Source organism: Gemmatimonadaceae bacterium (genome assembly GCA_020846935.1).
Taxonomy (GTDB): Bacteria; Gemmatimonadota; Gemmatimonadetes; order Gemmatimonadales; family Gemmatimonadaceae; genus RBC101.
The window spans coordinates 1-115343 of record JADLCY010000014.1 but is presented as its reverse complement, the minus strand read 5'-3'; the positions used below and the strand labels follow the sequence as shown (position 1 = coordinate 115343).

Below are 115343 nucleotides of genomic sequence, written 5' to 3'. Positions count from 1 at the left end.
GCCCCCGTAGGAGAAGAACGGCAGCGGAATGCCGGTGATCGGCATGAGGTTGAGCGTCATGCCGATGTTCTCGATGACGTGGACGAACCAGCTGCCCAGCAGCCCGAACGCGACGAGAGAGCTGAAGCTGTCATTCGCACGCGACGCGACGCGGATCACGCGCAGAAAGAGGAACAGGAACAACATCAGGGCCAGGCTCACGCCGAGGAATCCCAGTTCTTCGCCGACGACGGCAAAGATGAAGTCCGTGGTTTGTTCGGGCAGGAACGCCCCGCGCTTCTGCGTCCCGTCAAGGTACCCGCGCCCGGTGAGGCCGCCCGAGCCGATCGCGATCTGGCTCTGGAGCACGTGATACCCCGACGCCCTGGGATCCTGCGACGGGTCGAGGAACACGAGCAGTCGCCGTTGCTGATAGGGATTGAGCTTCTCCCACAGAATCGGTGCGGCCACGCCCATCACCACGTTGGCGACGATCAGGACCACGCCCTCCACCACGTACGGTTTGTACCACAGCACGACCGCGATGAGGATGAGGAACCACGCGCCCCACAGGCCCGTGCTGAACGCCAGGACCAGCGAGACCGCCGGGCTCGCGACGAGCAGGAGGAGCGGCCATGACACGCCGGCCCAGAAGAGCATCGCGAAGAAGATGCCGATGAAGACCATGCCCGTCCCGAGATCGGGCTGCGCCATCACGAGAACCCACGGAATCAGCACGGCAACCGCAGGCTTCCACAGCTCAACCAGCGACTTGGGCGGGTCGCGACGGGCCGACAGGAGTCGCGCGAGCATGAGCACCACGGCGACCTTTGCCAGCTCCGCTGGCTGACCGAGGCGCACCCCGCCGATCGTGAGCCAGCCCTTCATCCCGGTGGCCGTGCCTGCACCGGATCCGAGGAACAACCACGTCACGGTGAGCAACACGACGGAGAGCGCATACGCGGGCACCGTCGCCCACTCGAGAAACCGAACGGAGGCGCGGGACACCACGAACGCTCCCGCCACCGCCAGGCCAAACCACATGAGCTGGCGCTGATAGGCCACCAGGTCTGCGGCAACGCGCGCATCGGTCTGGCCCGCCGAGTAGACGACGGCGATGCCGTACGCGGAGAGCAGCAGCGCGATGATGGCCAACGGATAGTCGGCCACGACCTTCCGGATCAATTGCCCTCCACGTTCAGCGGCTCGATCGCGGGACGCTTGAGATAGTGCGAGATCACCTTCGAGGCGATGCGGGCGGCCGCATAGCCATGCTCACCCTGCCACAACATCACCGCCACCACGATCTTCGGGTCGTTCTGTGGCGCAAAACCGACGAACCAGGCGTGATCACGCGCCGTTTCGTTCTGCGCGGTGCCGGTCTTGCCGGCGAGCTGCACGCCCTGAATCGCTGCACTGGCGGCGGTGCCACGCCCCGACACCACGTCGCCCATCGCCGAGCGCAGCCCTTCGAGCTGCTCCTTCGTGAGCTTCATGATCGGGACACGCTCCGGCGAGCGGGCCACGACCTCCGGTCGCGCGGCGCTCCCATCGGTGGCCAGCGCGGTGTAGAACCGCGCCATGTTCAGTACGGTTTGTGTGTTGCGCCCCTGGCCGATGGACAGGTTGAGCGTCTCACCGTTGCTCCACTTGCCCTTTCCGTAGATGCGATCGAAGTACTCGACTGCGCTCGGCCACTGCGGCGACTGTTCGTTCGGCAGGTCGATACCCGACCGCTCGCCCATCTTGAGCGACACGCCTCCTGCCAGCAACCGTGACAGCGTGATGCGGAGGCCGAGCTGGTAGAAGTAGGTGTCGCACGACTTGGCGATCGCCTGCGTCAGGTTCACATTGCCGTGCCCCTTCTTGTCCCAGCAGCGCCAGTATCGCGAGCCGTACTGATAGCCACCGTTGCACGGGCGCTCCATGTGCGTGTCGAAGGTGGCAATGCCCTCCTCGAGCGCGATCGCGGCCGTGGCCAGCTTGAACGTCGACGCCGGCGGATACCGCCCCTGCATTGCCTTGTTGTACAGAGGCTGCCGCGGGTCGTCACGCAGCGCATTCCAGTAGTCCGCGGGAATCCCGCCGACGAACCGGTTGGGATCGAACGAAGGGGCGCTGTGCAGCGCGAGCACCGCCCCGGTCACCGGATCCATGGCGACCACGCCCGCCACCAGCGTGTCACCGAGATAGTTCGCCACGAACCGCTGCAGATCGAGATCGATGTTCGTGCGCAGCACTTTCCCCGCCACCGGCAGCACGTCGGGGCGATCCGACTGGTCACGCACCACGCGGCCGCGCGCGTCGACCTCCACGAAGCGGCTGCCTTCCACGCCACGCAACTCCCCCTCGTACTGCTTCTCGAGCCCGCCCTTCCCGATCTCCATCCCGCTCTGGTAGCCCTCGTACTGCGGGGAGGTGAGTTCCTTCTCCGAGATCTCCCCGGTGTAACCCGTGAACGCCGCAACGGCCGGGCCGTCCGGGTAATAGCGCTTGGGCGCCGACTGGATGATCAGGCTGGGGAACTCGCCACGGTGCTCCTCGAGCACGGACACCTGGTCAAACGAGGCGTCGGCGAGTACCACGGTCGGACGATTGGGCTCGCGCCGGTACCGGCGGACCGCCGCCTCGATCGCCTCGGGCGTGAACGCGATGATGGACGTCAGGCGCGTAAGGGTGGCGCGCAGCGAATCGGCGGACGAGCCAAGGATCGAGACCGAATACCCCGGGACGTTCTCGGCGATGACCTCGCCATGTCGATCGTAGATGATGCCCCGCGCCGCGGGAATCGGAACCTCCCGCAGGCGGTTGCGCTCGGACGACAGGCGATAGCCCGCCGCATCGAGCACCTGGGCTCGAAAGAAGGCCGCAGCGAGGACGCCGATCGCGACCAGCACCACCCCGCCGGCCACGCGTCCGCGCCGCTGCACATCGTTTGGATGGAAGCTCATGTCGCGTTGGCCTCCAGCATCCCGCGGAAAAGCATCAGGACCACGAGCCCGAGCAGCGCGGTCTGCGCGGCGGCGAGCGGCGACCACAACGCGATCTGGGCCGCCGCCTCCAGCAGGGTCCGCTGACGCTCGAGCACGATGAACAACGCATCGAACACCCACTTCCCCACGAAGAAGAAGAAGGCGTGCAGGGCCACGTTGTCAGAAAAGAATACCGCCTTGAGCCACGATGCCGCGAACCCAAGGACCGAAAGCGCGAACGCCGCGATGCCGAAGGCGCCCGGAGACAGCGAATCGGCGAGCAGTCCCGTAACGAACCCGAGTATGGCGGCAACGCCAGGCCGCACCCGCACCGCAGCCAGCATGACCGCCACCACGAGGAAATCCGGCTGCGCCCGCCATTGCATGAGCGGCCGAACCGAGAAGTGCAAAGCGAGCAGGAACGCGAACAGGAGCGCGATCCGCACGACTTTCTGAAGACTCATGGGCGTCGCCGCGCTGTGGAATCGCGCCGCGCCGGCTCCGGCGCCACGGCCATTGAGTCACGGCGCGCCGGGACCCCGCCACCGAGCGGCCTCGCCAACCCGGTGTCCGGCGCTGCACCGAGCGCAGACACCGAGTCAGCCGCGCGCTGTCTGGCGATCGAGTCGACGGCCTGTCGTCGGGCCAGCGAGTCTCCAGCCGCCACCACGCGCGCCACGACGGCCGTTCCGGCGCCGACCGTGTCCCATATCCCCGAGAGGTTCTCCGAAACGAGCGATGGGGAAAGCACCATCACATTCGACACGTCCTGCGGCCGCACGGACGGACGCAGGAGATAGGTTCGCGACCATTGCTCCGTGGTCCTGAGTTCGCCGATCACGGTCCCGATGAGGATCCCGCGCGGAAACACACCGCCGAGCCCTGAGGATGTCACGAGGGCGCCGGGCTTGAGCACGTCGCGGAACGCCACGCCGCGCAGCTCGAGCAGCAGCCGCTCCGGCCCCGCACACGCCGCTTCGCCGGCCCCCGCGCATGCGGCGTCATTGCCACTCAGGTGTGGCCCGACGATGCCGAACGTCTCGCCGTCGGCCGACATCGCCGACACGCGAAAGTCGGGGTGCGAAAACAGGATGGCCTGGCTCGAGGTCTGACCAACCGACGTCACGAGCCCCACGACGCCCTGCGGCGCCACCACGGCGGAGCGCGGCACGACACCCGCGCGGGAGCCCACGGTGAGCAGGAGCGCATGGCTGTCACCGAGATCCTGGCCATGGAGCGCCTCGGCAGGAACGAACCCCTGTCGGAGGTTGCGGCCCAGGGCCAGCAGCTGGCGAAGCCGCGCGTTCTCGCCCTCGAGCTGGCTCAGCTGCGTCACGCGCAGGGCCAGCGAGTCGAGCTGCATGGCCACATGTTCCCGGTCGGCGAGCGCCGTCCTGGCCCGCTCGCTCCGCACCTGGAGCGCGAAGAGCGGCGCGGCAACCGTACGCTGGATGACTCCGGCGATGGCGTCGCGGGTCGAGCCAGGCAGGACCATGGCGAGCAGGGCGAGCAGCGCGCAGACGACGAGCAGCGCCGCGTCGACCCGTGTGCCACCCCGCGCGGCGCGCGCCATCACCGTGCCCGACTACGCCGAAAGGACGGAGAAGTACTTCTGCTCGTCGTCGAGGATGCGCCCCACGCCGCGCACGACGCAGGTCAGCGGGTCTTCGTCGACGTGGATCGGCAGGCCAGTCTCGTGCTGCAGGATGACGTCGAGACCGCGAATGAGCGCGCCACCGCCGGTCATCACGATCCCGCGATCGACGATGTCGCTGGCCAGCTCCGGCGGCGTGATCTCGAGCGCGCGGCGCACGGCGTCCACGATCTGCTGGATCGGCTCCTGGATCGCCTCGCGGATCTCCGAGGAGTGGATGTGCACGATCTTCGGGATACCCGACACGAGGTCGCGTCCCTTGACGTCCATCTCGCGCTCCTCTCCAAGCGGCGCCGCGGACCCGACGTGGATCTTGATCTGCTCCGCAGTCGGCTCCCCGATGAGCAGGTTGTAGTTCTTGCGCATGAACTGGACAATGGCGGTGTCCAGCTCGTCGCCGGCGGTGCGGATGGAGGTATCGGAGACGATGCCGGAGAGGGCGATCACCGCGATCTCGGTGGTGCCGCCACCGATGTCGATCACCATGTTGCCGGTCGGCGTTTCGATGGGGAGGCCGACGCCGATGGCCGCGGCCATCGGCTCGGCGACCATGAAGACCTCCTTCGCCCCGGCGCCGAGTGCCGAGTCTCGCACGGCGCGCTTCTCGACTTCGGTGATCCCGGATGGCACGCAGACGATCACGCGCGGCTTGATCTTGAACATCCGGTTCTTGATGATGAGCTCCAGGAAGTACCGGAGCATCTTTTCGGTCACATCGAAGTCGGCGATGACGCCGTCCTTCATGGGCCGGACGGCGATGACGCCATCGGGCGTGCGGCCGAGCATGCGCTTGGCCTCGAGCCCGACGCCCTTGACCTTCTTGGTCTCACGGTCCATCGCCACGACGGAGGGCTCGTTGAGGACGATACCCTCCCCCTTCACGTAGATGAGCGTGTTCGCCGTTCCGAGGTCGACAGCGATCGCGTTCGCGGGAAAGAGCTTGCCGGCCTTGGGGAAGGGCCAACGCATGTATGAGGACACCTTGGCGCCCGTGACCGCGCCGGTGAGTTGGGAGCCTGCTGGGGTGGAGCGACTCTAAGCTAGCGCTGCACGTAACAGGGTGCAAGGCGTTGCCAAATCACAACCTAGGCGCTCTCCCACCCCTCACGTCGGGCTGGCTTGCGCACCGGTGAAAGGACGACCAACGCGACCAGGCGTCTCGCAACCGGGGCCGTCAGGCTGACCGACCGCGCGAGCCGCGCGCGACTGGGGTGCCGCCGGCCTCCGGCGCTCACGCGCCGGTCACGCCCGTGGAGCCAAAGCCACCCCCTCCGCGCACCGTGTCATCGAGCGCGTCGACCTCGCCAAGCACGGGTGCCTCGAAGCGCGCAAAGACCAGCTGCGCAATGCGGTCGCCACGCCTAACGAGCACCGGATCCGCACCAAGGTTCACGAGAATCACCTTCAGCTCACCGCGATAGTCGGGGTCGATCGTCCCCGGCGCGTTAGGCACGCTCAGCCCGTGCCGCAGGGCGAGCCCCGAGCGTGGCCGCACCTGCATCTCCATCCCGGGCGGCAAGGCGAAGGCGAACCCCGTGGCCACCGCACGCCGCTCGAGCGGCGCCAGCGTGAAGTCGGGCTCTGCCGAGCACACGTCATACCCTGCCGCGTCGGCGCTCTGCCGCGCCGGCAATGGCAGGTCGGGATTGTGGGGAAGGCGACGGACGTGCACGGGCATGGGCGGGTGGGCGAAGAACCGTGAGACAACGCGCGTGATGCGTGCAAAGGCGCGCACAACCGTTTGGCCATGCGCGCCTCCGTGAGACTCAGCAGGCGAAGCTGGTGCGTTCGCCCATCAGGCGCCTCCCTACCCGAGGAACTGCGACGGCTCGTGGAACTCGAGGCCGAACGCTTCGGCAACCCCTGGGTAGGTCACCTTGCCATCGATCATGTTCAGACCCTTCACCAGGGCCGGGCTGTCGCGAAGCGCCTGCTTCCAGCCCTTGTTGGCCAGCTGCAATGCGTAGGGCAACGTCGCGTTTGTCAGCGCGAGCGTCGAGGTGCGCGGCACGCCGCCCGGCATGTTCGCCACGCCATAGTGAATCACGCCGTCCACCACGTACGTCGGATTCTCGTGCGTCGTCGCCTTGATCGTCTCCACGCATCCGCCCTGGTCGATCGCCACGTCCACGATCACCGAGCCGGGCTGCATCCGCTTGAGGTCCTCGCGACGGACCAGGCGCGGCGCTTTCGCGCCCGGAATCAGCACGCCACCGACCACGAGATCCGCCGTGGCGATCTGCTCCAGGATGTTGTGCCGGTTCGAGTAGATGAGCTGCACGTTCGCCGGCATCACGTCCGAGAGGTAGCGCAGGCGATCGAGCGAGATGTCGAGGATCACGACCTTCGCCCCCATCCCCGCCGCCATCTTCGCCGCGTTGATGCCCACGATGCCGCCACCGAGAATCACGACCTTGGCCGGCGCCACGCCCGGAACGCCGCCCAACAGCACCCCACGCCCGCCATACAGCTTCTCGAGGTACTTGGCACCCTCCTGCACGGCCATGCGACCCGCCACTTCAGACATCGGGATCAGCAGCGGCAGGTCGCTCGGCGGCAGTTCCACCGTCTCGTACGCGATGCACGTCGCCCCGGACGCCATGTGTGCGCGCGTCAGCTTCTCGTCGGCCGCGAAATGGAAGTACGTGAAGATCACCTGGCCGCGCTTCATTCGCGGCCACTCCACCGCGATCGGTTCCTTCACCTTGATGATCATGTCCGCGTCGGCCCAGACCTTGTCGACGCTCGGCTCGATCGACGCCCCCACGGACAGGTAGTCCTGGTCGCTGAAGCCGCTGCCCTCACCGCCACCCTTCTCGACGGTGACATGATGACCGGCGGCCACGAGCGCCTCGGCCCCGGCCGGCACCAGGGCGATCCGGTTTTCATTCGTCTTGATTTCCTTCGGTACGCCGATGCGCATGGTCGTCGATGGGTCGAATGGGAATGGGTCAGTCGCCGGGTTCTGCAGGCCCCAACGTGAGGGTCGTCATGGACTCGGGCGCAAAGTACTCGCGTGCCACACCGCCTACGTCGGCGTCGCTGATCGCGTCGACCAGCGACAGGACTTCATCGAGCGGCCGGAAGGGTTCACCGTACAACTCCGTCGCCGCCGCACGATACAACCGTGCACCGGGACTCTCCAGCGACAAGGTGATCTGCCCCTTCAGCTGCGAGCGCCCCATCTGCAGTTCGTCGTCCGGAAGTCCGTGGGCGACCACATCGGCCAGTTCGGCGTGCACCGACGCCAGCGCCTCCGAAACCTGATCGGGGGACGTCGCGAGGTAGACGCCGTGCATGCCGGTCGTCGAGTAGTGGTGATGAAACGCGTAGATCGAATACGCGAGCCCGCGTTCCTCCCGAACTCGCTGAAACAAGCGGGAACTCATCCCGCCTCCAAGCACCGATGTCAGTAGCGTCAGCGCATAGCGTCGCTGGTCGACGTACCCGAACGACGGCGCGCCCAGCACCACGTGGCTCTGCGCAGCCTCGCGCTCGACGTGGCGGCGCTCCGCGATGTGCGGCGTCAGGACGCGGGGCGCAGCCGCGGCCGCCGTCCCGCGGCGGACATCGCCCCACCCGGCGCGCTGCAGCACGTCGATGAGCGCCTCGTGCTCTACGTGACCGGCGGCCGAGACCACGATCTGCTCCGGACGGTACGCGCGCTCGTGCAGGGCGCGGACCTCATCGAGCTGCATCGCACCAACGGTCGCGCGCGTGCCGAGGATCGAGTACCCCAGGGGGTGTCCCCCCCACAGCAGCTCGTTGTGGAGCTCGAACACGATGTCGTCGGGCGCATCCTCGACCATCGCGATCTCCTCGAGCACGACTTTGCGCTCCAACTCGAGGTCACTCTCGCGCAGGAGCGGCGAGAAGATCAGGTCGGCCATGACATCGGCGGCCTGCGGGAGATGCTCGTCGAGCACCCGCGCCTGAAAGGCCGTGTGCTCCCGTGACGTGTAGGCGTCGAGGGAGCCACCCAACGCCTCGAGGGTCAGCGCGAGCTCGCGCGCGGTGCGTCGCCGCGAGCCCTTGAAAACGAGGTGCTCGAGCATGTGCGAAACACCCATCTGCTCGCGGACCTCATGCACCGATGCGGAGCGGACCCACGCGCCAAGGGCGACGGACCGGACGTGCGGCATGTACTCCGACACGACCGTCAGGCCGTTGTCGAAGGTCGTGCGGCTCAGTCCCGTCTCGTCGCCCGTGGAGAGCACCAGATCATCCCGGCGTCAGTCTCTCCGACCGCGGCCACCCCGCCCGCCGCGGCTCCCCTCGCGCCCACCGCGCCGCTCCCGGCGCTCGCCGGACCCCTCGCCGTTCTCCGTCGGGGATTCGTCGGAGCCGCCACTCGCCACGGCGGCCTCGCCTTCTGGCGCGCCCTCGGGCTTGGGCACCAGCGCCTTCATCGAGAGGCGCAGGCGGCCGCGTTCGTCGCGGTCGATGAGCTTGACCGTGACGCGATCGCCCTTCTTCACGACGTCTTCGGTCTTCTCGACGCGCGTGTGGCGCATCTCGGAGATGTGCAGGAGCCCTTCGGTCCCCGGCATGATCTCGATGAACGCGCCAAAGGCCGTCGTGCTCTTCACCGCGCCTTCGTACGTCTCGCCCACGATCGGCTCGGCCGTGATGGCCTGCACCATCTGGCGCGCACGCTCCATCGACTCGCCACCCACCGCCGCGATCGTGACGAGGCCCGAGTCGTCGACCGTGATCTCCGCTCCGGTCTCTTCCTGAATGCCCCGGATCGTCTTGCCCTTGGGCCCGATGAGGTCACCGATCTTCTCGGGATTGATGTTCATCGTGACGATTCGCGGCGCGTACGGCGAGAGATCGGCACGCGGCGCAGCGAGGGCCTTCTTCATTTCGCCCAGGATGTGCAGGCGGCCTTCGCGGGCCTGGGCCAGCGCGTCACGCATGATTCCGAGGTCGAGCCCCTGGATCTTGATGTCCATCTGGATCGACGTGATGCCCTGCTCGGTGCCGGCGACCTTGAAGTCCATGTCGCCCAGGTGATCTTCGGTGCCGAGGATGTCGGTGAGGATGGCGTGCTTGTCCCCTTCCTTGATCAGGCCCATCGCGACCCCGGCGACGGCAGCACGGACCGGCACACCCGCATCGAACAACGCGAGCGAGCCGCCGCACACCGAAGCCATCGACGACGAGCCGTTGGACTCGAGGACGTCGGAGACGATCCTGATCGTATAGGGGAAGTCGTGAAAGTCGGGCAGGATCGCCTGCAGTGCACGCTCGGCGAGGTTGCCGTGACCGATTTCACGGCGGGACGTGCCGCGCATCGGACGCACTTCACCCGTCGAGAACGGCGGGAAGTTGTAGTGCAGCATGAACGACTGGGTGGACTCGCCGGACTCGTGGACCGTGTCGAGCCGTTGCACGTCGTCCGCAGTGCCCAGGGTGCAGGACACCAGAGCCTGCGTCTGGCCACGGGTGAACAGCGATGAGCCGTGCGCGCGCGGCAGGACCGACGCGTCGATCGAGATTGGGCGCACTTCGTTGCCCGCACGACCGTCGACGCGCTTGCCCGTGCTCAGCACCTGCGAGCGAAGGCCCGTGTACTCGAGGTCGTCGAGCACGCTGCCGACGTGGGGCGCCCACTCCGCGTTGGCCTCGATGAGCTTGGCCCTGGCGTCCTTCTTCACGGCCTCCACGGCCTGTACGCGGGTGGCCTTGTCCTTCTGGTTGAGCGCGGTCGCGATGCGCGACTCCGCTTCCTTCGTAACCGCGGCGACGATCTCGGCCGGCACTTCGGTTTTTGTCCACGCCATCTTGTCGGCGCGGCCCCGGGCGAGCAGCTCGTTCTGCATCGCGATGAGTTCTCTGATGCCCCCGTGCGCGACACCGAGCGCTTCGAGCGCCTCGGCTTCGCTCACTTCGTTGGCGCCACCTTCGACCATGACGATCGAGTCGCCCGACCCGGCCACGACAAACTCGAGGTCACTGTACTCGAGCTGCTGGAACGTGGGGTTGAGGATCCACTTGCCCTGTACGCGGCCGACGCGAACGCCGCCGAGCGGGCCGGAGAAGGGAATCTTCGAGGCGTTGATGGCGTAGGAGGCCGCCAGAAGGCCGAGGACGTCGGCGTCATTCTCCTGGTCCGCGGAGATTACGTAGACGTAGACCTGGACTTCGTTCTTGAAGCCCTCGGGGAACATCGGGCGAATCGAGCGATCGATGATGCGCGCCGAGAGGATCTCGTGGTCGTGCGGCCGGCCCTCGCGCTTGATGAAGCCGCCGGGGATCTTGCCGGCGGCGTAGGTCTTCTCGCGATACTCGACGAGCAGGGGAAAGAAGCCGAGGGCGCTTTCCTTGTCGCTGATCGTGACCGCGGCGAGGACCATCGTGTCCCCGAACCGCACGACCGCCGACCCCGCCGCCTGCTTGGCCATGCGGCCCGTTTCGATGGAAAGGGTGCGGCCGGCGAAGGTCTTCTCGATTCTCTGCATTTCTGATTGCCTCATGGCGCGCTGCAGGCGGCGCCCGTTCGTGGGCGCCGGAGCGCAAAGTGGACTTGAAGGGACTGCAACACAAAACGCGCGGGGCCGGATATGCCCCCGCGCGTGTCGAACTCAGGAAGTGGAACTAGTGGCGCAGACCAAGGTCGCCGATCACCTGACGGTACCCGTCCACATCGGACGACTTGAGGTACTCGAGCAGGCGGCGGCGCTTGCCGACCATCTTCAGGAGACCGCGACGACCGTGATGATCTTTCGGGTGCGTCTTGAAATGCCCGGTCAGGTAGTTGATGCGCTCCGTGAGCACCGCGATCTGTACACGCGCCGAACCGGTGTCCGTCTCGTGCGTCTTGTACTTCCCGATCGTCGCTGCCTTTTCAAAACTCATGGTGTATATTCTCCGGGCGACCACCGCCCATCCTTAGCTAAGCTGTTGGAAGCATAAGAACTTACTGGTCGTCATCTCACCTGTAAAGGCGTGCCAGATCGCTACCTCGGCAAAACCCTCGGCAAGTATCGCGTCGAGGAGCTGATCGGCTCTGGCGGCTTCGCCTGGGTATACCGTGGGTACGACCCCACGCTCGAGATCCCGGTCGCGCTCAAGGTGCTCAAGCCCCAGTTCGCCGGGGATCCGACCTTCGAGGAGCGATTCCGCCGCGAGGCCTCGACCGCCGCCCGACTCCGGCACCCCAATATCGTCAAGATCTACGAGGTCGGCCGCGACGGCGACGCGGTGTACTTCGCCATGGATTTCCTCCCCTCCGGGCTCGCCGCCCGCCTCGAAACGACCCCGTTCCTCGCCGAAGAGTTTGTCATCAAGGTCGGGATGGACGTGGCCCGGGCGCTCGGGTTTGCCCATCGCGAGGGCGTGATCCACCGCGATATCAAGGTCGACAACATCCTGTTCGACGTGCATGGCAATGCCGTGGTGGCGGACTTCGGCATCGCGCGCGCCGTGTCGGGCTACACGCAGCAGACCGGCACCAACATGGTCGTCGGCACGCCGCAATACTTCGCCCCTGAGCAGGCCCGGGCCAAGCCACTCGATGGCCGCGCCGACATCTACTCGCTCGGCGTTTCCATGTACCGCGCGTCCACCGGCCGACTGCCGTTTGAGGGCGAAGACTGGTATGAAATTGCGCGGGCCCACGTCGAGGACGTGCCGCCAAGCCCGCGGTCGCTGGCACCGAGCATATCCCCGGCCTTCGAGCGACTCCTGCTTCGTTGTCTCGCCAAACATCCGGACGACCGCCCGGCGACCGGCGAGCAGCTCTCGGACGAGCTGGCCGAGGTCCAGGCGAACCCGCGGGCGCTGACGCACGCGTCAGGCAACTCGGGGATGTTCCTGTCACCCACCGAAACGCCGACCATTCGCGAGCGCGCGGTCATTCCAGGGCGTCGGCGTCGGCGAAAGGGCGCACAGCGGGTGGCGCTCGTCGTGCTGGGCCTCGTGGTCCTCGCCGCAGGCGCTCTCCCGCTCCTGGCGCGCCGCAACGGTCAGGCAGCCCCCATCGGGGAGCCGCCGCCCCTGCTGCCGGCCGGGACGTTCATGATGGACCAACGGCTCGCCGACTCGCTCCGGTCCGACTCGACGGTGGACCCCATCGACGCCGTGATCGCCGGCCTCCAGCGTGCCGACTCGTCCCGCGCGACACGGCCGGTCACGCGGCTGAGCGTCACCGCGACCGAAGGCGCCCAGGTCACGGTGAATGGCGTGCCCGTGGGAACCGGCACGTGGTCGACCGACACGCTCAAGGCGGGCACATACCAGGTGCGCGCGCTGTTGTCTGCGCCGGAGGGATGTGAGACCGCGAGTGCCTCGCGGCCCGTGCAGCTCCGGGCAGGGACGACGCAGCGCGTCGCGCTCGACGTGCGATCGTGTGGCACGTTGTCGGTTTCGCTCGGCAACGATCCGCTGCCAGCGGGAGCCCGCTGGCAGGTCCAGGGGGGCGGCATCCGCCGCGAGGGTGCGCTCCCCCTTCAGGGCGCGATCGTGCTGCCCGCCGGGCTGTACGAGTTGCGGATCACGGCGGATCGGCCCTGCCAGGACTACCAGCAGGAGGTGCAGATCTCCGCGGAGCGGCCGTTCTCCCGCCGGGTGCGACTGCTGTGCGAGGTCACTCCGGACCGTTAGGCACGCCTGACCCCGTCCTCGCGACCTCGCCGTTCGACTCGATCACGGCGCAACCGACGCGCGGCTCGACGGCATGCACCGGCAACGCGGCATAGGGATCGCCAAACGCGCACGTGCGTCTCGCCGAGGCCTGCGACCGTTGGGGCCGCAACCCCGCGCGTCATTTTGCGAGGACCGCCGACGCACCTCCGATCGCTCCCCCGAGCAACAACCCCGCCCAGAACGGTGTCGCGCGATACCACGGCCGGCGCGGCGCCTCCAGGATCGCCACATGGTCCGTGGAGACCGCGGTGGTCTGCCCGGTGACGAGGGCGGTGGCGCGGCCATCGGCGACCACCACCACGCGGAAACGTGCGACCAGCTGATCCCGACGGCGCGGATCGACCGCGCTCCCGGTGAGGTCGCGCTTCACCCAGGTTTCGCTGCCCGTACGGAACGTGAGGCTCGTATCGCTCACCGAGGTGATCTCGAATCGCACGATACGCTGCTGCGCACCCAGGGCCGCGCTCGTCAGGCACGCCGGTGCGGTGGCCACGAGCGCGCTTGCGAGGCACGCCGCGCGCAGGCCCCTCATGAGAAGATCGCCTTGATGTCGTTGAACATCACGAGCACGAACGTCACCAGAAGAAAGATGACGCCTACACGCATGATGTATTCCTGCGTGCGCATGCTGAACTCGCTGCCCTTGATCGACTCCACGATACGCAGGACGATCTGGCCGCCGTCGAGCAGTGGCAAGGGGATGAGGTTCAGCACCGCGATGTTGATGCTGAGGAAGGCGAGCAGATAGAGCAGCGTTTCCACGCCGCTCTTCGCGGCCTGAAAGGACACCTGCGCGATGCGGATCGGCCCTCCGAGCTGCTTCACCGACACGCTGCCGCTGAACAGGCCCCCCACCACCTTGAATACTTCAGAGCCCATCGCGGTCGTTGCCGTCCAACCGTCGGTGACAGCGGTACCGAGTGCCACGGATTCGCGCTGCACACGCTGGGGCGGCGCGATGCCGACCTTGCCGACCTTCGTCGGCGCGCCCGTGACGGGATCGGGCTCGTCCACAACCTCGGGAGTCACCCGCAGTGTGACGCGTTCACCGTTCGTTCTGACCACGGCAAATGCGAGCGACGTACCGGCCGACGAGGCGATCCGATCCACCATGTCAGTCCAGCGGGTGACCACCGCGCCGTCAATGGACACGATCGAATCCCCGGCCACAAAACCCGCCACCGCGGCCGGGCGGCCAGCCACCACCGAGTCCACGACGGCAGGCTGGTAGGGTCGGCCGTAGTAGTACACGCTCCCGACGGCCACGACGAGCGCGAGCACCGCGTTCATGATCACGCCGGCCGACAACACGAAGATCTTGGCCCAGAGCGGCTTCGATTCGACCCACCGCTCCGGCGGGACCGGGATCGGCCCGAAGGGCTTGAGCGCAGACGGATCGTGGGGAATGGGATTGAGTCCGCGTTGGTGGCCCGGCACCCCTTCGGCGGGCTCGCGGGCGGACACGTCGGTCCCCCCTTCGATGGCGCTCGCGGACTCCGAGTCACGCGTGGCCATGGCCACGAACCCACCCACCGGGAACCACGACACCCGATAGTCGGTCTCTCCGCGCCGGATGCCCCAGAGTCGCGGGCCCCAGCCAAACGAGAACACCGGAGCGTAGACGCCGACGAGCTTCGCGGCGAGAAAGTGGCCAAGTTCGTGGACGAAGACCACGAGGCCAAACACGATGAGCGGGGCGAGCCAGGCTAACATCGGCAATGAGTCCGTACGAGGTTCCTGGCAGCCGCATCGGCTGCCATCAACTGGTCACGCGTGGTACCCGGCATCCCGCCTAACGCCTCGAGCGCGGCGCCGATCGCGCCGGGAATGCCGCCCAGGGCGATCCGTCCGTCGAGCACCAGGGACACCGCCTGCTCGTTTGCTGCATTGAACACCGCCGGAGCGGCACCACCCGTACGACCGGCTTCGATCCCGAGTTGCAGCGCCGGAAACGCCTCGTGGCGCACAGGCTCGAACGTCAGCGGCGACGAGCCGATGGGATCGAATCGTGGTACCCCGGCGTCGTCCAGACGATCGGGATGCGTAAGCGCATACAGGATCGGCAGCTCCATCGACGGAACGCCCATCTGCGCCACCACGCTCCCGTCCACGAACTCCACCAGGGAGTGCACGATGCTCTGCGGATGCACCACCACCTCGATCGCCTCGTATGGAATCCCAAAGAGAAAATGGGCCTCGATCACTTCCAGCGCCTTGTTGGCCAGGGTCGCGCTGTCGACCGTGATCTTGCGGCCCATGCGCCAGGTGGGATGCTGCAACGCGTCCTCCAGCGTCGCGGCGCGGAGCTTTTCGGCGTCCCAGGTCCGGAAGGGCCCGCCCGAGGCGGTAAGGATCAAGCGCCGAACCTGAGTCGACGGGGCGTTGCCCAGGCACTGCAGGATCGCGGAGTGCTCGGAGTCGATCGGAACCACGCTCCCCTTCCCCGCTCTGGCGGCCTCGAGCACCAACGCCCCGGCGACCACCAGTGATTCCTTGTTTGCCAGGGCAACACGCTTTCCGGCCGCGAGCGCGGCAAGCGTCGCATCCAGGCCGGCCGCGCCGACGACCGCGTTGAGCACGATGTCGACGTCTGGCAGCGCGGCGGCGTCCGTCAGGACTCCGGCGCCACGGCGCCAATGCCCGGGAGTCTCCGGCGGTGCATCGACCACGCCGACGAAGGGAACATTGAACCGACCTGCACACGCGGCCAGTGCATCCACATTGGAGTGCGCCGTCAACGCGCGCGGCACGAAGCGGTCGGCGTGGCGCTCGAGGACCCGGAGCGCCGACCGCCCGATCGAACCGGTGGCTCCGAGAATGGCAACGCCAGCCGGTGTCATCGCGGTGCGGCGACGAGCAGCCGGTTGAGGACGAGGTACGCGATCGGCAGCACGAAGTAGAGCGAGTCGAGGCGATCGAGAATGCCGCCATGACCCGGGAGCAGGTGCGAGCTGTCCTTCACGCCGGCCTGCCGCTTGAGCATCGATTCGAACAGGTCCCCGACCTGCGCCACCACACTCACCACACCGCCAAAGATCACCACCATCGCTGGCGTGAGTGCGAGCTGCGCCACGGGCCGCAACACCAGCGTGTTGTAGGCGACCGCGGCGGCCATCGTCACCGCCAGTGCACCCACGGCGCCCGCGCGCGTCTTGCCGGGGCTGATCGACGGCATGAGCTTCGCCCGCCCGAGTGCGCGTCCGACGAAATACGCGCCAATATCGGACGCCCACGTCAGCACGACCGGGAACAGCACCAGCGCCATGCCAGCGCTCGGCGTCGTCACGAATCGGTGGTGTCGCAAGAGGTAGGCGAAGGTGAGCAACCCGCCGGCGTACACCGCGCCAAACGCCGTCACGGCAACCGTCTCGAGCGGTCGCCCTTCGACACCGCGCGCCCCCAGCGTCACGCCGAGGAGCGCCACCAGGACCACGGCAGCGATCGCAGCCGGACTCTGGAGCAGGGACAACCGATCGAGAGCCGCATAGAGCGGCACGGCGGCGGCAACGGCAATGCCGGGTACATCGAGGGCCTCGATGCCGAGGCGGCGTGTCATGCGAAAGAGTTCCCACGCGCCGAGCCCGCCGAGTACGCCCAGGAACAGCGCCAGCGGGAGCTCGCCCAGGTAGACGAGCCCAACGACGAGGGGAATGCCGACGACCGCGACTGCGACTCGGCGCGCCAGTTCGCCGATGGGTCAGACCTCCATGATTTCGGCTTCCTTCGCCTTCATCGCGGCGTCGATACGGGCGATCGCCTCATCGTGGATCTTCTGCAGTTCCTTTTCTCCGTGCTTCACGTCGTCCTCGGACACGCCGTCGAGCTTCTTGAAGCCAGTGCGGGCCTCGGTGCGCCAATGGCGCACGGCAATGCGGCCCTCTTCGGCGAACTTGTGGATGACCTTCGCGAGATCCTTGCGCCGCTGCTCGTTCATCGAGGGCAACGGGACACGGATGATCGCGCCCTGGATCGCCGGATCGAGCCCGAGATCGGCCTCACGGATCGCCTTTTCGACGGCCTTGATCTGCCCCTTGTCGAAGGGCGTGACCACCAGCAGTCGCGGCTCCGGGGCCGCGACGGTGGCCACCTGGTTCAGCATCATGTGGCTGCCATACATCTCGACGCGGACGGTATCGAGCATGTTGGTCGTGGCCTTGCCCGACCGAATCGACGCGAACTCGTGTTTCGTGCTGTCGAAGGCCTTGTCCATGTGGGCCTTCGCGTCCTTCAGGAGGTTGGCAATGCTCATTGCACGATCGTTCCCACGCGCTCGCCGCGCACCGCGCGCGCAACTGCGCCTTTCTCGTGAATGTTGAGGACAATCAGCGGCAGCTTGTTCTCCTTGCAGAGCGTGACTGCCGTCTGGTCCATCACCCCGAGCTCCTCGAGCATGACGTCGCGGTAGGAGATCTGCTCGTAACGCGTGGCGCTGGGGTTCTTCTTGGGATCTGCACTGTAGACGCCGTCCACCGACGTGGCCTTGATGATGACGTCGGCCTTGATCTGGATCGCTCGCAGCGCCGCAGCCGTATCGGTGGAGAAATACGGGTTGCCGGTGCCGGCGGCGAACACGACGATCCGGCCTTTCTCAAAGTGGCGAAGCGCGCGCCGGCGGATGTACGGCTCGGCGAGTTCCTCCATGCGGATCGCCGTCATGACCCGCGTGTCGAGGTGCTTCTTTTCGAGCGTGTCCTGCAGGGCGAGCGCGTTGATCACGGTGCCAAGCATGCCCATGTAGTCTGCCGCCACACGGTCCATGCCGAGTGCGGCGAGTTGCGTGCCGCGCACCATGTTGCCACCGCCGATCACCAGCCCGATCCCCACACCGAGTTCGTGGACCGCCTTGATCTCCTCGGCAAACTGGTTGACCCGCTCGAAATCGTATCCAAAGCCCTTGTCCCCGGCGAGGGCCTCACCGGAGAGTTTGAGCAGGATGCGCGGATACGGGAGCGACATGGGGACGGGTGAACGGGTGGCGGTTGGATGAATGGGCAGTCGCTCGGCGAGCCTAACCCGGTCGACTGTCTGCGCGCAAGGATGTTCCCCGGGCTTCGTGAGGTGGACGCGGAAGGCCGCGACGAATCAACGCGTCCCACCGTGACATGGGTCCACCCGTTGATCCGCGCGCGTCCGGCATCCGTCCATCCGTCAGCGCCGTTCATCCTCCCACCCGTCCATCCATCCGCACTACTCCTCTCCCATCTGATAGCGCACGAAGCGACGGATGGCGAGCGGCGAACCGCCTTCCCTGGCCTTCTGCTCCACCAGCTGCTTGATCGACATGTTCGGATCGCGCACCCAGGGCTGTTCGAGCAGTGCCGCTTCGGCGTAGAGCTTGTTGACCTGTCCGTCCACCATGCGAGCAACGATGTTGTCCGGCTTGCCCGACTCCTTCGCCTGGGCCGTAAAGATCTCACGCTCCTTTTCGACGAACGCCTTGGGCACGTCATCGCGCGTGACGCCATAGGGCACGCGTGGTACACCGGCGGCGACGTGTTCAGCGACGGACTTGGCCAGCTCGCGGGCCGCGGCGTTGTTGGCGCCCGTCACGTCGACCACCGCCGCGACCTTGCCGTTGAAATGCACGTAGTGCCCGATGACGCCATCGGTGGCAAACCGCGCATAGCGGCGGAACACGACGTTTTCGCCGGTCTTCGCGGACGCTTCCTTCACGACGTCGGCCACGGTCCTGGACTGGTCCTGATGCCACGCCTGCCCAAGGACGGTGCCCTCCGCGGCGTTGTGGACGGCGGAGTCGAGCGCACTGTCGGCAAAGACGTGCTCGGCCAGGGCGTGCGCGATCGTCCCGAACTCGTCATTTCTCGCGACGAAGTCGGTTTCCGAATTGACTTCGATGATCGAGGCGGTCTGCCCGTGGTCCGCGAGCTTGACCACGATGCGGCCTTCGGTCGCCGAACGCCCAGCGCGCTTCTCGGCCTTGGTGATGCCCTTCATGCGAAGGATCTCGATCGCCTTGGTGATATCTCCCGCGGCCTCCTCGAGTGCCTTCTTGCAATCCATCATGCCAGCGCCCGTGCGGGCCCGGAGGTCTGCTACGTCCTTTGCGGTGATCGCCATCGTCAGGATCCTTGCGTGTTGTGGAAACGCCGCCGGCAAATCGGCCGGCGGCGTTCGGATTGGCTTGGTGAATCGGGAGCTCCTGTCACAGTCGCTCTCCGGAAGTACCAGGGGCGCCGCCAGCACCCCCCGAACGCGTCTACTCGGCCTCCGGCGTCGCTTCGCCGCCGTCGGCATCGCCACCTTCGGCACCTTCGACGCCGGGGGTCTTGAGCCGCGCGGCGATGGCCTCGGGCTTGGCCCGACGGCGCCGCGGACGGCGACGGCGACGACGCTCGTCGTCACCGGTAGGCTCGAGGCCACGATCCGACGAATACGTGCTCTCCTCCGCCTCTTCTTCGACCGCTCGAACCGGCGCCTCGCGGCGCGCTTCGGCGATGACGTCGCCGATGAACTTCGTGATCAGCTCGACGGAGCGGATCGCGTCGTCGTTCCCAGCGATCGGGACCGTGATGAGGTCGGGGTCCGAGTTCGTGTCGCAGATCGCGACGATCGGGATCCCGAGCTTGTTGGCCTCAGACACCGCAATGCGCTCCTTCTTGGCGTCGATCACGAACATGAGCCCCGGGAGGCGCGTCATGTTCTTGATGCCGGCCAGGTTCTTGAGGAGCTTGTCGCGCTGCCTGGTAAGGAGAAGCTGTTCCTTCTTGGTGTAGTTCTCGAACTCACCACCGGCCTCGGAGCCCGCCTCGAGCTCCTTGAGCCGGCGCGTCTGCTTCTTGATCGTGCCGAAGTTGGTGAGCAGCCCGCCGAGCCAGCGTTCGGTGACGTGGAGGGCGCCGCACCGATCGGCTTCGGCCTTCACGATGGCCGAGACCTGCCGCTTGGTGCAGACAAAGAGCACGTTCTCGCCGCGGAGGACGGTCTGGCGCACGAACTCCTGCGCCGCTTCGATCTGCTTGAGGGTCTTCTGCAGATCGATGATGTGGATGCCATTGCGCTCGGCGAAGATGAAGCGGCGCATCTTCGGGTTCCAACGACGGGTCTGGTGCCCGAAGTGGACGCCGGCTTCCAGCAACTGCTCGAGGGACGGTGCGGACATGGAACTCCTGTCGGGTTGGGCCACCGTGTCCGTCGTCGTCGCCATCGACCGGCGGAGCCGGCACCCGAGGCGACTCGGGACACGTGAGGAATGAGAACGGACGAACCTGGAACGAAACGAGCGTGGAACCACACGACGGGAGCGGAGGGTGCCGGCGCGAGACCGACGCCTCCGCTCTCGCGACAGCCTAACGCTTGGAGAACTGGAAACGCTTGCGGGCGCCCGGGCGGCCCGGCTTCTTGCGCTCCACGGCGCGCGCGTCACGCGTGAGGAGCCCGAGGTCGCGCAGCTTGCGACGGTGCGTTTCGTCGACGGACACGAGCGCCCGCGCCACGGCGAGGCGCAGCGCCCCGGCCTGACCGGTGAGTCCCCCGCCTTCGACCTTGGCGCGTACGTCGAAGCGCCCGAGCGAGTCCGTCGCGGTGAACGCCTGCTGAATCGCCGAGACGAGCGTCGGGCGCGGGAAGTAGTCGCCCAGGGTGCGACCATTCACGTCCCACTTGCCCGAGCCGGGCTTGAGGTAAACGCGGCAGACAGCCTCCTTGCGGCGGCCCACGGCGCGGATCTGCGATTCAGCCATGCTCAGGTGCTCTGCTTGGAAAAGGTCAGGACGGTTGGCTTCTGGGCGGCGTGCGGGTGCTCGCCATTGGCGTACACGCGCAGCTTGAGACGCAACACCTGTCGGGCGAGGGCCGACTTGGGCAGCATGCCGTGCACGGCCTTCTCGATCACGCGCTCCGGGTGCTTGGCCGCAACCGATGCGTAGGGCGTCTTGCGCTCGTGACCCATGTAGCCCGTGTGCGAGAAGTAGGTCTTCTGATCGCTCTTCTTGCCCGTCACCCGGACCTTGGACGCATTGATGACAATGACGTTGTCACCCGTGTCCATGTGCGGGGTGTAGATCGGCTTGTGCTTGCCGCGGAGAATCTTTGCGATTTCGGACGCGAGGCGCCCAAGCACCATCCCGTCGGCATCGACAATGAACCACTTGCGCTCGATGTCCGCGGGGGTCGCGCTGAAAGTCTTCATGTTCGGAAACGAATGACGAGCACGACACTCTGGTCTGGCGCCGGGAGCCGACAACAAGACCGAGGTCAGTTTTGGCAGACCTTCAACGTAGGTAGACGCCGGGAACATGTCAACGGACGAGTGAGCGAAATGCCGATGGCACCGCCATTTACCCCGCACCTCCCGCGACAGAGGACGTACCCACGACGCCCCGCCCGGGCCTGGACGACAAGCGCCGCCGGACCCCAGGGGGTCCGACGGCGCTTGATGGAACCAGACGGTGGGAAACTTCCGGGGTCGAGCCCGGAAGTTTCCCGCCCAAGCCGCTACTTGCCGCTCAGGTTCGGGTTGTTGTCGCGTTCCGTGATCGGAAGGGGATAACACGTCTTGCTTGCGATCGCCGGGAAACCGGGCTTGAAGTAGGCCTGCCCGGGCACCGGAATCCCCGTCATGGCCGTCGGGTGGCGACGCCAATCGCCCTGGCGCTGTCCCTCGAGGTAGAAGTCAAGCGACTTCTGCCACAGGAACTCCTTGAGCACACTCGCTGCGTCGGTCGGTCCGGTGTACGGGCCAACGCCGGCCACCGAGCGCCGTGCGGCAATCAGCGTCTGCTGCGCGGCCGGTCCGGCAACTTCGGCGGCGATGTACTCCGCCTCGAGCTTGGACGCGACCCGCACGGGCGTGTTGAACGCGGGATACTTGTTCTGGATGAAGAACGCGCCGGTCGAGGCGTCCTGCGGCGCCAGGGAGTGCTCGGCGGGCGTCTTGTACGGCACGCGGTTGTCGGGACGTACGCGGAAGATCTCCGAGACCCCGATCGAGCCGCGGTCGGATGTGAACTGCCAGAACCGATTCCCGAGCCGCGTGCGCTGCGCGAGGTTGTCGATCATGGGGAACGAGTACGAGAACCCGGACGGAACCGCCGCGGCGTCGGCCGCCGCCTGAGCGCCGCGTCCCGCCTGCAGGTGCGCGCGAGCGCGACCAACGCGAGCAATGTTGGCCAACTGAACACCGTCTGCCGTGGCGTTCGCGGAGCCGATGGTGATGGCGTTGGTGAAATTGGCCACCGCCGAGTCGAGCATCGCGGCCGTGGTCAGTTCGGGACCGCCGTCCACGACACCGCTACAGAAGTCCTGCGCCATCGTCACGAACGAATACCCACGCCAGGTCGCGGCCCGCGCGTAGTTGATGTTCGTGGTCGGGTTCGGAAGGTTCAGGTTAAGCACGATCTTGGCCGAGGCAGCAGCCAGGGAGATCGGCACCCAGACATCACCCGAGAGCGATCCGTTCGACTCGTTGGTGTCGCGTCGTCCGAACTCGTTCCGCGTCGGGAAGGTCTCGGCCACGATGCTCTCGCCGTTGAACCACGAGGAGTACATCACCGACCATCCCATGGCCACGGCGTAGTTCTGTTGCGCCGACAGCGCGAGCGTGGCGGCGTCCTTGACCGGGTCGATCGCCGACACGTCGACGACGTTCGGATTCTCCACGGTGAGGAACTCGGTGCAGCCCACGCTCGCAAGGACCGCGGCGGCACCCAGCAGGCGCCCGAAGGCGCGAGTTGTTGTCGTCATGTAGGCCTCGCGTTAGAAGGAGACGTTGAAGCGGAGGATCACACGCTTCGGGTTCGGAAGCGTGAGGAAATCGGTTCGGCCCACCCCGAACGCCTCGGTGGGACTGCTGACGAGTTCCGGGTCGGCGCCTTCGTAGTCGGTCCACAGGGCCACGTTCTGCATGGCGAGGCCGATCGAGGCCGCACGGGTGCCGAGCACCCGCGGCATGTAGCGCGTCGGAATGCTGTAGGTCGCGCCGAGCTCGCGGAACCGGATGAAGTCGCCCGGCTGCAGGAACCCGTCGCGCGCCTGGTCGACCGTGGTTCCGGCGCCGTTGAGCTGCACGAAGGCCGGCTGCCCCGGCGTGGGGTTTCCGTACCGGCGCAGCCGCTCCAGCTCCGACAGCTTGGTCGGGTCGAGCCGGTTGTCCGAACGGACGAGCTGCGTCTCACGGAAGTAGTTCGTGAGGTTGTAGATGTAGAAGTCCTGCTTGGTGTCGATGAGCGTGCTGATCCGCAGGTTCCGGAACAGCGTGAAGGTGTTGCTCCACGCCGCTTCGAACGTGGGCAGCGCATTCCCGACCACCTCGAACGTGTCGGCGACCGTCACGACCTTCGTGGTCGTGTTGATGTTCTTGATGCGCTTGGACACGAACGAGCCCAGCTGGAACCCTTCGGTGAAGCGGTTAAGGGTTCCGAACGGCGCGACTTCACCGAGATCGACGAGCTCGTTATGCAGCGTGTTGAAATTGAGCCGCGTCTCCCACTGGAAGTTGCGCTTGCGCAGCATCTCGGCCGTGATGCCGACTTCCAGGCCGCTGTTGAGCACCTCACCGATGTTCTTGAACGGGTTCTGCTGGAACCCGAGCGACGGCGGGAGCTGTGGCTGCAGGATGAGGTCGCGCGAGGTCTTGTTGAAATACGTCAGCTCGACACGCGCGCGGTCGGAGAGGAACGAGGCGTCGAATCCAACTTCGTACTCCACACCGCGTTCGGGCTTGAGATCGGTGTTGCCCGGGTTGAGCGGCACGGCGCCGGCTTCCGTCGTGATCGACGATCCCACCTGGTTGGCATACGGCGCGGCCTGCAGCGTCTGGAGCGCCGCACCGGCGCCGGGGGCGCGTCCGGTCGTTCCGTACGCCGCACGGAACCTGAACGACGAGATCAGGCTCGACTGCGGGAACCAACCTTCTTCCGACAACACCCACGACAACCCGACCTTCGGCAGGAAGATGGGTTCGGTGGCCTGACCAAACGCCGAGAAGTCGTCGAGACGACCGCCGGCCTGGAGGAAGATGCGATCGCGGTAGCTGAGGCCGAGCTGGCCGAGCCATCCGTACTGCCGCACGTCCGTGCGGGACTGCGACGAGGACGTCGTGGACGCATTGGTGATCACGTTCGCAGCGTTCGTCACGAAGCCCTGCCCCACCGCACCGATGTTATCGCTGCGAGTGGCAATGGCCTGGAAGCCGGCAGACAACGTGGCCTGCAGCTGGTTCTCGCTGCCGAACGACCGGTTGGCGTCGTTGATCCAGTCGAGCGTGTAGCGCTGAATGCCGATGCGGGTCTGTGTATTGTTGCCGAGGTTGAGATCGCCCGAGTAGTTCGTAGCGGTGTTCTTGGGGAAGAACCGCGTGGCCTCATCGTTCAGCAGATCGCCACCCGCCGTGAAGCGGGACTTGAGCCAGGGCGTTGGCAGGTACGTGGCGCTCAGATTCAGGATGTTGCGCCGCGTATCGAGCTCGTTCTGGATGGCCGCGATGGCCGCCACGCCACGGTTGAAGCCGAACCAGCCGTCCTGCGACGCGACACCGTCGTCTCGGCGGGTGAGCGGAGAGCCCAGCAGGGCGCCGCCCAGATAGCCGTAGATGTTGTTGTCGTTGTCAGGGAGTACCGCCTTCGAGAAGATCGAGTTGACGCCCGCCTCGAGCGTGACCTTGGCGTTCGGGATCCAGTTGAAATTCGACCGCCACGAGTAGCGACGGAAATCGTTGCTCGGAAGCGTGCCGATGGTCCGGTCGGCGCTCGCCGATAGGAAGTAGCCGTAGTTCTGGCCACCGCCACGGCCGGTCCAGCCGAGGAGCTGGTCGGAGCCGGTGCGGATACCCCCTTCACGCGTCAGCGGGTTGTCGCTCACCAGGAGGCCAACCGTCTTGCCGCGGCACAGCGGGTTGGGGCTGTTCGCGGCGACCGATGCCGCCGTGCATGCGCCGAAGTTGCTCGGCGGGGTCCAGTCGAGATCGGAGCGCCCGTACTCCGCGCGCACGGTCTGCTGGAAGGACGCCTGACCCGCCCGGCCCTTCTTGGTGATGATCTGAATGACGCCCGCGGATGCGTCCGCGCCGTACAGCGTGGCCGCTGCCGGGCCCTTCACCACCTCGACGCTCTCGATGTCGTCCGGGTTGAGGTCGTTGAGGCGGTCGGTCAGCTGACCGTTGAGGCCCAGGTTCACCGTGCCTTCGTTGAACCGCACGCCGTCGATGAAGATGATCGGGTTGTTGGACAACGAAATCGACGACGCGCCGCGGATGCGGATCGTGCGGTTGGTCCCCGCCGTCCCCGACGCGGTGTTGACGGCGATTCCCGGCACGCGCGACTGCAACATGTCGTTGACCGTGTTGACCACGGCCGTCTCCTTGATGTCCGTCGCGGACACCGAGGCCACCTGCGCGGGCTGGGCACGTCGCTCCTGGTTCCCGACCGTGCCGGTCACGACGAGTTCCTGCAGCGTCGTCACCGTCCGGGTCAGTGAGAAGTTCAACGTGGCCGTGCCGTTCGCGGCGACACGCACGGTGTCGGACCCGGCTCGGTACCCGATGCGCATGACCCCGATCTGCACGACGCCGGGTCGAACGCCCACGAGGCGGTATTCACCGCGCCCGTTGGTCTGGGTCTCGAGGGTCGTTCCTGCAACGACCACTCGGGCCCCCTCCATCGGGAGCCGCGATTCGCTGTCCGTGATCGTACCGGTCACGGTGCCGGTTTCGGCTTGTGCCGAGGCGTTCCCCGCCAGCGCCGCGACGCCAACCAGCGCGCCGAGGAGCGTCCTGCTCCAACGAGACATCCTTCGCATACGCCTCTCCTGGAGAGATGGGAGATGACCCTCACAGGCAGGCAGTTCGCCGCCCGGGGGGCAGTGGCAGCCCGCACCGCCCGAACGAGTGCTGTTCGGCGGGAGCGGACCGAAAGGGATCAGGCGTCCGGCGCGGGGGTGAAGCGCGAACCCTGACCTACGCGAACTCTATTAGGTGGGCACCCTTCTCGACAGCTACCCCCGGTTGGACCAGGATCGTCCTGACGGTACCGCCGCTCGCCGAGCGCAGCTCGTTCTCCATCTTCATGGCCTCCATGACGGCGACGGCCTGGCCCGCGGTGACGACGTCTCCCGCTTGCACGAGCACGCGCACGATGAGCCCCGGCATGGGAGCCACGAGCGGTCGCGGCCCTCCAGAGGCCGTCGTATCGGCTGTGAGGTCTCGAATGGTGCGCGTGCGCTCGTCGAGGGCGTCGACCTGGTAGCGATGGCCGTCGATCCAGAGGGTGTAGGCGCCACGCGCTTCGCCCCGCCGTACGACGACCCGATGCACTTCGCCAGCCAGCTGCACGAGTTGGACTGGTGTGCCTTCCACGTCCATAAGGTGGGCCTGCACGAACGTCTCGCCCACGCTTACGCCGCCCTCGGCGAGGGTGAGGTCAACTCGCGTACCGTTTACGTCCACCACGTACTTCATGCCGCCTCCGGAACCAGTTCACACACGACCTCGACGTGGGCCGTCTGCGGAAACATGTCGAACAGCGTGAGCGACGCCACGCGATACGAAGGCAGGCGCGCGACGTCTCGTGCGAGCGTGGCGGGATCGCAGCTCACGTACACGAGCGTGGCCGGCCGCGCGGCCGCCTGCTCCAGCACGTGGCACACGCGCACATCGACGCCCGCCCGCGGAGGATTGAGGACGACGGCATCGGCAGGGAGTTCGTCCGCGAGGACCGACTCCACGCGGGCGGTAACCACGCGCGACGCAGGACCGAGCGTCGCGCGGGCCACCCGCGTTGCCGCCGCATCCAGCTCGATCAGGACGAGCGTGCGATCCGGACCCTGAAGGCGCCGCGCGATCGCGCCGCTCCCGCCATACGCGTCGATGAGCCGCTCCGGACCGCGTGCGAGCGCCAGCGACGCCGCGTGATCATGCAACGCGCCGGCCAATGACATGTTGACCTGGGCAAACGAATCCGCGCCGATCGTGCCGCCGGCGCGCACCACGTGCGCCGCCCCGCGGTCGTCGGCCCATGTGATCCCCTCCAACGACGGACAGCTGGCCACAAACTCCGACGCACCCGGCCAGCTCACTCCCCCCGTGAGGTGCAGGACCGCACCGGACGCGGTGTGCCGAATCATGCCGCGCAACTCGCCGGCCTCCGGGAGCCACGCGGCCGCCGCCATGAGTTCGCGCCAGGCGGCGAGCACGCCGTCCGCGGTAATCGGGCACTCCTCGAGCGCAAAGATCGCATCCGGATCGTCGTAGCGTCGCAGCCCACCGACCCACCCGTGCGAGGCGCGCCGCAAGGTGAGCGTCAGCTTGTTGCGGTATTGCCAGCGCGCCGGCGACGGTACGACGTCCGGCACACCAACCTCGCGGCGGGCGATGCGTCGGAACGCCTGCACCACCACGTCCCGCTTGGCCTCGAGTTGGGCGGAGTAGTCGAGATGCTGAAGCTGACATCCCCCGCAGGCGTCCCGCTCGTAGTGTCGACACGTGGGTGACACGCGCGACGGCCCGGGCACGAGCAGCCCGAGCACGCGGCCCTCAGCGTGACGCGCGCGACGCCGCAGGCTCACGCGCACCTCGTCCCCGGGCGCGGTGCGCGGCACAAAGACCGCGAGGCCGTCGAGGCGACCGACTCCGGCACCACCGGCCGCAATGCTCGCGATGCGCACGATCGCCGTCTCTGCCACGGGCTATCGCAGGCCGTCGCGGCGCGCGGCGAGTCTCCAGGCATCCGGCATCGAGCCCGTCTGATGGTTCGCCGCCGGGGCCGGGCGCGCGCGCCCGCGATCCCGATCGGCGATGAGCGCCGCGGCGATGGCCGCAACGCGGACGCCGGCGTCCGGAGCCGGCGCATTCACCAGCGAAGGCAGTCGCCGCTCCAGCCACTGGATCTCGATGTCGCCACGACGGAACTCGGCGTCTTCCATCACGCGCAAGTGAAACTCCCGCGACGTTTCGACACCGACGATGGTCAGCTCCGACAAGGCGCGCTTCATGCGCGCGACGGCGTCCTCACGCGTGGCGCCCCACACGATGAGCTTGGCCAGCATGGGATCATAGTGGAGCCCGATGGAGCTGCCGGCTTCGATCCCGCCGTCCCAGCGCACGCCCGGACCCGACGGCACCTGAAGAAACTCGATGCGTCCCGTCGACGGCAGGAAGCCGTTGGCGGGATCTTCGCTCGTTATGCGGCATTCGATGGCCCAGCCACGCGGTGTCATGTTGGCCGGGAACGGGAGCCGCTCCCCCGCGGCGATGCGTATCTGCCATTGCACGATGTCGAGCCCCGTGACCAGCTCCGTCACGGGGTGCTCCACCTGCAGGCGCGTATTCATCTCCAGAAAGTAGAACTGGCCATCGCGGTCGAGCAGGAACTCGCACGTGCCGGCGTTGACGTACCCGGCTTCGCGCGCGGCGGCCACCGCGGTATCGCCCATGCGCTGCCGCAGTTCGGGGGACACCGCAACGCTTGGCGCCTCTTCGATCATCTTCTGGTGCCGGCGTTGCACCGAGCATTCGCGCTCGCCGAGCGAGAGCACGGTGCCGTGGGTGTCGGCGAGGACCTGGATCTCCACGTGCCGCGGGCCCTCGATGTACTTCTCGACGTACACGGCATCGTCGCCAAAGGCGTTCTTCGCCTCTCGACGCGCCGCGTCGAGCGCCGATGCGATCTCCTGCGCTTCGCGCACGACGCGCATACCCTTCCCGCCTCCGCCTGCCGCGGCCTTGAGCAGCACCGGGTACCCATACTGCGTGGCGATTGCCGCGGCCTCATCGGCGTCACGCAGGTTCTCGGTCGTGCCGGGCACCACGGGCACGCCGGCGCGAATCGCGAGCTGCCGCGCTGCGGTCTTGCTGCCCATGGCGGCGATCGCCTCCGGCGGTGGGCCTACGAACACCAGACCCGCATCACGCACGGCACGCGAGAACCACTCGCGCTCGCTCAGAAAGCCGTAACCGGGGTGGATGGCTTGCGCCCCGACGCGCTGCGCGGCCTCGATGAGGCGGTCTCCCCTGAGATAACTCTCGCTGGACGCCGCCGGACCGATGTTCACGGCTTCGTCGGCCGCCCGGGTGTGGGGCGCCTGTGCATCGGCGTCGGAGTACACCGCCACGGTGCGCACCCCGAGTTCGCGACACGCACGAATGATGCGCAGCGCGATCTCGCCACGGTTGGCAACGAGGAGTTTGTCAAACATGCGCCCACTCCGGGGACTCGCGGTGCCTCATAGCGGCAGGTTCCCGTGCTTTCGCGGAGGGTTGCGGTCCCGCTTGCCCTGCAGCGCATCGAGCGCGTCGATCAGGCGCGGGCGCGTATCCCGCGGGTCAATGATGTCGTCGAGGTATCCACGCGAGGCGGCCACGTAGGGGTTCGCGAACTTCTCCGTATACTCGGCGACGCGTTCGTCCATCGCCTGCTGCGGGTCGGGCGCTTCGGCGATCTCGCGGCGGAACAGAATCTCCACGGCGCCCTTGGGTCCCATGACCGCGATCTCGGCGCTCGGCCACGCGACGTTGAAGTCGCCGCGAATGTGCTTGGAGCTCATCACATCGTACGCACCGCCGTAGGCCTTGCGCGTGATGACCGTGAGCTTGGGCACCGTCGCTTCGCAGTAGGCGTAGAGCAGCTTGGCCCCGTGACGAATGATGCCGCCGTGCTCCTGGGCCAGGCCCGGGAGGAACCCCGGCACATCCTCGAAGGTGACGAGCGGGATGTTGAACGCATCGCAGAAGCGCACAAAGCGCGCGGCCTTGACCGATGCGTTGATGTCGAGGACCCCGGCGAGCACCGCCGGCTGGTTGGCCACGATGCCGACACTATGGCCGCCGAGGTGCGCGAAACCACAGAGGATGTTGGCCGCATAGTCGCGGTGGACTTCGTAGAACTCGCCGTCGTCGACCACCCGACGGATGACCTCGTGCATGTCGTATGGCTTGTTCGGATGATCCGGGATCACCTCGAGCAACGCCTCATCCCGACGATCGCGCGGATCGCGCCCGGTACCGCGCGGAGCGTCGCCGAGGTTGTTCTGCGGGATGTACTGGAACAGGTCGCGGATCGCCTGGAGCGTCTGCAACTCCGTGTCGTGGGCAAAGTGCGCAACCCCGGAGGTGCCGGCGTGCGTGTCCGCACCGCCGAGTTGCTCCATGGTGACCTCCTCATGCGTCACCGTCTTCACCACGTTGGGGCCGGTGACGAACATGTATGAGGTGCCGCGCACCATGTACACGAAGTCGGTGATCGCCGGTGAGTAGACTGCGCCACCGGCACAGGGACCGAGGATCGCCGAGATCTGCGGGACGACGCCAGAGGCCAGGGTGTTGCGAAGAAAGATCTCCGCGTAGCCCCCGAGAGACACCACGCCTTCCTGGATGCGCGCACCGCCCGAGTCGTTGAGCCCGATCACCGGCGCTCCGTTGCGCACGGCGAGGTCCATGATCTTGCAGATCTTCTCGGCAAAGGCCTCGGACAGCGAGCCGCCAAACACCGTGAAATCCTGCGAAAACACATAGACGAGGCGACCGTTGATCCGCCCGTGGCCGGTGACGACGCCGTCCCCGTAGACCTTTTGCTGGTCCAGGCCGAAGTCGGTGGAGCGGTGCGTCACGAAGCGATCCGTCTCGAGAAAGCTGCCTTCGTCGAGCAACAGGTCGAGGCGCTCGCGCGCCGAGAGCTTGCCCTTGTCGTGCTGCGCCTTGATGCGCGCCGCGCCGCCGCCCTGCTCCGAGAGATCCCGTCGGGTCTCGAGGAGTTCGAGTTTCTCGCGAATGGTCATGGGCGCGAAAGGTAGCCGCCGAGCCGGGCCGTCGGAGCCCCCGACGCGGGTGCGAGGCTTCAGCGGCGTCGGGGCCTGCCGAACCTCCAGAGACTGGGAGAGCGTGCACGATGGATACCGACTACGATCTCGTCGTCATCGGATCGGGCCCGGCCGGGCAACGTGGCGCCATTGCGGCCGCGAAACTCGGCAAGCGGGTGGCGATCGTCGACCAGCGCGAGCTGGTGGGCGGCGTTTGCCTGCACACCGGCACCATCCCGAGCAAGACACTCCGCGAGGCGATCCTCTACCTGAGCGGCCTGCGGCAGCGCGCATTCTATGGGCGCGACTACTCGCTCAAGGATCAGGTCACCTTTGCCGATCTCACGTTCCGCGTGCAATCGGTGATGGCGCGCGAGCTGGAGGTGATCCGCTCGCAGCTCAAGCGAAACAACGTCGCGCTGCTCGGCGGCCGCGGCGCTTTTGCGGGCCCGCATTGCGTGGAGGTGAGCGCGCCCGACGGATCCGTCTCGCGCGTCCGCGCCGCGAACGTGCTGGTCGCCTGTGGCACACGCCCCGCGCGACCCTCCGCCATCCCGTTCGATGGCGAGCGGTTCATCGACTCCGATCAGATCCTCTCGCTGCCGGGACTTCCCCGTGAGATGATCGTGATCGGCGGCGGTGTGATCGGTCTCGAGTACGCGGCGATGTTCTCCGCCGCGGGCACGCGGGTCAGCATCGTGGACGCGCGGCACCAGCTGCTCGAGTTCGTCGACCGCGAGCTGGTGGAGATGTTGTGTCACGTCATGCGCCAGCAGAACGCCACGTTCCGACTTGGGGACTCGCTCGAAGGCGTGGACGTCGACGCGCGCGGTCGGATCGTGGCGCGATTGGCGAGTCAGCGCGTCGTGCGGGGTGATGTCCTGCTGTACAGCGCCGGCCGCCAGACGAACGCGGATCGCCTTGCCCTGGACGCGGTCGGCCTGGCCGCCGATTCGCGCGGGCGCATCGCCGTGGACGCATGCTATCGCACCGCGGTTCCGCACGTGTACGCGGCCGGAGACGTGATCGGCTTTCCGGCGCTCGCGGCCACATCGTCGGAGCAGGGTCGACTTGCGGTGAGCCACATGTTCGGCGTGGCGGCATCAGCGGTAGAGACGAGCCTGCTGCCCTACGGTATCTATACGATCCCCGAGATCTCGATGGTCGGCGCGACGGAGGAGTCCCTGGCGGCGGAGCGCGTCCCCTACGAGGTGGGTCAGGCGCGATTCGCCGAACTCGCTCGCGCACAGATGATGGGCGTGGACTCGGGGCTCCTGAAGGTACTGTTCCACCGCGAGGACCGGCGGGTCCTCGGCGTGCACGCGATCGGGGACAGCGCGACCGAGCTGCTGCACATCGGGCAGGCGGCGATGGCGCTGGGTGGCACCATCGAGTACTTCCGTGATGCCGTGTTCAACTACCCGACGCTGGCGGAGGCGTACAAGGTCGCCGGGTTAGATGGCACCAACCGCCTGTAGCATGCCGAGTGGAGCGGCCCTGCACGGAGGGGCTTGCGTGGGCTATCGTTCTCCACGTCGATGATTATCCGGTTCCTGACCCCATCGTGCTGACCTTCCGTACCCGCGTGGTCCTCGCGGTGGCCGCCGCGACGGTGCCGGCTCTCGGCGCGATTCTCTACACCGGCCTGGACGCGCGACGCATGCACGTCGCCGTTGGTCAGGCACGCATGCTCCGCGACGTCCGACAGCTCGTCGACATACAGAACGCCCTCTTCTCGGAGACACGCCTGCAGCTTTCGCTGCTCGCGCGCTTGCCCGTGGTGAGCACCGGCTCATCCGACGCGTGCAACGCGCTCCTCGCCGACGTGAAGCGCGACAATCCGCGGCTCGGCACGCTCACGCGCATCACGACCGGCCTTCGCATGGACTGCAGTACGACGCCGTTCACGCCGGACCTGGCTGATGTGTCGCACGTAGCCTCGATACAGACCGCGGCACGCGAGCAGCGTGATGTCGTCGGGTTCTATCGTCTCGCACGCGACGGCGCCACGCCCCTGGTGACGGTGATCCACCCCGTGAAGGACGCCGCCGGACGTCTCACATTCTACCTTGCCTCCGACCTGGCGCTGCCGTGGTTCGCGCGACGCGCGCGGCTGGCGAGTGACAGCGGATTCTCCGTAAGTCTGGTGCGGGCCGACGGGCACGCGATCATCCTGCACTCCGGGCGACGCGTCGTTCGGGACTCCGCCGTCGATCGCCCTCTGGCCGATTTCAGCACCACCGACTCCACGTCTCGCGCGTTTCTCATGCGAGGTGGGGACGGAATGTTGCGCGTCGGCGCGTACAGCCAGCTTCCGGCCACGGACGGCCCCAAGGTGATCGCGACGATTGCGGCGCCGGCCGGGCCGTTGCTAGCGACGGCGGCCGCGTCACTTCGGGGACAGTTGGCCCTCCTCGCCGTGTGCGCGTTGCTCGGCGGCATTCTCGCGTGGCTCGTCTCCTCACATTGGCTGGGCGACGACGTCCGCGTCGTGGCCGACGCGGCCGACCGAATCACACGCAACGAGCTGTCGCTCGAACTGACGCATCGGCCGCGCACTCGCGAGTTGGCCGCCGTGGTGAGCGCCTTCGAAGGTGCGCTCAACCGCATCGAGCGCGAGCAGCGGAGCTACCTCGAACTGGCCAACGCCTCCGGGGACTGCGTCGGGCGCGTCGACGAGCAGCTGCGCGTCACCGACGCGAATGACGCGCTGCTCCGCCTCACGCACCACGATCGCGTGTCGATCGCCGGTCGCCTCATCAGCGAGGTGTACGGCGACGACGGGATGGCCAGGGAGATCGCTGCCCTCGCTGCGAGCTGCATCAGCGGAAACCGCGCCATCGAGCGGGAGGTCGCGGCGCCACCGATCGAAGGGCGTGACCAGTGGACCGAAGTGCGGTGCGTGCCGAGTCATTCGGACACCGGTGCCGTCGATGGCGCGCTCGTCATCACGCGAGACGCCACGGCGCGGCGCGCGCTGCAGCGCGAGGTCGAGCAATCGCAGCGGGTCGAAAGCCTCGGCCGGTTCGCCGGCGGGATTGCACACGACTTCAACAACATGCTGACGGTGGTGATGAACTGCGCGCAGCTCGGCGCGGCCGAACTCCCCACCGACCATCCATCGCGGGAGGATCTCCTCGAGATCGAAGACGTTGCGCGCCGTTCCGCGGACCTCACGAGGCAGCTGCTCGCGTTCGCGCGCCGACAACCGAGCGCCGCGCAGGCCCTTGAGCCTGCCGCCCTGCTCCGCGAGTGCGAGGTGCTCGTGCGTCGGCTGCTCGGCCCGGACATCACCCTCGTGACCGAAGTGGCACCAGGAACGCCGCATATCTGGTTCGAGCGGAGCCAGTTCGACCAGGTGCTCGTAAACCTCAGCGCCAACGCCCGGGATGCCATGCCCGAGCGCGGACGTCTGACGATCACCGTCCGCGAGGCCGACGTCCCGCGTGGCGGCGACAGCCCACACCTGAGGAACGTCGAGCCAGGACGCTACGTGCGCATGGACGTGACCGATAGCGGCGCCGGCATGGAGCCTCACGTCATTTCGCGAATCTTCGAGCCCTTTTTTACGACGAAGTCCGAGTCGCAGGGAACCGGCCTGGGGCTCGCCGTGGTCTACGGCGCCGTCACGCAGCACGGCGGCGCGGTGTGGGTAGACTCCGCGCCCGGGCGTGGCTCGACATTCCATGTGTTGTTTCGCCAGCCGCCGAGCGCGCTGGAACCCATTCGTCCGACCCTGGGCGCCGCCGAGCCCACAGGCGCGCCAAGCCTTCGCGTACTCGTGGTCGATGACGAGCCGGCCGTGCGGAACGTGGCCGCGCGTCTGCTGGAGTCTCGAGGGTTCGTGACGTTCACCGCGACCGGTGGGCCCGATGGCCTGTCGCAGGTGCTGGCCGCCGAGCCCCCGTTCGACGCAGTCGTCACGGACCTCACGATGCCGCAGATGAACGGTGCAGAACTGGCGACGGCCCTGCTCGCGCGGCAGCCCAGCCTCGGGGTCGTGATCACGTCGGGGTTCCCGGAGGCGTTGAGCCAGATCGACGCCGCGCTGGCCGAACGCTGCGTGCTGTTGCCGAAACCGTTCAACGAGGCGTCGCTGTCTGCCGCCGTACTGGCCGCCACGCAGGTACAGTCGAGCCGCCGAGGGGCAACGGCCGGCTGAGACGAAGGACGCGGATGAAGGACGCAGACCCCTGACGCGCGGACGAAGATCCTGACGCGAGGACGAAGGCCCTCACGCGACGACGCCCCCGGCAGACCTGCCGGGGGCGTCACTACTTTCGAGGGTTCGAATCCTACTCGTCGTCCGGGATGTGCAGATCCGCGGGGATCTCCGGCACGTCGTCTTCGCTGTGGATCTTCACGGGGCCTTCCGGCTTGGGCGGCTGCTCGGCCGGGATGTCCGTGACCGTGAGGACGATGCGACGATGAATCGGATCGACTTCGACCACGCGCAGGTCGAGGTTCATCCCCTCCCAACAGAGGTCGGCCGGAGACTCGATGGCCTTGTCCGAAGGCAGGTGCGACAACGGGACGAAGCCCTCGATGTCGTTGCCGATGTCGACCACCACACCCTTCTCCATGAGGCGGGCCACCTTGCCGCGCAACTCGGTGCCCACGGGATAGGTCTCCCCGATGCGCAGCCACGGATCTTCGGTGGCCTGCTTGAGGCCGAGCGAGATGCGCTTGTTGTCCGCGTCGATCGAAAGGATGACCACGTCGACCGCGTCACCCTTCTTCACGACCTCCGACGGATGCTGCACGCGCTTGGTCCAGCTCATGTCGGAGATATGAATGAGCCCATCGATGCCCGGCTCGATCTCCACGAAGGCGCCGAACGACGTGAGGTTGCGAACCTTGCCGTTGAGGCGCGCGCCCACCGGGTACTTGAGCGGCAGCACCATCCACGGATCCTGCTCCGTCTGCTTCATGCCGAGCGAGATCTTCTCCTCGTTCGGGTCGACCTTGAGCACCACGGCCTCGATGCTCTCGCCGATCGACACGATCTTGGAGGGGTGACGCACGTTGCGGGTCCAGCTCATCTCGCTGATGTGCACGAGGCCCTCGATGCCGGGCTCGAGCTCGATGAACGCGCCGTAGTTGGTGATCGAGACGACCTTGCCAGCGACACGCGTGCCGACCGGGTACTTCTCGATGACGTCCTTCCAGGGATAAGGCTGCAGCTGCTTGAGACCGAGCGAGATGCGCTCGCGGTCCCAGTCGATGTCGAGGACCTTGATCTCCATCTCCATGCCGATCTGCACCATCTCGGTCGGGTGCTGGATGCGGCCCCAGGACATGTCCGTGATGTGCAGCAGGCCGTCGACACCACCGAGGTCGATGAACGCGCCGAAGTCGGTGATGTTCTTGACCACGCCCTTCCTGACCTGGTCCTTCTGCAGCTCCTTCATGAGCTTCTCGCGCTTGCCGGCGCGCTCGGCCTCGAGCAGCACGCGGCGCGAGACGACGATGTTCCGACGGCGCTTGTTGAGCTTGATGATCTTGAAGTCGTACTTCTGGCCGAGGAGTTCGTCGATGTTGGGGACGCGACGAAGCGCGATCTGCGAACCGGGGAGGAACGCGTCGACGCCCATGAGGTCGACCACGACGCCGCCCTTGATCTTCTTGACGAGCGTACCGGTGACCGGCTGGTCGGTTTCGTACGCGATGCGGATCTTCTCCCACACGCGCATGAAATCGGCCTTCTTCTTCGACAGGACGACGGAGCCTTCCTGGTCCTCGAGGTGCTCCAGCAAGACCTCGACTTCGTCACCGACCTTGAGGTCGGGGAGGTCCTTGAACTCCTCGAGCGGAATGGTGCCTTCGGACTTGAAGCCGATGTCGAGGACGACGAGGTTCTCGCGGATTTCGAGCACGCGGGACTTGACGATCTCGCCTTCGTCGATCGAAGCGAGCGTCCCGTTGTACATCTCGAGCATGCGGTCGTACTCGGCCGAGGAATACTCGTCCTCGTCGTAGAGCTCGGGGCGGCGGTTGGCCAGGGGGCGCAGTTCGCCCATCTGGGCCTTGCGCTTCTCCGCGGCGGTCAGGCCAGCAGAGGGAGCGGCAGTCACGTCAGTCATCGGTTCTCCTGTCTTCCGCGGTTGGTGCGCTCGCCGCGTGCGAGGTTGAGGGTGAAGGCAATGCCTGCGGGCGCCCCGGGAACTGGGCGCTTGAAGCGAGCCTGAAAATATAGCCGGGGCCGACTTATCCGGTCAACGCGCCCCCAGGACGCGAGGGACGCCCGTCGATGCCGAACAGCCGCAGGGCCTCACCCGCGTTGGTTCGGACGTTGAACTCCTGCTCGGCCCGCTTGCGACCAGCCAGTCCCAGTCGCCGCCGCAGCGTCTCGTCCGCCGCGAGGCCCACGATGAGTCGAGCCGCCGCCTTATAGTCCCCCCGATCCACCAAGTGCCCCGTCTCCCCATCGATGACGAGTTCGGGAATGGCGCCGACCCGGGTGGCGATGACCGGCCGGTTCACCGCCATGGCTTCGGCGATGACGTACCCAAACGCCTCCTCCCAGCGCGACATCTGGCAGACGATGTCGGCCGCGTCAAACAACCCCTCGCCGTACGGGTCGCGGACCAGGCCAGTGAACGTCACGCGGTCCGCCAGCCCCATGCTCGACGCCAGTGCCTCGTATTCCGCGCGACAGGGGCCCTCGCCGCCAAACAGAAAATGCAGGGAGGCGTCACTGGCGAGCGCGAGGCGAGCCGCTTCGAGCAAATCGGGGATCCCCTTCTCCGGAATCATCCACGAGACCTGGGCGACCACCGTGCGGTCGAGCGGCACACCGTGGCGCTTGCGGAAGGCGTTCCCGAGCGCGCGATCGTGCGGTCGCGAGACCTGTGCCGCGTTGTACAGGCGCAGCGTCTTGCGCACCGGGAGAAACCCGCGTGAGCGCAGGACCCGAAGGTTGTAGTCGCTGATGCTGACGACCGCGCTCAGGGGCAGGGTGAGCATCCGCGCCGCCCACCGCTTCCAGGATGGCGTGCCGCGATCGGTCCATCCCGCCGGGTGTGACCCCTGATCGACAAAGAACACGCGATCCACCCCGCGCAACTTTGCGATCCAGGGAATAGGGCTCAGAAATGGCGTGAACTGCAGCTGCAGGACTTCGGGGCGGTACGTGGCAAGGAGCCGAGAGACGGCGGGGATGGCGGTGGCCGCCTTGAGATCGGCCGGCAGCACCTCGACGATCACGTTCGGCAGCTCGAGATACTCACGTACGAGCGGAGCCGGTTCGCCGAGGAAGCACAACACGCTTCGCCACCCGCACTCGGCGAGCTGCGCGGAGAACTCGCGGGCAAACGCCTCGACCCCGCCGATGCGGACCGGCTCGAGACCGAAGATCGAGACGATCGTCCGCCCGGACGCCACCGCGTCGGCCGACGCGGAGACCGGCCGCGTCAGGTCGCTGCCGATGTCGCGCTGGCCAGCTGCACGAGGACCGTGTCGCGTTCCTCGGCTGTCAGTCGCCGCTCGAGGCAGCATCCTCCCTCCCAGAACTTCGGTCTCGACTCCCAGATCTCGCGGATCGGGCGCTCCTTGATGTTACCGACGCGCGGCGCCCCGCTGCAAACGGTGATGTCTCCGTTGGCCTGAAACTGCAGTGTGCTCAGGGCGTGACAGGTCTGGCGCACCTCGTGCGCGCTGTGACTCATGGTCGCCACCCGCATGGATTCGGGGTGCTGGAAGTACGGGATCATCGCCTCCAGCTGCGCCTCACTGTTGGCGATGTTCCAGCCCTGCCGCTTGCGCGCGATCAGCTCCCGGATGTTGGCGACCACTTTCGCGGTGTCCTTCGGCCAGTTCTCGCTGGTTTCCCACCAGGCCTCGTCTTCGGGTGTGTTGTAGTTCTGCTCGATGGGCTGGTAGAACACCTCCATACCGGGCTGATTCGCGAACGCCGCCACGTTGATCGTGTCGTGCAGGTTGTGCGACATGATCACGTTCTTGAGCCGGATCGTATAGCCAAGGCTCTGCTCCGCGCGGACGCGTTTGAACGTCTCGATCGACGCGGCGGTCTTCTCGAAGAACCGCTCGCGACCGCGGATGCGGCTGTGCGTCTCGCCGATCCCGTCAAAGGACAGTGTCACGCGCCACGGATTGGCCCGCGCCAGTTCCTCGATCTTGCCCTGGTCGGTCCAGAATCCGTGCGTGAGAATCTCGAGGTAGAGGCCAAGGGACCGCGCGTGCCTGACGAGGTCGATGGTGTACGGCTTGAGCAGCGCCTCACCCCCGCTGAACGACACCTGGACCGGGCCGAGCCACTTGCGCAGGTCGGTGAGCACCGTCTCCCACTGCTGCTGTGTAGGGCTGTCTTCCCTGCCGCGGTTCTTCCAGATGTCGCAGTGCAGGCAATGGGCGTTGCATCGCTCGGTCAGCAGAAAAATGATCGACGGCGGGCGGCAGTACGACGCGAACCGGCCCCCGGCAAAGGTGCGCAGCCGGTAGTTCACGCTCTCGTAGAGTCGCTTCCGGAGCCAGTTGGGATCCATGCGGGGCGAGGCCTTCGGTGTGCGGCGGGTGGGCTCGAACGTGTAGGGTCAGGACGACCGATCCCCCTTTCCCTTGCAACACGAGGGCCGCCGCGACTGCGGTGGGACGCTGGCCTAAGGAAGCATGTAGGCCCGTCCATGTCGAGGTGGTGTGGACTCGATGCCACGCTCCGCACCACAGGTCTAGTGCGGCGTTTCACCCGCTTCGGCGCGTGTGCGCTGGATCACACGCGCGAGTGCCACGATCCGCTCCACCTGCTCGGTCTGGGTCAGGGCGGTCGTGTCGACCAGGACCGCGTCACGCGCCTGCACGGTCTGCGTGGCATCAGCCGCGTCACGGCGCACGAGCAGCTCGGTCTCGGCGGCAATCTCGTCGTCGGTGGGTCGGCGCCCCAGGTGCTGCACCAGCCGGCGCCGAGCGCGTTCCCAGGGATCCGCAACGAGAAACACCTTGAGTTCCGCGTCGGGGAACACGGCCGTCCCCATGTCGCGGCCATCGACGACCACGTCGAACCGGGTCGCCACTTCGCGGACCCGGGCATTCACCCACTGACGGACGACCTGCATTTGCGCGACGAGTGGCACTCGGGCGGTCACGGCCGCACCGCGGATCTCTTCCCCCGCCTCTTCGCCGTCGATGCGGGGGGCAAACGACGTATCGCTTGGTACCAACGTCACCCGCGACGCCTGCTCCAGCACGAACGCGGGCGACCACGCCGCGGAGTCGAGGCCGGTTCGGAGGGCCGCGGCGGTGGCGGCGCGATAGAGTGCACCGGAATCCACGTGGCGAAACCCGAGTCGACCGGCTACCCACTGCGCCGTCGAGGACTTGCCGGAGGCCGCCGGGCCATCGATCGCCACGACGAGGTGGCCCCGACGCCAGCCTTCAGCCGACGAGTCGGGCAAGCTCATGCCAGAAGTCCGGAAAGGAGACGTCGACACACGCGGGATCATCCAACCGCAGGTCGCGCTGCGTCAATGCTCCGAGCACACCAAACGCCATGGCAATCCGATGGTCATGCCTGGTGGCGATGGCCGCGTCGCGGATGCGTGCCGGCCCACGCACCACGAGTCCGTCGGGTCGCTCGTCGGCGTCCACACCGCACGCGCGGAGGTTCGCAACCGTCGTGGCAATGCGATCGCTCTCCTTCACGCGCAGCTCTTCGGCTCCCGAGATCACGGTCTCACCATCGGCGAGCGCGGCGAGCGCGGCGAGCATCGGGATCTCGTCGATCAGCGACGGAATCTCATCGCCACCGATCGTCGTCGCGCGCAGGGGCGACGCGGTAACGGCGATGTCGCCCACCACGTCGCCGGCGCTCTCGTCGTCCCGCTCGATGCCGATGGTCGCGCCCATGCGCTCGAGCACGCGCAGAAACCCGGTGCGGCGCGGGTTGAGCAACACGCGTTCGAGGACGACGTGACCCTGCGCCGCGCCGGCCGCAAGTGCCGCGAAGAACGCGGCGGATGAGGGATCCCCGGGCACGTCGACGTTCACGGGATCGAGTCGCTCGACGGGCGCGAGGGAAATCGTGTGAGCCGAGGTTTCGAGCGGTACGCCGGCGGCGCGAAGAAAGCGCTCGGTGTGGTCTCGCGTCTCGATCGGCTCGTCGACGCGCACACGCACTCCCGCGCACACACCCGCCAGCAGGATCGCACTCTTGACCTGCGCGCTCGCGACGGTCATCGGCCAGGCGAGATCCCGGAGGTCGCCGCCCTGAATGCGCATTGGCACGCGACCGTGGTCGGCGAGCCAGGTGAACGCCGCGCCCATGGCCTCCAGGGGCTCGCTGACCCGCCGCATCGGTCGCGCGCGCAGCGAGTCGTCCCCATCGAGGACGGCGGCGTGCCGCTGCGCCGCGGCCACACCCGAGAGCAACCGCGCGGTCGTGCCCGAGTTGGCGCACGGGAGCGCGGCCTCCGCCACCGGGCGCCGCGGGTGGCACCCCTCGCCTACGATGACCATCTCTCTGGCCAGCGGAGGAATGGGCCATCCCATGGCACGCAGCGACGCCGCGGTGGCCTTTACGTCGGCCGAGAGCAGCAGGCCACGCACGTGCGCCGGTCCGGTGGCGAGTGCGCCGAAGATGAGGGCGCGGTGCGAGATGGACTTGTCGCCGGGGACCCGGAGGGATCCGGCCACGCGAATTCCGGCCATGCCTAACGCAGCCAGCTTTCGAGCGCCGTGGCGACGTCGGTCTTCTCGTCCCGGTACTTGACGATCACCGGCGTCTGGATCGCCACGCCCTGTGCGGCCCCCCAACCGGCGGCGATGGCACGCGAGCCCGGCACGACGACCGCGCCCGAGGGGATCTCGAGCGGCTCGCTGGCATTCCCGCGGTAGACCTGCTCCTTCACGAGGTCGTACACCGGCGTGCCGCGCGTAAGCACCACGCCCGCGCCGAGCACCGCCTGCTCCCGCACGACGGTACCCTCGTAGACGCCGCAGTTCCCGCCCACGATCACTTCATCCTCGATGACGACCGGACTCGCGTTGATCGGCTCGAGCACACCTCCGATCTGCGCGGCAGCGCTCAGGTGGACGCGCGCACCGATCTGCGCACACGAGCCCACGAGGGCGTGCGAGTCGATCATGGTGCCGGCGCCGACCCACGCGCCGACATTGACGAACATCGGCGGCATGCAGACCACGCCCGGTGCCAGGTACGCGCCCGTGCGAATGGACGAGCCTCCGGGCACGATACGCACGCCGTCGGCGATGGTGAACCGCCGCACCGGAATCGTGTGCTTATCGAAGAACGGCGCGAGCCCCTCGTCGTTCATGCGCACGATGTGCCCGACGCGAAACGCGAGGAGGATGCCCTGCTTCACCCATGGGACCGCGCGCCAACGGCCCGCCGGATCCCGTTCGGCTGAGCGGAGCTCACCGTGCTCCAGCGCGTCCAGCAGTTGCGCGACGATGATTTCGGCATGCGCGGGAAGCGCCACGCCTGGCGGGTACGCGGCGAGTTCAGCAACCTGCGCCGCGAGGGCGGTGACCGCGTCGCCGCCCATCAGGCGAGCGCTCCGGCGGCGACGAGGGCCTCCCGTACGACCGCATGGTGCTGGGCGGCCAGGGGAACGAGGGGCAACCGCACCACGTCCTGCATCCGACCCAGCATGGCCAGGGCCGCCTTGAGCGGAATGGGGTTCGACTCGGCGAACGCGGCGTTCATCCAGGGGGTGAGCTGGCGGTGCAGCGCGCGCGCAGCGTCAAAGTCTCCGGCCGCGCACGCATTCGCGAGCTGCGACATCGCCGCGGGCGTTGCATTGCTGATGACCGAGACAATGCCGTCCCCACCCAGGGCCATCACGGCCAGCGTGAGAAAGTCGTCGCCCGACAGCACCGAGAAGCCCGCCGGCCGCTCGCGAATCACTTCGGCGATCTGCGCGAGATTACCGGAGGCCTCCTTGATCGCGACGATGTTGGGCACGCGCGCGAGTCGCAGGGTCGTGCCGGCCTCCATGTTGCTCGCCGTCCGCCCGGGCACGTTGTAGAGCACGATGGGAAAGTCCACCGCCGCGGCGATCGCCGTGAAATGCGCTTCGATGCCACGCTGCGGCGGCTTGTTGTACATGGGCGAGACATGCAGCGCGTGCGTGGCGCCGAGGTCGCGCGCCGCCTTGGTCAGGGCAATGGCCCGCGCCGTATCGTTGGCGCCCGCGCCGGCCACGACCGGCACGCGCCCCGCCACGGTCTCCACCGTGATGGCCACGACGCGTTTGTGCTCTTCCACGGACATCGTCGCGGCTTCGCCGGTCGAGCCACACGGCACGACGAAGTGCACCCCCTCGCGTACCTGCCAGTCGACGAAGGCACGAAGCGCGGGCTCATCGACGGCGCCATCTGTCGTGAATGGCGTCGCGAGCGCGGTCCCGCATCCGGTGAGTGGGCGCGCGCTCATGGGCGGCGCCCCAGGCCCAATACGTCTCGCATCGAAAACACTCCCTGTCGGCCCACGAGCCATTCCGCGGCGCGCAGCGCACCGTCGGCAAAGACGCGTCGGTCCCGCGCCTCGTGGCTCAATACAATCTGCTCGAACGGACCATCGAACAGCAGTGCGTGCGTTCCGGGCACGCTCCCCACGCGCACGCTCGTCGTGGGGACCTCTCGGCCAAGGGCGCGCTGCGCCGCATCCCGCAGGGCGATCGCCGTCCCCGAAGGCGCGTCCTTCTTGGCGGCGTGGTGCGTCTCGACGAGTGCGCACTCGTACTGCGGGTGTGGCGCGAAGAGCGAGCCGGCCTGTTCGACCAGCGCGGTGATGAGCGCAACGCCGAGGGAGAAGTTCGGCGCCACGAGCAGCGCGCCCATGGCGGCCCACACGGCCTCCTCCACCGCGGCCTGCTGCGCACCCCAGCCCGTAGTGCCACACACGACGGGGAGGCCCGCCGCCACACAGGCCCGCACGTTGGCGACCGCGGCGCCCGGTTCGGTGAACTCGATCGCCACGTCGGCCCGATCGCGCCAGGCGGCCACGCCCGCGCCACCGACGTTGTCGCTCGCGCCCAGGACCCCAACGACGGTGTGCCCGCGCTCGCGCGCCAGCACCTCGATGGCCCGACCCATTCGGCCATCGCCGATCAGAAGCACGCGGATCATGGCGACGTCGGAAAGAAGGCTTCGTGCAGCCTGGCCATCGCGTTCGACACCTGATCCCCATCGATGATCATCGTGAGGTTGATGCCGCTGGCCGAGAGCGAAAGCATGTGGATGCGCAACGCGCCCAGCGCGGAGAGTGCCTGCGACATGGCCGTCCCGGATTCGGTGAGGCCAGCCCCGACGATCGCCACGATCCCGCGGTTTCGCTCCACGGAAATGTCACCGAGCTGCGAGAGATCGACGACGAGCGAATCGAGGTGCGTCGCATCGTCGACCGTCACGCTGACCGAGATCTCCGAGGTTGCCACGACGTCGACCGACGTGCGATGGCGATCGAAGATCTCGAACAGCATGCGCAGGAACCCGTGCTGCAGCAGCATGCGCGGGCTGCGAACCTTGAGCACGGTGACGCCGCTCTTGCCGGCGAGCGCGGTGACCGGTCGTCGCGGCGCGTCGAACGTGATCTGCGTGCCGCTCCCCTCGGGCCGTCGCGAATTGAAGATCCACACGGGGATGCCCAGCCGCACCGCCGGCGAGATCGTGTTCGGGTGCAGCACCTTGGCGCCGAAGGACGCCAGTTCGCTGGCCTCGTCGAACCGGATCCGTTCGATCAGCCGTGCCCCGGACACGACGCGCGGGTCGGCGGTCAGCATGCCATCGACATCGGTCCAGATCTCGATGGCCTCGGCGCCTAACGCGGCACCAAACAGCGACGCGCTGTAATCCGACCCGCCGCGACCGAGCGTGGTCACGATCCCCTGTTCGGTGGCGCCGACGTAGCCGCCCACCACGGGGACGCGGCCCTGGGCGACCAGCGAGCGGAACACGCGCTGAGACGCCTCGGCAATGCGATCCGGTCGGGGCTCGGCCTTCTCGAACTGGTCGTTGGTGATCATCACCTCGGTCGCGGCCACGTGCTCCGCGGCGATCCCGCGCTCCCTGAACGCCGCGACGACCAGGACGGACGACAACATCTCTCCCATCGCCGCAATCGCGTCGCGCGACCGCGGGGTGGCGTGGCCGAGGGTCGACAGGGCCTCGGCGAGGTGGGCGAGTTCGTCGAAGGACGCCGAGAGTTCCGCCTCGACCTCGTCGAGCATCGGCCCGGCGGAGAGCAGGTCCGCGGCGACAGCGAGGTGTCGCTCGCGCAGGGCCTCGACACCCCGGATCGCCAGGATCAACTGGCCCTCCGACGCCTGGCCGGCGATGGCGAGGAGCGCGTTGGTTGCGCCACCGAGGGCGGAAACGACGACGATGGGCTGGCGCGGCAAGCGGTCGCGCACGATGGAGGCGGCCCGGTCGATCGCTGTCGCATCGCCGACCGAGGTGCCGCCGAACTTGATGACGATCATGCGGCGAGCAGCTCGCGAACGAGGCGTTGATAGGTGTCGACCGCCCCGCGCAGCTCGGTCACCGAAACAAACTCGTCCGGCGTGTGTGCGACGTGGATGGAGCCGGGCCCAAAGAGCAGCGGAGTCCCCCAGCGGCCCAGGAGCGGGATGTCGGAAGTGTAGGCCACAGGGGCGGTCTCAAAGCCGTCGAGGACATGGAAAAACTGCACGGGAATGTGGGAGCCATACTCGATCTCCGCGCGTTTGCCGACCCACGCCTCGAGCTTCTTGCGCACGACCTCCACGTCCCCAACCAGCCGGAACATCAGCTCCGACTCGCAGCTCCCGGGGATGATGTTCGCCTCCGTGCCTCCACGAATCGTCCCGATGTTGACCGTCGTAGCGCCAAGCCGCTCGTCGGTCGGCCACTCCAGCGCACCGAGCGTCGCGAGGAGCGCCAGCATGGGCTCGATGGCCGACGCGCCGAGATGGGGATACGCCGAGTGCGCCTCCCGCCCGCGGGTCCGCAACATCACGCGCTGGGATCCCTTGCATCCGATCGCCAGGCGGCTCTCGGTCGGTTCACCGTTCACGAGGAAGCGGCTGGTGGCCGGCAGGCGATTGGCCATCCGGGCGCCATCAGACCCTTTCTCTTCGCCAACAACGAGCAGCAGGTCCACGCGGTCCTCGCCCTGCTGCGCCAGCGCATCGGCGGCGCACATCATGGCCGCGGCAATCCCCTTGGCGTCGCAGGCGCCACGACCCATCAGCTTGTCGCCGACGAGACGCGGCGCGACGTAGGGCGGAACGGTGTCCAGGTGCGTGCTGAGCGTTACGCCGCCCCCCGCACGCGAGGCCCATACGTTCCCTCGCCCTGGCGTCACCTCCTGTACAGTCACGTTCCAACCACGTCCCACGAGCCACCGAGAGACGAAGTCGACGGCTTTCCCTTCGCCGCCGGTGGGCGATTCAATGGCAAGCAGCTCGGCAGCAAGGGCGACGACGTCAGACATTGGGCAAACGAATGGACGGATGAACGAAGGACGGATGGACGGCGAGATCGAGACGGATGGACGGAGGGACGCGTGACGGATTGGTCCACGGAGGCAGGGGCACGAAAGAAGCGGTCCGCCGATTCCGAAGCACGTGGCGACCGTGTGTCCACCATTCCTTCCGCCCCCTTTGCTCCGCCCCAGTCCGTACGTCCCCCGTCCACCCGCACCAGCCATGCGAAGGGCGGGACTCGAACCCGCACTCCCTTGCGGGAAGGGGATTTTAAGTCCCCCGCGTCTGCCTTTTCGCCACCTTCGCGCGCGATCTCGTGCTTCAACGACAGTGCGGTTCCTGCAACCCGCGTAGTATAGCGAGACTCGTGCAGAAAGTGGTTGAGGCCAGCGCGCGGTCCGTGGTCACCTCATCTGACCTCTCCGACGCGAAGTCTGCAAGCGCGACTCGCCGTGAGCCCGCTGCCCGGATGTCTGCCTTATGTCTCCACGTAGTCGACGTCTGCGCCGTCTTCGGCACGGGTGAGCCATACACGCGGCGTGCGGCCCCAGGCCGTCTCGAACGCGGGCCCGATCTCGTCGACAAGAGCGGCGAGGGCCTCGGGTGTTCCCACGACGATGGCGCACCCGCCCCACCCGGCGCCGGTGAGTCGCGCACCGTCCACCCCGCGACGTGACATGGCCAGGTCCACGACCCAATCCAGCTCCGGTGTCGAGCACTCGAAGTCGTCGCGCAGGGACTGGTGGGACGCGAAGAGCAGGTCGCCTAACGGGCGGCCCGACTCGAGTGCCTCGACCATCGCGCCTACTCGCGCGGTCTCGGAGATCACGTGGCGCGCCCGACGCCGGTCGACGGCATCCATGACCGCGGCGTCGGCCATCTCCATCGACGCGTGCGCGAGGTGCTGAATCGACGGATCCATGCGACGGATCGCCGCCAGCGCCCGCTGGCACGAGGCAAAGCGGTCATTGAACGCCGAGTCGCGAAGGTCCCTCGGTTTGCAGGTGTCGATCACGAGGACGTCCCGGTCGAACGGCACATGCTCCCGACGTCCGCTGTCACACCAGAGCCGGAGCGCGTGCCCTTCGGTCGCGTAGGCGCTCGCGGTCTGGTCCATCAGGCCACACGCCACGCCGACAAACTCCGTCTCGGCGCGATGTGCGGCTGCGGCCAGGTGATCCCAGGAGGCCAGCAGGCTGCCGCGCGCGCAGATGATCCCTGCCAGCGCCGTCGCCACCTCGAGCGCGGCCGATGATGAGAGGCCAGCGCCCGCCGGCACGTCGCCGAGCACCGCGACGTCGACGTTGCCCGTGTCCGCACCCAACGCAACGATCTCCCTGAGCGCTCCATGGACGTAGTCGCACCAGCTTCCGGACGGCGTTGCCGATGCGATGTCGAAGGTCCGCGTGCCCTGCTGTGTGGCGGAAACGACCCGCGATGTTGCCCCGTTCGCTGGTGCCATGGCCACCCACGTTCGCCACCCGATGGCAAACGGCAAGACCTCGCCACCGGAGTAGTCGGTGTGCTCGCCAATGAGGTTCACACGACCGGGAGCCGACGTGATAACGCGGGGCGGCCTTCCAAACGTCGCCGAGAACAGCGAGGCCGCCCGCTCGACGGTCACGGATGCACGCCGAGGACGTGCACCGCGAGCCAGAGCATATAGGCGAGCAGGCCAGCGAGTGACGCATCCCCGCCATTCTCCAGCGCACGCCCGTCCGAGTCCACGACTTCGGCCGCGAGGCCGCCATGCAGGGGCGCTCTCCTCAGCCACTTCATCGTGTCGTTTGCCTCAGGGCCGAGCAGGTGCGCGAGTTGCTGCACCAGCACACGCGGCTCGATCTCGAGGGACCGCACGGTGCGCCGATAGGCGGAGTCCGAACGGTCGGCGGCGTCGTACATGGGGAGCCAGATGACCGAGGCCGAGGGCTCGTCGTCGGCCACGGCCTCGCCCGTCAGGTTCACGGCCGACATCAGGATGTCCTTGCCATCGCGCTCACGTGTGAAATGGCGCAGGAACGCGGCGCGAACCGCTTCGGGGTCATCCACGTTCTTCGCCGTCTCTTCGTCGAGCGTGCGGCGAAACACATCGAGCGCCATCGCCGCCACCGCATTCCCGTGCAGGGTGTACGCGAAGGGCGTGGGCTTGCCCGACGGCGAGATCTCGGTTGAGAACAGCGGGAACTCCTCGTGTCGCCGCACCCGGACGTCTTCAAACGATCCGTAGAGGGTATCGGCGATGACCGGCTCCTCAACGACCTGGTCGTCTCCGGTTTCGCGAATGTAGCGCTCGATGGCAATGGCGTACGCCGACGCGCCTTCGAGCGAGAACCCCGGCTCGAAGAGCGTGCCATCGAGGTAGCGCACGCCCTGTCCCGGAGAATAGCCGTGCAGCTCGCAGGCGCGCAGGAGCAGCTCGCGGGCGAGGGGCGCATCGGCGAGTTGGACCGCAGGCAGGGTCCACATGAGCGCCTCCCACTCGCGGACGGTGACCCCGCGCGAGTGCCAGGGCACGCGCGTCCGGACGAGGTAGAAGTGCGCATCGTCGAGCGCCCGACCCACGCCATAGAAATAGGCGAAGAGCAGGTTGCGGTTGATCAGCACGTCGAGCGCTTCGTTCCCGGTGGTCTGCTCCAGGGAGCGCAACGCGTCGCGGGTCGCCGACAGCAGGTAGCGCCAACCACGACGCCGCATCACGGCGACCGTCGCCTCGGCCCCATCTCCTTCCGGACCGACCGCGAGAAAGAACGCGGCGTCCGCGTTGCCGTTGGGTGGGAGCCGCACTTCCCTTCGGATCGCGTAGGTCTGGCCCTCGGTCGTCACGGTCGCCGCCCCATCCGCGCCAATCGCCAGCGCCGCCAGACCGGGAACCGCTTCGCCCGAAAGCACGACCGCCTCCGTGGACCCACGACGCACCGCGTGCGCGTCGATGAACGGCCGTGGCTCGCGAACCCGCAACTGCCGATGACCGAGAGTGCCGTCGAGTCCCACGGTAAGGCGCACCGCGGTGTTCGCTCGATTCTCGAACGAAAGTGCGAACACAGCTCCCGCCGTGTCCGCATCACGGCCATAGGGAGCGAAGATCGTGGCCCGCAAGACCACATTGCCCAGCGTGACCGTGAACGTGGGGAGCCAGCCGAACGCGCGTTCCCACGCCAGCGACTGCGCGTCCCACTCGACCTTCACGCCATCGATCGCCAACCATGGCCGCGCCAGCGGCGCCTCCCCCCCCTGGGCGAACTCCGGTCCGCCGGCGAACTCCACGGCCGCACGCGCCGCCCGATGTACGACGCCGACGGCGTGAATCGCCCCATCGAGCGGGTGGATGCACGGCAGGGCAATCCAGTGATTGCCGGTGATCTGCCACGGTGTGCCGGGAACGGGGATCGGATTCAAGGCGAGCGCGAGCGAATGACCGCGCCGCGACGTGCGGCGCTCAACAAACTTAGCGTCGGCCCGGACCGATGCAGCGGCCCGGACCAGACGCGCGGCTCCGGAACGCGCGTTTCACAGGAGGGTTCAACGCGGAAGTATGTTTCGCGCTCCCTCCCGACTCGCCCAAGTGAGGCCATTGCACCAGGCACAGCAGCCCAATCCCTCGACCCCGATCACCACGCGGCGCCTCGCCGCGTTGCTCTTGCTCCTCGCCGCCTTTCTGAGCACGCGAACAGCGTTCGCTCAGCGCGTGCTCGGGCCCGCGACCGACGCCACCGTGCTGCCACGCGGCATGGTTCGCGTCTCGCTCAGCCCGACGTGGGAGCGAGGCCACGAGCGCTACGCCGATGGGTACGGCCGCACGAAGAAAGGCAGTGTGGAATCACTCGCTGCCGATTTCAACCTCGATACGCTGGGTCTGGCGCAGCTGCCGGCCCTGGGCGCCGTGAACCTTGGCGTGCGCTCGATCCTTGGCGGAACCGGGGCGCTGCCCCTGACGCTCGGGACCCTCTCGACCCGGTTCGACCGATCGATCGCGACGACGCCGTTCGCCATCGACGTCGGCGTCACACGACGCCTGATGGTCGGCGTCGTCATTCCATTCGTCTCGACGCGAACGGAGGTGTCGCTCGATCCGAACCCGGGCGGCACGAACGCGACCGTGGGCCTCAACTCGGCCTACCTCTCGGGAACCGCCGGATCCAACGCGCGGGCTCGCAACCAGGGCGTCGTCACGCAGCTGACCAGCGCGGCACAGCAGCTCCAGGCGCTGCTGCAGCAGTGCATGGGAAACACCGCGCCGGCCTGTAGTGCAGTGAATGCCGATCGTGCGGGGGCACAGGCTCTGGTTGCCGCGGCCACGAGCGCCGCCACAGGCATCGAGGGTGTCTATGGTGTCTCGGCGACCAAGCCGGGTTCTCGTTATGCACCCTGGCAGAACGGGTCGGTCCACAAGCTGGTCGAAGCGCGACTCGGGAACCTTTCCACGAGCTTCGCCGGCTTCCTTGGCGCGCCGACGGGGGCTTCGTGGATCGATGCCCGCGGGCTCACCGGCGCGGCGCCGATGGGCTACGCGGACTTTCAGCGCATCGTCACGGATCCTGCCTACGGCGTCGCGGCGGACTCGCTGATCTCCGTCGAGCTGAGCCGGCCCGGCGACATCGAGTTCGGCGCCAAGTTCGTGGTGTTCGATGCGTTTGGCCTCCAGCCACCACAGCGCGGAGCGCCCGGCGGCGTGCGCGTTCGGTTTGCGCTGGGCGGGGCCTATCGACTCGGCACCGCACTGCAGGACTCCGTCGATTTGTTCGCGGATGTGGGCACGGGCGACGGGCAGACGGACCTCGAAGGCCGAGCCTTTCTCGATCTGCTCGTGGGGACGCGGTTCTGGGCCTCGGCGGTAGCTCGCTACACGGTGCAGCAGGCCGACGAGATCGTGCGGCGCGTGCCACGCGTGGCGCACGAGCCATTTCCGCCAGCGAGCAACCGGATCGCCGTGCAGCGCGACCTCGGCGACATGCTGGCCATCGAGGTTTCTCCGCGGTGGGTGGTGACCGATCACTTCGCACTCACTGGCAGTTGGCACTTTGTCCGCAAGGGCGAGGATACCTATGCGTCGGTGGGCACACCGGCGGGCGGAAGCACGCTCGACCTGTCGCTGCTGGCGCAGGGTACGGCGCAGTCGTCGCAACGCGCGCTGCTCTCCTTCACCTACTCGAACCTCGCGCACTACTTCCGCCGCCGCGCACGCGCCCCGATGGAGGTGAGCTTCACCATCGGCCGGACGCTCTCGGGCTGGGGCAACGCCCCGAAACAGACGGTGAGCGGGCTGTCGATGCGTGTGTACAACCAGTTGTTCTGACCTTGCGCGGCGTCGCCGTCTGAATCGTCAGGCGCCCGCCCTGCAGGGTCGGCTCCGTGCGGCCGACGCCACCTGCCCTGGAAGGGAGCCGACCGCGGTCGCGGGGTGCAGGCCTCGCACCCGCGTGTGACTCGCGTCGAGCGCGTCGACTCAGCTCATGCCGGCCCAGATCGTCGACAACACGCGCTGTGCGTTGCCGCCCAGGATCCCCGTGATCTCGGCGTCCGAATACCGACGCCGAATCAATCCCTCGGTGAGGTCGAGTGTGCGCCGAGGGTGATCGAGCCCGGCGATCCTGAGCAGCCACTCGCCCTTGGCATCGATATGGAGCCGGTATCGGTCAAAGTTGGGCGTGGCCGGGTTCCCGGCCCCTGGGCCGTTGACCGGGTTCGGGTTCCCGACGATGTCCATGTCGCTGCCCACCGCGAGATGCTCGACGCCCACGAGGCGGCGCACATGGTCGAAGTGGTCGAGCGCATGTTCGATGGTCACCGGCTCCGCCTCATGCAGCATCATGCGGAGGAACGGGATGCCCATCACCCCACCGGTGCCCGCCATCTTGCGGATCGCCTCATCGGTCTTGCAGCGCAGGTGCCCCGGCACGAGCGCGCGGCAGCTGGCGTGCGAGAACACCACCGGGCGCTTCGCCGCCGCGAGGGTGTCGAGCGTCGTGCGGTCCGCGCAGTGCGAGACGTCCACCGCCATCCCGACCCGATTCATCCGCTGGACGATCTCCCCGCCAAAGACGGTCAGGCCACCGTCGTTCTGTTCGAGAAAGCCGCTGCCGATCCGGTTCTGGTAGTTGTAGGTGAGTTGCGAGAGCCGCTGCCCGAGCGCGAAGAACGTGTCGACGTCCTCAGGCGACCGGAAGTGATCGGAGTTCTGCAAGGTGATCATGATGCCGACCTTTCCTTCCCGTTTGGCTCGCGCAAAGTCGGACGCATCGTCGATGCGCGTGAACCAGGCCGGGTAGCCGGCAAGGAACCCGTTCCAGTCGGCGAAAAACCTGATCGCCGATTGGTAGTCGCCTGGGGAGTGTCCCAGGGCGAGGGCGGTGTATCCCGACGTGCGGTAGACCTCCCAATCAGCCGCCGCCATCGCGTTCGGCCTGGAAAGCCAGAGCACGCTCTTCGGCGGCTTCTCGGCAAAATCAGCAAAGCGAAACTGATTCAGGAGGTCGACGACCACCGACTCCTGGACCAACCGGATCGCGCGGGCCGAATACTCCTGGCCCCCGAACGCGGGAACAGCGTATCGACCGCGTACGATGGCCGGCGCGGCCAGTACGCCAGCGGCCAGCCGGACCACGGCGTTACGCCGGTTCATCGTCGAGTCCCCGCGGTCGTGCGACATGACGGTCCTACTTCCCGGGGCGGTATTCCCGCTCCGTGTGACCCTTGAGCTGCGACGGATAGAAGTACACCTCGCGCAGATCCCCGTCCGCGTAGCGTTGCGCCTGGTCGTTGAAGTGCTTCGAGGTCACCGCGCCACTCTCACCGCCTGCGCTCACCGCTCGCGCCTTCACGCTGTCGCCAAACTGCACGACGGCGACAAAACTGTTGCCACTGGTGCCGTACATCTTCTTCGTCTGCGGATAGCTTCGCGCGCCAAAGGAGGCCAGCGACCCCCAACGGGCTGACGTGAATCCCACCGGAATACTCGGCTTGCTGTCATCGAACGTGTGGACGATGTCGTCGGTGAGACGCTGGAACCGGTTGATCTCGCCCCAGGGTGTCTTCCACGTGCCGAAGTTGGTGGTCAGGGTATCGATGGCTGTGGCAAAGGTCTCCAGCAGGATGCGTCCGTCCACCCTGGTAGCCATGTATTCCTCGGGGCTCGTGGTGGCACGTGCCGCGTCGCGGCCTGCGCGCTGCCACAGCTCCTCCCCCCAGTACACGGCGAGCGCCGTGGGAACGGACCCCACGCCCCATCGATAGTCCCAGCCGCGCAGCGAATCGACCGCCTCCGCGACTTTGGCTTTGAGCGGCCCCGCGGGCGCGCGGTCGTGCGCCTTGACGAGGGCCGGGACGATTTGCGCGAACGTGGGCAGATAGCTGTCGTACGCCGCGGCCAGGAGCGACGCGAGCGTGAAGTCGGTTCGCCCCTCGAGCACGCGGATGGCATGCAAGCCGCGGGGATTCTCGCCGTTCGTCTCGAAGTACTTCGGATACGCCGACGCGCGTGGACTGCTGGACCCCGCCGCGGACCACGGCCAGTTGTTCGAGTTGTAGACCCAGCCGCTCGCCGGGTTGATCACGTTGGGGCTCTGGTCCACGCTGTGCACACCCGTCCAGTCGGTCGCCGGGTCGCTCCCGTCCACGGGCTTCGTGTAGTCGAACTTCGGATTGCGCACCGCGACGTGGTTGGCGTGGAAGTAGGCGATGTTCCCGTCGGCGTCCGCAAAGAGCGTGTTGTTGGACGAGTTCGTGTGCAGGTCCATCGTCTTCGTGTACTCGGCGAGATTCTGCGCCTTGGTGCGGGAATACGATTGCTCCAGGGCCTTGAGTGGTTCATTCATCAGCTTGACGCTGATCCACTTTCCATCGCCTTCGCGCACGATCGGGCCGCGGTGTGTGTAGTAGACCGTGAAGGTCCTCGTCGCCAGCGAGTCGCCTGAACGGAACGGCACGGCGATGGTGCGCGTGCGCACCGGGCGCTCCTCCGGGCCAAAGCGATAAAACACGCTGTCGCCTCGTCGCACGATGGTTTCCGCGTATTCGTCCACCACGTCCGCGCCGCTCGAAGTGTGCATCCACCCGGCGCGCTCGTTGAAACCCTGATAGACAAAGAACTGCCCCCAGGTAGACGCACCGTACGCGTTGAGGCCTTCGTCGCTCGTGACCTGTTGTTCCGCCCGAAAGAAGAACGAGGTGTGCGGATTGATGAGGAGCAACGCGTGCTTCTCGACCGTATTGGAGGGAGCGATCGCGATGCCGTTTGACCCCGACGGTTCCCGCTCCACGGGCTCTTCGGCCATGGCCACCTGCCCCGCCCCGGGTGTGCCATAGAACGCCTCGAGCTGGCGCAGGTTCACATCTTCGATGTCTCCACCGATGCTGCCCTCGCTGAACGTGAGCGCCATCCATGGCTCGAACGTCGTGAGCACACGCGGCTTCACGTCGGGATGCGTGGCGAGGTAGTAGTTGAGTCCATCGGCCCAGGCGTCCATGAGCGCGCGCAACCAGGGGGCGCTCGCGCCGTAGAGCACCTTCATGCTGTCGGGGTCGATGAACAGCTTCATGCGCAGGTCGCGCCAGATCGCGGACTCACCCTCGGCTTCGGCGAGCCGTCCCTGCGAATTGAGAAAGTTCACCTCGATCCGGTTGAAGTCATCTTCGGCCTGGGCGTACATCATGCCGAAGACGGCGTCGGCGTCCGTCTTGCCGCGGATGTGGGCAATGCCCCAGTCGTCGCGGGTGATGGTGACGTTGGCCGCGCGCTGCTCCCAGCGAGCCATGTCCGGTGAACGGGACGACGGGGCAGCACACGCGGCGACGAGCGCCACGGAGGAGACCAGGATCCTTTTCATGATTGGGGAATGGTTTGGCGCGCCAAGTGTCGCACCGGAGCGCTCGCTGCGCCAGTGGAGGCGCCGCGAACTCGTGCGCCATGGCGGAGCGTCGGTCCATCGGGCCCGAACGATGATACCGGCGTCCCCTCCACAGCAGGGACACCGGACGCAGCGGTGGCTCGCCCGGGCTGCCTAACGCCCCAGGAGAATGTTGAGCCCCCCGGCCATCTGCACGCTCGATCCATCGCTCAGAATGACGCGCAACTCACCAAATGGCCTGATCACTCCGGAGCGCCCTTCAAGACCGGCAAACAGGTTGACGCCGGCGTCGCTGTTGCTCCGTCCGCGATACGCGGCCCGCGAGATGTTCACGCCACCGCCCAGGTAGAGCTGAGCCGCATCCCGCGGGGCCGGGTGAAAACGCAGATCCGCGTTGATGGCGAACAGCGAGCCATCATCCGGAAGGAAGATGTCGAGCGAGGGATAGAAGTCGAAGCGGGAGTTCAGCGGGATGATGAACTGGCCGCCGATCGCCGCCTCCTCCACGTCGAAGTTGTAGGTGACGCGAGGCCCGCCGAGCGTCGGGCCGGCGGCCTGTGCCGCAGCACCGCGCGCACCGGCAAGGAGGGTGACAACCAGCAGGACGGGCGCCAAACGGATGGCACGCATCGGAGTCGCTCCTGTCAAGAAAGGAAGAGGTCGGCACGCCGCGAACGCCCCAGCGAGACCTCGGCGAATAGTAGTGGCGCCGTCAGCGAGATGGCCACCGGCCCGCATGGCCAGCACCCGGCGCCTCGGGCCGGGAGGCGTGGCCGCCTAACGCACTGCGGACGTCTTCGCCAGCACCAGAAGTTCCTTCGCGTGCTGCTGGCCGAGCGCGCTGCGCGCATCGCCGCCGAGCATTCGCGCAATCTCCCGGACACGCGCGTCACCCTCGGCCACCGCAATGTCTGCCGTCGTCACACCGCTGCGCGCGCCTTTGGACACCACGACGTGCCGGTGCGCCCGCGACGCAATCTGCGCCAGGTGCGTGATCGCGAACACCTGATGGTGTTCCGCCACGCGCCGCATGGTGTCCCCCACGTGCAGACCGACGGCGCCGCCGATCCCGGCGTCGACCTCGTCGAACACCAGCGTGGGCACGTGGTCGATCCGCGCGAGGATCGTCTTGAGCGCCAGCATCACGCGCGCCAGCTCCCCGCCGGATGCCACTCTCGCCAACGGCCGCGCGTGGTGCCCCACATTGAGCGTGACAAGGAACTCCACCTCCTCTGCACCGCTGCGTCCGACGACGTCGCGCGCCGAGAGTTGGACCGTCAGACGACCATCGGCCATCCCCAGGTCCGGCAACACGGCGTCCACGGCCTTCTCGAGCCGCCGGGCCGCCTTGCGTCGCGCCATGCTCAGTGTGCGTGCCGCCTCGGTGAGCGCGGCCTCGAGTTCCACCTCGCGCTGGGCGAGCTGGCCAAGGTCGAGCGACGCCGTGTCGAGGAGATCCAGCTCACGCTGCGCCTCGGCACACGCCTCGATGGCCGAGGCGACTGAGCCTCCGTGCTTGCGCGAGAGCCGGTACAGCAGGTCGCGTCGCCGCTCGACCTCGATGAGCCGCTCGGGATCGGCGTCCAGCGAGTCTTCGTAGTGTGACGCCTCGCGCGCCAGTTCCTCCAACTGCACCGTGCCTGCCTCGAGCAGGTCACGAAGCCGCTCCAGCGACGCATCGACACGCGCCGCGGCCCCCAGCGCCCGACGCGCGGCCGCCAGCGCTCGCAGCGCGCCCTCCTGCTCGTCTTCGATGGCCTGCCGCAGTTGCTCGACGTGGAGCCGCAACTCGCCCACGTTGGCGAGGCGTCGGTGCTCCTCCTCGAGACGCTGGTCCTCGCCGGGCGCGAGCTTCGCATCACGCAGCTCCTGCACCGCGTGCCGAAGGTAGTCCGCCCGCTTTGCCGCGCTGTCGCGGCGCGCCACCAGCGCGGCAACCTCGGTGCGCACGCTGCCCAGCGCGTCCCACGCCAACGCCACTCCGGCGGCCGCCTCACTGGCGCCCGCATACGCATCGAGCACCTCGCGCTGCGCCTCGGGGTCGAGCAGCCCGCGGGATTCGTGCTGACCATGAATGTTCACGAGGCGCGCTCCCACCTCGGCCAGCAGGCCCGACGTGACGACCGTCCCGTTGATCCACGCCCGACTCCGGCCGGTCGCCGCCACTTCGCGCTTGAACACGACGATGCCGTCTTCCACGTCGATCCCGCGCTCGTCGAGCAGCGCGGCCACGCTGGCGTTGGCGCCGAGGTCAAAGACGCCTTCGACGGTGGCGCGATCGCTGCCCGATCGCACCACGTCGGCCGACGCGCGCTCGCCGAACAGGAGCCCAAGTGCCTCGACGATGATCGACTTGCCGGCGCCGGTCTCGCCCGTCAGCACGTTGAACCCCGGCGCGAGCGGCAGCGTGACCGACTCAATGATCGCAACGTTGCGGATCCGGAGTTCGGTCAGCACGGCGTCACGAGCCTCCCCAGCCCATCTTGTGCCGCATGCGCGCAAAGAAGGTCGTCTCCGGGAAGCGCACCAGGAGCGCGCGGCGGGTGGCGCGCCGCACGGTCAGCACGTCGCCGTACACGAACTCGGCCGACTCCTGACCGTCGACCGTGATCAGCTGCTCGCTCCCGTCGTCGGCAACGCGCAGACTCACGGTCGTGGTCGGCGCGAGCAGCAGTGGACGTACGGTCAGCGAATGTGGCGAGATCGGCGTGAGCCCGATCGATTCCAGCTCGGGATGCACGATCGGCCCGCCTGACGAGAGCGAATAGGCCGAGCTTCCGGTCGGCGTGGCCAGGATCAGCCCATCCGCGGCATAGGAAGCGATGCGTTCGCCGTTCGCGTCGATCACCATGCGGATGACGCGCGCCTTGCCACCGGCATGCAGCACCACGTCATTCAGCGCAAACCAGCTCTCCAGCGCGACGCCGCTGCGCGAGAGCTGCGCCTCGAGCATCATCCGTGGTTCGGCAACGTAGTCGCCGCGCGCGAATCGTCGCAGCGCGTCTTCGGCGTCATCGCCTCCGCAGGCCGTGAGAAAGCCCAGGCGTCCGAGGTTCACGCCAAGGATCGGGACCTCGCGCCCGTCGAGCACGCGCGTGCCGCGGAGGAACGTTCCGTCGCCACCCAGCGTGATGAGCGCCTCGATTTCCTTCCCGGGCTCCATGCGCTCGGCGCGAGGCACCAGTTCGTGGAGCGCGGGCTCGAAGGCCAGCGTCACGCCGGCGGAGGGCGCAGCGACCTGGAGTCGATCGAGGAACGAGGCGAGTTCCGGGTACCCGAGATTGCCAACCACGCCGATCTGCATCAGCCGGCGACCGCCTCCGTTCCATGGAGGGCGCGCACCCGCTCGGCGATCCCCGCGGCATCGAGGCCGCACGCGGCGAGCTGCCGCGCGCGCGGCGCGGCGTAGATGATGCGGTCCGGCACGCCGTGCGGCACGACGCGCACGGAGCCGTCGAGCCGCTGCACCACACCGGCCAGCATGGCGCCGAACCCGTTCACCACCGTCCCTTCTTCAACGACCAGCAACGTGTGGTGACTCGCCAGCACGGCGTTCAGCGTCACCTCGTCGTACGGCTTGAGGAACCTGGCATTCACGACCGTCACCGGCAGTCCTTCCCGCGCCAGCGTGTCCGCGGCCGCGAGCGAAGGCAGTACCATCGTGCCCACGGCGATGATCGCCACCTCGCTGCCTTTGCGCTCCACGTGCCAGGTACCGAATGGCGTCGCCGGAATGCCGCGCATCGGTTCGACCAGGTCCGGTGATGCATCGCGCGGGTAGCGCAGGCACACCGGTCCGTCATGCTGCGTCGCCATGCGGAGCAACGCGAGCATCTCGGTGCCGTCGCGGGGTGCGGTAACCACCATCCCCGGGATCGCGAGCATGTACGCGATGTCGTAGAGGCCCATATGGGTCTCGCCGTCTTCCCCCACGAGCCCTGCGCGGTCCATGCAGAACGTCACCGGCAGGTGCTGGATGGCAATGTCGTGGATGATGTTGTCGTAGGCACGCTGGAGGAACGTGGAGTAGATCGCCGCCACCGGCCGGAGGCCCCGCGTCGCGAGTCCGGCCGCGAAGGTCACCGCGTGCCCCTCGGCGATACCCACGTCGAAGAACCGCGCGGGATGCGTGCGCGCCACGACATTCGTCCCGGTCCCGCTGGGCATGGCGGCGGTGATGGTCACCACGCGAGGGTCCTCGTCCATGAGCTCGGCCAGCCCCTTCCCGAACACCGCCGTGTAGGCCGGGTTCGCCGCCGATGCCTTGAGCGGCTTGCCGGTCGCCGGGTCATGGCCAGGCGGCAATGCATGCCATTTCTCGACGTGTTCGCCCGCCGGGAATCCGCGTCCCTTCTGCGTGATCACGTGCACGAGGCGGGGGCCGCCCATCTGCCGCACGGCCGCGAATGTCTCCAGCAGCTGCGGCATGTCGTGACCGTCGATCGGTCCGAAGTACCGGAACCCGAGTTCCTCGAACAGCACGCCCGGCGTCAGGAAGGACTTCACGCTCTCCTCCCACTTCCGCACGAGGGTGTCGAGCGCGCGGTTCTTGCCGATCACGTCGCCGATTTTGCTCCGGACGCGGTTGTAGATGGGATTGCGCTGCACCTGCGTGAGGTACTTCGACATCGCGCCAACATTGGGCGCGATGGACATTTCGTTGTCGTTGAGGACGACGACGATGTCGCGGTCCGAGTGTCCGGCGTTGTTGAGTCCCTCGTACGCGAGGCCCGACGTGAGCGACCCGTCGCCGATGATGGCAACGACCTTGTAGTCGTCGCCGAGCACGTCGCGGCCGGCGGCGATGCCTAACGCGGCGGAGATCGACGTCGCGGCGTGGCCCGCACCGAACGTGTCGTACGGGCTCTCCGACCGCTTGAGGAATCCGGACAGGCCCGCCTCCTGCCGGAGCGTTTCCATCTGCGCGTTCCGCCCGGTGAGCACCTTGTGCGGATACCCCTGGTGTCCCACGTCCCACACGAGCTGGTCGCGCGGGGTGTCAAACACGTGGTGCAGCGCCACCGTCAGTTCCACGACGCCCAGGCCAGCCCCGATGTGCCCTCCCGTGCGCGAGCAGATGTCGATCAACCGCGCACGCACCTCATCGGCCAGCGGCTGCAACTGGTCGCGGGCAAGCGCGCGAACGTCCTGCGCCGACGTGATCTGATCGAGGAGTGACATGGTATCGGAAGCTGGTGGGTCAGCGGCTCAGGGGGAAGCGGGCGCGCCCGTACGTCAGGAGCGGCGCTGCACGGCGAAGGTGGCCAGTTCGCGCAGGGAGCCGGCGTCCAGTCCGGCGAGGTCCAGGGCGGCAACCGCCTCGTCCGCGAGTCCCTCGGCCCGCGCCCGCGCCGCGTCGATGCCAAGCAGGCCGGGATATGTGCTTTTCCGCAACTGCAGGTCGCGCCCCGCCGTCTTCCCGAGTTCCGCCGTGGTCGCCGTCACGTCGAGCACGTCATCGGCGATCTGGAACGCGAGCCCCACACACGCGCCATACCGCTCCAGTGCGGCAATCACAGTTGGCGGCGCCGAGGCGCCGAGCCCACCGATGGCGACCGCCGCCTCGATGAGGCTCCCCGTCTTGCCCCGGTGAATCTGCCGCAGGCGTTCGATGGTCACCTGTTCGCCCTCGGCGTCGAGGTCCAGCAATTGCCCTCCGACCATCCCTTCCGCACCCGAGGCGCGCATGAGTCGCCGCACGATCGCCCCCCGCGCCGCGGGGGCAAGGCCTAACGATGAGGCGCCGTCCCACGCGGCGCGTGCGGCCAGCGGAATCATCACCAGGCCGGCCACCGTGGCCACCGGTACGTCCCACGCGCGGTGCACCGTGGGGCGTCCCCGGCGCACGTCGTCGTCGTCCATGCACGGCAGATCGTCATGCACGAGCGAATACGCGTGTACCACCTCCACCGCCGCGGCCAGCAGACTCGCGTCACCTCGTCCACCGCAGGCCTGGTACGCGGCCAGCACGAGCAGGCCGCGCATGCGCTTGCCTTCCCCGGCCAGCGCATAGCCGATGGCCTCACCAAGGCGCCCAGGGACAAATGGCGGCATGCCGAACGCGATTCGCCCAAGCGCCGCGTCGATGGCCAATCGCCCGTCGGCGCGGTCGGCCCCCTCGTCAGGCATCAAACTCCTGAACGGTCAGCACGCCCCCGGCCCTGGCCACGAGCACCTTCACGCTCTGCTCCGCGCGACCGAGATCCTCCGTCGCCACGCGGAGATGTTCGATGCCCTGCTCGAACAGCACGAGGGCACGATCGAGGGGAATCGACGGACGTTCCAGCTCCTCCACGATCGATTCCAGCTGCTGCAGCGCCTGCTCAAATGCCGCCATCGGATCCTCCGTCGGACGTCGTTCGCTCCTGCGCTTCATGCACCGCTCGTACGTCGGCCTCCAGACGACCATCCGGCAATCGCACGGTGATCGCGGCCCCCGCCGTCGCCTGGCGAATGCTGCTCACCACGTGTCCCTCGCGGTCCGTCACCATCGCGTAGCCGCGACCCAGCGTGGCCAGGGGGCTCAGGACGTGCAGCTTGCCGGCAATGGCGTTGAGCTGGAGCCGCCGTCGCTCGACGAGGGAGCCGGCCGCGAGCGTCGCGCGGCGCGAGGCCTGCTCCAGTCCGCGGCGCTTGTCGCGCACGCGTGCCTGCGACGCCTCCCCGAGCCGGCGGCCAAGTCGGCGCACCACGCGTGCGAGGTCGTCGAGGATCGGCACCGCGCGCTCAGCGGCCGCCGAAGGGGTCGGCGCGCGAAAATCGGCCACCAGATCGCAGATCGAGACGTCCACCTCGTGACCCACCGCGGAGATGATGGGCAGCGGCGACTCGCTCAGCTTGCGCGCCAGTCGCTCATCGTTGAAGCACCACAGGTCCTCGCGCGACCCGCCACCGCGACCGATGATCGCCACGTCCGCACCTTCCCATCGGTAGAGGCGATCGAGCGCCGTGCGCAGTGACTTCGCGGCTTCCTCACCCTGCACGAGCGCAGGAATCAGGACGATCTCTACAAGCGGATTGCGCTGCCGCGCCACGGACACGATGTCGTGAAACGCCGCGCCGTCGGCGCTCGTGATCACCGCGAGCCGTCGCGGAAAGAACGGGAGCGGCCGTTTGCGCGCTTCGTCCAGCAGCCCGTCTCGCTCCAGGCGCGCGCGCGTCTCCTCAAAAGCCTTCCGCCAGAGCCCGTCCCCGTGCGCCTGCAGCGCGCGGACCGAGAACTGCAACTCCGTCCGGCCGGTGAACACGTCGAGCGCGCCGAGGACGACGACCTTCATGCCCTCGTCAGGCGCGGTGGGCACCCGCCAGGTGGCGGACTGCCACATCACGCACCGCAACGACGACTGCTCGCCCTTGAGCGTGAAATACCAGTGGCCGTTGCGATGGCGCGTGAACTGGGTGACTTCACCGGCGACCCACATCGCCGGAAAGCTCCCTTGCACCATCGTGCGAATGAGCTGCGCGAGATCATCGACGCTGAAGGCCGCCTCCGGGGACTCACCCGGCGCCGAGCTGGCCACGGCCCGGCGACGCGGCACCGCGACCGGCGCCGGCGCCGGCGCCCCCGGAAACAAGTCGGGCTCGGGGCCGCGAAGGGGCGCGGGACGCGGCCCTTGCCCTCGCTTCACTTCCCCGCCTGACGCGCCGCCCTCACCGTGTTCTTGAGCAGCATCGCGATGGTCATCGGCCCGACGCCGCCCGGCACCGGCGTGATCATGCCGGCGACCTGCCGAGCGCTCTCGAAATGCACGTCGCCAACGATGCGATAACCCTTGGGCAGCATCGCGTCAGGCACACGATTGATCCCCACGTCCACCACCACCGCCCCGGGCTTGATCATGTTACCGGTGATCGCCTCCGGCTTGCCGATGGCGGCGACCACGAGATCGGCGCGACGCGTATGCGCCGCCAGATCCCGCGTTCGGCTGTGACAGATGGTGACCGTGCAGTTGGCCCCCTTGCCTGCCTGGACGAGGAGTGCAGCCATGGGCTTACCTACGATGTTGCTGCGACCAATCACCACGGCGTCCATGCCGCTCGTGTCGACACCGTAGCGGATCAGCAGTTCCTGCACTCCGGCCGGCGTACACGGCGCGAATCCGTCCTTCTCGCCGATGAGCAGCTTGCCGACGTTCACGGGATGAAAGCCATCCACGTCCTTCACCGGCGAGATACGACGCACGATGGTGTTTTCGTCCATGTGCCGGGGGAGCGGACTCTGCACCAGGATCCCGTGCACCGTCGGATCGGCGTTCAGCCGATCGATCAGCGCCTCCAGTTCCGCCTGCGGCGTGGACGCTGGCAAGCGGATCGTTTCGCCCTTCATGCCGAGTTCGCGACTCTTCTTTTCCTTGGAGCGCACGTACACGGTGCTCGCCGGATCCTCACCCACCAGGACCACCGTCAGGCCGGGGACGATACCTCGCTCGGCGAGGGCGGTGACCTCGGCCTTGACGTCCTCGTGCACGGCACGCGCCACCGCGGTGCCATCGATCAGGCGCGCTCCGGCGCCCTCTGCTGCCTCAACGTGCGACATCGACTGCCCTCGTCTCGCGAATGAGTACGACCTTGATCTGCCCAGGATACTGCAACTCGGCCTCGATGCGCCGCGCGATCTCGTCGGCCATCGCGGCCATGCGATTGTCGTCCACGTTATCCGGCGTGACGAGGACGCGGACTTCGCGGCCCGCCTGAATGGCGAAGACCTTTTCCACCCCACGGTACGAGCCGGCGATCTTTTCGAGTCCTTCGAGGCGCTTCACGTACGTCTCGAACGCCTCGCGCCGCGCGCCGGGCCGTGAGCCCGAGATGGCGTCGGCCGCCTGCACCAACACCGACACCTCGCTCTCGTGCGGCACGTCGTCATGATGCGCCGCGATCGCGTTGATCACCAGCGGGTGTTCCCCGTACTTGGTCGCCACTTCCACGCCCAGCTGCACGTGCGTGCCCTCGTGCTCGTGCGTGAGCACTTTGCCGATGTCGTGCAGGAGCGCGCCGCGCTTGGCCATCGTCACATCGAGACCGAGTTCCGACGCCATGATCCCCGCCAGGTGCGCAACCTCCTTGGAGTGATCGAGGATGTTCTGCCCGTAGCTCGTGCGCCATTTCATGCGGCCGATGAGCTTGATGATCTCGGGGTGCAGCCCATGAATCCCGGTTTCGTAGGCGGCCTGTTCACCAAGCTCCACGATCTGCGTCTCGACCTCACGCCGGGACTTCGCCACGACCTCCTCGATCCGGCCAGGGTGGATGCGGCCGTCGGTCACGAGCTTCTCGAGCGCGAGCCGTGCCACCTCGCGACGGATGGGATCGAAGCAGGAGACGACCACCGTGTCCGGCGTGTCGTCGATGACCACGTCGACCCCGGTCGCGAGCTCGAAGGCCCGGATGTTTCGCCCCTCGCGACCGATGATGCGCCCCTTCATTTCGTCGTTCGGGAGGGCGACGGATGACACCGAGATTTCGGACGTGTGTTCCGACGCAATGCGCTGGACCGCCAGGGCGACGATCTTCTTGGCCTCGCGCTCGGCGTTGCGCTTGGCCACCTCACGAATCTCGCGCAGCCGGTTGGCGGCATCGGCTTCGGCCTCCCTCTCCAGCCGGTTGATCAGCTCGGCCTTGGCCTCGCTCGCGGACATGCCCGCCATGGACTCGAGTCGGCGGCGCTCGTCGGCGATGAGCCGGTCCAGCTCGCCCTCTCGGTCACCAACCGACTTCTCCTTGCGACCCAGGTCACTCAAGCGACGGCCGAGGTCGCGTTCCCGCTGGTCGAGGAGATCGAACTTCTTGTCGAGTTGTGTCTCGCGATCCTGCACGCGCCGCTCTTCCCGCTCCACCTCCTCACGCCGATGCCGCGCCTCGGTCTCCCAGGACTCGCGCGCCTTGATCAGCTCTTCCTTGCCCGAGAGGACCGCGTTCTTGCGGATCGATTCCGACTCGCGCTCGGCGTCCCCCACGATGCGCCTGGCCGTTTCCGCCGCCGTGGCACCGGCCCGCTTCTGTTCATCGAGTGTGGCAGCTCGGCCCTGCGATCGGCCTACAAAGAAAAACGCTGCGGAGGCGAGGATGACGAGCACGCCAAGCGCAGCGACGAGTGTCGACTGGTTCATTGATCTATCGCTCCAGCGCGGGAGTCCCGCGGGGTCAGGGGAACCCTGTGCCGGAGCGTCGGGAGCAGATCCCGGACCACCCAGGGCCATCGACTGGCGCCGACGAAGGGCGCGAGGTGGAAGGCGCTAAGTCGTGCAGGAGCTACAACCTGCGACCCGGAGGGCCACGCGACAAGTTAGGCGCTGCGGGCGAGCCCGGCAAGCGGCCCTCTACACGCCGGCGGCACCACCACCAGATCGACAGCGGTGTCCGACGTTGGACGCGTAGCAGGTGACTCGGGGTCCCGGCACCGGCGGAGAATGGCGTGACGCGGCGCCAGCTCGTGGCGGGCGCTCCCGAAAGGACGCCGCGATTCAGCCCGGGACGCGCTCCTCGGTCACGGCAAACTGCTCCCCCGTGTCACCGCGCTTGGCCGGGGGTAGCCACCGGCGAACTTCGGCGGACAGGGACTCCAACTGATGCTCGACGTGCTCGTGACGGCTGCGGACCTTGAAGAGCGTGTCGGTGATCTGGAGCGCGGCCAGGATCGCGGCTTTCTGGACCTCGATGACGGGGCTCGCCTCCAGCACCTGTCGGATGGCGCTGTCCACGTATGCGGCCACCGCCCGCGTGTGTTCCGGCGTCTCGTCGCTCCGGATGGTGAACTCGTCGCTCAGGATCGAGACTTTGACCGCGTGGCGCTTTTCGCTCATCTCACGCTCCGCCGTTGGTTGCCGGACCGCGTCCCTGCTGCTGGCGAATGAACTTCACCCGCGCGGCGAGCTGCCGAGTGCGCTGAGCCGCATGGGAGAGTCGCAGCTTGAGGTCGGCATTCTCGACTTCCAGCGCACGCGCACGCTCCAGGCTCAGCTCGTCTCCACCCTGCGCCACCGCAGCTTCCAGCGAGCGAACGCGCGCCTCGGCGACCTGGGCTCTCCGGCGAAACGTCGCCAGCTCATCGCCAAGGTTGCGCACCAGTTGCTCGAGCTGTTTGAAGGCCGTCGACTCAGCCACTGCGGGGTCGGATTCCAAGTTCCTTCTCCAGCGTTTGCAGGATCTTCGCGCGGCGCCCTTCGACTTCCTTGTCGCGTAGTGTGCGAGTCGCGTCGCGGAAGGTCAATCGCCAGGCAACGCTGCGGTGCCCCTCCGGCAACCCGGCACCGCGGTATTCGTCGAACACCGCGAGACGCTCGAGCAGGGCGCCCGACGCGCGCTGGATCACTCGACCCACGTCCTCGGCGGTCACCGCTGGCGGCAGGACGAGCGCGAGGTCGAACTCGGCGGCCGGATACGTGGGCAGCGCCGTGAAACGGTGCGGCGCCCGGGCAGCGACCGCAGTAGCCGCGTCGGACGCGGCGTGCGCGTTCGGCGGCGCGACGTCGGCGTTGCCCAGCACGCCGATCCAGAGTTCGACGCCAAACGCCTCGGCGGCCCAGACCGGACGGTCCATGCCCAGTCGCAGCACCCGGCCGACTTCGCTGTCGCCGGACAAGAGGGTCCAGAGTACCTCGCCCTCGCCGGGAACGGCACGCACGTCACCAAACACGGCGTGCGCCATACGCTCGCCCAGCGCGCGCGCATCCCAGGCGTCGTATGCGGGCGGCCGTGGCTCGGTGAAATGCGGCGGGCGGCTCGCACCCATGATCAGCGCACCCGCGTGGAGCGACTCCACCGGCAGGCCGCCGCCAGCGCGCGGCGCGAAGACGGATCCCACCTCGAACAGGCGAACGTTCCCCTCCATGCGGGCGAGGTTGTGCTCGGCACGCGCGGCGAGCGTTGCCACGATCGTGCGTCGGAGGTGCGGCTCGTTCTCGGCCAGCGGATTCGCCACGCGCACGTGCGCGGCATCGTCTGCAGCGACGAATGGCAAGGGGCGCACTTCGTACAGACCTTCACCGACGAGCACGTCGCGCAGGGTGCGCGTATGCGCCACGAACGGGTGATCGGGGACCGTGCCGGGCCGGAAGGCCCTGAGTGTATCGGACAGCGTGTCGAAGCCCTGCAACCGGGCGATCTCCTCCACGAGATCGGCGTCGCGCAACACGTCGCCGCGCCAGGTGGGGGGCATGACCTGCAGCACGTCGTTGTTGCCGGCCACATCGAACCCGATTCCGCCGAGTCGCTGGCGCACCTCGGTGGCTGTCAGCGCGGCCCCGAGCAAACGCGATCCGCGAGCGATGTCAAGAGACACCGGGGCCGGAGCGTGCGGCGCCTCACCAACGTCGATGGGCGCACCGTCCACGCGGCCGCCGGCCACCGCCACGATGAGTTGCGCGATGGCGACGAGAGCCTCGCGCGTGGCGTGCGCGTCGACCCCCCGTTCGAAGCGGTAGCTGGCGTCCGTGTTGAGGCCGAGCGCCCGCCGGGTGCGCCGAACGCTCCGTGGATCGAAGTACGCCACCTCGAGGAGGATGTCGGTGGTCGTAGCCGTGACCTCGGAGTCCTTCCCACCCATCACGCCGGCGATCGCGACGGCTCGCGTGGCGTCGGCGATCACCGTCATCTCGGGGGTGAGGGCGCGATCGGCGCCGTCGAGCGTCACCAGGCGCTCCCCGGGACGCGCCTTTCGGACCACGATGGTCGACCGCTCGAGCCGCGACAGATCGAATGCGTGCGTCGGCTGCCCGAACGCCTGCAGTCCATAGTTGGTGGCATCGACGACATTGGAGATGGACCGTGCGCCGACCGCTTCGAGGCGCTGCACCAGCCAGGCCGGCGACGGCCCCACGGCAACCCCCCGGATCACGATCGCCATGTATCGCGGACAGCCCTCGATGTCATCCAGTCGAACGGTGGCGGCGCTCGTGGCTATCTCACGCGCGCCCGTGACGCTCGCCGGCACGTCGACGATCGCGTCGTTTCCGACATCGACGGCCACGACGGCGCTGGCCTCCCGCATGGCGACACCGGTGAGCGCCGCGAGTTCGCGCGCCATGCCACGATGCGACAGCAGGTCCGGACGGTTCGGAAGCACGTCGACCTCGAGCTGCGTGTCTCCGACGTCGCCAAGGGCCTCGAGCAACGGCGTCCCCGTGGGCACGTCGAGATCAAGCGGCATGATCCCATCGTGGTCGTCGCCCAGTCCGAGTTCGCGCGAAGAACACAACATCCCGCACGACCATTCGCCGCGAATCTTGCGCTTCTCGATCAGGATCCCGCCCTTGTTCCCCGTGGGCATCACCGTCCCGACGCGGGCAAAGGGGTACAGCGTTCCGGCTACGACGTTGGGTGCGCCGCACACCACACCCTGCAGCGTCCCTGACCCGTCGTCGACTCTGGTGACCCAGAGATGATCCGAGTTCGGATGTCGGCCGGCCTCCACCACGCGCGCAACCACGATCGGGGCGAGATCCTGCCGCAGCGCGCGCAGGTCATCGATGGTCGCGACATGGCGCCCGATCAACCGGGCGACGTCGGTCGCGCTCAGCGAGTGCGGAACAAAGGCGCGAAGCCAGTCGTGCGAGTAGAGCATCGGAGCAAGCGGCAGGGAGAGGGAACGGGGCTCAGCCGAACTGTTCGAGAAAGCGGACGTCCGAGTCGTAGAGCAGTCGGATATCGGGAATGCCGTATCGCGACATGGCGATGCGGCCCGGTCCCATGCCGAACGCCCATCCCGAGTACTTCGTGCTGTCGAGTCCCGCGGCCTCGATGACGTTGGGGTGGACGAGGCCCGTTCCCATTATCTCGACCCAGCGCTTGCCGCGGCCGTCGTCGAGGTCGATCTCCACGTCCATCTGGGCCGAAGGCTCGGTGAACGGAAAGTACGACGGCCCGAACCGCGTGCGGGTCGTCGATCCGTAGAAGCGCCTGGCGAAGTGCGTGAGCGTGGCCTTCAGGTCTGCGAAGCTGATGCCTTCGTCCACGGCGAGTCCTTCGAGCTGCGCAAAGACGGGCGCGTGTGTCGCGTCAAAAAAGTCGCGGCGGTAGACGTTGCCCGGGGCCAGGACACGGATCGGCGGGTTCCACTGCTGCATCGTCCGGATCTGCACCGGCGACGTGTGCGTGCGGAGGAGTCCACCGCCCGCGAGGTACAGCGTGTCGTGCATGTCCATGGCGGGGTGGTCCGCCGGAAAGTTCAGCGCCCCGAAGTTGTACCACTCGGACTCGGCCTCGGGCCCGAGCGCGATCGTGAAGCCCAACTCGCGAAAGATGTCGCAGATCTCATCGATGACACGCGTGACCGGGTGCGGCGCACCACGCCAGCGCTGCCTGCCGGGCATGGTGCGGTCAACCGTCGGCCCGGTCGCCACGGCCGCCGCGAGCACCACATGGCGCGCATCGAGCGCGGCTTCAAGCTCCTGCTTGAGCGCGTTGATCGCGGCGCCGGCGCCGCGCCGGTCCTCGGCAGGAAGCTGAGGCAGCATGGCCATCAGTTCGTTGAGGCGGCCATGCTTGCGTCCGACGAGCGCGGTGCGCACGTCGGTCCAGGCATCCACGGTGTCGGCGGCCGCGATGCGCGCGAGCGCCTCGTCGCGCAGCCGCGCGATGGTCAGACTGAGATCGGGCACGGTCACGAGTGGCCCACGAGGAGGGTGAGTGGGAAACGAAACGGCGGCTGCGCGAAGGTTTCGCCCAGCCGCCGATCACTTCCGGGATCGCCGGAACTACGCGGCGAGGGCGGCGCGGGCCTTTTCGGCGAGCGCCGTAAACGCGGCCAGATCGTGCACGGCCAGGTCGGCCAGGATCTTTCGATCGACTTCGATGCCGGCCTTGTGGAGCCCGTTCATGAACACCGAGTAGCTCATGTCGTTGAGACGCGCCGCGGCGTTGATGCGCACGATCCAGAGCCGACGGAAGTCACGCTTCTTGTTGCGGCGATCGCGGTATGCGTAGCGCCACGCCCGCTCGACCGACTCCTTGGCCGGGCCCCAGAGCTTGGAGCGGGCGCCAAAGTAGCCGCGAGCGGCCTTCATGTACTGCTTCTTGCGCGCGAGGCGCCGGGGGTTGCCCTTAACGCGAGGCATGGTGGTCTCCTTACGCCTGAATCAGTCGCTTGATCACCTTCACCTCGCCATTCGTGCCTAACGTGGCCGGGCGGCGAAGACGCCGCTTTCGCTTGGCGTCCTTCTTGGTGAGGATGTGGCTCTTGTTGGCCTTGAGGCGACGCACCTTCCCCGTCCCCGTGACGGAAAAGCGCTTCTTCGCCCCCTTGTGGGTCTTCATCTTCGGCATCGAACGGTTCCTCGCCCTACTTGGGCGCGAGAATCATGGTCAACGATTTTCCTTCCATCTTTGCCGGGCTCTCCACCTTGCCGATGTCGGCCAGGTCCTGCTGCACCCTGGCCACCACGGCCTGCCCGAGTTCCGGATGGGCAATCTGCCGCCCACGGAACATGAGAGTCACCTTCACCTTGTTCCCCTCGCCGAGGAACCGGCGCGCGTGACGCGTCTTGGTCTCGAAGTCGTGATCGTCGATGCCGGGGCGAAACTTCACCTCCTTCAGCTCGATCACGTGCTGCTTCTTCTTGGCGATCCGCGCCTGCTTGGCCTGCTCGAACTTGAACTTCCCGAAGTCCATGACCCGGACTACCGGAGGCCGTGCGGTCGCCGCGACTTCTACCAGATCCAACCCCGCCTCGTCGGCAAGGGCCATCGCCCTGTCCACTTCCATGATCCCCAACTGACTGCCGTCGGCCCCAATGACGCGGACCGGGCTGATGCGAATCTGGCGATTGACGCGAATGCGCTTGGTTGTGTCCTGAATAGTCCCGAACCCTCTGCAAAGTGGATGGAGATGCCTAACGAACACCTCCGGAAAAACAAACGCGGGCCTCGATGAGCCCGCGATGCACAACCGCCCGCCGCGGCAACGGCCGGGCAGACGACTCTTCTCGAGGACTCGGTCAGCGCCGGCAACCCGGGCCAACAGGTGAGAGCCGCGTTCGGCTCTACTTCAGCATGTTGTGCCTAAGAACCTAAGAGGCTTGATGTTAGCGGGCAAGGGCATTCCAGCAAGCTGCCGAGACCATACCGCCGGGCGCCGTACACCCACCTACGGCACCAGCGCCCACCCCTTTCCTTCCGCCCTGAGCCTCGACGACGCCACCGACGCGTCGTGCTCGAAGACCAGCAGCCAACCCTCAGCGGCGGCGCGAGGCCACAGTCGTCGCTTGGACTCCAGGGTCACGAGCGGCTCCACGTCGTACCCCATGATCCACGGGAGCGGCACGTGCGCTGTGGTGGGGCACACGTCCGCGAGAAAGCAGGCCACTCCCCCGTTGCCGCCATCCACGAGAATGCTCTGGTGGTGCGGCGTGTGCCCGGGCGTCGCCACCATCGAGATCCCCGGAACGACCTCCTTCGTGCCGTCCACGAGTTCGAGCTGTCCCGCCGCGATCAACGGCTCCCAGTTCTGACCGAAGTAACTCGCCGCCGTCCGCTCATTCGTGTGCGTCGCCCAATGATGCTCCCCACGGTGCGCGACGTACCGCGCCTTGGGAAACGTCGGAACCACTTCGCCACTCGACAGCAAACGCGTGTTGCCCCCAGCATGGTCGAAATGCAGGTGGGTGTTGATCACGGTGCGCACGTCCGAGAGCGCAAAGCCCAGCCCCACGATCGCATCCTCCAACCACGTGGCCCCGCCAGCCCCGGCATTGTCCACGCCATAGATGTCGCGGAACTTCGCGTTCTCCTTGTTGCCGAGCCCCGTGTCGATGAGGACGAGGCCATCCTCGTGCTCCACCAGCAGGCATCGCATGCCCAGGCCGATGCGATTGCGTTCGTCGGCCGGGATGCGCTTCTCCCACAGCGGTTTCGGCACCACGCCGAACATGGCGCCGCCATCGAGCTTCTGCCCTCCGGCCTGGATGGCATGAAGGCGCAGTCGGCCGAGCGTGACGGTCTCTGTGGATGGCGTGGCTGCGATCATATCGTGGGATCGTAATCGACGGAACGCGGCATCGCCGAGCGGCGACGACGCGCGCGACTCGTGCGCCGGTCCAGGCGCGCAGAGAGCGAGGGCCAGGTGTCGTGGCCCTGTTCCTCGGCCAGCGCGAGAAGGCGGCAGAGGATGTGCGCGGTCGCCACGGCGTCACCACCCGCGCGATGACGCTCCGTAATGGTCACCCCGAAGTACTCCGCAAGCGCATCAAGCGAACGACGACGGAGCTGCGGTAGCAATGCGCGCGCCATGCGCACCGTGCAGAGACGATCTCCATCGAGCGACGGTCCTCCGGCGCGCGCAATCTCCGTCGTCACGAATCGCCAATCGAACGTGGCGTTGTGCGCAACGAACACGCGTCCGCGCAGTCGCTCGACGACCTCGCGCGACACGTGCGAGAACTCAGGAGCTGATCGCACCATCTCCCACGTGATGCGCGTGAGCGCCACGATCTGCGGAGGGATCGACCGCTGCGGGTTGACGAGTGTGGTGAACGGCTCCCCAACCTCGCCGTCGTCGATGGGCACCACGGCAATCTCGGTGATGCGATGGCCAAGCCGCACGCCGCTTCCGGTCGTCTCGACATCGACCACCGCGTAGCGGAGAGAACGGACGGCCATCTCGTCCATTCGAGTGCCCGGTTCGCCCGGCGATCCCGCGAGCGTCGCGCCTGCCCGCAGGGCCCAATCGCCTGCGTCCGTCCGGACGAAATCGGCGTGTCGTGAGAACAGCGCATCGGCGATACGCGCGGCCACCACCGGCGGAGCACCCGGCAGCGCGAGCACCTGGCCGAGCAGCATGGACGGGGCGAGCGGGCCACTCGCCAGCGCAGCGCGCGCGCGGGCGATGAGCAGCGCGTCTCCAGGACGCTCGCGGAGACCAGGCAGCGCCACGCCGTGCTCCGCGGTGACGTCCCGCGGTCTCGCCTCGCGGCCGGGGTGGTTGTTGCGGGCGAACATGGAACCGAATAGTAACCGAAGCACGGCAATTATGGCTTCGGCGAGCCCTCTCCCTTCCGGCGAGAGTCGTGCCTACCTTGTGAATGAATTCACAAGGTCCGTATTCCCGTGAAGCGCATCGCCGACAGCACTGTTCGACGGCTCTCAGTCTACCTGCGGTTCCTGGAGGGGACCTCCAACCGCGGACCTGCCACGATTTCCAGCGAGGAGCTCGCCAGGCACGGCGGGACCACCTCGGCGCAGGTCCGGAAGGATCTGTCGTTCTTCGGTTCGTTCGGCAAGCGTGGACTCGGGTACTCCGTGCCGGAGCTGACGGCATCGCTGCGTGAGATTCTCGGCCTGCAGCGCACCTGGAACGTGGTGATCATCGGCGCGGGCAAGATCGGTACGGCACTGGCGCAGTACCACGGCTTTCGGTCGCGCGGATTCAATGTTGTGGCGGTCTATGACTCGGACGCGCGCAAGGTCGGTTCGAAGTGGGAGGACCACGTGGTGCAGGATTTCGCCAGGCTCTCCGACGACATGGCGACCCGGCCGGCGGAGATCGCGGTCCTGGCGGTGCCCGAGGACGTGGCGCAGGCCGCCGCCGAACGCGTGGTGGCGGCCGGACTTCGGGCGATACTGAACTTTGCTCCCGTGCAGCTGCAGGTCCCGCCCGATGTCGCCGTGCGCTCGGTGAACATGGCGATGGAGCTCGAGGGCCTCAGCTTCGAGCTGTCGAACCGCGATCGTTAGGCAGCGCGCGCGCCACGGCGGCCCACAAGGCGGCAAACTCTGCGGGTGACAGGTCTTCGGGGCGACGAAGGGGGTCGAGCGCCACGGCACCGACCACGCCGGCGGCAGCAACCGCGTCGAGCCCCGTGACGGTGCGAATGGCTCGCGGCAACTGGCGCCTGCGTTGACCGAAGCACCCGATCACGAAGCGGCGCAGCGCATCCTCGTCACCAACGACGGGTGCATCGGTCCGGGGGCGCAACCGCACGATCGCCGAGTCAACGTTGGGTCGAGGATGGAACGCGCCGCGACCGACGGCGCCCACCACGTCGACGTCGGCGACGAGTCGCACGTTGACGGTGAGCGCACCGTACTCCCGTGATCCTTCGACTGCCACAAGACGCTCGGCGACCTCACGCTGCACCAGGAAGACGGATCGGATTGGTCGCGGCGCACGGAGGGAATGAAAGATGATCGGCGTCGTGACGTAGTACGGCACGTTGCCGGCGAGCACGTACGGGCCGCGAGCGAGTGCTCCGACGTCGATGTCGAGGACGTCGCCCTCGTGAATGGTGACGTGGGAGCGTTCGCGATAGCGCTCCCGCAGGTGCGCCACGAGGTCGCGGTCGATCTCTATCGCTTCGAGACGCGCGCAGCGGTCCACCAGTTCATCGGTCAGGGCGCCCCGCCCCGGCCCGATCTCCACCACGGTGTCTGTCGGGAGCAGTTCGAGCGCATCGGCGATCCGGCGCAGCGCACCGCGGTCGGTAAGAAAATTCTGGCCGAAGCGTTTGCGGATCAACTCCGGGCCACCACGAGCGTCAGGTCGTCCCGACGTGGTGCGTCACCGGCGTGCGCGCGCACAGCGGCAAACACGCGATTCACAATGTCCTGCGGGGGCTCGTGGCGGATCCTGCAGACGAGGTCGAGGACGCGCTGTTCCCCGAGGCGGGCATCGGTGCGGTTGCGTGCGTCGGACACACCATCGGTGAACAGGAGCAGCAGGTCGCGGTTGGCGCTCCAGGCGCGTTCACGGGCCGAGGGCACGTCTGCCGTCATGCCGAGCGGTGGATCGAGCGCCCCGAGTCGTTCGACGGCACCGTCGTCCCCGATGACGAACGCATGAGGGTGCCCGGCGTTGGCGTAGCGGATGCTCCCCCGCACGGGATCGACGACGGCGTAGAACGCGGAGATGAACATTTCCGTGCTCTCGAGTTCGTCGCTCAGGGTGCCGAGCAGCTTGGCGAGCACCTCGGCGGGATCGGCGGTGGACTGCGCGTGGATCGACGAGGCGCTCATGACGAGGGCCATCACGAGCGCGGCGCGGATGCCATGGCTCGATACGTCACCGATCATGATGCCCGTACGGCCCTGGCCGAGGCGAAAGAGCTGGTAGAAATCCCCGCCCACGCTGTCGGCAGACAACACACGCGCAGCCACCTGCGCCTCGGGCGCGAACAGCCGCGCGTCGGGCAGCAGCTTGAGCTGCAGGTCGTTGGCCATCTGCATCTCCTGCTGCAGCCGCTGCTGGGCGAGCGAGGAGCGCACGAGTCGCGCATTCTGGATGGCCGTGCCGATCTGGGTGGCGATCGCGCTCACCAGCTTCTCGTCGCCAAGCGAGAAGTTCTCCCCCGACCGCCGCTCCGACAGCGTGACGACGCCGAGGGGGATGGCGCCGTGTGGCCCCGGGTTCGTCCACAGGATGGGGACGGCCAGCAGCCCGCCCTTGCGAAAGCGGGCTTCGGCCTCGCAGGGGCGGGCGTCGTCGTCGAGGATGACTCCGTGCTGTTCACGAAAGACGAACGACGTGACCGCGCTGGCGTCCTGGATGGCAATCGGCTGCGCATCCCGAGGGTCGAAGCCCAGGGCGCTCACCACCTGCAGCGTGTCGGTCACGCGGTCGTGCACGAGGATCGCCGCGCGGCGCGCGCCCACGGTCTCGCTGATCTCGGTGAGGATGCGCGCGGCGGCCTCCTCCAGCGAAACGGTGCGACCGAGGATCTCGCTCGTGGTGTAGAGCAGGTTGATCTCCTCGTATCGCTCGGCGAGTTCGTAGGCCGAGTGCTCCATCTCCACCGCCGACTGGTACCAGTGCCCAACGACTGGCAGCAGGAACGCCATGTACTCGGCCGCCTTCTGGCGCCGGGCGGGCGGGCACGGGCCGAGGCCGATCCATGCCCGCGGATTCCCGGGCACGCCGGCCACGATGAGCGTGTCGTCTCCCACCTGCACTTCGGCCGCGTGACTCCCCGCGGGGAGCAGCCCGATGACGCGCGGCGCGCTCAGGTCGGGACGCCCTGCGGCGACGACGAGCGGTCCGTCGGCGATCGGCTGGCTCCAGACCACAGCGGGGAGACCGACGGCGCGCTCGAAGCGCTCGAGGACCTGCGTAAGGTCCTTCACTGCCGAAAGAGGGTGAGCCGCACGACGTTGCCACCGTCGGTGTAGCGCTCGACCCGATCCATCAGCGTGCGCATGAGGTAGAGTCCGCGGCCGTCCTCGCGATCGAGTTGGGCCGGGCTCGTGGGGTCGACTGTGCACGCGTCGATGTCGAACCCCACACCTTCGTCCGCCACCTCCAGCACGAGGTGCACTTCGGTGAGGGTGGCGCGCAGGGTGACGGACTTGGAGACGTCCTCGCGATTGCCGTACAGGATCGCGTTGGACAGGGCCTCGGTGAGGGCGACCGGAACCGTGAGGTTGCAGGCCCTGGGCGGCAGGTCCCGCTCCGCGCAGTGACGGGCCACCATCCCCACGACGCCCTCGATCAGGCGCACGTCGCTGGGGATCGACACCTCGATCGGGAACCCACCGCTACCGTTGGTCGGGTGGGGCTCGCTGAACGGTGACATGGCAGAGGAAGAACGCGCAGCAGGGGCGCCCCGTCACGCGGACGGGTGCCTGACGAGTCCGGCGCGAGGTCCTAGAAGCTCGACAGCCCCGATTCCCGGGAGTGGGCGATCTGGAACAACGTGTCGAGCTTGGTCAGCTCGAAGAGCGTCTTGAGGTCGTCGTTCAGGCTGGCGAGGCGCAATTCGCCGCCGGATTCCCGGATCTTCTTGGAGAGCGAGACGAGGACGCCGAGTCCCGAGGAGTCGATGTATCCCGTCTGGCTGAAGTCGACGAGAAAGCGCCGTTCACCGCGCTCCAGCTCGTCGAGCACCTTTTGCTTCAGTTCCTGGCGGTTGCCGACGATCAGCTGGCCTTCGACATCGACGACACACACATCGCCGGACTTCCGGATCGCGAAGCTCATGCAGGGTCTCCTGGGAACGGCCGGTCACCCGGGAGGGTCGTTGCCGGCCTGCAGCGCGGTGATGGCCGCGACATGCATAATGTCGTCAGGCGAGGCTCCCCGCGACAAGTCGCTGCAGGGGCGCGCGAGCCCCTGCAGGATGGGGCCGACGGCGGTCGCACCGGCGAGCCGCTCGACGAGTTTGTAGGCGATGTTGCCGGCATCGAGCGAGGGAAAGACGAGCACGTTGGCGCGACCGGCCACCGTGCTCGCCGGCGCCTTCCGCGCACCGACCGCGGCCATCAGCGCGGCATCGGCCTGCAGTTCGCCATCGACCGCGAGCGACGGCTCGCGCTCCGCGACGAGCCGTGCCGCCGCGCGGACCCGCTGCACGGACGCACCGTCGGCGCTGCCGCGCGTCGCGAACGAGAGGAGCGCCACCACGGGCTCATCGCCAACGATCCGGCGCCGATCGAAGGCTGCCGCCAGCGCGATGTCCGCCAGTTGGTCGACGCTCGGCTCCGGCACGACGGCGCAGTCCGTGAACGTGAGTACCTCACCTGCCCCGGACCGGAACGGCGGAACGACCATGTAGAACGCGCTTGAAATGGTGCGCGCTCCCGGTCGAGGGCCGACGAGCCAGAGCGCCGCACGCAGCACGTCCGCGGTGGTGTAGACCGCGCCGGCCACGCACCCATGCATGTCGCCGTGGCGCACGAGATCGTTGGCGAAGATCAGCGGGTCACGGGCGAGGCGTGCGGCCTCGCTCCCGGAAAGGCCCTTCGCCTTGCGGCGTTCGAACACCTCGGCCGCCACCCGATCGACGCGCGCGTCGGTGGCCGTATCGATCGTCTCGACGCCGAGCGCTTCGATCTCCGTGCGGACATCGACCTGCGCGCCATCGCAGACGACCACCGGCTCCACGGTGTTCTGCGCGACCAGCGCGCGGATGGCCGCGCGGACGCGCGAGTCCGACGCCTCGGGAAAGACGATGCGCCGTCGCGTTGCCGCGGCCCGCGCCGCAAGACCGGCGAGGAAGGCGTCGCGCGCCGTCACCGCTACCGACCGTGCGGAAAGCGCTCGCGCAAGGCGGCCTCGACGCGTGGATGCACGAGCCCCTGGAGGTCGCCGCCGAACGTGGCCACCTCGCGCACCAGGCTCGCCGAGATATAGGTCGTGTCCAGGGAGGGCACCATGAACACGGTCTCGAGGCCGGGGTGCAGGTGCCGGTTCATCAGCGCCATCTGGTACTCGTACTCGAAGTCGGAAACGGCGCGCAGCCCACGGATGAGCATCTGCGCTCCCGTCTCCCGCGCGAAGTCGACGAGCAGTCCGTGGAAGTGTCGCACCGAGATGCGCGCCTCGCCCTCCATCGACTGCGTGATGAAGGCCACGCGTTCGTCGGCCGTGAAGAGCGGCTGCTTTGCCGGGTTTGTCGCCACGGCCACGATCAGCCGGTCGACGAACGCCAGCGAGCGTCGCATGAGGTCTTCGTGGCCGTGCGTGATGGGATCGAACGACCCGGCGTAGATCGCGGTGCGGGACATCGGGCTGTGGGCTGATGGTGGTGCGGCGCGTCGGCGGGCGAAAGGTGAACGCGCGCCTGCACCGCGTCCACCGTCTGGCCGGCGCTATCGACGATAGATGGTCACGGCGGTGCTGCCCCAGGCCCTGGTCTCCGTACCGCCCGGCATGGCGTCGTGGACTTCGTGCTCCACGCTCAGCACGTTCGCAAAAGGCTCGGCGAGCCAGGCGTCGGCCAGCGCGGCGCCGAGCCCGAGGCGATACGGCGGATCCGCGAACGCGAGATCCCACGCACCGACGCCAGCCTTGCGAACGAGACGCAAGGCATCGCCGCGATGCACGCGGGAGCGCTCGGCGGCACCGAGCTTTGCAATGTTCGCCCGGATCGCGGCGAGCGCGCCTTCGGACAGGTCGACGAAATCGCAGGACAGCGCGCCGCGGGAGAGCGCTTCGAGCCCCAGCGCCCCTGACCCCGCGAAGAGATCCGCGACGCGCGCGCCGGGGATCTCGTGCTGCAGGATGCTCATCCACGCCTCGCGCGCGCGATCGGCCGTCGGCCGCACCCGCTGGTCGCGGGGCGCAGCGATCGTGCGACCGCGCCACTCCCCGGCGATGATCCGCATGTCAGCCGCGAACGTCGCTGATCCGCGTCACGATCCTGGTCTCGCCCATGTAGCTGTCGCGTTCGAGCCGGAACGCCACGTCAACCGCCGCGCCGCTGGCAAACTCCCCGATGCGATCGGCCATGCCCCACCCCAACGCGTCGATTGGACCGTGTCCCGACGCCAGGCGCAGCTTGAGGCCTTGCCCGTCCTTGCCCACCGTACGCGGCGGGCCATGCAATCGCGCCCCTCGGATGGCGAGCGTCGGCGCGGGGTTCCCCATCCCGTACGGCTCGAAGTACCGCAGGAGCGCCTCGAGATCGGCGGTAATGTCATCGGCCGAAAGTTCGAGGTCGATGCGAAGCTCGTGGTACAGGTCGTCGGGCGTGAGACGCTCGCGCGCGACCTGGTTGAATCGCTCGGCGAACGCGTCGAGGCGATCGGCAGCGATGGTGATGCCCGCCGCGGCCCGGTGCCCGCCGTAGCGCACGAGGAGGTCGCTGCAGGCGGTGAGTCCCGCGTGCAGGTCGAAGCGCGAGGGTGATCGCCCCGAGCCCTTCCCCATGCCCTGCTCGAGCGCGACGAGCATCACGGGCCGCGCGATGTCTTCCACGAGCCGCGAGGCCACGATCCCGATAACGCCGGGGTGCCAGCCTTCGGCACCGAGGACCACGCCATAGACCTGGTCGAGATCGAGCCGGTCCGTCATCGCGCGCGCCTGGGCGAGCGTCTCGCGATCGATGTCCTGGCGAGCTTTGTTGAGTTCCTCGAGATCGCGCGCGAGTCGATTGCATTCGGTGACGTCGGACGAGAGCAGCAGTTCGACACCACGCATCGCATGTCCCACGCGCCCGGCCGCATTGAGTCGCGGCGCCAGCACGAAACCGATCTTCCCGGCGGTCAGCGGAGAACCCGCAAGTCCCGCCGCCTCGATGAGCGCGCGGAGCCCCACGTGGTTCGTATCGCTCATCATCTTGAGGCCGTATCGCGCGAGCGCGCGATTTTCGCCGCGCAGCGGTGCGACATCGGCAATGGTCGCCAGGGCGACGAGGTCCAGGAGGCGCAGCGCCACGTTGTCGCTGCCACCGAGCTTGCGGAGCAGCGCCAGCGAGAGCTTGAAGGCGACGCCCGCGGCGCACAGATCCTTGTCCGGGTACTCGCAGCCCGGCTGCCTGGGGTTGAGCACCGCCACGCACTCTGGCACCGGGCGGCTCGGCAGGTGGTGATCGGACACGATGACGTCGATCCCGGCGCTTGCGAGCCGCGCGATGGCGGTGTGCGCGCTGGTGCCACAGTCGCAGGTCAACACGAGTGTTGCGCCCTGGCGGATCGCGGCATCCACGCCGGCATCCCCCAGGTCGTACCCGTCGGTCATCCGGTGCGGCACGAACGGCTCGGCCACGCCGCCCAGGTGGCGCAGGACCTTGACCATGATCGTCGAGGAACAGATGCCGTCCACATCGTAGTCCCCGTGGACGAGAATCTTCTCTCCACGCTGGATGGCGCGCGCCAGCCGATCGACGGCGCGGTCCATGCCGAGCATCAGCGATGCGTCGTGCAGGTGTTCCAGCCGCGGGCGCAGGTAGCGCCTCGCCTCCTCGAGGTCGCCGTAGCCACGGGTGACGAGCAAGCGGCTCACCAGCGGCGGCAGGTGCAGTTCGCTCGTCAGGCGGTCCACCAGCCGGGGATCGGGCGCGGGGACGGCCTTCCACCGAGGGGCCAATCTTCGGCGAACGGGAGGGGCGGTCATGCCCGCAGTCTAGCAGGTCCCTCCGACGCGACCAGCATCATTCCTTTGCATAGATCAGCACGCCGCACGCTTCGCACACCTCGACCGACCCGGACGTGGTCATGGCCTGGCGGCGGTGGACGGGGATGGCCGTATCGCAGGACCCGCACGCGCCGGCTACGAGCGCGAACAACGACTGCGCCCGACGGCGCTGGCGGATGCGGTCGTATTTGGTGCGAAGGGGCGCATTGAGGCCGGTCGCCTTGGCCTCACGCGCCGTTCTCGCCTGCGTCAGCTTTGCCGCCAGGGCTTCGCCCTCCACCTGCAGCTGCTTGCGCGCCTCGCCCTGCTCCTCGTCGAGCACCGCGAGTTCCGTCTCCCGGTCCGCGAGGACTCGGCGCGCCTCGTTCACGCGATTGGTGACGTCGCGCAACGACCCCTCGAGTTCGATCAGCACCTTGCGTCCCATCTCGACCTGGGACACGGCGGCCGTCGCTTCGCGCATCCGTTTGACCACGTCGAGTTGAGCGACGTTCTTCTCGTGCCGCTGCTTGTGATCGGTCAGCCGCTGCGACAGGTCGGTCTTTCGTCGTTCATCGGCCTCGATGGTGCCGCGAAGTTCATTGATCGACTTGAGCGTTCGTGCGCGCACGGCATCGAGGGCCGCGAGGCGAGGTGCGACGGCGTCGAGCTCGGCCATGATGCCCTCGACGATCTCGTCTTCCGCCTGCAAGGCGATGAGCGCTGCTACATCCGGGTGCACAGTTCCTCCACGTGTGGGCTACGATCCTTCAGGGAGTTCCGAGGGCGTTCCCGAGGCGGGCGATCTCCCGCTGGTTGCCCATCTTCTCCGCGATCAACACGTCCTTCTCCTCACCCTGCGCCATCGGTGTGAGCGCATCGATGGCGCGATTCCTCTCCTCGAGCCGCCGCACTTCGAGCCGCGACAGGCTGTCCTCCACCGTCCGTTCGAGGTGCTGGATGGCTTCGGGTTCCGCGAGCAGACCCTGCATCGCTTCGATCGCGTCGTGCGACATGCCCTCGGCCAGCTGCTCGATCGTGGCGGACTCCTCCAGCGCGAGCACGCGCTCGAAGATCGCGCGGTAGGTGGGCTCCTGAAAGCTATCGGGTCCGAAGCGTTCGGCCACACGTTCGATGACGGCGCGTTCCCGGAGCATCGCGCGGATCAGCTCCCGTTCGGCCGAGATCGCCGGCCCTCGAGGGCGCGGCCGCGGGCGCGCGGCGCGGGGGCGTTCCTGCGGCTGAGGGGGCGCCGGAACGGTGGCTGGCGCCGCTGGCGCGCGGTTCGTGTCGCGACGTCCCGCAGCGCCGGCTTCCTCCTCGAGCACCTGCCGCGCCACCCCCGACGCCTGCGACGCGCGAGCGAGGTACATGTCGCGCATCACCGGGTCGATGCACGCCCGAATCGTGGGGAGCAGGTAGTCCACCGCCTTTCGCCGTCGATGCAGGTCGGCAAACCAGCCACCGCGCTCCAGGATCTGTACCTTGCGATCGAACACATCGATCGCTGCTTCGGTCGCGCGTTCCAGCGCCTCGCGCCCCTGCTTCTGCACGAAGGTGTCCGGGTCTTCGCCGGCGGGGAGCGACACCACGCGGACCGACAGGCCCTGCCGGAGCAGGAGGTCGCCGGCCTTGAAGGTCGCCTTGAGTCCGGCCTTGTCGGAGTCGTACAGCAGGAACACGTTCTTCGTGTAGCGCTTGACGAGCTCCGCCTGCGCCTCGGTAAGGGCGGTACCCAGCGGCGCCACCACCGCGTCGACCCCTGCCCCGACAAGGCGCATGGCGTCAAAGTAGCCCTCGACGAGGAACAATCGATCGTCGCGTCGCGCGGCGAGCCGGGCCTGGTTGAGGTTGTACAGCAGCGCGCCTTTGGAGTACACCGCGGATTCGGCCGAGTTGAGGTACTTGGGTTCGCCGGGACCGATCAGGCGACCGCCGAATCCCACCCCGCGACCCGAGAGGTCGAGGATCGGGAACACGAGCCGCTGCCGGAAGCGCGGGCGCGGCTCCTCCTCTTCGGCGCGTCGCACGAGGAGCCCGGCCTCGAGCTGCCGCGCGTCGTCGATGCCGAGGGTGTTCAGGTGCGCGCGCATGAGCCCGATCTCGCGCGGGGCAAATCCGAGCCCGAAGCGTTCCGCCAGGGCCCGATCGATCGTGCGCTGCCCGAGGTACTCGCGCGCCGCCGCGCCAAGCTCGTCCTCCCAGAGGATCCGCTGGAAGTACTGCGCGGCCGCGGCATTGGCTTCCCACAGTGGCTCACGCGGATCCGGCCCATCGTGCCGCGACGACGTGACTTCGTGCAACTCGATACCGGTCTTCTCGGCGACGTGCCGCACCGATCCCGGCCAGTCGAGACCCAGGCGCTTCTGCACGAACGTGAACACGTCCCCGTGCTCGTGACACACGAAGCAGTAGTACAGTCGCTTGCGTGGTGACACGGAAAAATTGCGGTGCGTTCCCTGGTGGAACGGGCAGGGCCCACGGAAGTCGGTGCCTTGCCGCTTGAGTTCCACGTATTCGCCGATGACGGCGACGATGTCGGCGCTCTCGCGGACCCGCTCGACCTCGTGATCGGGGATCATAAGTCCACGATCGTCACGCCGGCGCCGCCCTCGTTCCAGAGCCCGAGGCGGAACGTGCGCACGCGGGTGTCCTTCTGCAGCATTTCGGCGACGCGTTCCCGCAGCACGCCGGTGCCCTTGCCATGGATGATGCGGAGCGAATGCAGATCGGCGCGGACCGCGGCGTCGATGGCCTGCAGCACGGGCTCCTCCATCTCGTCGGCGCGCATTCCGCGTACGTCCACCTCGGAGGCCGCAATGATGTCCGGCACATCGCCCGTGACCGTCGCGACGGGCTCCACCGGCCGCGCCTCGGTGTGACGCAGGGCCGATCGCCGGTAGCTCATCTTCATTGCGCCCAGGGCCACCACCACCTCGTCGTCGCGCAACTCGACGACGCGCGCGGTGCGACCCTCGAGCGGCAGGATCTCGACGGTGTCTCCGATGCCTAACGGGGACGTCTCCGGGCGCGGCGCCGCGCGGCGCTGGACGTTCTGCTCCTCGCGGGCAATCTGCTCGAGCCGATCACCCTGCTTCGTGGCCGTGTGCTCCAGGCGACGCCGGGCCTCGCGCGCCGCCTCCTCGACGTTCCCGTCCTTTGCCCGTTTGAGGTCTCGCAGCACCTGTTCCACGGTCTGACGGGCGTCCAGCACGTGGCGACGGGCCTCCTGGCGCGATTCGCGCTCCACCGCGCGCTCCCGTTCGCGCAGCCGCGCCTCGCGCTCGGCCAGGCGGCGCGAACGCTCCTGTGCGGCTTCCGTCGAGGCCGCGAGTTCCTGCTCGCGAACGGCCATCGCGCCGTCACGCGCCTCGAGGGCCTGCAGCAGCGCGTTGAGATCGCGCTCCACGGTAGGCACGCGTTCCTCAGCGCGGGCGATGACCGATTCAGGGAGCTGCAGGCGTCGGGCAATGCTCAACCCATACGAACGCCCTGGTATCCCCTTGACCAACCGATACGTCGGGCCGAGCGCCACGGCATCGAACTCGAGCGAGGCGTTCACGATGCCGGGGACTTCGGTTGCCAGTTCCTTGAGCGCGCCGAGGTGCGTCGTGGCCACGGTCATCGCCCCACGCGTGGTGAGCGCCTCCAGGATCGCACCACCCAGCGCAGCTCCCTCGGCGGGATCCGTGCCCGAGCCCAGCTCGTCGATCACCACCAGCGAGCGCGCCGTGGATGACCTCAGGATCTCGCCCAGGTTCTTCAGGTGTGCGCTGAACGTGGACAGGCTCGCCTCGATCGACTGCTCGTCGCCGATGTCGGCGAAGACGTCATCGTAGGCCGCCACCTCGCTCGCTCCCGCCGCCGGCACCGGGATGCCGCTCTGCAGCATGGCCGAGAAGAGGGCGAGCGCCTTGAGGAGGACGGTCTTGCCCCCGGTGTTGGGGCCGGACACGAGCAGCGTCCGCTCGCCGGGCTCCATGGTGAGGTCGAAGGGCACCACCTCGATGCCCTGCGCGAGCAGCAGTGGGTGCCGGCCGTCGCGAACCGCGAAGCCCTCCCCTGCCCGTCGCAGTCGCGTCGCCTCGCATCGGAAGCGAATCGCGTACCTGGCCCGCGCGTACAGTCCGTCGAGTTCGACGAGCGCGTCGAGCGCATCCCGCAGTTCGGTGGCACTGGGCCGTAGCTCATCGCTCAACGCCATGAGGATGCGATCGACCTCGCGCGCTTCTTCTCCCTCCAACTCACGAATGCGATTGCACGCCTCGATCGCCGCCGGGGGTTCGACGAAGAGCGTGGCGCCGGACCCGGAGGCGTCGTGCACCAGGCCACCCACCGCCCCTCGCGCTTCGCGACGGATGGGGATCACGAAGCGCCCGTTGCGCAGCGTCACCGATGCGTCGAGCACGCGCTGGTGCGGTTCGAGGCGACTGACGATGCGTTCAAGGAGGGCGACGAGATCGCCCTGCGCGTGTCGCAACTCCCGCCGCACGCGGCGCAGCAGCGGCGATGCGTCATCGCGGACCGTGCCGTCGTCATCAATGGCCCGGTCGACGGCGGCTTCGTGCCTGGGGTGCGCGGGCAGCCGCTGTCGCAGCGCATCCAGCACGGTCCGCGCCACGAGCGGCTGGCGTGGATCGCGCAGGGACTCGGCCGTGAGTCGGCTCGCGCGCGCGAGCTGCGCGACGTCACGCAGCTCGGGACCCGTGAGCTGCGTCCCAGGCACGCGGAGCCGGGCGAGCGCCGCCCGCACGTCGGCGAATCCCTGCGGCGACCATCCCGCGTCGCTCGACACCAGGGCCCGCATGGCCGTGACGCGCGTGAGTGCCTGCTCCGCGTCTGCGAGATCCCCCAACGGTCGGAGCGCGCGCACCACCTCGGCGCCTAACGACGTCGCGGCGTGCCCCGCCACCACGTCGAGGACCGACGCGAACTGCAGGACGGAAAGGGCGTGGGGGTTCACGGGCGGCAGGAAGGAGGAAGCGCGCGCAGGCTTCAGCGCGGCGCCGCCAGCTCCTCCTTGACGATGGCGCTGAGCACCGCGCCGTCCACCTGACCCTTGAATCGGGGCACGACCTTGCCCATCACGGCGCCGATCGCCGTGGCGCCGCCCTCGATGGCGGCACGGACCGCGGCACGCACCTCGGCAGGGTCGATGGCCGGCGGCAGGTACGCCTCCAGCGCCGACGCCTCGTTCGCCTCGCGCTCCGCGAGTTCCGGTCGCGCACCCTTGGTAAAGGCCTCCACCGCTTCACGGCGACGCTTCAGCGCCTTGCGCACGACGTCGACGGCGTCCTCGTCGGTGAGCGCGCGGCGCAGCTCGATCTCCTTGTTCTTCATCTCCGAGAGCAGGGTGCCAAGCAGGAGGGACGCAGCCCTTTCCTGTGCCTTTCGGGCAGCGAGGGCGTCCCGCTGGATGCGGGCGAGGAGTTCCGACATGGGAATCAAGGGAGGAAGCAGCGCCCGCGTGCAGACCGTGCCGCGTGGTGATTGGCGGGCGAATCGAGAACGTTACCCATTCGCGACGGGCCGCGCTGGCAGGTCAGGTCGACCTGGGCCCGCGCCTGCCGACGCCCCGGCTGCCAATCCGAGTCGGAACCCTCTGCCTCCCAACCAGGCTCCCGGATCTCGCTTCGGCTGGAGGGCGACGTGTACCGAATCCATGCGCGACGGCCGGGCGCAGGGGCACCCCGAACTACCCCGGCGGCCACGCGAGCGGACGCTGACCCAGCACGTGCGCATGCACGTGAAACACCGTCTGGCCAGCGGCAGCGTTCGTGTTGATCACGGTCCGATACCCTGACTCGGCGATCCCCTCCGACTTCGCCACCGCCGCACACGTCAACAGGAGTCGGCCGAGCACCCCGGCATCGGTCGCATCGTTGAGTGTCGCAACGTGGGTTCGCGGAATCACGAGCACGTGAACCGGCGCCTGCGGATTGATGTCGCGAAACGCGAGGTTGTGCTCGTCGCTGGCCACCAGGGTTGCCGGGATCTCGCCCTTGGCGATACGACAGAAGAGACAGGAATCAGGCATGGGTGCGTGCCTCGGCCAGGGTAGCGCGGACGATCGCCACGCCAGCGATCGCGGCGGTTTCGAATCGAAGGATATCCCCGCCCAGCGCGACGCGCGTGAAGCCGGCGGCATCAAGCGCCACGCGTTCATCCTCCTCAAGTCCCCCTTCAGGCCCGATCGCGATCGACACCGGGGCCGTCATGCGCGCGGTAACGATGCCCGTGCCAGCCGGGTCGAGCACGAGGCGCGCGCCCTCGCCGGGGAGCGCCGAAACCGCGCGGGCGAGCGTGCTCTCGGGATAGAGCGACGGGAGCCAGCGCCCGCCCGACTGTTCGAGCGCCGACGCCATGCGCGCGCGCACCTTTCCGGTGAAGGTTGGCCCCTCACCGCGTGGCTTCACGCTGCGCGAGCGACGGTACATGACCGGTCGCCAGCTCGAGACGCCAAGCTCGGCGACCTTCTCCGCGAGCCAGAGCATGCGGTCCCGGTCGGCGATGGGAACGAGCAGGTGAATCGTCGGGTGCGGGATGGCGGCATCGATCGACGTGACCTCGACGGCAACGCCGGGCGCGAGGCGTACCAGCGTCCCGAGCGCTCGCTGCCCCTGGCCGTCGAGCAGTGCGATGCTTGCACCGACGCCGAGCCGGCGCACGCGCACGTGCCTGGCGACCTCGTCGCCCAGCGTGATCGTCGCGCCGCGTATGAGCGGCTCCTCCGCGAGGAGGAACGACGCTACGGCCTCGCGATCGTCACGCTCCACCAGTTCTCCTCTGCGTCATCGGCGCGCACGCTCCAACCATCGGCAGCGAGCGCTTCCAGCATGGACGATTGTTCGTCGACCAGGATGCCAGCCAGCACGGCGATGCCACCCGGGCGAAGCGCCTGATACATCGCCGGCAGCAATTCCACGAGCACCGAGGAGATGATGTTCGCCACGATGAGGTCCACGGGCGCAACGAGCGGGAGCAGCACGCCGGCATCACCCTCGAACACGTGTACGACACCGTCCATGCCGTTCGCTCGGACATTCTCCTCGGCGTTGGCGATCGCCTCGCCGTCGTACTCCACCGCGAAGACGCGCGACGCCCCGAGCTTTGCCGCGGCGATGGCGAGCACTCCGCTGCCCGCGCCCAGGTCCGCAACCACCAATCCGGGGCTCATGACCTGCTGCAGCAGGCGGATCGCGCCTCGCGTCGTGGGATGGTCTCCGGTACCAAAGGCCATGCCCGGATCGATCACGATGGTCCGCGCCGGGTCGAGGCCCTCGGCCAGCCACGGGGGCGCGATCGTCACGGCACCGAGGTCGTGGGCCCGCAGCCGATCGCGCCAGGCCAGACTCCAATCGGTGTCGTCCGCGCGGCCCACCGTGCACAGCGCATCCGGCGAGGCCTCACGAACGGCCGCGACGATGGCGGGCATGTCCGCTTCGGGCGGAAAGTGCGTGACGAGGCTGGCGCCGTCTTCGTGCACCCCGAGCGCTCCGGCGGAGAACAGCGCGGCGAGCACCTCGTCGCGCGCTGCGCCCGCATCGACCCGCAGCGACGACCAGCTCACGCGCCCAGCGCCTCCTTCATCCTGGACCAGAACCCCTTGGATCGCGCGCTCTCCGGCGGCGTCTGTGCGTGAGCGAGGAGTTCCCTGAGGAGTGCCTCCTCCTCGCGGCTGACGCGATCCGGCGTCCACAGCTGAACGCGCACATGCATGTCGCCCACGCCCGAGGCGTTCACCTGCGGAAGGCCGCGCCCGCGCAGGTGGATGATCTGGCCACTCTGGGTTCCCGGCGGAATGCGCACGGACAGCCGCCCGCCGAGCACCGGGACGTCGACATCGGCACCAAGGACCAGCTGCGGGTACGACACCAGGACTTCGGTGTACAGATCCTCGCCGTCGCGCTCGAAGCGCGGATCGTCGGCCACATCGAAGACGATGAGCACATCGCCGCGCGGCCCGCCACGCGCACCGGCGTTGCCGAGGCCACGCAGCGTCATGTATTGCCCCGAGGACACGCCGGCCGGAATCTGGACCGGGATGGTGTGCTCACCGCGCAATCGTCCCTCGCCACGGCACTTCTTGCACGGCGACGTCACGACCACGCCTTCACCGGAGCACATCGGGCACGGGGCCACGGACACAAACTGTCCGAAGAATGAACGTTGCGCGCGCCGCACTTCCCCGCTCCCGCTGCACGTGTGGCACGTGGTGGGCTTGGTCCCCGGCTCGGCGCCCGTGCCGGCGCATTTCTCGCACGGATCGAGCAGCTTGACCGTGAAGGTCTTGGTCGTCCCCGCGGAGACCTCGGCGAGACTCAGTTCGACCGTGATCTTGACGTCCTGACCGCTTCGCGGCCCTGAGCGCCGGTTCCCCTGGGCAAACAGGTCGTTCAAGCCGCCGAACCCGCCGAAGTCGCGCATGAAGATGTTGAGCGCCTCGGACAAATCCACGTGATGGAAGCCACCGGCACTCGCGCCGCGGAGCCCGGCTTCGCCGTAGCGGGTGTAGGCCGCGCGCTTCTCGGGATCGCGAAGCACGTCATACGCCTCGGTGATCTCCTTGAACTTCTCCTCGGCGTCCTTGGAACCCTCGTTCTTGTCCGGGTGCCATTTGGTCGCGAGCCGGCGATACGCCTGCTTGATGTCATCGTCGCTCGCGTCGCGTGCGACGCCGAGCACCTTGAAGTAGTCAGCCATGAACGGGTCAGTGCAGGATGTCGGAGACGAGCACCGACGTATGCCGAACCAGCGCGATCACCTTGTCGTACGGCATCCGCGTCGGACCGATCACGCCAATCACGCCCGAGAGCGCACCGACCGAATACTCGGCGGTGACGATCGTGAACCGCTCGAGTCGCGGATCGCCGTGTTCGTTGCCGATGGTGATCGAGAGCCCCGGCGCCGCGGATCGCGTCCGCAGCAGTTCGGCGAGGTGCGTCTTGCGTTCCGTCAGGTCGAGAAGGCGGCGCATGCCGTCGCCGCTGGTGAACTCCGGCTGGTCGGCGAGTACCGAGGCCTGGCCGAGCACCACCCCGGAATCGTCCGTACCGACCGGCAGGTCGAAGAGCGTATCGCCCTCCTGCACAAAGACATTGAGGAGGTCGGTGGCGCCGGGAGTCGCCGACGTGTCGCGCAGCCGCTCACCTAACGACTGACGGATCTCGCGCAGCGTGAGTCCGGCAAGGCGCTGGTTGAGCACGACCATCACCTCGGCCACCACGCGTTCCGCCATCTGGCCGGGCACCTCGACGAAGATGGTGCGCACCGCTCCCCCTTCGAGCGTCAGCACCAGGAGCAGCCGCTCTTCGGTCAGCCGCACGAGTTCGAGCCGCTGCAGTCGGACGCTGTCGAGCCGCGGCCCGAGGGCAACGCCCAGTTCCTGGGTCACGATCGACAGGCTCTGCGCGGCGCGGCGCAGGATGGTCTCGATCGCCGACGCGCCACTCCCCGCGAGCTGCTCGCTCAAACGCTCGGCCTCTGGCCGCGGCGCCTGCGGGGCCCGCATCAGGGCATCGACGTACTGCCGATACGCGATGTCCGTCGGCACACGACCCGCCGAGGTGTGGGGATGGTAGAGATACCCCTTCTCCTCGAGGTCGCTCATGGTATTGCGGATCGTCGCGGGCGAGACGCCAAGGCCAAATCGGCGCGAAATGGTTCTGGATCCGGCAGGCTCCGCGGTCTCGACGTAGCTCTGAATGACGGCCTCCAGAACCTTGCGCTCGCGCTCCGAGAGTTCGGGAAGGCCCATAAGTTCAAACCTAGTAACGACTTCGGTTGCCAGTCAAGGCACTAACCAGGGCATCGAGTCTGAGCCAACCGGTCGGAGTCAGACGAAGTCTGCCCTCTCGCACGGCTCCCCAGCCGGTCTGACACCAGGACTCGACCATCGGCGTGTCCTGATCTTCAACCACCAGGCCAGCGTCGGAGCGCAAGCCAAGGTACACCGCTTCGATCGCGTGCTGCTCGCGCGACAGGAGTTCCTGCCCGGCTATGGGATCCTCACCGCGAGCCACCGCGAGATCCCAGGCCACGAACTCCGGCCGATTCCAGCGTCGAACCCGCCCGTCAAAGCCATGCGCCGACGGACCGATCCCAAGGTAGGGTGCCCCGGTCCAGTACGCGGAGTTGTGCACGGCGCGGTGCCCGGCGCGCGCGTAGTTGGAGACCTCGTAGTGGTCGTAGCCAGCGGCGGTGAGAACATCGTGGGTCCGCAGGAATTCGCGCTCGTGCACTTCGTCATCGGCCGCGTGGAGCTGGCCGCGCGCGGCCTGGCGTCCGAGCGGGGTGTGCGGCTCGATCGTGAGCCCGTAACACGAGAGGTGCGGCGGGTGGATCGTGACCGCCGCGTCGAGATCGCGTTCCCAGTTCCGGCTCACGCCCGTCGGCAGCGCGTAGATGAGATCAAGGGAAAGCTCGTCGATCCCTTCGCCTCGCAGGACGCGCACCGCCTCGCGTGCGGCCTCGGCGGTGTGCACGCGGTGCATCCACCGGAGTACTTCCGGGTCGAAGCTCTGTACACCCAACGACACGCGCGTGACTCCGGCCTCGCGCCATCGTGCCACATCAGGCGCGGAAACATCCTCGGGGTTGGCCTCGAGCGTGATTTCGGCGTCGAGCGCCACGCCGATGCGCGAGGTGATCGCCTCGATCAACCGAGCCACGCCTTCGCCGCCAAGCCTCGATGGTGTGCCACCGCCGAGGTACAGGGTCGCGAGCGGAGTGTCCGCGTGCAGGCCGCGCACGGTCAGTTCTCCCGCGATCCGCTCCGCGAAGGCGCGCGCCGGCACGTCACGGCGCACGGCGATCGCGAAGTCGCAATACGAGCAGCGCCGCGCACAGAACGGAACATGGACGTAGAGGTGCCTCGCGCTCATCCCCGAAGCTAACGCCAGGCCGCGCGCACCATCCCGCTGGCGTCCACCTCCGCCCAGCCCTGCACCGTGAGTGTGGCCAGCGCGGCTGCGAGTGCGGACGGCGAGAGCCCGGACGCTGCGAGCAACTCGTCAGGCAGCCTCGGTCCCACGCGCAACACGTCCACCACGGCGGATTCGTCCTGACCGAGTTCCGTGGCGTCCGGTGCCGTGGATGTCGAGAGCGCCCGACCGCCCATTCGACCGCGCGTCGTGAGCGCCAGGAGACCGAGCAGGTCTTCGACCGAGGCCACGGCCTGTGCCCCGTCGCGCAGCAGCTGGTTGGAGCCGGCAGACGCCGGTACGTCGATCGGCCCGGGGACGGCGGCGCAGATGCGGTTGATCGCGCCACCAACCGTCGCGGTGATCAGCGCCCCTGACCTGTGACCGGCTTCGGTGACGAGGATGACGTCGGCCAGGGCGGCGATGAGGCGGTTGCGTCTGGGAAACGCGCCACGATGGGCGCGCGCGCCTGGGAGGGCCTCCGACACGACGACCCCATGGCGACAGATGGTCTCGTACAACGCGAGGTTTTCGAGCGGATAGGGCATGTCGACCCCGGTACCGAGCACCGCGACCGTCCCACCTTCGCCATCGAGGGCGGCGCGGTGGGCGTGAGCATCCACGCCGCGGGCGAGTCCGGAAACCACGGTCACGCCGGCCCGCGACGCCCCCGACGCAAAGCGCGCGGTGACCCGGACGCCGTAACTCGTGGCCTCGCGCGTCCCGACGATCGCGACCGACACGCGGGACAGCCGATCGACCCGCCCCAGCGCGAAGAGCACTGGCGGTGCATCGGCGAGCGCCGTGAGCGACGTTGGGTAGGTGGGTTGGCCGAACTCCAGGACCTGGACGCCGAGCCGCGCACATGTGCGGACCACATCGCGCGCACGCGACCAGGCGGCCTGCTGCACATCGTTTGTGAGCGCGAGCAGGGCCGCCGCCGGACCACCCTGAGCGGCGGCCTCGTGCCATCCCCCGGCGCCCAGCCCCCTCACGCAACGAAGCGCGAGAGTCGCCGACGGCTCCACGCCTACACCTCGTCGTCGGCGATCGGAACCGGTTCCTGGCGCCGCAGCTCGAGCAGCCGGGCCCACCACGCCGCGAGGAGCGCATCGAGGCCGGTGCGCGCTGCCGCGCTGACCGAGTACACACCGAATGCGCCTGGCGCTGCGACGTCCGGCACGTAGTCCTCGCCCAGCAGATCCAGCTTGGTGAAGACCACGCAATGCGGCTTGGCCGCGAGCGTCGCGGAGTACTGCTCCACTTCGTGCCGAAGCTGGTCGTACTCCGCCTGCCAGTCCATCGCGTCGATCGGGATGAGGAACGCGAGGATGCGCGTACGTTCGATGTGTCGCAGGAACTGCAGACCGAGTCCGCGGCCCTCGTGCGCCCCCTCGATGATCCCCGGGATATCGGCCACCACGAACGTGCGATGGTCGCTCAGCGGCACGACGCCGAGGTTGGGGGACAGCGTGGTGAACGGGTAGTCCGCGATCTTGGGTCGCGCGGCCGAGATGACCGACAGCAGGGTCGACTTGCCGGCGTTCGGTTGCCCGACCAGCCCAACGTCGGCAATGAGGCGCAACTCCAGCTCGAGCGTGCGTGCCTCGCCTTCCTCGCCAGGTTGCCATTCGCGCGGCGACTGATGTGTCGCGGTAGCGAAGAACGCGTTGCCCTTTCCTCCACGGCCGCCCCTGGCCACGATGAGGGATTGCTCGTGTTCCAACACCTCGCCGACAAACGCGCCGGTGTCGAGATCGCGAATGATGGTCCCCGGAGGAACCGGAAGCGTCACGTCCTTGCCGGATTTGCCCGTGCGGTTGCTGCCCTCTCCGTGGTTCCCGCGTTCGGCAGACCACGCATCGCGGTACGTGTAGTCGAGCAACGTGGTCAGGTTGCGATCAGCCACCACGATCACGTCCCCTCCCCGCCCGCCGTCGCCGCCGTCGGGCCCGCCCATGGGGACGAACTTCTCGCGACGGAACGAGGTGGCCCCGGATCCACCGGTCCCTGCTGCCACGCGGACGACAACGCGATCAATGAACATCGTGAGCGAGGACGCGCGTGAAGAGGAGGTGGTAGCGTTCGTGGTCACCCTCCCCGAGCATGTCGGCCAGGGCATCGAGGGTGCTGCGAACGTCGGATGCCGACGCCCCAGCGTGCAGTGCGCCGTGCAGGTGGGAGTGCAACTGACGATCCTGTCGGGCCGCAGCGCAGGCGGCGACGATGCACAACTCGCGTCGCGGCAGGTCGAGCTCAGGCCGCGACAGGACCTTGCCGTACCCGTCCACGATCATCCACGCGTCGAGCGCGGGATGGAGCGCGCGGATGTTGTGCCGGAGGCGCTGGTAGAACGGCCCATAGACCACCGCGCACGTGCGCTCCCCGCTCTCCGCCCAGCGCTCCGATTGATCGTGTCGTTCACCGTCGTCGTGCAACGGGGCGGGACGGCCCGAGAGCCGGCGCCATTCGCGCGCGGCGTTGAGCGTGCGGGGGAACCCGGCGAACAGGTACGATTGCAGGATGACCTCCTCCACCCACTCGGGGCGCACGACGTCCACGGCATCGGCGATCCGGGCGCGCACCTCGGCCTCCGGGCCCGCTGCGACTGCCGCAGCGAGCCGCACGAGGGCGGCCAGTTCGTCGTCGAACACCAGCACGTTAGGTGTGACTGCCGCGACCTCCGTCATCGAATCCCCGCCGGTTGCATCATTTGTCCGCCGTCCGTGGTCACGCGTCGATCGAACGCACGTCGCCGACCACTTCACCGCGCGTGTTCCGCACGCGGGTGCGAGCGAAATCCTGCAGGCGTTGAGGGAGCGGGTCCGGCAATGCCCCGAGCAGCTGCAGCAGTCGCAACACCGCGGGATACTGAGCGCGCGTCGCGCCGTCCTCCACCTTCACGGTGCAGCCCAGCCCGCGATCGAGGATGGCCACGGAGTGTACCCCTTCGGCGCCGACCTTGGGTACCACGTTGCCGGATGTTTCCTCGACCACCAGCGAGTCGAATCGATCGGACCCGCTGAACAGGAGCGGTCGCGTCCGGATCGCGCGCATGATGCGCGCCGGAATCTCCTCCCCGCGCGTCGCGCTCGTCGCGAGCATCGCGTAGGCGCGCGACATCTGGGCCAGCGGCAGGCCGAAGACCACAACGCCGCAACCATCCACGCCGCGCTCGATCTTCTCCGCGGGCACGCTGGTCCAGCGCGCCACCGCCTCGAGGGATGCGACCTGGACGGGGTGACCGTCGCGTTCGTAGCCCTGGGTGGGCCAGCCGCTCAGGTGCGCTCGGCCGAGCATCGACGCGTGTTTGCCCGAGCAGTTGTTGTGGAGTCGGCTCGGTGCGGCCCCTGCCTCGCGCAGGGCCTTGGCCCCGCGCCGCGACAAAGGCTCGTGCGGACCACAGGCCAGATCGCCTTCCTCCAGTCCGATCGACTGCAGCATGTGCGCGGCCACGGCAACGTGTTCAGGCTCTCCGCCGTGTGACGCGCACGCCAGCGCCAGCTCGTCGTCGCCCCAGACCAGCTCGTCGAAGCCGCCGGTCTCCAGGAACGGCATCAACTGGAACGGCTTGGCGCAGGAGCGCCACGGCGAATGCATGAACGGATCTCGCGCCACGCCAACCAGTCCGGTGGCAGCGTCCCACACCGCCGCGTGTACGCGATGCCGTGACTCGATCATGCTGCCACGACCGACAACGACATCAAGCTGATAGGTCTGCATGGGAGGTGCGCCGTGGCCCGCGGAGGTCCGATGAAGATAAGTGGACGGGTGCTCGCACCGCTTGCCTCCCCGAGAACGGCTGGCCTAGCTTCCACGCCCATGACTGCCCATTCCGTGCGCGTCCCTCGAAGCCGACTGCAGGAGCTGTTGCACGGCATGCGCGCCCGGCGCGTGGCGATCATCGGCGATGCCATGCTCGACGTGTACCTGCGCGGCGACGTCGATCGCATCTCCCCGGAGGCGCCCGTGCCCGTGGTGCGAGTGCGGGAGCGTCGCTACGCGCTCGGTGGCGCGGCGAACGTGGCGCAGAACGTGGCCGCCTCCGGTGCCGAGGGCACGCTGGTGGCCGCGGTGGGCCGGGACGCATCCGCCGAGCGCCTGCGCGCGATGTTGCGCGAGATCGGGTCGGACGACCGGGCCCTGCTGTCCGTGCAGCGTCCAACGACCACCAAGACGCGGCTCGTCGCGCGTTCACAACAGGTCGTCCGCTTCGATGAAGAAGAGGACGGGGATCTGGAGGCACCCGACCTCGAACGATTGCTCTCCGCGCTGATGGCGGAGGTCGCGATGAGCGACGCGCTGGTGCTCGAGGACTACAACAAGGGCGTGCTGGTCCCTTCCGTGATCGAAGCCGCCATTGCGGCCGCGCGGGCGCGCGGCATTCCGGTGATCGTGGACCCGAAGTACCGCAACTTCTTCCACTATCGCGGCGCAACGATCTTCAAGCCGAACCGCCGGGAGCTGGAATCGGCGTTAGGCGCCTCGGTTCGTCTCGAGGACGCGGGAACCCTCCCGGCCACGCTCGCGCGTCTGGGCGCGGAGTATCTCCTCCTGACGCTCGGGGAGCGAGGGATGGCGCTCGTGTCGTCCGGTGGTGCTGTGGACCATATCTCGTCGACGGCGCGCGAGGTCTACGACGTCGTGGGCGCCGGGGACACGGTGACCGCCTACCTGGCAACGTCGCTCGCCGCGGGCGCGACGGCACTCGAGGCAGCCGTGGTGGCCAACCTCGCCGCCGGCGTCGAAGTCGGGAAGCTTGGCGCCGCGACGGTGACGCCGGACGAGATCCTGGCCGCCTTCGACGACGCCGAGGCCATACCGGCCGCGCGCGGTCACGCGTAGGTTGCGGGTGCGGGCCCTTAGCTCAGCCGGTTAGAGCAGCGGACTCATAATCCGACGGTCCTGGGTTCGAGCCCCAGAGGGCCCATGGCAGTACTCACGGTGCATATCTGACGTCGCGCGCCTGTCCGGCCGGACTTCCTCACCCTCGGCCGACCCGTTAACCTTCCCATCCCTTGCGCCGACCTTCGGTGCATGCGGTCGCGTAGCTCAGCTGGTTAGAGCGCTGGTCTCACATACCAGAGGTCCGGGGTTCGAGTCCCTGCGCGACCACTTCCGCCACGATGTCGTCTCCGTGGCCGCATTCAGGGCGCCTCGATGGTCGAGGCGCCTTTCTGCTTCACGACCACGCGACCGCGCCGGTAGTGGGAGTCCACCGCGGACGCGTGGAGCGCCACCACGAGACAGGGTGGCTTCCGCCGACCGTACGTGCCCGGTCCGGCGCTACGTCTCGGCGGCGGCCCGGATGTCGGCGTCGACCATCAGCTTCACCAGTTCGTTGAACCCCACGGCGGGCGTCCACCCGAGCTCCGTGCGCGCACGCGACGCATCGCCCTGCAGGTGATCGACCTCGGAGGGGCGCAGGTACCTCGGGTCCAGTTCGACGTATTGGCGCCAGTCGAGGTTGGCGTGGGTAAAGGCGGCTTCGACGAAGTCGCGCACCGAATAGGACGTGCCGGTCGCGACCACATAGTCGCCCGGTGCGCGGTGCTGCAGCATGCGCCACATCGCGTCCACGTAGTCGCCGGCAAAGCCCCAGTCGCGCCGCGCGTCGAGATTGCCTAACGCGAGCTTCTTCTGCTTGCCGGTCACGATGCGACCCACGGCCAGCGAGATCTTGCGCGTCACGAAGGACTCGCCGCGGCGAGGTGACTCGTGGTTGAACAGGATTCCGTTCGCCACGAACATGCCCCACGCCTCACGATGGTTGATGGCGTGCCAGTGCGCCGCGACCTTGCTCACCGCGTACGGACTCCGCGGATGGAACAGCGTTGCCTCCGATTGCGGCGGCCGTGCGGCGCCGAACATCTCGGACGAACCGGCCTGGTACACGCGCACGGCGCGGCCCGTACGCTCGATGTGCTCCCGCACCGCCTCGAGCAGGCGCAGCGTGCCGGTCGCGACGATATCGGCCGTGTACTCCGGCTGGTCGAACGACACCCGCACGTGGGACTGCGCGGCCAGGTTGTAGACCTCGTCCGGCTGCACGGCCTCCACCACGCGACGCAGCGAACTGCCGTCGGCCATGTCACCGTAGTGCAGCCGGAAGCGCGCCTCCAGCGCCGGGTCGAGCGCGAGATGGTCGATGCGGCCGCGATTGAACGTCGACGACCGCCTGACGAGTCCGTGGACCTCGTAGCCCTTGCCGAGCAGAAGCTCCGCAAGGTAGGAGCCGTCCTGGCCGGTAATGCCGGTGATGAGCGCTTTCTTCATGTGGAGACGAAGTCTAGTCGTCGGTGGCCGCGTGCGGCGTCATGGCGCCACCACCTTGCCGTCGAGCGCGGCTCCAAGGCGTGTGGCCCGGGCGAGTGCGGCGTCGTCGAGTCGCGCGGCGACGTACGTGGCGTCATCCCCGTGACGGACAGAAACCACTTCGCCCATCCGGTGAAGTTCGGCGAGCAGCTTGCCGTTGGCATGATCCAGCCGGAGCGCCACGAGCGGCGTGTGCCGGCGCGCCGCCGCCAGCAGCGCGTCGCGCAGCTCGACGGTCCCCTCGTCGCCCCCGATCGCCGAGCAGAACACGTGGCGGGGAAAGAGATTGCGGGCACGCGTTCGAAGGCCATCCACCTCACCCACCGACAGCTGGTCGACCTTGTTGAACACGTACACCACATCCTTGTCGTGGACCCCAAGCTCGCCCAGCACCTCGTCGACCACCTCGCGCTGCTCCTCCCAGAACGGGTGCGAGGCATCGATCACGTGCAGCAGCAGCTCGGCTTCCAGCACCTCCTCGAGCGTCGCACGGAACGAAGCGACCAGATGGTGCGGCAGCTTGCGAATGAAGCCGACCGTGTCCGTCACGACCATGCGCGTCTGTTCGTTCAGCGCCACCTCGCGGGTGAGCGGATCCAGCGTCGCGAACAAACGGTCCTCGACAAAGATCTCCGGTGCGTGCGACAAGGCACGCAGCAACGACGACTTGCCGGCGTTCGTGTAGCCCACGAGCGCGGCGCGAAAGACATGTTTGCGCGCCTGTCGCTGCACGAGCCGCGATCGCTTCACCTCGGCCAGCCGTTCCTTGAGCAGGCGGATCCGATGGCCGATGAGGCGTCGATCCGTTTCGAGCTGCGTTTCGCCGGGCCCGCGCATGCCCACGCCGATACCGCCGCGCGTCTTCTCCAGGTGCGTCCACATCCGGGTCAGTCGCGGCAACATGTACTCCAGCTGCGCGAGTTCGACCTGCATCTTCGCTTCGCTGGAACGGGCACGGGTGGCGAAGATGTCGAGAATCAGCTCGGCGCGGTCCATCACGCGCTTGCCGATGGCATCCTCGATGTTCTTGCCCTGGGACGGCGACAGCTCGTCGTCGAAGATGACCAGCGTCGCCTCGAGGTCGCCGGCGAGCGCGGCCAGTTCTTCGAGCTTGCCGGAACCCAGGTAGGTGCCAGGGTGCGGCCGATCGATCTGCTGGGTCAGCGTGCCCACGACCCTGGCGCCCGCGGTGTCCGCGAGACGTTCGAGTTCCTCGAGGTGCTCCTCGACGTGGTGCCGTGCGTTCGTGCGCTTGCGCGGTGCCCCCACGAGAATCGCCCGCTCGACGGGCGGCGTCAGGGAAATGGGTTCGCGGGAAATGGCGGCGGAGGGCTCGGGGGTTTCGGAGCTGGGCCGGCGCACGGGGACGCCGGGACGAGGGCGCCTAACGAGCGCCGGAAAGCGTGGAGAACCGACCGCGCTGGTCGTACGGACGCGTGAAGTTGCCGATCGGGGTTCCGAACGTGATGTCACCCTGCACGCGGTACTCCACGCTTCCGGTGTTCATCAGCTGGCGGCCCGCGGCGCCCACGCCCGCGTACGAGAAGTTGAGCGGCAACCGCACGGTCGTGCTCTCGCCCTTCTGCACCTGGAATCGCGTGTTGTATTCGCCGTCACCAAACTTTACCGAGTCGACGAGAATCGAGTACGTGAGTCGTGAACCGTCGAGCCGGTAGCCGTTCGGGTTGTACACACCCAGCACCACCTCGATCGACCCGCCCGTGAGGCCGAGCCCGGTGACGCGGCCGTCCTTGAAGGTCACGACCGGCTCCTTGAAATCGCGACCCAGTGCGCCACACGCTGTGAGCGTCGCCAACAGCACTGCCCCGCCGATTGTACGCATACGTCGAGTCATCACCTGGGTTCCTCCAGCTCCGTTCGTGAGGCGTCCTCTGCCTCGGGCTCAGTCATGCTCCCCGCTCCCTCGGCGCGCCGCTTGAGATCGGCCCACCACTGCAACCGCTTCCCGATATCGCGCTCGAAGCCGAATGGCCCCGGCGCATAGAGCACCCGGTCGCGCACCGCGTCCGGCAGGTACACCTGCGGAATGTAGGCCGTCGGGTCGTCGTGCGCGTACTGGTACCCCTTTCCATAACCCAGTTCCTTCATCAGCGACGTGGGGGCGTTGCGGATGTGGAGCGGAACCGACTCGGCGGGGAACTCGCGCGCGAGGTCGAGGGCCGCCTTCCAGGCCACGTACACCCGGTTCGACTTGGGTGCCGTCGCGAGATACACGGCGGCCTCCGCGAGGGCCAGTTCGCCTTCGGGCGACCCCAGCGCCTGATAGGTGTCGCGCGCGGCGAGTGCAATCGCCAGGGCCTGCGGATCGGCGAGCCCCACATCTTCGGCGGCAAAGCGCACCGTACGCCTGGCGATGTACATCGGATCCTCGCCGCCCACGATCATGCGGCCGAGCCAGTACAGGGCTCCCTGCGGATCGCTTCCTCGCAGCGCCTTGTGGTAGGCCGAGATGAGGTTGAAGTGCTCTTCGCCGCTCTTGTCGTAACGTGCCGCACGGAGCTGCATCGCGTCACGAATGACCTCTGGCGTCAAGTGCCCGCGCGTGCCGGCGTGTTGCGCCGCGGCCTCGAGCGCGTTGAGCGCGCGCCGTGCATCGCCATCCGACTCGCGCGCGAGCCACGCGAGGGCGTCATCGTCCGCGACGAGTTGCTCCCGCCCCAGGCCCCGCTCCTCGTCCGCCAGCGCGCGGCGCAACAGCGCCTCGAGGTCGGCCGCGCCAAGCGCAGTGAGCACAAACACGCGTGTACGACTGAGCAGCGCGCCATTCAGCTCGAACGAGGGATTCTCCGTCGTGGCGCCCACGAGCGTGACGATGCCCTCCTCGACCGCGGGCAGAAAGGCATCCTGCTGCGCCCGATTGAAGCGGTGGATTTCGTCGACAAACAGAATCGTGCGCCGACCCATCGCCAGGCGACCCCGGGCGTCGGCAATGATCTCCCGCACGCGTGGGACGCCCTCGGTGACCGCCGAAAACGGCACGAACTCGCGCTCTGCGTAGCGTGCGAGGAGGAGTCCGAGCGTCGTCTTGCCCGTCCCCGGCGGCCCCCAGAAGATCATCGACGTCGGCACGCCTCGCTCGATCGCCTGCCGCAGCGCCTTGCCCGGGGCCAGCAGGTGCTCCTGCCCGACGAACTCCTCCAGCACCCGCGGCCGCATGCGTGCGGCCAGCGGCTCAGCCTGCGCGGAGGCGGCAAACAACGACGTGCCGACGTCAGGACGACGACGAGCGGGCATGTCAGTCCGGCGCTCCCGCGGCCTCAGGCTCGAGGCGCAGCCGCTCGACCGTGAGCCGCACCGCCGACTCCGCGCCCACGGATGGCCGGAACTCGCCCCGCGTCAGGGACCAGCTGCGTTTGCGCAGACGCTGCAGGCGGCGCAGTCCCTTGCCTTGCAGCAGATAGAGCCACCGGTCCGACGGCGCGAAGACGAACAGTTCGAGATTCGCGGTGAGCGTGACCTGTTCACCTCCGCCGATCATCGTCACCTCCGCGCCGGCATACGTCGCCCACGCCTGCTTCGAGCGGGCGATGGCATCGCGCACATCACTGTTCTCGAGCGACGTTCCGCGCCACGCCCGATCGGTCCGCCAGTCGTCGAGGCGGACGTCCACCGCCGGCGTCAGGTGTTCGACCAGCGCGAGGAGGAGCTCGATCGTGCGATCGGCATTCGGCACGAGTTGCGCCTCAAAGACGCCGTCGCGCGCACCAAACACGAAGCCTTCCCACCCGCTGCGAAAGTGGGGCCAGATGACCGACTCGGGGTGCGGGCCGCGGATGAACACCAGGCGATCGATCAGCGTTGGGATGCGGACGCCAGCTCACGCGCGCGGGCCAGCAGAACCTCGCGGTCATTGCGCGCCGGATCCTCGAGCACGAAGTCCCGGAGCGCGCGGAGCACCTCACCCAGCCGCGGGCCCGGCACGACGCCGGCTCCCTGCATCAGGTCTTCTCCATCGACCACCAGGTCCGAAATCTCGACCGGATCACGATACGCGCAACGGATCGATCGCCGGTAGAGCCCGCACCACGCCCGGGTCGCCGCACGGCGCGGCGCAGCCATCGCCATGCGCAACGTATCGGCGAGGTCGGCGCGGCCGGCCTGCGATGCCCAGTGCCTGAGCGTGATGTCCGTCACCGGCGCGGCCGCGATCAGCGCGGGTCGCAGGGCATGCGCCACGGTGGTCGCATGTGCCAGCCGCTGCACGTCGCGGTTGGAGAAGCGGAGTCCGGTGAGAAGCCCGACCACATCGTCGCGCCCAAGGCCGGTGAGGATCGCGCCGAGCCGGACGAGGGTGCGACGGCGCGCGATCCCGGCGTCGGATGATGCGTCGGGCAGCGCGAGACCGTCTGCCGCCTCCAGCACGGACGGCGGTGCCGCGGCGAGCGCGGGGAGGAGTTCGCGCAACGCGCCGCTCCGGGACCACAGGCGCAGAGATCGCCCGGGTTCGCGGACCTGCTCCAGCGTCTTCACCAGTTCCTGCTGCACACGTTCCTTCGAGAGGCGGTGCAATGCGGGCGCACTCTCCACGATTGCATCCCAGGTCGCTGGCGCGATCGTGAAGTCGAACCGTCCGGCAAACCGGAGCGCACGCAGGGCGCGCAGGCGATCCTCCGCCATGCGTCGACGCGGGTCGCCCACCGCCGCCACCACACGACGTGCGAGGTCCGCGCGCCCCCCAAACGGATCGTGCAGGAGGCGACGCGAGGGCGACCACGCCATCGCGTTGATCGTGAAGTCGCGCCGGGCAAGATCCTCGTCGAGCGACGCGCCGAACTCCACTTCGGCGTGCCGCCCATCCGTGCGCACGTCGTGCCGGAACGTCGTGACCTCATGCGGCGTTCCCGAGGGATCGAGCACGGCAATCGTGCCGAAGGCTTCGCCCACCGGGATGGTGCGCCGGAAGAGACGCCGCACCTGGGGCGGAGTGGCCGCGGTGGCGAGATCCCAGTCGAGGTGGGGAATCCCGAGCAGCGCATCGCGCACGGCCCCTCCTACGCACCACGTCTCGTGACCGGCCTCCTCGAGGCGTCGGGCAATGTCGAGCACCGCATGCGGCACCTCGAACGTGGGCACCGACCCTTCAGGCATCGAAGACGTCACGAAGTTCGTCGCCCTGCAGCCCGGCCCCGAGTGCGAGCATCAGGTCGATGCGGGCCTGCTGGGGTCGACGTGATCCGGTGAAGATGGCGCCAAGGTTGGCAAGGTGCCGGCCACCGCCTTCGTAGCCATACGTCTGTCCGACTCGACCGCGCGGTGCACGCGATGCCACCACCACCGGAAGCCCCGCCGCCACACACCGCCCGATCGCGGACGCCATGAGCGGCGGCACATTGCCGCGGCCGAGCGCCGCGATCACGACCCCGCGCGCGGTCTCGCAGGAGCGGTCCACGAGGCGGCCGTCGGCCCCGGAGAACGCCACGATGATGTCCACCGGTTCGGCGAGCGCCGATGGCGCGAGGACGGCCTGGCGCGCGCCTAACGACCTCCGGAACACCACCTCGCCGTCATCCACGACGCCGACCGGGCCAAGCCCCGGACTCTCGAAGGCATCGAGCATGTGCGTATGGGCCTTGGTCACGTCCAGCGCGGAGAACACGCGACCGTTCAGCACCACGAGGGCGCCGTATCCGCGCGCGTGTGTGCTGGCCGCCACGCGGACGGCATCGGACAGGTTGGCGGGCCCGTCCCAGCTCAGTTCGCTCGCGTTGCGCATCGCACCGGTGAAGACGATCGGCTTCTCGGTGTCGATGGAGCGCGTGGCGAGGTATGCGGACTCCTCGATCGTGTCGGTCCCGTGCGTGACCACGACACCGTCGATACGCGGATCGTTGACGAGGGCCACCAGTCGATTGCGCAGCGCCCACTCGCGCTCCACGGTCATGTGCGGCCCGGGGTAGCGGCCGAACTCCTCGACGCGAACGTCGGCGACCTCCTCGATGCCACGCGCCGCGGCCAGGATCTCCTCGGCAGCCAACGCCGGGACCGCGCCGCCAGCGACGGCATCAAAGCGCATGGAAATCGTGCCGCCCGTGAACACCAGGGCGATCACCCGCACAGCACGCTCCCGCCGTTCACATTGAGGATCTCACCCGTCACGTGGCGCGCCTGCGGGGCACACAGGAAGACGATCGGCGCCGCCACATCTTCGGGGGTGGCAATGCGCCCCACCGGGATCCCGCGGGCAATGCGCTCGCGTCCACCGTCGGCGTACGGCACCTCGCACATCTCGGTCTCCACCCAGCCCGGTGCGACGCTGTTGACCGTGATCCCGAGCGCCGCGACCTCGATGGCCACCGACTTCACGAACGCGATCATCGCACCCTTGCTCGCGCCGTAGTCGGCGTGCATCGCCTCACCGCGCTGGCCCGCGGTGCTGCTCACCAGGACCACGCGCCCGCCCTGGCCCATGTGGCGCAACGCGGCGCGTGTGCTGTAGAACATCCCGTCCACGTTGGCTTTCATCGTGTGCAACCAACGCGCATCGCCCATCGACGCGACGGGTTCTTCTTCCACCGGCCAGATGCCGGCGTTCCCCACGAAGATGTCCACGCCGCCCCAGGCCTCCGCGATCCTCGCAAAACACGCATCGACCGCGGCGCGCTCGGACAGCTCGGCCGCCACCGCCATCGCCCGCACGCCGCGCTCGCGCACCTCGGCGACCATCGCTTCGGCAGTGTCGGCACGCGATCGGTAGTGGATCGCCACGTCCGCGCCACACGCCGCCAGCAGGCGCGACGTCGCCGCGCCGATGCCGCGCGAGCCTCCGGTCACGACCGCGCGTTTGCCCCGCAAGTCGATCACGCCAGCGCCTCCTCGATCGTCTCGCAGATCACGTGTTCGAGACACAAATGCAGTTCCTGGGCACGATCGGTCCGATCGGTGGGGATCACGACCGCCACATCCGCCAGAGCGCGCAGCGCGCCACCATCGCGAGCCGAAAACGCCACGACCTTCGCGCCCTTGCCGCGGGCCGCCTGGGCCGCGCGCAGCACGTTCGGGGAGTTGCCACTCGTCGAATGGATCACCAGCAGGTCCGTCGCCTTCACCAGGCCCTCGACCTGACGTGCAAAGATGTCCTCGAACCCAAGGTCGTTGCCGGCCGCCGTCAGCAGCGAGGTGTCGGTGGTGAGCGCGACTGCGGCAAACGCACCACGATTGCGCACGTAGCGCACCACGTATTCGGTCGCGACGTGCTGCGCATCGGCGGCGGATCCTCCATTGCCACAGAAGAAGAGCGTGCCTCCGCGAGCAAGCGTGTCGCGCATGAGGACCGCTGCGTGCGCCACGGCCGTCGGCAACTCCCGGGAGGTACGCTCCGCGACCGCGGCCAGCTCCGCGAGACGCATACGCACGCGCGCGGCCACGCCAGCTTCGAATGTCGTCATCGCCTCAGCGCCCCACCGTGAAGAGCTCACGCAACCGGTCCCAGATCGACTTGTGCTCTCGCAACTGTGGCACCGCCTCCAGCATGTGATCCTCGAGCACGTGCCGAGGGTTGTCCTCCATCAGCACGCGTGCGTGGCGCTCGCCACCGACTTCGCGGAGCCAGAGCCTCACCGTGGCCAACGATCGCGAATCACCGTGATTGTCACTGGCCAGAATGTCCGCGACCCCCTCGGCGAGCATCAGGCGCGAGAACTCCGCGCGCGGTCCCGTCGAGAGCAGCAGCAACGCATCGCCCTGCACCACCACGCCGAAGTCGCGCCAGATATGCAGCTTGTCGATCGTGATGCCCGCATAGCGCTCGGGGTGTGCGATCACCGGCACGATGCCGCTGGCGCGCAGCCGCATCAGCTCGTCCGTCGAGTCAGGCGAGAGCGGAACGCGAGGGAACTCCACGAGCACGGCGTGCGAGCCGCCAAGGCCGAGCCGGGTGGAGGTGAGGTCTGCACCCGGCCCGTCGAGCATGATCTCGAACCCCGAATGCAGCACCATGCCCCCGGGCGCGTCGGCGCGCAGCCGATCGAGAAGTGCCCGATGCTGGTCGATCGGGGCGTCCGCGACCGCGGACGCGGCCAGATGCGGCGTGCATGCGATCTGCTTCACGCCTTCCTGCCAGAGTCGCTCGAGCACGCGGATGGAGTTCTCGTGCGTCGGTGATCCATCGTCGACGCCGGGAATGAGGTGCGAATGCAGGTCGATCACGGGGACGTCGCGATGGATGAGAGCGTGCGCAGCACCTCGAGGCTCCGCGCCTCGAATCGGGTCGGGTCCGACGCCATGTCTTCAATTGCCCGTGTCACGAGCGCATCGATGGCCAGGAGGTCGAGCGCGGTGGTCCGATCCGCGCCTTGATGCTCGATCACCCGACGCGTCGCGTCAACCGCAGCCGCCACCAGGCCCTCGGCGGACGCGGCCCTGCTCCCGACCGAAAGGGCCTCGGCGTGTTCACGGAGGCGCGCGGGGACGGCATCGCGCGAGAACCAGCCGACGGCCTGGGACATCAGGCGCCGATGAGCGTGCGCACCACCCGCTCGAGCGCCGCCAGGCCGTCACCCAGCCGCGCCGGATCGGGAATGCCCGCCTGCGCCATGTGTGGCTTCCCGCCCCCGCGCCCGCCGGCCAGCGCCGCGAGCTCACGCACCACGGCATCGGCACGCGCCCCCCGATCGCGCGCATCGTCCGTGGCCACCACCAGCAAGGTCGCCTTGCCGTCGGCCAGCGCCCCGCCTAACGCGGCCACGCCACTCCCCAGTTGCTCGCGAAGCGCATCACCCATCGCCTGCAGACTTCGGGCGTCGTCGACCTTGACCGTTTGTGCCACCAGGCGCAGGCCCTCGACCACGGGAGCCGACGCGACCCACGCGCGCACCTGATCTCCGCCGCCGCGCAGCGCGTCTTCCAGCTTGCGATCCAGGGCGCGCTTTTCGTCAACCAGCGCCTGAACCTTTCGGACGACCGTGTCCGGCGTCGCCTTGAGGACCTCGCCAACCCGATCGAGCGTGCGCTCGCGCTCGCGCAGCAGCTCGTAGGCGCCACGACCGGTCACCGCTTCGATGCGGCGCACCCCCGCCGCCACGCCGGTCTCGCTCAGGATCCGGAAGAGCGAGATCTGGCCGGTGTTGCTCACGTGCGTGCCGCCGCACAGTTCCACCGAGAGCCCCGGGATCGAGACCACACGCACCACGTCCCCGTATTTCTCGCCAAACAGCGCCATCGCGCCCGAGGCCACCGCCTCCTGATACGGCTTTTCGTCGGTATGCACGTCGACGGATGCCCAGATTCCGCGATTGACGGTCTCCTCGATGCCGGCGAGCACCTCAGGCTTGACCGGACCATGGTGCGTGAAATCGAACCTGAGGCGATCGGGTGCCACGAGCGACCCGGCCTGGTGCACATGGTCGCCGAGTGCGGCGCGAAGGGCCGCGTGGAGCAGGTGCGTGGCCGTATGATTGCGTTCCGTGTCGCGGCGTCGATCCGAGGGCACGCGCGCGATCGCCCTCCCAAACCCGACCTGACCCGAGCCCTTGCCGATCGCGGCGGTACGGCCCTCGAACTTGCGCACGTCGTCCACGTCGACCCGCCATCCCTCGCCAACGATCTCGCCGTGATCGGATACCTGGCCGCCGGACTCCGCATAGAACGGCGTCTCGCGCAGCATGACGGCCACACGACCATCGTCGAGCGCGCGCACCGCAGTCACCTGCGACTCGATTTCCACGACGCCATACCCGACGAAGCGCGTGCTCTCGCTGGCGCCCGCCTGCCGCTGCCCCTCACTGGTCTCCCACGCCCAGGTCTTCGCCGCATCGACGTCGACGCCGAGCTTGCGGGATTTGCGCTCCTCCTGCGACTGCGCGCGCTGCGAGCCCAACGCCGACTCGAAGCCGGCGATGTCGACCGTGTAGCCTCGCTCACGCGCCATGAGTTCGGTGAGATCGATGGGAAATCCGAACGTATCGTACAGTCGGAACGCATCGTCGCCGGACACTGTGCCACGCACGCTCGCCGCACCCTGCCCATGGGGGGCCGGCGCCAGTTCGTCGAACCGACGCATCCCGCCCTCGATCGTCGCCAGAAACCGTTCCTCCTCCGCGCGCGTGGTCTCGGCAAGGTGCGCCTGCCGCTGACGCAGCTCCGGGTACACGTCGGCCATGTGGTCGATGACGGCCTGTACCACGTGAACCAGCGTGGGCTCGCGGCGTCCCAGCAACCAGGCGTGGCGCACCGCGCGGCGGAGGATGCGACGCAGCACGTACCCGCGCCCTTCGTTGGAAGGGAACACGCCGTCCGCCAGCAGGAACGCAACCGCACGTGCGTGATCAGCCAGCACACGAAACGACGCCGAATGCTCGTCGAGCGCCCAGTGACCGCTGGCGTCGCGCGGCGCGTAGCGTCGACCGACTACCCGCTCGATCGTTTCGATCAGCGGAGCAAACGCATCGGTGTGATAGTTGTTCGTCACGCCCTGCATCACCGCCGCGATGCGCTCGAGACCTGCCCCGGTGTCGACTGACGGCTTGGGCAGCGGCACGAGCGTCCCGTCTGCCTGCCGGTCAAACTGCATGAACACCAGGTTCCAGATCTCGAGGAACCGCCCTGCCTCACCACCTTCGATGAACGCCTCGGTCGAGAACTCGGTGCGATCCGTCGACGTCCATTCCCCGTGCGCGCCTTCCGGGAATCGCCAATCCTTCGCGAGGTGCGCGAGGTCCACGTAGATCTCCGAACACGGTCCACACGGACCGGTGTCCGCCATCTGCCAGAAGTTGTCCTTTTCCCCCAACCCGTAAATGCGCGAATCGGGGAGCCCCGCGACCTCGCGCCACAGGGCACGTGCCTCGTCGTCCTCGCGGAACACCGAGACCCGCAGGTGCGCCGGGTCGATGCCCAGGTTACCCGCCGACTGCGGCCCGGTCACCCACTCCCACGCAAATCGGATCGCATCGCGCTTGAAGTAGTCGCCGAACGAGAAGTTGCCCAACATCTCGAAGAACGTGTGGTGGCGCGCCGTGTGACCCACCTGCTCGAGATCGTTGTGCTTTCCGCCCGCGCGCACGCACTTCTGCGACGTGGTGGCGCGCCGCCCGCTGGCCGGGGACTCAAGCCCCAGGAAGACCTTCTTGAACTGCACCATGCCGGCATTGGTGAACAGCAGCGTGGGGTCGTCGCCGGGCACCAGCGTGGAACTCGGCAGCACCGCGTGCTGGTGTCGCCGGAAATAGTCGAGGAATCGGGAACGGATCTCGGAAGCGCGCATAGCGGCTGAATATAGGCGCTCCCCGTGACCTTTTGGGCGAACCATCGGGTCATGGCTGATTGTCCAGCGTCCCCACCGACGGCTACTGTTCGCCAGCCTTCCCGTCCATGTCCCGCCCATCTGTCGACGCCCCCAGCCTGCGAGTCCCCGGTACGCCGGTCGCCCCGGTGACCCATGCGCCGTCCGCGCCCTCTGCGGCGCGTGCGATCCGCGCGTGGATGATCGCCAGCGCACTGGCGGTGGTGCTCACTCTCGTCGTTGGCGGCGCGACTCGGCTCACCGAGAGTGGACTGTCGATCACGGAGTGGAAGCCGGTCTCGGGCGTCCTGCCGCCGCTCGACGCGGCGGCGTGGCAGCAGGCCTATGACGCCTACCTGCAGATCCCCGAGGCGCAGACCGTGCACCGCGGGATCACGCTGCCGCAATTCCAGACCCTGTTCTGGTGGGAGTGGGCGCACCGACTGTCCGCTCGTATCGCCGGACTCGTCATCGCCGTGCCGTTCCTCGTCCTGCTGCTGGCTGGGCGAATCCCTTCGCACCTGCGCTTCCGCCTCGCGTCGCTTCCGCTGCTCACCGCGGCCCAGGGCGCGCTCGGCTGGTACATGGTCACCAGTGGGCTCTCGGACCGGACCGATGTGAGCCAGTATCGCCTCGTTGCACACCTCTCGCTGGCCCTCGCGATCTACGTGATCGCGGCGTGGACGGCGTTCACCGTTCCCGTTAGGCGCGCGCTCGTGCACCGGGGCGCCCTGCTGATCGGTGGCTTCGCGTTTCTCACGATCGTGAGCGGCGGGTTCGTCGCCGGTCTGGACGCGGGACACATCTTCAACACGTTCCCGCGCATGGGCGATGGGCTGGTTCCGCCCGGGTACGGCCAGCTGTCGCCCGCCTGGCGAAACCTCTTCGAGAACGCCGCGAGCGTCCAGTTCAACCATCGGGTGCTGGCCGTGATCACGCTCCTGCTGGTCGCTGGCGTCGCGTGGCGCGAACGCCGCCGTCATGGTGCGCTCAGCGCTCCGTGGGTCGCGATGGTGGGCGCCGTCCTCGTGCAGGTGACGCTCGGCATCAGCACGCTTCTGCTCGGCGTTCCGCTCGGCATCGCGGCATTGCATCAGCTGGGCGCGGTCGCGCTCCTCACCACCGCCATCTGGGCTGCGAGCGCTCCCGTGCGGGTCAGCCCGGGTCAGTCCTCGGGTCCGTCCTGATCGTCGCCGCCCGACGCATCGTCGCCCGGCCCGAACACAGCACCCAGCACGAAGGTGATCACCGCCCCGTCGAAGCCGCGCCGGGCAAGGAAGGCATAGAGCCGACGGCGGGCCACGGCCCGATCCAGGGAGGCGAGTGCGCGCACTCGCTTGCGCGCCACGGCGAGGGCGGTGGCGCGTTCGTCGAGCCCAACGTCAGCAGCGACCTCGTCGATCGCGGTGCGGGCAGTGGCTGGCGCCACACCTCGGCGCGCGAGGTCCTGCTGCAGTCGGCGTTTCGAAACACCGGACCCGCTCGATTTCGCGTGCGCCAGCGCGCGCGCGAACACGGCGTCGTCCAGCACCCCGAGTTCGATGAGCCGAGTGATCGCGGCAGCTGCTTCGGCGTCGCTCGCGCCGCGGCGACGGAGCGCCAGGCTCAGGTCGCGAGCGGAGCGTGCACGCCCCGCAAGCAGCTTGACCCCGAGGTCATAGACCTGAAGGCGGCGCGCCGCTTCGGTGAGTTCCGCGGCTTCATGCGTCGAGAGGTTACGGCCAACCGCGAGCCTGAAGGTACCGATGATTTCCGGTGAGACGACCCCGTCGACGCCGCTCGCGGTCAGGACGAACCGCGAGCCGCTGGCATCGAGCGACCGCATGGCGGTCACAGTTCCAGGCTGGAAGGACGTGCGCTCGCGCAGCTGACCGCGCTTTCGATACGGTGTCATGGAAGGCTGGTTGCCAGACGGGCTAGCGGATATCGAGAAGAACTTGGCTCGCCGTGGGTGTATGTCGCGCAGGGAAAGCTGGTTGCCGGACGGCCTCGCGGGTTTCAGGAGGAAGTTCGCACCCGCCGCGGGCGCGCGGTCGCGCCGGCTGGTGTCTGCCCCTCGTCGCAATGGTCGGGCGCTGCAAGCCGTCGCCGTGACCACGGCCGCGTTGACATCGCAACACGTGCGATCGCCCGCGCGGGTCGGTCGCGACGGCCTCGTCTGCATCGCGCTGGTTCCCCTGCACTGCCGCTGCCGCCTCCCGCGCCTGGAGCCCTGGAACGGCAGAGGCCGGAGAGAGGCCCTTTGAGCAATGCGGGGTACCGGGCCCCAACATCCTCAGAGAACAACCCTCCGGCCTCAACATCGCCGGTGCCTGTGTATCAGAGCGACCTACTCTTCCACGACCTCCACATCTACCGGCTGCTCACCCCGCCGCAAGCCGAGTACTCCTTTCACCTTCTCCTCGACCTCGGCGAGCATCGCCGGGTTGTCCTTGAGGAAGAGCTTTGCATTTTCGCGTCCCTGGCCGATGCGTTGGCCACCGTAGCTGTACCACGCGCCGGACTTCTCGATGATGCCCGACTCGGACCCGATATCCACCAGCAGTGAGGAGTGTGAGATCCCCTCTGCGTACATGATGTCGAACTCCGCCTGCTTGAACGGCGGCGCCACCTTGTTCTTTACGACCTTCACCCTGACCTGGGACCCCGTGACCTCTTCCTTGTCCTTCACCGCGCCGATGCGACGGATGTCGAGCCGGAGCGACGCGTAGAACTTGAGGGCCTTGCCACCCGTCGTCGTCTCGGGGTTCCCGAACATTACCCCGACCTTTTCGCGCAACTGATTGATGAAGATCACGGCCGTTCGCGATCGGGCGATTGCACCCGTCAGCTTCCTGAGCGCCTGGCTCATGAGGCGGGCCTGCAGCCCCACGTGCGCGTCGCCCATGTCCCCCTCGATTTCCGCCTTCGGCACCAGCGCGGCCACCGAGTCGATCACGATGACATCCACCGCCCCGGAACGTACCAGAATCTCACAGATCTCCAGCGCCTGCTCTCCGGTGTCCGGCTGCGACACCAGCAGGTTCTCCACGTCCACCCCGAGCTTCTTGGCATACTCGACGTCGAGCGCGTGCTCCGCGTCGATGAACGCTGCCACTCCACCGGTGCGCTGCGCGTTCGCCACCACATGGAGGCAGAGCGTGGTCTTGCCGCTCGACTCCGGCCCGTAGATCTCGGTGACGCGCCCTCGCGGCACCCCGCCAATCCCGATCGCCGCATCCAGATTGATCGCGCCGGTCGGTATCCCCTCGATGCGAACGCGCGCGGCTTCGTTGCCCATGCGCATGATCGCACCCTTGCCACAGTTCTTTTCGATTTGCGAGATGGCCAGACCCAGTGCCTTCTTGCGGTCGTCCTGCATTGCGGATCCCGCCATACGTCACCCGATGGTGTGGTGTGGTCTGAGCACCACCGCGCAGAGAATCTACGAGGTGGCAGGAACGAAAACGAACCCCGAACAAAATACGAAGATCCTCGCTTGCTCTCAAGCACGGATTTCACCGCACGTCCAGGGCAAAGGCGTTTTCCACATGGCGTACACGAACTCGAGCCCCGGTCACCAGCACGCCCACTACGTCGAACCGGTAGCCTTCGCCCAGCCGTCCGTGGCGGTCTATCCAGGCGTGTGCGGATCGCGATAACTCTCGACGCTTCTTCCAGTTGACCGCCTCGATCGGCCCCCCGAACTCCGCGCCACGTCGGGCTTTGACCTCGACGAACACGACCGTGCCCCCGTGTTCAGCGACCAGGTCGATGTCCCGGTGGCCGGACCGATAGCGGCGCTGAAGCACCCGCCAGCCCTTGCGGACGAGCCAGCGCTCCGCGATCCGCTCGCCATCGAGCCCAAGCTGCTGCGTTGTCGTCGTCACACGGGGAGCATACGCTCGCCTCGCGCGAGGCGCGCCATCATCCTGTCCCGGGAGGAACCGAAATACGGCGGACGGGAGTGGGTGTTCGTGAACGGGTGGACGGATCCCTCACGCGTACCGTGGATGGGCGCATTGGTACCAAGCGCGGGCGGCGTCATGCTGTTGACGGTTAGGCCACTCCGGGGGCGCCGGACCCCGCTGGGGCACATTCAAGGCCTCGCGCGGGACGATCGGTTCCAAGCGAGAATCTCGGATCGCACGTCCACAGGAAAGGGGACTCAGTCACCGTGTGCGTCTGTAGCACCCGCCGTCTGGAACCGCTATCGTTCGCCCCGTTCCAGCGACGTCGCGCGGGACGCGTCCAGTCCGGATGAAGCACACGCGCTCTCCAATGTCGAGACTCGCTGAACCGCATGCCCAGCCCAGGCAGGCCGCCCCCTCACTGTCGACGCACGTGTCAGGTGTTGCCGAGCTCGCGCGCGCGGCGACGGCCCAGGATCACCAGGAAATACCCGGTTCCGCCGACCAGCAGCATCTCGCCCACGATCTCTCCCCAGTACAGCAGCGGCTCCGTCGCACGAGAAGCATACTGGTGGCCTGACTGGGCAATCTGCACGCGTCCGTCGCCGAAGAATCCGCTGACTGACTTCGCGGCGACACCCGCGACGAGCACCCAGCCGACGCCCATGACTACGCGTCCGACAGCCCGGGCAGGCAGCCCCAAAGGCCTCGGCGTCCGAAAACCGCGGCGATACCACGCGTACACGCCGCCAACGATCACCAGCGCGAGAGGCAGATTCACGACCAACAGCAGACCTTGGCGCATGTCTGTCCAACGTTCGGGTTCACCTGCGGCCGAATCACATCATGCGAGCGCAGCGAGCACACCATAGCTCCGCTGTCTGGCGCAACCCCCTGTTTGGCCGAGCCTGCACGCCTGCGTGGCGCTCCCGGCCCACGGCCTGAAGAAGTGGGATGGAGCCACCCAACTATGGCATCCGCGCCTTTGGTAGTCCGGCGATTGCATCGTGAATGACGCGAGCCACCGTATCGGGTCGATCGCGATGAATGGCATGTCCGGACTGTGCGACAACACGAAACACTGCGTTCTGCTGTCGGGCCGTCCACGTGCGCTGCTCGGCGTGCCAGATATCTGCGAGGACCTCCAAATCCGGGCGTAGCGCCGAGAGCAAGACAATGGGCGCGCTCAGTTTGGCGTCCGACTGCCGCGCCTGTGCCAGAGCGTCTTCCCACGCCGCCTCTTCAGCCAGCTCGGCACGAGGACCCGAACGGATGTTGGCGCTGTCGATCGCATCGAGGCGCCGAAACACCTCAGGGAAGGCACTTTCGGCCTTCCGATAGAAGTTCTCCGGGGTCGGATCGAGCAGAACGAGGCCCACGACCTCCGCCGGGAACTCACTCGCGAAGACTCGCATGTAGATGCCGCCGGCGGACCAGCCGACGAGCAAATACGGCGGCGCGAGGCGCGCGGCGGCAAGCGCGGCTCGAAGCTCCCGCGCGATGGTCAGCGCATCCCGAGTCGCCATACATATCTCGGAGTCGCCAAATCCCGGACGATCGTAGGCTACGACGCGAATCGCGGGATCGAGCTGTTGTCGGAGGCGGTCCCACGTCCGGTGGGTAGATCCCGCCCCTGCCTCGAGTACGACCGTCGGTCCGTTACCACGCGAAACAACGAGGCGCATTCGATGACCGTGCACCGACATCGCCAGTGTATCGCCGTGCTGTGCAAGGACGGTTTCCCCGAGGAGTGAGGCGACCAGCACGAACCCCACAGTGCGCGTGAGCTTCATCGTGTTAGGGGGTCGCTTGCTGCCTAACGAAGCTGTAGAAAAACCCGGCGTGGCCTCGCGGGCGGCAGAGACTTTGCAGGGTTCCTCAGAGAAGCTAGAGGGTGCGTTGCCCCCCGTCGAGGAGAGGTCCATGGCCCGCTACAAGC

At 67.9% G+C, this 115343-nt stretch carries 104 protein-coding genes and 3 tRNA genes (1 of these 107 running past the window's edge); 9 read left to right on the top strand and 98 right to left on the bottom strand.

Annotated elements, in window-relative coordinates; translation table 11 throughout:
- The 10 genes from rodA to rpsO form a co-directional block, all read right to left on the bottom strand.
- Positions 1 to 1164 carry the 5' portion of a rod shape-determining protein RodA gene (rodA, locus tag IT361_17145; protein MCC6319401.1) on the bottom strand. 99 nt of this gene lie to the left of the window's left edge, so 1164 of the gene's 1263 nt are visible here — the first part of the coding sequence; the start codon lies at positions 1162 to 1164; its stop codon lies beyond the left edge, outside the window.
- Positions 1161 to 2930, bottom strand: a complete 1770-nt coding sequence (mrdA, locus tag IT361_17140) for a penicillin-binding protein 2 (GenBank protein ID MCC6319400.1) — start codon at positions 2928 to 2930, stop codon at positions 1161 to 1163. Before mrdA ends, rodA begins: the two co-directional genes overlap by 4 nt.
- Positions 2927 to 3415 (bottom strand): rod shape-determining protein MreD, encoded by a 489-nt coding sequence (gene mreD, locus IT361_17135; GenBank protein ID MCC6319399.1) that lies wholly within the window; start codon positions 3413 to 3415, stop codon positions 2927 to 2929. The genes mrdA and mreD overlap by 4 nt, the downstream gene beginning before the upstream one ends.
- Positions 3412 to 4527: a rod shape-determining protein MreC gene (locus IT361_17130; protein MCC6319398.1), complete on the bottom strand. Its 1116-nt coding sequence runs from the start codon at positions 4525 to 4527 to the stop codon at positions 3412 to 3414. Before IT361_17130 ends, mreD begins: the two co-directional genes overlap by 4 nt.
- A gap of 9 nt (positions 4528 to 4536) precedes the next feature.
- On the bottom strand, positions 4537 to 5574 hold the full coding sequence (locus IT361_17125; GenBank protein ID MCC6319397.1) for a rod shape-determining protein: 1038 nt from the start codon (positions 5572 to 5574) through the stop codon (positions 4537 to 4539).
- A gap of 262 nt (positions 5575 to 5836) precedes the next feature.
- Positions 5837 to 6283, bottom strand: a complete 447-nt coding sequence (gene dut / locus IT361_17120) for a dUTP diphosphatase (protein MCC6319396.1) — start codon at positions 6281 to 6283, stop codon at positions 5837 to 5839.
- Between the two features lie 129 nt (positions 6284 to 6412).
- Entirely contained in the window at positions 6413 to 7528 is a 1116-nt protein-coding gene (ald, locus tag IT361_17115) for an alanine dehydrogenase (GenBank protein MCC6319395.1), read from the bottom strand.
- 28 nt (positions 7529 to 7556) lie between these two features.
- A complete protein-coding gene (locus IT361_17110) occupies positions 7557 to 8822 on the bottom strand; it encodes an insulinase family protein (GenBank protein MCC6319394.1) in 1266 nt (421 codons plus the stop codon).
- Between the two features lie 15 nt (positions 8823 to 8837).
- Positions 8838 to 11069 carry a polyribonucleotide nucleotidyltransferase gene (locus IT361_17105; GenBank protein MCC6319393.1) on the bottom strand — a complete coding sequence of 744 codons (2232 nt, stop codon included), beginning with the start codon at positions 11067 to 11069 and terminating at the stop codon, positions 8838 to 8840.
- Positions 11070 to 11205: 136 nt separating this feature from the next.
- A complete protein-coding gene (gene rpsO, locus IT361_17100) occupies positions 11206 to 11466 on the bottom strand; it encodes a 30S ribosomal protein S15 (protein ID MCC6319392.1) in 261 nt (86 codons plus the stop codon).
- Positions 11467 to 11556: 90 nt separating this feature from the next.
- Here rpsO and IT361_17095 point away from each other — a divergent pair, with 90 nt between their 5' ends.
- The gene (locus tag IT361_17095; protein ID MCC6319391.1) at positions 11557 to 13212 is read left to right on the top strand and encodes a serine/threonine protein kinase; all 1656 of its coding nucleotides are present in this window, start codon (positions 11557 to 11559) and stop codon (positions 13210 to 13212) included.
- Between the two features lie 160 nt (positions 13213 to 13372).
- Here the strand turns inward: IT361_17095 and IT361_17090 are convergent, their stop codons facing one another.
- The 16 genes from IT361_17090 to IT361_17015 form a co-directional block, all read right to left on the bottom strand.
- Entirely contained in the window at positions 13373 to 13786 is a 414-nt protein-coding gene (locus IT361_17090) for a hypothetical protein (GenBank protein ID MCC6319390.1), read from the bottom strand.
- Positions 13783 to 14967 carry an RIP metalloprotease RseP gene (rseP, locus tag IT361_17085; protein MCC6319389.1) on the bottom strand — a complete coding sequence of 395 codons (1185 nt, stop codon included), beginning with the start codon at positions 14965 to 14967 and terminating at the stop codon, positions 13783 to 13785. Before rseP ends, IT361_17090 begins: the two co-directional genes overlap by 4 nt.
- Positions 14961 to 16094: a 1-deoxy-D-xylulose-5-phosphate reductoisomerase gene (locus IT361_17080; protein MCC6319388.1), complete on the bottom strand. Its 1134-nt coding sequence runs from the start codon at positions 16092 to 16094 to the stop codon at positions 14961 to 14963. Before IT361_17080 ends, rseP begins: the two co-directional genes overlap by 7 nt.
- Positions 16091 to 16948 carry a phosphatidate cytidylyltransferase gene (locus IT361_17075; GenBank protein ID MCC6319387.1) on the bottom strand — a complete coding sequence of 286 codons (858 nt, stop codon included), beginning with the start codon at positions 16946 to 16948 and terminating at the stop codon, positions 16091 to 16093. Before IT361_17075 ends, IT361_17080 begins: the two co-directional genes overlap by 4 nt.
- A gap of 3 nt (positions 16949 to 16951) precedes the next feature.
- Positions 16952 to 17503, bottom strand: a complete 552-nt coding sequence (gene frr, locus IT361_17070; GenBank protein MCC6319386.1) for a ribosome recycling factor — start codon at positions 17501 to 17503, stop codon at positions 16952 to 16954.
- Entirely contained in the window at positions 17500 to 18210 is a 711-nt protein-coding gene (locus tag IT361_17065) for a UMP kinase (protein MCC6319385.1), read from the bottom strand. Before IT361_17065 ends, frr begins: the two co-directional genes overlap by 4 nt.
- Before the next feature lie 231 nt (positions 18211 to 18441).
- Entirely contained in the window at positions 18442 to 19332 is an 891-nt protein-coding gene (locus IT361_17060; GenBank protein MCC6319384.1) for an elongation factor Ts, read from the bottom strand.
- A 139-nt stretch (positions 19333 to 19471) separates the two neighbouring features.
- Positions 19472 to 20374 carry a 30S ribosomal protein S2 gene (gene rpsB, locus IT361_17055; protein MCC6319383.1) on the bottom strand — a complete coding sequence of 301 codons (903 nt, stop codon included), beginning with the start codon at positions 20372 to 20374 and terminating at the stop codon, positions 19472 to 19474.
- 187 nt (positions 20375 to 20561) lie between these two features.
- Positions 20562 to 20954, bottom strand: a complete 393-nt coding sequence (gene rpsI, locus IT361_17050; GenBank protein ID MCC6319382.1) for a 30S ribosomal protein S9 — start codon at positions 20952 to 20954, stop codon at positions 20562 to 20564.
- Between the two features lie 2 nt (positions 20955 to 20956).
- Positions 20957 to 21403, bottom strand: coding sequence for a 50S ribosomal protein L13 (rplM, locus tag IT361_17045; GenBank protein MCC6319381.1), 447 nt, complete (start codon positions 21401 to 21403; stop codon positions 20957 to 20959).
- Between the two features lie 305 nt (positions 21404 to 21708).
- A complete protein-coding gene (locus tag IT361_17040; GenBank protein ID MCC6319380.1) occupies positions 21709 to 22956 on the bottom strand; it encodes a hypothetical protein in 1248 nt (415 codons plus the stop codon).
- 12 nt (positions 22957 to 22968) lie between these two features.
- The gene (locus tag IT361_17035) at positions 22969 to 26007 is read right to left on the bottom strand and encodes a SusC/RagA family TonB-linked outer membrane protein (protein ID MCC6319379.1); all 3039 of its coding nucleotides are present in this window, start codon (positions 26005 to 26007) and stop codon (positions 22969 to 22971) included.
- A gap of 157 nt (positions 26008 to 26164) precedes the next feature.
- Positions 26165 to 26665 carry a biotin/lipoyl-binding protein gene (locus IT361_17030; GenBank protein MCC6319378.1) on the bottom strand — a complete coding sequence of 167 codons (501 nt, stop codon included), beginning with the start codon at positions 26663 to 26665 and terminating at the stop codon, positions 26165 to 26167.
- Positions 26662 to 27888 carry a class I SAM-dependent RNA methyltransferase gene (locus IT361_17025; GenBank protein MCC6319377.1) on the bottom strand — a complete coding sequence of 409 codons (1227 nt, stop codon included), beginning with the start codon at positions 27886 to 27888 and terminating at the stop codon, positions 26662 to 26664. Before IT361_17025 ends, IT361_17030 begins: the two co-directional genes overlap by 4 nt.
- A 3-nt stretch (positions 27889 to 27891) precedes the next feature.
- Positions 27892 to 29400: an acetyl-CoA carboxylase biotin carboxylase subunit gene (locus IT361_17020; protein ID MCC6319376.1), complete on the bottom strand. Its 1509-nt coding sequence runs from the start codon at positions 29398 to 29400 to the stop codon at positions 27892 to 27894.
- Between the two features lie 27 nt (positions 29401 to 29427).
- Positions 29428 to 30978 carry an acyl-CoA carboxylase subunit beta gene (locus tag IT361_17015; GenBank protein ID MCC6319375.1) on the bottom strand — a complete coding sequence of 517 codons (1551 nt, stop codon included), beginning with the start codon at positions 30976 to 30978 and terminating at the stop codon, positions 29428 to 29430.
- A gap of 110 nt (positions 30979 to 31088) precedes the next feature.
- On the opposite strand from IT361_17015, the gene sthA reads away from it, so the two are divergent.
- Positions 31089 to 32477: a Si-specific NAD(P)(+) transhydrogenase gene (sthA, locus tag IT361_17010; protein ID MCC6319374.1), complete on the top strand. Its 1389-nt coding sequence runs from the start codon at positions 31089 to 31091 to the stop codon at positions 32475 to 32477.
- An 86-nt stretch (positions 32478 to 32563) separates the two neighbouring features.
- Positions 32564 to 35161, top strand: a complete 2598-nt coding sequence (locus tag IT361_17005) for a response regulator (protein MCC6319373.1) — start codon at positions 32564 to 32566, stop codon at positions 35159 to 35161.
- 133 nt (positions 35162 to 35294) lie between these two features.
- Here IT361_17005 and IT361_17000 read toward each other — a convergent pair whose 3' ends face one another.
- The 13 genes from IT361_17000 to IT361_16940 form a co-directional block, all read right to left on the bottom strand.
- On the bottom strand, positions 35295 to 37082 hold the full coding sequence (locus IT361_17000; GenBank protein MCC6319372.1) for a 30S ribosomal protein S1: 1788 nt from the start codon (positions 37080 to 37082) through the stop codon (positions 35295 to 35297).
- 124 nt (positions 37083 to 37206) lie between these two features.
- Positions 37207 to 38496: a glycosyltransferase family 4 protein gene (locus IT361_16995; protein MCC6319371.1), complete on the bottom strand. Its 1290-nt coding sequence runs from the start codon at positions 38494 to 38496 to the stop codon at positions 37207 to 37209.
- A complete protein-coding gene (locus IT361_16990; GenBank protein ID MCC6319370.1) occupies positions 38412 to 39503 on the bottom strand; it encodes a radical SAM protein in 1092 nt (363 codons plus the stop codon). Before IT361_16990 ends, IT361_16995 begins: the two co-directional genes overlap by 85 nt.
- 183 nt (positions 39504 to 39686) lie before the next feature.
- On the bottom strand, positions 39687 to 40415 hold the full coding sequence (gene cmk, locus IT361_16985; protein MCC6319369.1) for a (d)CMP kinase: 729 nt from the start codon (positions 40413 to 40415) through the stop codon (positions 39687 to 39689).
- A complete protein-coding gene (gene aroA / locus IT361_16980; protein ID MCC6319368.1) occupies positions 40390 to 41661 on the bottom strand; it encodes a 3-phosphoshikimate 1-carboxyvinyltransferase in 1272 nt (423 codons plus the stop codon). The genes cmk and aroA overlap by 26 nt, the downstream gene beginning before the upstream one ends.
- Before the next feature lie 2 nt (positions 41662 to 41663).
- On the bottom strand, positions 41664 to 42518 hold the full coding sequence (locus IT361_16975; GenBank protein MCC6319367.1) for a 2,3,4,5-tetrahydropyridine-2,6-dicarboxylate N-succinyltransferase: 855 nt from the start codon (positions 42516 to 42518) through the stop codon (positions 41664 to 41666).
- The gene (locus IT361_16970; GenBank protein MCC6319366.1) at positions 42518 to 43408 is read right to left on the bottom strand and encodes a 4-hydroxy-tetrahydrodipicolinate synthase; all 891 of its coding nucleotides are present in this window, start codon (positions 43406 to 43408) and stop codon (positions 42518 to 42520) included. The genes IT361_16975 and IT361_16970 overlap by 1 nt, the downstream gene beginning before the upstream one ends.
- On the bottom strand, positions 43405 to 44103 hold the full coding sequence (locus IT361_16965) for a 4-hydroxy-tetrahydrodipicolinate reductase (protein MCC6319365.1): 699 nt from the start codon (positions 44101 to 44103) through the stop codon (positions 43405 to 43407). Before IT361_16965 ends, IT361_16970 begins: the two co-directional genes overlap by 4 nt.
- A complete protein-coding gene (gene lysC / locus IT361_16960) occupies positions 44100 to 45455 on the bottom strand; it encodes a lysine-sensitive aspartokinase 3 (GenBank protein ID MCC6319364.1) in 1356 nt (451 codons plus the stop codon). Before lysC ends, IT361_16965 begins: the two co-directional genes overlap by 4 nt.
- Positions 45452 to 46447 carry a M20/M25/M40 family metallo-hydrolase gene (locus IT361_16955; GenBank protein ID MCC6319363.1) on the bottom strand — a complete coding sequence of 332 codons (996 nt, stop codon included), beginning with the start codon at positions 46445 to 46447 and terminating at the stop codon, positions 45452 to 45454. The genes lysC and IT361_16955 overlap by 4 nt, the downstream gene beginning before the upstream one ends.
- 215 nt (positions 46448 to 46662) lie before the next feature.
- Positions 46663 to 46745, bottom strand: a tRNA-Leu gene (locus IT361_16950).
- A 172-nt stretch (positions 46746 to 46917) separates the two neighbouring features.
- Complete coding sequence (gene galK / locus IT361_16945) at positions 46918 to 48063, bottom strand: galactokinase (GenBank protein MCC6319362.1); 1146 nt, start codon at positions 48061 to 48063, stop codon at positions 46918 to 46920.
- Entirely contained in the window at positions 48060 to 49835 is a 1776-nt protein-coding gene (locus IT361_16940) for a hypothetical protein (GenBank protein MCC6319361.1), read from the bottom strand. Before IT361_16940 ends, galK begins: the two co-directional genes overlap by 4 nt.
- 166 nt (positions 49836 to 50001) lie before the next feature.
- Between IT361_16940 and IT361_16935 the strand changes: the two genes are divergently transcribed.
- The gene (locus tag IT361_16935) at positions 50002 to 51732 is read left to right on the top strand and encodes a hypothetical protein (protein MCC6319360.1); all 1731 of its coding nucleotides are present in this window, start codon (positions 50002 to 50004) and stop codon (positions 51730 to 51732) included.
- A 150-nt stretch (positions 51733 to 51882) separates the two neighbouring features.
- Here IT361_16935 and IT361_16930 read toward each other — a convergent pair whose 3' ends face one another.
- The 20 genes from IT361_16930 to IT361_16835 form a co-directional block, all read right to left on the bottom strand.
- Positions 51883 to 53058: a membrane dipeptidase gene (locus IT361_16930; GenBank protein MCC6319359.1), complete on the bottom strand. Its 1176-nt coding sequence runs from the start codon at positions 53056 to 53058 to the stop codon at positions 51883 to 51885.
- Positions 53059 to 53092: 34 nt separating this feature from the next.
- Positions 53093 to 55261, bottom strand: coding sequence for a penicillin acylase family protein (locus tag IT361_16925; protein ID MCC6319358.1), 2169 nt, complete (start codon positions 55259 to 55261; stop codon positions 53093 to 53095).
- 174 nt (positions 55262 to 55435) lie between these two features.
- Positions 55436 to 55912 (bottom strand): hypothetical protein, encoded by a 477-nt coding sequence (locus IT361_16920; GenBank protein ID MCC6319357.1) that lies wholly within the window; start codon positions 55910 to 55912, stop codon positions 55436 to 55438.
- A 147-nt stretch (positions 55913 to 56059) separates the two neighbouring features.
- Positions 56060 to 57739 (bottom strand): DNA repair protein RecN, encoded by a 1680-nt coding sequence (gene recN, locus IT361_16915; protein ID MCC6319356.1) that lies wholly within the window; start codon positions 57737 to 57739, stop codon positions 56060 to 56062.
- Positions 57740 to 57743: 4 nt separating this feature from the next.
- Entirely contained in the window at positions 57744 to 58586 is an 843-nt protein-coding gene (locus IT361_16910) for an NAD(+)/NADH kinase (protein MCC6319355.1), read from the bottom strand.
- Entirely contained in the window at positions 58586 to 60463 is a 1878-nt protein-coding gene (locus IT361_16905; GenBank protein MCC6319354.1) for a 1-deoxy-D-xylulose-5-phosphate synthase, read from the bottom strand. The genes IT361_16910 and IT361_16905 overlap by 1 nt, the downstream gene beginning before the upstream one ends.
- A gap of 54 nt (positions 60464 to 60517) precedes the next feature.
- Positions 60518 to 61411: a polyprenyl synthetase family protein gene (locus IT361_16900; GenBank protein MCC6319353.1), complete on the bottom strand. Its 894-nt coding sequence runs from the start codon at positions 61409 to 61411 to the stop codon at positions 60518 to 60520.
- Positions 61404 to 61619, bottom strand: coding sequence for an exodeoxyribonuclease VII small subunit (xseB, locus tag IT361_16895; GenBank protein MCC6319352.1), 216 nt, complete (start codon positions 61617 to 61619; stop codon positions 61404 to 61406). Before xseB ends, IT361_16900 begins: the two co-directional genes overlap by 8 nt.
- The gene (gene xseA, locus IT361_16890) at positions 61606 to 62856 is read right to left on the bottom strand and encodes an exodeoxyribonuclease VII large subunit (GenBank protein ID MCC6319351.1); all 1251 of its coding nucleotides are present in this window, start codon (positions 62854 to 62856) and stop codon (positions 61606 to 61608) included. The genes xseB and xseA overlap by 14 nt, the downstream gene beginning before the upstream one ends.
- Before the next feature lie 50 nt (positions 62857 to 62906).
- Positions 62907 to 63818: a bifunctional 5,10-methylenetetrahydrofolate dehydrogenase/5,10-methenyltetrahydrofolate cyclohydrolase gene (locus IT361_16885; GenBank protein ID MCC6319350.1), complete on the bottom strand. Its 912-nt coding sequence runs from the start codon at positions 63816 to 63818 to the stop codon at positions 62907 to 62909.
- A complete protein-coding gene (gene rny / locus IT361_16880; GenBank protein ID MCC6319349.1) occupies positions 63805 to 65391 on the bottom strand; it encodes a ribonuclease Y in 1587 nt (528 codons plus the stop codon). The genes IT361_16885 and rny overlap by 14 nt, the downstream gene beginning before the upstream one ends.
- Before the next feature lie 354 nt (positions 65392 to 65745).
- Positions 65746 to 66084, bottom strand: coding sequence for a cell division protein ZapA (locus IT361_16875; protein ID MCC6319348.1), 339 nt, complete (start codon positions 66082 to 66084; stop codon positions 65746 to 65748).
- Between the two features lies 1 nt (position 66085).
- Positions 66086 to 66385 (bottom strand): hypothetical protein, encoded by a 300-nt coding sequence (locus IT361_16870; GenBank protein ID MCC6319347.1) that lies wholly within the window; start codon positions 66383 to 66385, stop codon positions 66086 to 66088.
- Positions 66378 to 68843 (bottom strand): phenylalanine--tRNA ligase subunit beta, encoded by a 2466-nt coding sequence (locus IT361_16865; protein MCC6319346.1) that lies wholly within the window; start codon positions 68841 to 68843, stop codon positions 66378 to 66380. The genes IT361_16870 and IT361_16865 overlap by 8 nt, the downstream gene beginning before the upstream one ends.
- A 31-nt stretch (positions 68844 to 68874) precedes the next feature.
- On the bottom strand, positions 68875 to 69885 hold the full coding sequence (pheS, locus tag IT361_16860; protein ID MCC6319345.1) for a phenylalanine--tRNA ligase subunit alpha: 1011 nt from the start codon (positions 69883 to 69885) through the stop codon (positions 68875 to 68877).
- 90 nt (positions 69886 to 69975) lie between these two features.
- Positions 69976 to 70335 carry a 50S ribosomal protein L20 gene (gene rplT, locus IT361_16855; protein ID MCC6319344.1) on the bottom strand — a complete coding sequence of 120 codons (360 nt, stop codon included), beginning with the start codon at positions 70333 to 70335 and terminating at the stop codon, positions 69976 to 69978.
- A gap of 10 nt (positions 70336 to 70345) precedes the next feature.
- Positions 70346 to 70543 carry a 50S ribosomal protein L35 gene (gene rpmI, locus IT361_16850; GenBank protein MCC6319343.1) on the bottom strand — a complete coding sequence of 66 codons (198 nt, stop codon included), beginning with the start codon at positions 70541 to 70543 and terminating at the stop codon, positions 70346 to 70348.
- A 16-nt stretch (positions 70544 to 70559) separates the two neighbouring features.
- The gene (locus IT361_16845) at positions 70560 to 71075 is read right to left on the bottom strand and encodes a translation initiation factor IF-3 (protein ID MCC6319342.1); all 516 of its coding nucleotides are present in this window, start codon (positions 71073 to 71075) and stop codon (positions 70560 to 70562) included.
- Between the two features lie 288 nt (positions 71076 to 71363).
- Complete coding sequence (locus IT361_16840; protein ID MCC6319341.1) at positions 71364 to 72242, bottom strand: MBL fold metallo-hydrolase; 879 nt, start codon at positions 72240 to 72242, stop codon at positions 71364 to 71366.
- A complete protein-coding gene (locus tag IT361_16835; GenBank protein ID MCC6319340.1) occupies positions 72239 to 73213 on the bottom strand; it encodes a 3'-5' exonuclease in 975 nt (324 codons plus the stop codon). Before IT361_16835 ends, IT361_16840 begins: the two co-directional genes overlap by 4 nt.
- Before the next feature lie 108 nt (positions 73214 to 73321).
- Here IT361_16835 and IT361_16830 point away from each other — a divergent pair, with 108 nt between their 5' ends.
- Positions 73322 to 73948, top strand: coding sequence for a redox-sensing transcriptional repressor Rex (locus IT361_16830; protein MCC6319339.1), 627 nt, complete (start codon positions 73322 to 73324; stop codon positions 73946 to 73948).
- Here the strand turns inward: IT361_16830 and rsmA are convergent.
- From rsmA to IT361_16720, 22 genes are all read right to left on the bottom strand, one after another.
- Positions 73917 to 74729, bottom strand: a complete 813-nt coding sequence (gene rsmA / locus IT361_16825; protein ID MCC6319338.1) for a ribosomal RNA small subunit methyltransferase A — start codon at positions 74727 to 74729, stop codon at positions 73917 to 73919. The genes IT361_16830 and rsmA overlap by 32 nt on opposite strands.
- Entirely contained in the window at positions 74726 to 76330 is a 1605-nt protein-coding gene (locus tag IT361_16820; GenBank protein MCC6319337.1) for a SpoIIE family protein phosphatase, read from the bottom strand. Before IT361_16820 ends, rsmA begins: the two co-directional genes overlap by 4 nt.
- The gene (locus tag IT361_16815) at positions 76327 to 76779 is read right to left on the bottom strand and encodes an ATP-binding protein (GenBank protein ID MCC6319336.1); all 453 of its coding nucleotides are present in this window, start codon (positions 76777 to 76779) and stop codon (positions 76327 to 76329) included. The genes IT361_16820 and IT361_16815 overlap by 4 nt, the downstream gene beginning before the upstream one ends.
- 71 nt (positions 76780 to 76850) lie before the next feature.
- Complete coding sequence (locus IT361_16810) at positions 76851 to 77183, bottom strand: STAS domain-containing protein (GenBank protein MCC6319335.1); 333 nt, start codon at positions 77181 to 77183, stop codon at positions 76851 to 76853.
- Between the two features lie 24 nt (positions 77184 to 77207).
- Entirely contained in the window at positions 77208 to 78218 is a 1011-nt protein-coding gene (gene pta, locus IT361_16805; GenBank protein ID MCC6319334.1) for a phosphate acetyltransferase, read from the bottom strand.
- Between the two features lie 2 nt (positions 78219 to 78220).
- On the bottom strand, positions 78221 to 78709 hold the full coding sequence (coaD, locus tag IT361_16800; GenBank protein MCC6319333.1) for a pantetheine-phosphate adenylyltransferase: 489 nt from the start codon (positions 78707 to 78709) through the stop codon (positions 78221 to 78223).
- 84 nt (positions 78710 to 78793) lie between these two features.
- Positions 78794 to 79309 (bottom strand): RsmD family RNA methyltransferase, encoded by a 516-nt coding sequence (locus tag IT361_16795; GenBank protein MCC6319332.1) that lies wholly within the window; start codon positions 79307 to 79309, stop codon positions 78794 to 78796.
- Position 79310: 1 nt separating this feature from the next.
- A complete protein-coding gene (recJ, locus tag IT361_16790; GenBank protein ID MCC6319331.1) occupies positions 79311 to 81038 on the bottom strand; it encodes a single-stranded-DNA-specific exonuclease RecJ in 1728 nt (575 codons plus the stop codon).
- A gap of 37 nt (positions 81039 to 81075) precedes the next feature.
- Positions 81076 to 81780: a hypothetical protein gene (locus IT361_16785; GenBank protein ID MCC6319330.1), complete on the bottom strand. Its 705-nt coding sequence runs from the start codon at positions 81778 to 81780 to the stop codon at positions 81076 to 81078.
- 28 nt (positions 81781 to 81808) lie between these two features.
- The gene (locus tag IT361_16780) at positions 81809 to 83620 is read right to left on the bottom strand and encodes a DNA primase (protein MCC6319329.1); all 1812 of its coding nucleotides are present in this window, start codon (positions 83618 to 83620) and stop codon (positions 81809 to 81811) included.
- A complete protein-coding gene (locus tag IT361_16775) occupies positions 83617 to 86001 on the bottom strand; it encodes an endonuclease MutS2 (protein MCC6319328.1) in 2385 nt (794 codons plus the stop codon). Before IT361_16775 ends, IT361_16780 begins: the two co-directional genes overlap by 4 nt.
- 32 nt (positions 86002 to 86033) lie before the next feature.
- On the bottom strand, positions 86034 to 86477 hold the full coding sequence (locus IT361_16770) for a GatB/YqeY domain-containing protein (protein ID MCC6319327.1): 444 nt from the start codon (positions 86475 to 86477) through the stop codon (positions 86034 to 86036).
- 256 nt (positions 86478 to 86733) lie between these two features.
- The gene (locus tag IT361_16765) at positions 86734 to 87075 is read right to left on the bottom strand and encodes a histidine triad nucleotide-binding protein (protein MCC6319326.1); all 342 of its coding nucleotides are present in this window, start codon (positions 87073 to 87075) and stop codon (positions 86734 to 86736) included.
- Complete coding sequence (locus tag IT361_16760; protein ID MCC6319325.1) at positions 87068 to 87814, bottom strand: 16S rRNA (uracil(1498)-N(3))-methyltransferase; 747 nt, start codon at positions 87812 to 87814, stop codon at positions 87068 to 87070. The genes IT361_16765 and IT361_16760 overlap by 8 nt, the downstream gene beginning before the upstream one ends.
- Positions 87787 to 88608: a 50S ribosomal protein L11 methyltransferase gene (locus IT361_16755; protein ID MCC6319324.1), complete on the bottom strand. Its 822-nt coding sequence runs from the start codon at positions 88606 to 88608 to the stop codon at positions 87787 to 87789. Before IT361_16755 ends, IT361_16760 begins: the two co-directional genes overlap by 28 nt.
- Entirely contained in the window at positions 88605 to 89741 is a 1137-nt protein-coding gene (gene dnaJ / locus IT361_16750; GenBank protein MCC6319323.1) for a molecular chaperone DnaJ, read from the bottom strand. The genes IT361_16755 and dnaJ overlap by 4 nt, the downstream gene beginning before the upstream one ends.
- 7 nt (positions 89742 to 89748) lie before the next feature.
- Positions 89749 to 90795, bottom strand: a complete 1047-nt coding sequence (gene hrcA, locus IT361_16745) for a heat-inducible transcription repressor HrcA (GenBank protein MCC6319322.1) — start codon at positions 90793 to 90795, stop codon at positions 89749 to 89751.
- A 10-nt stretch (positions 90796 to 90805) separates the two neighbouring features.
- Positions 90806 to 91921 (bottom strand): radical SAM family heme chaperone HemW, encoded by a 1116-nt coding sequence (gene hemW, locus IT361_16740; GenBank protein ID MCC6319321.1) that lies wholly within the window; start codon positions 91919 to 91921, stop codon positions 90806 to 90808.
- Positions 91922 to 91929: 8 nt separating this feature from the next.
- Entirely contained in the window at positions 91930 to 92955 is a 1026-nt protein-coding gene (dprA, locus tag IT361_16735; protein ID MCC6319320.1) for a DNA-protecting protein DprA, read from the bottom strand.
- 35 nt (positions 92956 to 92990) lie between these two features.
- Complete coding sequence (gene obgE, locus IT361_16730) at positions 92991 to 94007, bottom strand: GTPase ObgE (GenBank protein MCC6319319.1); 1017 nt, start codon at positions 94005 to 94007, stop codon at positions 92991 to 92993.
- Positions 93997 to 94650: a carboxymuconolactone decarboxylase family protein gene (locus IT361_16725; GenBank protein MCC6319318.1), complete on the bottom strand. Its 654-nt coding sequence runs from the start codon at positions 94648 to 94650 to the stop codon at positions 93997 to 93999. Before IT361_16725 ends, obgE begins: the two co-directional genes overlap by 11 nt.
- A 40-nt stretch (positions 94651 to 94690) precedes the next feature.
- Positions 94691 to 95683: an asparaginase gene (locus tag IT361_16720; GenBank protein MCC6319317.1), complete on the bottom strand. Its 993-nt coding sequence runs from the start codon at positions 95681 to 95683 to the stop codon at positions 94691 to 94693.
- 30 nt (positions 95684 to 95713) lie between these two features.
- Between IT361_16720 and IT361_16715 the strand changes: the two genes are divergently transcribed.
- From IT361_16715 to IT361_16705, 3 genes are all read left to right on the top strand, one after another.
- A complete protein-coding gene (locus IT361_16715; protein ID MCC6319316.1) occupies positions 95714 to 96805 on the top strand; it encodes a D-glycero-beta-D-manno-heptose-7-phosphate kinase in 1092 nt (363 codons plus the stop codon).
- 11 nt (positions 96806 to 96816) lie between these two features.
- A tRNA-Ile gene (locus IT361_16710) sits at positions 96817 to 96890 on the top strand.
- Positions 96891 to 97001: 111 nt separating this feature from the next.
- Positions 97002 to 97075 (top strand) — tRNA-Val (locus IT361_16705).
- Between the two features lie 171 nt (positions 97076 to 97246).
- On the opposite strand, the gene gmd is transcribed toward IT361_16705, so the two are convergent.
- The 12 genes from gmd to alaS all read right to left on the bottom strand — a co-directional run bounded on the left by gmd (position 97247) and on the right by alaS (position 109496).
- Entirely contained in the window at positions 97247 to 98236 is a 990-nt protein-coding gene (gene gmd, locus IT361_16700) for a GDP-mannose 4,6-dehydratase (protein ID MCC6319315.1), read from the bottom strand.
- A gap of 39 nt (positions 98237 to 98275) precedes the next feature.
- The gene (hflX, locus tag IT361_16695) at positions 98276 to 99544 is read right to left on the bottom strand and encodes a GTPase HflX (GenBank protein MCC6319314.1); all 1269 of its coding nucleotides are present in this window, start codon (positions 99542 to 99544) and stop codon (positions 98276 to 98278) included.
- A gap of 115 nt (positions 99545 to 99659) precedes the next feature.
- Entirely contained in the window at positions 99660 to 100133 is a 474-nt protein-coding gene (locus IT361_16690) for an LEA type 2 family protein (GenBank protein MCC6319313.1), read from the bottom strand.
- The gene (locus IT361_16685) at positions 100130 to 101530 is read right to left on the bottom strand and encodes a replication-associated recombination protein A (protein MCC6319312.1); all 1401 of its coding nucleotides are present in this window, start codon (positions 101528 to 101530) and stop codon (positions 100130 to 100132) included. The genes IT361_16690 and IT361_16685 overlap by 4 nt, the downstream gene beginning before the upstream one ends.
- A gap of 1 nt (position 101531) precedes the next feature.
- Positions 101532 to 102077 (bottom strand): hypothetical protein, encoded by a 546-nt coding sequence (locus IT361_16680; protein ID MCC6319311.1) that lies wholly within the window; start codon positions 102075 to 102077, stop codon positions 101532 to 101534.
- 11 nt (positions 102078 to 102088) lie between these two features.
- Entirely contained in the window at positions 102089 to 103384 is a 1296-nt protein-coding gene (locus tag IT361_16675; protein MCC6319310.1) for a CCA tRNA nucleotidyltransferase, read from the bottom strand.
- Positions 103377 to 104351, bottom strand: a complete 975-nt coding sequence (locus IT361_16670) for an asparaginase (protein ID MCC6319309.1) — start codon at positions 104349 to 104351, stop codon at positions 103377 to 103379. The genes IT361_16675 and IT361_16670 overlap by 8 nt, the downstream gene beginning before the upstream one ends.
- Positions 104342 to 105124: an SDR family oxidoreductase gene (locus IT361_16665; GenBank protein MCC6319308.1), complete on the bottom strand. Its 783-nt coding sequence runs from the start codon at positions 105122 to 105124 to the stop codon at positions 104342 to 104344. The genes IT361_16670 and IT361_16665 overlap by 10 nt, the downstream gene beginning before the upstream one ends.
- Positions 105094 to 105681 (bottom strand): SIS domain-containing protein, encoded by a 588-nt coding sequence (locus IT361_16660; protein MCC6319307.1) that lies wholly within the window; start codon positions 105679 to 105681, stop codon positions 105094 to 105096. Before IT361_16660 ends, IT361_16665 begins: the two co-directional genes overlap by 31 nt.
- A gap of 4 nt (positions 105682 to 105685) precedes the next feature.
- Complete coding sequence (locus IT361_16655) at positions 105686 to 106441, bottom strand: hypothetical protein (GenBank protein MCC6319306.1); 756 nt, start codon at positions 106439 to 106441, stop codon at positions 105686 to 105688.
- Positions 106438 to 106740: a hypothetical protein gene (locus IT361_16650; GenBank protein ID MCC6319305.1), complete on the bottom strand. Its 303-nt coding sequence runs from the start codon at positions 106738 to 106740 to the stop codon at positions 106438 to 106440. Before IT361_16650 ends, IT361_16655 begins: the two co-directional genes overlap by 4 nt.
- Positions 106740 to 109496: an alanine--tRNA ligase gene (gene alaS, locus IT361_16645; protein ID MCC6319304.1), complete on the bottom strand. Its 2757-nt coding sequence runs from the start codon at positions 109494 to 109496 to the stop codon at positions 106740 to 106742. Before alaS ends, IT361_16650 begins: the two co-directional genes overlap by 1 nt.
- Before the next feature lie 107 nt (positions 109497 to 109603).
- On the opposite strand from alaS, the gene IT361_16640 reads away from it, so the two are divergent.
- Positions 109604 to 110701: a COX15/CtaA family protein gene (locus IT361_16640; GenBank protein MCC6319303.1), complete on the top strand. Its 1098-nt coding sequence runs from the start codon at positions 109604 to 109606 to the stop codon at positions 110699 to 110701.
- Here IT361_16640 and IT361_16635 read toward each other — a convergent pair.
- From IT361_16635 to IT361_16615, 5 genes are all read right to left on the bottom strand, one after another.
- Positions 110680 to 111408 carry a RecX family transcriptional regulator gene (locus IT361_16635; GenBank protein ID MCC6319302.1) on the bottom strand — a complete coding sequence of 243 codons (729 nt, stop codon included), beginning with the start codon at positions 111406 to 111408 and terminating at the stop codon, positions 110680 to 110682. The genes IT361_16640 and IT361_16635 overlap by 22 nt on opposite strands.
- A 435-nt stretch (positions 111409 to 111843) precedes the next feature.
- Positions 111844 to 112890 (bottom strand): recombinase RecA, encoded by a 1047-nt coding sequence (gene recA, locus IT361_16630; protein ID MCC6319301.1) that lies wholly within the window; start codon positions 112888 to 112890, stop codon positions 111844 to 111846.
- Between the two features lie 121 nt (positions 112891 to 113011).
- Positions 113012 to 113383 (bottom strand): YraN family protein, encoded by a 372-nt coding sequence (locus IT361_16625; protein ID MCC6319300.1) that lies wholly within the window; start codon positions 113381 to 113383, stop codon positions 113012 to 113014.
- 457 nt (positions 113384 to 113840) lie between these two features.
- The gene (locus IT361_16620) at positions 113841 to 114209 is read right to left on the bottom strand and encodes a hypothetical protein (protein MCC6319299.1); all 369 of its coding nucleotides are present in this window, start codon (positions 114207 to 114209) and stop codon (positions 113841 to 113843) included.
- A 163-nt stretch (positions 114210 to 114372) separates the two neighbouring features.
- Positions 114373 to 115197 carry an alpha/beta hydrolase gene (locus IT361_16615; protein MCC6319298.1) on the bottom strand — a complete coding sequence of 275 codons (825 nt, stop codon included), beginning with the start codon at positions 115195 to 115197 and terminating at the stop codon, positions 114373 to 114375.
- Positions 115198 to 115343 lie beyond the last annotated feature (146 nt).

Bases quoted from the DNA above. Each gene is read 5' to 3' on its own strand.
- IT361_16840 (MCC6319341.1), bottom strand. From the start codon at position 72,242: ATGATCGCAGCCACGCCATCCACAGAGACCGTCACGCTCGGCCGACTG.
- IT361_16770 (MCC6319327.1), bottom strand. From the start codon at position 86,477: ATGTCGGAACTCCTCGCCCGCATCCAGCGGGACGCCCTCGCTGCCCGA.
- IT361_16660 (MCC6319307.1), bottom strand. From the start codon at position 105,681: ATGACGACATTCGAAGCTGGCGTGGCCGCGCGCGTGCGTATGCGTCTC.
- IT361_16835 (MCC6319340.1), bottom strand. From the start codon at position 73,213: ATGTTCGCCCGCAACAACCACCCCGGCCGCGAGGCGAGACCGCGGGAC.
- rny (MCC6319349.1), bottom strand. From the start codon at position 65,391: ATGAACCAGTCGACACTCGTCGCTGCGCTTGGCGTGCTCGTCATCCTC.
- IT361_17090 (MCC6319390.1), bottom strand. From the start codon at position 13,786: ATGAGGGGCCTGCGCGCGGCGTGCCTCGCAAGCGCGCTCGTGGCCACC.
- IT361_16930 (MCC6319359.1), bottom strand. From the start codon at position 53,058: ATGAACCGGCGTAACGCCGTGGTCCGGCTGGCCGCTGGCGTACTGGCC.
- ald (MCC6319395.1), bottom strand. From the start codon at position 7,528: ATGCGCATCGGCGTACCGAAGGAAATCAAGACGAATGAAAACCGGATC.
- rpmI (MCC6319343.1), bottom strand. From the start codon at position 70,543: ATGCCGAAGATGAAGACCCACAAGGGGGCGAAGAAGCGCTTTTCCGTC.
- IT361_16990 (MCC6319370.1), bottom strand. From the start codon at position 39,503: ATGGATCCCAACTGGCTCCGGAAGCGACTCTACGAGAGCGTGAACTAC.
- xseB (MCC6319352.1), bottom strand. From the start codon at position 61,619: ATGGCGGCATTTGAGCAGGCGCTGCAGCAGCTGGAATCGATCGTGGAG.
- IT361_17065 (MCC6319385.1), bottom strand. From the start codon at position 18,210: ATGTCGCTCCCGTATCCGCGCATCCTGCTCAAACTCTCCGGTGAGGCC.
- IT361_16920 (MCC6319357.1), bottom strand. From the start codon at position 55,912: ATGCGTGCCATCCGTTTGGCGCCCGTCCTGCTGGTTGTCACCCTCCTT.
- IT361_16905 (MCC6319354.1), bottom strand. From the start codon at position 60,463: ATGTCACTCCTCGATCAGATCACGTCGGCGCAGGACGTTCGCGCGCTT.
- IT361_16865 (MCC6319346.1), bottom strand. From the start codon at position 68,843: ATGCTCTACTCGCACGACTGGCTTCGCGCCTTTGTTCCGCACTCGCTG.
- gmd (MCC6319315.1), bottom strand. From the start codon at position 98,236: ATGAAGAAAGCGCTCATCACCGGCATTACCGGCCAGGACGGCTCCTAC.
- IT361_17020 (MCC6319376.1), bottom strand. From the start codon at position 29,400: ATGTTTGACAAACTCCTCGTTGCCAACCGTGGCGAGATCGCGCTGCGC.
- IT361_16910 (MCC6319355.1), bottom strand. From the start codon at position 58,586: ATGCAGATCGGCGTGGTTGGCAATCTCGGGTACCCGGAACTCGCCTCG.
- IT361_16965 (MCC6319365.1), bottom strand. From the start codon at position 44,103: ATGATCCGCGTGCTTCTGATCGGCGATGGCCGAATGGGTCGGGCCATC.
- rplM (MCC6319381.1), bottom strand. From the start codon at position 21,403: ATGAAGACTTTCAGCGCGACCCCCGCGGACATCGAGCGCAAGTGGTTC.
- lysC (MCC6319364.1), bottom strand. From the start codon at position 45,455: ATGATCGTCATCAAGTTCGGCGGCACCTCGGTCGGCGATGCGACAGCG.
- obgE (MCC6319319.1), bottom strand. From the start codon at position 94,007: ATGTTCATTGATCGCGTTGTCGTCCGCGTGGCAGCAGGGACCGGTGGA.
- IT361_17030 (MCC6319378.1), bottom strand. From the start codon at position 26,665: ATGAAGTACGTGGTGGACGTAAACGGTACGCGAGTTGACCTCACCCTC.
- recJ (MCC6319331.1), bottom strand. From the start codon at position 81,038: ATGACCGCCCCTCCCGTTCGCCGAAGATTGGCCCCTCGGTGGAAGGCC.
- IT361_16885 (MCC6319350.1), bottom strand. From the start codon at position 63,818: ATGTCGCACGTTGAGGCAGCAGAGGGCGCCGGAGCGCGCCTGATCGAT.
- rpsI (MCC6319382.1), bottom strand. From the start codon at position 20,954: ATGGCTGAATCGCAGATCCGCGCCGTGGGCCGCCGCAAGGAGGCTGTC.
- IT361_16685 (MCC6319312.1), bottom strand. From the start codon at position 101,530: ATGCCCGCTCGTCGTCGTCCTGACGTCGGCACGTCGTTGTTTGCCGCC.
- IT361_17040 (MCC6319380.1), bottom strand. From the start codon at position 22,956: ATGACGACAACAACTCGCGCCTTCGGGCGCCTGCTGGGTGCCGCCGCG.
- mrdA (MCC6319400.1), bottom strand. From the start codon at position 2,930: ATGAGCTTCCATCCAAACGATGTGCAGCGGCGCGGACGCGTGGCCGGC.
- IT361_16675 (MCC6319310.1), bottom strand. From the start codon at position 103,384: ATGCCTGAAGGGTCGGTGCCCACGTTCGAGGTGCCGCATGCGGTGCTC.
- coaD (MCC6319333.1), bottom strand. From the start codon at position 78,709: ATGTCCCGCACCGCGATCTACGCCGGGTCGTTCGATCCCATCACGCAC.
- IT361_16955 (MCC6319363.1), bottom strand. From the start codon at position 46,447: ATGTCTGACGTCGTCGCCCTTGCTGCCGAGCTGCTTGCCATTGAATCG.
- cmk (MCC6319369.1), bottom strand. From the start codon at position 40,415: ATGAGCTTGCCCGACTCGTCGGCTGAAGGCTGGCGTCGGGGCCACCTC.
- IT361_16995 (MCC6319371.1), bottom strand. From the start codon at position 38,496: ATGCTGCCTCGAGCGGCGACTGACAGCCGAGGAACGCGACACGGTCCT.
- IT361_16765 (MCC6319326.1), bottom strand. From the start codon at position 87,075: ATGCCTGATTCCTGTCTCTTCTGTCGTATCGCCAAGGGCGAGATCCCG.
- IT361_16810 (MCC6319335.1), bottom strand. From the start codon at position 77,183: ATGAGCTTCGCGATCCGGAAGTCCGGCGATGTGTGTGTCGTCGATGTC.
- IT361_17015 (MCC6319375.1), bottom strand. From the start codon at position 30,978: ATGACCATTCGCGAGAAACTCGAACTCCTCGAGACCCGACGGGATCTC.
- IT361_16725 (MCC6319318.1), bottom strand. From the start codon at position 94,650: ATGACGGAGGTCGCGGCAGTCACACCTAACGTGCTGGTGTTCGACGAC.
- rplT (MCC6319344.1), bottom strand. From the start codon at position 70,335: ATGCCTCGCGTTAAGGGCAACCCCCGGCGCCTCGCGCGCAAGAAGCAG.
- aroA (MCC6319368.1), bottom strand. From the start codon at position 41,661: ATGGCCGGAATTCGCGTGGCCGGATCCCTCCGGGTCCCCGGCGACAAG.
- frr (MCC6319386.1), bottom strand. From the start codon at position 17,503: ATGAGCATTGCCAACCTCCTGAAGGACGCGAAGGCCCACATGGACAAG.
- IT361_17080 (MCC6319388.1), bottom strand. From the start codon at position 16,094: ATGACACCGGCTGGCGTTGCCATTCTCGGAGCCACCGGTTCGATCGGG.
- IT361_16640 (MCC6319303.1), top strand. From the start codon at position 109,604: ATGTCCCGCCCATCTGTCGACGCCCCCAGCCTGCGAGTCCCCGGTACG.
- rpsB (MCC6319383.1), bottom strand. From the start codon at position 20,374: ATGTCCGCACCGTCCCTCGAGCAGTTGCTGGAAGCCGGCGTCCACTTC.
- IT361_16795 (MCC6319332.1), bottom strand. From the start codon at position 79,309: ATGCGGATCATCGCCGGGGAGTGGCGCGGTCGCACGATCGCTGCGCCC.
- IT361_16780 (MCC6319329.1), bottom strand. From the start codon at position 83,620: ATGATCCCCGATCACGAGGTCGAGCGGGTCCGCGAGAGCGCCGACATC.
- IT361_16875 (MCC6319348.1), bottom strand. From the start codon at position 66,084: ATGAGCGAAAAGCGCCACGCGGTCAAAGTCTCGATCCTGAGCGACGAG.
- IT361_16975 (MCC6319367.1), bottom strand. From the start codon at position 42,518: ATGGGCGGCGACGCGGTCACCGCCCTCGCGGCGCAGGTTGCTGAACTC.
- IT361_16720 (MCC6319317.1), bottom strand. From the start codon at position 95,683: ATGCAGACCTATCAGCTTGATGTCGTTGTCGGTCGTGGCAGCATGATC.
- recA (MCC6319301.1), bottom strand. From the start codon at position 112,890: ATGGCGGGATCCGCAATGCAGGACGACCGCAAGAAGGCACTGGGTCTG.
- IT361_17060 (MCC6319384.1), bottom strand. From the start codon at position 19,332: ATGGCGATCACCGCAAAGGACGTAGCAGACCTCCGGGCCCGCACGGGC.
- IT361_16815 (MCC6319336.1), bottom strand. From the start codon at position 76,779: ATGTCACCGTTCAGCGAGCCCCACCCGACCAACGGTAGCGGTGGGTTC.
- rpsO (MCC6319392.1), bottom strand. From the start codon at position 11,466: ATGAGTTTTGAAAAGGCAGCGACGATCGGGAAGTACAAGACGCACGAG.
- IT361_17105 (MCC6319393.1), bottom strand. From the start codon at position 11,069: ATGCAGAGAATCGAGAAGACCTTCGCCGGCCGCACCCTTTCCATCGAA.
- mreD (MCC6319399.1), bottom strand. From the start codon at position 3,415: ATGAGTCTTCAGAAAGTCGTGCGGATCGCGCTCCTGTTCGCGTTCCTG.
- sthA (MCC6319374.1), top strand. From the start codon at position 31,089: ATGGATACCGACTACGATCTCGTCGTCATCGGATCGGGCCCGGCCGGG.
- IT361_17035 (MCC6319379.1), bottom strand. From the start codon at position 26,007: ATGCGAAGGATGTCTCGTTGGAGCAGGACGCTCCTCGGCGCGCTGGTT.
- dnaJ (MCC6319323.1), bottom strand. From the start codon at position 89,741: ATGGCTGACTACTTCAAGGTGCTCGGCGTCGCACGCGACGCGAGCGAC.
- IT361_17000 (MCC6319372.1), bottom strand. From the start codon at position 37,082: ATGACTGACGTGACTGCCGCTCCCTCTGCTGGCCTGACCGCCGCGGAG.
- IT361_16620 (MCC6319299.1), bottom strand. From the start codon at position 114,209: ATGCGCCAAGGTCTGCTGTTGGTCGTGAATCTGCCTCTCGCGCTGGTG.
- alaS (MCC6319304.1), bottom strand. From the start codon at position 109,496: ATGCGCGCTTCCGAGATCCGTTCCCGATTCCTCGACTATTTCCGGCGA.
- hrcA (MCC6319322.1), bottom strand. From the start codon at position 90,795: ATGGGCCTTCCCGAACTCTCGGAGCGCGAGCGCAAGGTTCTGGAGGCC.
- IT361_16635 (MCC6319302.1), bottom strand. From the start codon at position 111,408: ATGACACCGTATCGAAAGCGCGGTCAGCTGCGCGAGCGCACGTCCTTC.
- IT361_16900 (MCC6319353.1), bottom strand. From the start codon at position 61,411: ATGCCTGACGAGGGGGCCGACCGCGCCGACGGGCGATTGGCCATCGAC.
- IT361_16715 (MCC6319316.1), top strand. From the start codon at position 95,714: ATGAAGATAAGTGGACGGGTGCTCGCACCGCTTGCCTCCCCGAGAACG.
- IT361_16650 (MCC6319305.1), bottom strand. From the start codon at position 106,740: ATGTCCCAGGCCGTCGGCTGGTTCTCGCGCGATGCCGTCCCCGCGCGC.
- IT361_17125 (MCC6319397.1), bottom strand. From the start codon at position 5,574: ATGCGTTGGCCCTTCCCCAAGGCCGGCAAGCTCTTTCCCGCGAACGCG.
- rseP (MCC6319389.1), bottom strand. From the start codon at position 14,967: ATGTTAGCCTGGCTCGCCCCGCTCATCGTGTTTGGCCTCGTGGTCTTC.
- dut (MCC6319396.1), bottom strand. From the start codon at position 6,283: ATGCCCGTGCACGTCCGTCGCCTTCCCCACAATCCCGACCTGCCATTG.
- IT361_16970 (MCC6319366.1), bottom strand. From the start codon at position 43,408: ATGAGCGCGCGCCCACTCACCGGATGCGGGACCGCGCTCGCGACGCCA.
- IT361_16615 (MCC6319298.1), bottom strand. From the start codon at position 115,197: ATGAAGCTCACGCGCACTGTGGGGTTCGTGCTGGTCGCCTCACTCCTC.
- hemW (MCC6319321.1), bottom strand. From the start codon at position 91,921: ATGAGCGCGAGGCACCTCTACGTCCATGTTCCGTTCTGTGCGCGGCGC.
- IT361_16925 (MCC6319358.1), bottom strand. From the start codon at position 55,261: ATGAAAAGGATCCTGGTCTCCTCCGTGGCGCTCGTCGCCGCGTGTGCT.